Origin of the sequence: Actinomyces sp. oral taxon 180 str. F0310 (genome assembly GCF_000185285.1) — a bacterium.
Lineage (GTDB): Bacteria > Actinomycetota > Actinomycetes > Actinomycetales > Actinomycetaceae > Pauljensenia.
The window spans coordinates 1796705-1912047 of record NZ_GL622194.1 but is presented as its reverse complement, the minus strand read 5'-3'; the positions used below and the strand labels follow the sequence as shown (position 1 = coordinate 1912047).

Genomic DNA, 115343 nt, shown 5'->3' with positions numbered 1-115343 from the left:
CTCACCAACAACTCCGTTTTTACCAACCGCGACCTTTCGGCGCGCCTGGCCAACTCCGGCTTGGAGATTCCCGAGGAGAACATCTGGACGTCGGCCAACGCCACGGCAGCTTTCCTGCAGCAGCAGTCTCCCGGTTCCACCGCCTACGTGATTGGCGAGGCCGGCCTGACCACGGCAATTCACACGGCCGGATACGTGATGACCGAGACCGATCCGGAGTACGTGGTGCTCGGCGAGGTCCGTTCCTACGACTTCCGTGCCCTGACGCAGGCAATCCGCTTCATCGAGGGCGGGGCGAAGTTCATCGCAACGAATCCGGACGTGTCTGGCCCCTCCGACGAGGGAACCCTGCCGGCCTGCGGTGCCATCGCGGCGATGATCACGGCCGCGACCGGCCAGAAGCCTTACTTTGTCGGCAAGCCGAACCCCGTCATGATCCGCGCGGGCCTGAACAAGATCGGCGCCCACTCTGAGAGCGCCGCCATGGTCGGTGACCGCATGGACACGGACGTGCGCGCCGGCGTGGAGGCGGGACTGCGCACCCACCTGGTCCTGTCGGGCTCGACGACGCGCGAGGATGTTCGCAACTATCCGTTCCGTCCCTTCGGTATCCACGAGGGCATCGGCCAGCTCATTGAGCTGGTTGAGGCGGCCCACTGACACGCAACGACACGAGAAAGAACACCCATGACCAACGATTCTCAGAAGGCTCGTCTGGCGGCCCTGGTCCAGGAGCTGTCCGTCATTCACGAGAAGGTGACCCTTGCCTCGGGCCGGGAGTCCGACTTCTACGTGGATATGCGTCGTTCGACGCTGCACCACGAGGCGGCTCCCCTCATCGGCCACGTCATGCTGGACCTCCTGGAGGAGTCCGGCTTCGCGGTTGGCGAGGAGTACGTGGGAGTCGGCGGCCTGACGATGGGCGCGGATCCTGTCGCCACCGCAATGTTGCACGCCGCCGCCTCGCGCGGCCTGGACCTGGATGCCTTCGTCGTGCGCAAGGCAGCGAAGGATCACGGGATGAAGCGCCGCATCGAGGGGCCGGACGTGGAGGGCAAGAACGTCGTCGTCCTTGAGGACACCTCAACGACGGGCGGCTCCCCGCTTGAGGCGGCTTTCGCGCTACGTGAGGCGGGTGCCAACGTCGTCGCGGTGGCCGTCATCGTCGACCGCGCAACCGGGGCGAAGGAGCGGATCGAGGCCGAGGGCTTGCCGTACCTGTCCGCTCTGGGGCTGAGCGACATCGGCCTGGCCTAGACGATGGCCTCGGGGGTGGGGTCGGGCTCGTGCGCGAACCCGACCCCACCCCGTCTCGCTCAGAGGCGTCACATGTGCGGGATGGCTCTCATGGCGCGCGCGGTCACCCATCGGGGAGCAATCTTCATGGCCCCCATCGCGGCCTTGTAGGCGAGCGTGGGGGTCACCTGGATACGTCCCGCGCGCACGGCGTTGAGCGCACAGGTGACGACCTCCTCGGGAGAGGCCATGAGCCACGCCGGAGTTGCCTCCATGTCGACGCCTGCCCGCTCGAAGAAGGGGGTGTTGACGGGGCCGGGGCACACGACGGTCGCGGTGATGCCGGACCCCCGCAGCTCAGCGGCCAGGCCTTCCGTGAAGGCCACCACCCACGCCTTGTGAGCGGAGTAGGTTCCGGCTCCCGTGCGCGAGGCGACGGAGCCGACGTTCAGGATCGCGCCTCGCCCTCGCGAGCGCATCGAGATGCCTGCGTGGTGAGCGAGGATCATGACGGCACGAACCATCACGTCCACGCCCGCGAGTTCGGCCTCCAGGGTGTTGTCCAGGAAGTCTGTCCCCAATCCGAACCCGGCGTTGTTGACGAGAAGGTCAACGGGCGCAAGATCCGCCTTCTCGACGTCGGCGGGGCCTCCCACGTCAAGGCGTGAGGCAACCCTCCGGCACCCCTCGGCGGTGGACAGGTCGGCGGCGATGGTCTCCGCTCGCACCCCGGCGACGTTCGCGAGCGCTGACGCGAGCGCGCTCAGCGCTTCTTCGTGGCGCGCGACGAGGACGAGATCGTGTCCGGCGGCTGCGAGCTGCCAGCAGAATTCTTCACCTATTCCGGACGTGGCTCCGGTGACGAGTGCTGTTCCCATGGGGGCAGTGTAGCTCGCAGCGTCGGGGTATCACGAGGCCGGGGCGGGGATCTTCTCTCGCATCCGCGCCCCGGCCTCGTCGTCAACGGGTGCGGATGAGGTATCCGGCGCCGCCACCCGCGAGCGCGGCCGGGATGACGAGGAGGACGAGCCAGTAGGGGCTCCAGCCCCGCGAGCGGCCCGCCTCGTTTCCCGCGGCGATGGGGACGGCGTTGGCCGCGTCCTGAGTGCCATCGACGGGTGCCTGTGCCGCACCGCTCTGGGCGCCGTCTGTGCTCAACGCGCCGCTCTGGGCGCCGGATGTGGAGCCGTTGGCCCGGGGCGTTGCGGAAGGAGCCGCCTTGGGGGCGGTGACCGGGCTGGAGCTAGAGGACCCCGTTGAGGTCGGCGCGCCCGAGCCAACGCCGGTACGCGCGGGACTCACTCCCGCACCGGTCGTGCTCGACGTGGGGTTCGCGCCACCCGTTGCCTGTGTTCCTCCCGCACTTGCGTTGCCTCCGTTGCCTCCGTTGCTCCGAGGCGCGAGGGGGCCGCCATTGGGGGCGGGGGCCGGGAAAGGCCTCGGCGCGGGCGCGGGGTCCGGACTCGGCGTGGGGCCAGGGTCCGGGGTCGGAGCGGGGTCCGGGGTCGGTGCGGGAGTGGGCGTGGGGTCCGGGCTCGGCGTGGGGTCCGGGCTCGGCGTGGGGTCCGGGCTCGGCGTGGGGTCCGGAGAGGGGGCCGGGCTTGGTGCGGGGCCAGGGTCCGGGGTCGGAGCGGGGCCGGGAGAGGGCGTCGGCACGGGTTGGTCATTCCCGCCGGGCGCCGGGCGGTCTGCGTGGTGACCGGCACGCACGACAACCGTGAACGACTGGGGGGCGACGAGCGTACGCTCCCCGCTGCGTGCCCCGACCTCGATGCGGTAGGTCCCCGGCGCGCTGAACACCCAGTTGCCGTGCATGTGGGTGGCCTCGGTCGTGTGAACGACGCCGTCTGCCTTGGTCGAGTCAAAGTGCACCTTGGCCGCGCTCCCGAAGGCCCCTCCCTGGAAGAAAGCGGCACGCGCCCCCTCGGGGGCCTCGGCCAGATGCAGGGTGAGGTCAGCGCCGTCGGGGAGGGCCGCGTAGTCGATCCCCTCCGTGGACAGGCCCGGCCAGACGATGTCGCTGTTCTGGGTTTCGGGGAGCACGTAGGTCGCGCTACCAACCGGACCGAGGACGTCGTAACTGGGATCCGACAGTGACGAGGGCCGCACGAAGCGCGCGTTGGGTGCCACGGCCAGGGTCGTCGAAGACAGGGTGCGCAGCACCGAGGTGCGTGCGGCGGTCAGCGAGTCGTCCTTGACCGCCAGCCCGTAGGTAATGCCGGCGGCGGCGTTCTGCTGGGTCAGGCGCACATCCAGGTGGCCTCGCGCGATCTCGACCGGATCATTGAGGAGGGGCGAGGCAGGCGCCGGGTTGGTTCCTCCACCATTATCGGGGCTGGGTGCCGGGTCGGGTGTGGGCGTCGGGTCGGGGCTGGGCGCCGGGTCGGGTGTGGGCGCCGGGTCTGGGGCTGGTTCCTCCGGGACAGAAGCGCCGGCACGCACGTGAAGCGTGGCGGTCAGACCCACGTGCTCGCCGACCGTGACGTCGCTGGCCTCGGCAACTGTCATGACGGCGTCTGACAGCGGGTGGGGACGGATCGTGACGCGCATGTGCATGGGCTCGCCCTGGCACACCCCCAGGTCCTGAGCCTTCGTGTCCATGCCTCCCGCACCCAGCGTCCCCTCCATGGAGCACCAGGGGCTGAAGTCATACTTGGACTCGAGGAACTCGATCTTATAGGTCGCGCGCAGGCTCGGGTCGGCAGCTCGCACGGTCGCGGTGTATTGGTCGGTCGTGCCCGGTTTGAGATCGTAGGAGACATCAACGCGGCGCGACGACAGCGGTAGGCTGTCGGGATTCCACACGGGAGCGGGATCGGGGTTGGAGGGGCCGAGGAGTTGCTCGCCCGTTCCCACCGAGACCGGTTCCTTATCCCTTTGAGAGTACTGGGCGGCCTGGGAGATCCATCGGGCCGAGGAGGAATCCTGGGGAATGTAGATCGCCTGGACCGAGACGGCATCGGCCCCGAGCAGTTCGGAGACAGTGGCACGGCCCGCCTCGACCGGCACCTCTGTGAGGAAGTAGCCGTTGACGGTGATCCACGCGCGACCGGCGTCGGTGGCCACGCCCGTGTCGATGGTGATGTCGGTGAGATGGTTGTCGCCCGGATGCTCTCGCTGCGCGTGAGGGGCGAGCGTCAGCGTGGGAACGGCTCCCTGGCCGTCCCCACGCTCGGGGCGTGCGGCGTTGTAGGCGCTCGCGATGTCCTTGATGGTGCCCTCGGAGGGGTTGGCGCCTCCAACCTGCCAGACGAGCGGGGTGAGGGGCGAGGAGTAGATCGCCTTGCCGTCGGCGCTGCGCGCCGTCATCTTGTAGGTCGCAACGTAGCGGCCCGGCTGCGTAAACGTGGTGTAGAGATGCGTATGGCGCGGATTGTACACGCTGCGATAGGCGGTATCGTGACTCGAGAGGAAACGATTGACGCTGTCGCCGTTGTCGATGAACATCTCCATGCGTCCCGGGCCATCAACACTCACGAGGTCAAGGGTGTAGGTGTCGCCTTCAAACTTGTCGGTGTCGCCGATCTCACCAGCTCCCAGACCCGCCCAGATGGGCGTGTTTCCAGGTCCGGGATTCTGCGGCGCGGCGTTGAGAACGCTTCCCTCCGCTCCGAGGAAGGACAGGTCCGGGCGACCGGCGGGGACGACGAGCTGCGACTTCGCCTCGTCCTTCTCCCCCGTTCCGGTCCATGCCTTGGGTAGCCACAGGACTGTCTTCTCCATCGGGAGGTTGATGGTGTTGAGCGAGAAGCTCGAGGTGTCGTCGTGCCAGATGGGGATGGGCGCGTCGACGTGCTGTCCGGTGACGATCCAGTCCTTGTCCTGGTCGGGTCCGGCCCACGCCGCACTGGGAGCCAGTGCCAGGAACAGGGCGAGCGCTGCGGTGCTCACGCGTCGCAGGTATGACATTCGGGTGCCTCTTCTAGCTATATTGTTGGTGAGAATCATTATCACTCTGAATAAGCGCTTGCACAACTCACGCACCTCGCGCGTTTCGCCCGGACTCCCCCGTCGAGCGCCGATAGGCTCGCCTCATGAGATTCGCGACCTGGAACGTCAACTCCATCCGCACACGCATCGATCGCGTCATCGCCTTCCTCGAGCGCTCAGACACGGACATCCTCGCCATGCAGGAGATCAAATGCAGGCCCGACCAGTTCCCCACCGCCCCCTTTGAGGAGGCCGGCTACCAGGTGGCCGTCCACGGCCTCAACCAGTGGAACGGGGTCGCCGTCGCCTCCCGCCTCGCCATCACGGACGTCCGCGATCACTTTCCTCACCAGCCCAGCTTCGGAGAGCCCGCCACGGTGGAGGCACGCGCGCTGGGCGTCACCGTCGACGTGACCGGGGTGCTTGAGGCCCGCGAGGGCTCGCCTTCCTCGCTCACGATCTGGAGCCTCTACGTACCCAACGGCCGTGAGCTTGACAACCCTCACTACGCGTATAAGCTCGACTGGCTCGCGACGCTTGCCGAGCAGGGGCGCACGTGGCTCAGCGACTCGCAGGCCCTGATCGCACTCGTCGGAGACTGGAACGTGGCTCCCCACGACGAGGATGTGTGGGACATGTCGGTCTTCGAGGGATCCACACACGTCTCACGCGCCGAGCGCGACGCCTTCGCGGCCTTTGAACGCGACGGTTGGGTCGAGGTCACCCGAGACCGCGTCACCAACTACACCTACTGGGACTATCAGAAGTTGCGCTTCCCGAAGAATCAGGGAATGCGCATCGACTTCGCCTACTGCTCGGCGCCGCTGGCGGCGCGCGTGACAGGCGCTCACATTGACCGCGATGAGCGCAAAGGAAAGGGGGCCTCGGACCACGTGCCGGTCATCGTCGACGTCGCCTAGGCCGACCCGTCACCCTTCTCCCCCGGCAACGCCCACCGAGGAGCAGCTTCGAACCGTCTCGAGGAGCGAGGCGTTGAGAGATGACCAGTTCTCGCGATGCCACTGGCCGAAAGGCTCCTCGCCGACGAAGCAGGCGCTCGCGGCCAGGTCGCGGTCGGCCCAGACGAAGGACCCTGCCTGTCCGAAGTGTCCGATAGTGCGAGCGCTGGCATCCGGCGCGCTCCAGTGCGGAGCCTTCTCGCCCCGAATCTCCACTCCGAGCCCCCACGGGCACGGAGTGAACCTTCCATACCCCGGCACGACTCCCGCAAGAGCCGGGAACTGAGACATGGCAGCGAGCGCTGCGAGGGGCTCGCTCACGAGGGTTGGTCGTGCCAGCTCGGCACCAAAGAGGCTCAGGTCGGCGGCGCTGGCGACGCCTGCGTGCGCCGGGCTGCCCGGAATCCGCGCCGATGCCATGCCCAGGGGATCGAAGATGACCTGCTTCACCCAGCGGTCGATCTCCATTCCGGTCACGTCCTCCAGGAGTTGTCCGAGCACATCGAAACCCTCGTTGGAGTAGATCCGCCGCTTACCCGGGGCGGCCGCGGGCCGGCGCCCTTCGAAGGGCAGGCCCGAGGCGTGTGAGAGCAGGTGGCGCACCGTCGATCCGGGCGGGCCGGCGGGAGCGTCCAAGGTGGTCAGCCCCCGGTCGACGGCTACGAGCACCGACCACGCGACGATGGGCTTGGTCACGGACGCCAGCGGGAAGACCCGATCGAGGTCGCCGTGCGAATAGAGGACGTCGCCCCCGACACGCAGGACGAGGGCGACGTCAAATGACGGGAGAGGACCGATCACGCGGTGGCCTCCGGGGCCGCTGCTTCGGCGGCGGCGGTGGTCTTCTCGCTGATCTTGCGCAGCGTGCGTGCGTACACCTCTGCAACCTCCTCGGGAACCGAGGCCCCCAGCTGCAGCACGTAGTGCGCGGGCAGGTGCAGGAGCTGGACGCACACGGCCAGGAAGTCGGCGACGAACTCCCGCGCGTCGATCGGCTCGTCGTTGTAGCGCGCGGAGACGACGGAGCCGTACCAGTAGCGGATCAGAATCTTCGCGAGGGTGCGAGGGGTGGTGCCGATGTCGGCCCCCTCCTCCTCCACGAAGTTGTGGATCATGACCGCGAGGGCTTCCTCCATCTGCTGCGTCCGGTACTTGTAGTGGGCGTGCGCGGGGTGCGCCTCCGAGGACGCCTCCGCCCACAGGACACAGTCCAACGCGATGGCAGCGTCGGCACCGGGCTTCATGGCGAAGCGCATTTCGCCGACCGCCCAGTCGACAAACGAGCCAGCGGTGATGCCACCCTCGTCGAAGCCGCCTTCCACCTCGTCGTTAATCGTCACGTCGAAGAGGGCGTTCATGTCCTCGTGACGCTGGATCGCGCTGCGCAGGATCGCTTCCTTGGAAGGAAAGTGATAGACGACAGCGGGGTGTGAAATACCGACTCGACGACCGAGGTCGCGCAGAGAAAAGCCGTTGTAGCCTCGCTCTGCGATGAGGACCATCGCTGCCGAGAGGATGGATTCGCGCGTCGCCTGTCCGACGGAGTAGGCGCCACGGGCCTTCCTCTGGGTTGTCATATCATCTCCTGCTGTTGCGAACGCCAAATACCAAGCGTCCGAAATACAAACTGGTTGTCAGTGTAGCGCGCTATCTCAGGGTTTATCAACATTCATAACAAGCCCGTCGAAGGATTCGTTGATGTCAACAGTCACATTCTGACCATCATTGACGTCTCCCGCCAGCACAAACACTGCCAATCGATCGCCAATCTCACCCTGAATCAGGCGGCGCAGCGGGCGTGCCCCGAACGCCGGATCGTAGCCTGTGCGAGCCAGCCAGCCGCGCGCAGGCTCGGTCACTGTCAAGCCAATACGGCGGTCCACCAGGCGGCGCTGCAGCGACTCAACCAGCAAATCGACGATCTCGCCCAGATTTTCGCGGGTGAGCGGATCGAAGACGACAGTCTCATCCAACCGGTTAAGAAACTCCGGTCGGAAGCTCGCGTGCACGACGGACATGACGGCGTCTCGCTTCCCTTCCGGCGTCAGGTCGGGATCGGCCAGGAACTGCGACCCGAGGTTTGACGTGAGGATCAAGATGGTGTGACGGAAGTCCACCGTCCGGCCCTGACCGTCGGTGAGGCGACCGTCGTCAAGAACCTGCAGGAGAACGTCGAAGATCTCGGGATCCGCCTTCTCAACCTCGTCCAGGAGAACGACCGAATACGGGCGCCGCCGCACGGCCTCGGTCAGCTGACCACCCTGCTCGTATCCGACGTACCCCGGAGGGGCGCCGACGAGGCGCGCAACCGAATGCTTCTCCGAGTACTCGGACATGTCAATGCGGACAATGGCGCGCTCGTCATCAAAGAGGAACTCGGCCAGCGACTTGGCAAGCTCGGTCTTTCCCACGCCCGTCGGCCCTAGGAAGAGGAAGGAACCCGTCGGTCGATTCGGGTCGGCGAGGCCCGCGCGCGAGCGGCGAACCGCGTCCGAGACGGCCCGCACGGCCTCCTTCTGTCCGATGAGGCGTTTGGCGAGTTCATCCTCCATGTGCAGGAGCTTCTCCGTTTCGGTCTGCAGGAGCTTGCCCGTCGGAATGCCGGTCCACGCTTCGATGACCTCGGCGATCTCCGCGGGGCCAACCTTCTCCGCGATCATCGGCTCGGCTTCGCCGACACTGTCCTGCGCGTCGGCTCGTGCTTCCTCCTGCGCGATCTGACGTTCGACGTCTGGGATCTCGCCGTTCTGGAGACGACCGGCTTCCTCCCAGCGTCCCTCGCGCACCGCCAGCTCCAGCTGCGTGCGCAGCGAGTCGAGCTGGACGCGCAGGTCGCCGACGCGGTTGTGCCCGGCCTTCTCGGCTTCCCAGCGGGCGGTGAGCGCACGCAGGTTCTCCTCGCGGTCGGCCAGGTCCGCGCGCAGCCTCGTCAGCCGTTCCGCCGTGGCCTCGTCGCGCCCGTCGGGATCGGACTCGGCAAGGTAGGACTCTTCCATCCGCAGGCGATCCACGCTGCGGCGCAGCTCGTCGATCTCGACCGGGGAGGAGTCCAGCTCCATCCGCAGACGAGAGGCGGCCTCGTCAATCAAGTCGATCGCCTTGTCGGGAAGCTGACGACCCGAGATGTAGCGATCCGACAGGGTGGCCGCGGCCACCAGCGCACCGTCCGAGATGGTCACCTTGTGGTGAGCCTCGTACTTTGGCGCGATTCCACGCAGGATCGCGACGGTGTCCTCTACCGAGGGTTCGCCGACGAAGACCTGCTGGAAGCGTCGTTCGAGGGCGGGATCCTTTTCGATGTTCTCCCGGTACTCGTCGAGAGTCGTCGCACCGACCATGCGCAGTTCCCCGCGCGCCAGCATCGGCTTGAGCATGTTGCCCGCATCCATCGCGCCTTCGGATCCGCCACCGGCTCCGACGACGGTGTGAAGCTCGTCGATGAAGGTGATGATCTGCCCGTCGGAGCGAGTGATCTCAGCGAGGACGGCCTTGAGGCGTTCCTCGAACTCTCCGCGATACTTGGCGCCTGCGACCATCGAGGACACGTCAAGGGAGACGAGGCGCTTGTCCCGCAGGGACTCGGGGACGTCACCGGCGACGATGCGCTGGGCGAGCCCTTCAACGACGGCAGTCTTACCGACGCCCGGTTCACCGATGAGAACCGGGTTATTCTTCGTGCGTCTCGACAGAACCTGAATGACGCGCCGGATCTCGTTGTCGCGCCCGATGACGGGATCGAGCTTGCCTTCGCGCGCAACCTCGGTGAGATCGCGACCATACTTCGACAGGGCCTCGAAGGATCCCTCGGGGTCGGGCGAGGTGATCGGGTCGGGGCGTAGCTGCGCGAGGGCCTGCGCCAGGGCCTCATCGGTCGCACCCCCCTGGGTGAGGATGCGCCCCGCCTCGGTGTCGGAGGCAGCCAGCGCGATGAGCAAGTGCTCTGTCGACACATACTGGTCCGCGCCCTTGTCTGCGCGCTCGCCCGCGTCCTGAACGACTGCGAGCAGGGAACGCGAGGGCTGGGCGCTCCCCGCGGACGCACCCTGGGTTGAGGGGAGTGCGACGAGCGCGCGTCGGGTCTGCGCACCGATCGCGCGAGAATCGGCTCCCACCGCCTTCAGCAGGGCAAGCGCTATGCCTCCCTGCTGTTCGATCAGGGCTTCCAGCAGGTGGACGGGCTCGACCTGCGGGTTCCCGGCCGCGGAAGCGGCCTGCAGCGCAGAGGCAATGGCCTCCTGCGCCTTCGATGTCATCTCACGTGCCATGAGATCAATCCTCCAATATGTTGCCGTGTTGCGTCGATGGCCCTCGACGCCTTCTGGTACACACAACGACAGCAAAGTTGAGCCTATTCCACTCAACATCACCTTGGGGGATAGATCCGGCTCTCAGTTTCCAGGAAGCCAGGTGGGTCCGCCGAAGCCGCGCTGATGACCACCCGACGGCCCGGCCCCCTCGTCGTCGAGGCCGTAGCGCTCAGCGAGCGCCCGAAAGAGCTGCAGGGTGGTGGCAAGGGCGCACATCACCTGCTGGACGAGCTGGGCATCCGTCGCCCCATACTCGTAATCACCATTGACCTCGGCGACGACGCGACCCCCCTCGACCTGGTCCGCGACGTAGGACTTCGGCCAGAGAAACTCCCCATGCCAGGCCTGCAGGAAGTCACGCAGGTCCTCGCCGTACTCTGCGGGCACCAGCTGCTTCATAAAGGCGACAATCGACAGGACCTCGCTCGAGTTGCCGAGGAAGCGGAAGCAAAACAGGTGTCCCTCCCACAAGCCGCACAGGTCACCATCGCCATCGATGCGCCACGCCCAGCCCTCGGTATCGAAAAGGAGGCCCAGCCGCTCCTGCGTGATGGGACGAACCATGTCAAAGCGGTTCACTTCGAACTCTGCGCTACCCGTGGCGATTCCTTCCACCGTTTCTGCGTTGCCACTGCCCCATTGTTCCACATTGGCGGCGGCGTCGTCCGGCGGGATCGGGCGGCGAGGCGTCTCCTCGCCGTCGGCTCCACCGTCAGCATCCGCCCGCCATAGCCAGCCCATGATCATTCCCCTACTCGCGCTGATCGTCCCCGGCGCACATCGGCACCCTTATCATCGAGGCACACCCGCGTAGGCAGCCCCCACTGTTCAGCTGCATGCACACGCCCATCGGCCACCTCCAGCGCTCGCCACGATCACCATCAACACGATTGTTAACACCTTCACAGTAGCGCAGAATCGGCGAAAAACCAACGTTCTCAACGAGTCGCATTCCGAGTTGCCACCTCCGCAGCGCAACCACGGAAGCCATCGTCCCAGCTCATCCGGGTAGCCCCAGCAACAGAAACACGCATTGTCTAATGCGTCACATTTTACCCCATCTGTTGCGCAGGCCTACCTCTTCCGCTATTAGGTCGGATCCGTGCCGTCGACGCCTCCCCACGACGCGCCGGATGCGCTTGCACTCGCCTCATCCTGCGCGGCTGCGACGGGAAGCGCCGGCATCGGCAGCGGCCGCGCGCTGCGAGCAACGAGTGAGCGCAGCGCACGCTCCGCTGGCCCACGCGAGGACCCCCTGACCTCGGCGAGGATGCACCCGATACCGATCAGGACCCACACGCCGAGCGCAATCAACGCGCCCACGGCGCTGCCGACGAAACGGACGCCGAGCACACCGAGCCCACCGAACACGAGGATGAAGACCAGCGTCTGCGAGAGGTAGGCGGTCATCGAACGCCGCCCGATCGCGCTCAGGAAGGTACACACGGTGCCAAGGCTTTCACGCGGGCCGCCACCGATGAGAGCGAGGAGAGCAAGCCACCCGCACGCGCCCACGAGACCCGAGAGGTGATAGAGGGGGTTCGCCCACGTCAAGGAGTCTGCGAAGGCCCACCCCAGCTGCCCCAAGGCGAAGGGAATGCCTCCGGCGGCTCCGACCGTCAGGCCGCCGGCAGCGATCGCCCCGAGGATTGCGCGATGCCCCGGAGGGTCCTGCAAAAGCCCAAGGCGCGCGACGCCGACGCCGATCATGACCGACGGGACCACGAGGGACATCAGGAGCGTCATGGGGGTGACGATGATCCACTCACCCAGGGATATCAGCGGAAAGAGGGGGTGTAGAGCTCCCCGCGGGTGAGAACCGAGCGTCATCGAGCCACTACCCGCTGCAATCGCTATTCCCCACATCGACAACACGAATACCGCCGTGAACAACGCGCCGATCAGGCTCAGCAGCCATGCGCGTCCGGAGACCACAACCTCGGCGAAAATGACCGCGACCAGACCGTAGGCGCCGATGATGTCACCCGCAAAGACCATTCCGTGCAGGGCACCGAAAGCCAGCATCCACCAGCCACGGCGGCGGATGAGACGAGAGGCGGCGCGGCGCGCCCGCCGCTCCACCTCCTCATCGAAAATCTGGTGCTGAACGGGCGCCCAACCGGCGCTGACCTCGCTCGACACGGCCTCGCGAGCGGCGCGCCGCTCGCGCTCCATGGTGCGCATCGCCATGATCGCCATGCCGAAGCCGAAGAGGATCGAGAAGAGGGGATAGGCTCGGCGGTCGACGAAAAGGGAACGCACGATGAACCACCACTGGTCGGCCGCGTTCATGACCTGAAGCAGCTCCGAACGATTCGCCGGGTAGTCCGGGAAGTACTTCAGCCACCACGGCACATTCGCCAGGGCGATGAGAGCCAGCATGAAGCCGCGCGCGACATCGGGGGCAGGAAAACGCAGCTGGCGATCTCCCGTGAAGGAAAGGGCGGGCATGAGTATCCTCTTTCGACGCTTCTCGCTACCTATGAGAAGGGGCGAGGCCGGAGAATCTCCCGAGCCTCGCCCCGTGACCACCGGCTCAACCGATGGCGGACATCATGGCTTGCTGTTGGATCGCTCGACGCTTACCATTCGCTCTGACAACGAGGACGATCCCGACGATCAACACGACGATTCCCGAAACGCCGATGACAGTCGACCAGATCATCGCGGAACCCGTTGACGCCATCACGTCGGCGCCGCTCATGTTGAGGCCCATCAGTTTTGCACCCGAGTCAAGCCCGTCGCAACGCACGACGTAGTCACCGGCAGCGAGCCCGTCAATGGAATAGACGTTCTTCTCGTTATCGAAGGGACTCATCTGGTGACTCTGCTGACCCGAGTCGATCAGGGCGCACGAATCAGCGGTCCCGGGACTGACCATCACCGTGTAGCTGCCACTGCTCGAGACCGTGACGCTATCGCCGTTGTCGATGGTTGCGGCTTGTGCGGCGGCCTCGCCGAGCGTACGAAAGCCCGTGGATAGGAGGACGACGAAGACGATGGGGGCCACGACGACCATCATGAGGACACCGAGACCGATCAAGATGCCTCCGGGCGCCCGACTCGGGAGCTTCCCCGTCGGCATGACGGCAGGACCGGGGTAGCCGGGTCCAGGAACGCCACCGGGGTATCCCTGGGGAGCACCGGGCCCATTTTGCCCGTATTGCGGCCAGGGGGTTCCCTGCTCGCCGGGGACACCGTAGGAGGGATTCGACATGTTTGTGCCTTCCTGAAGGGGATGATGCTTAAGCATAACAACGGGGCAGCCGCAGCGAACAGTACGTCGCGACAATCGGATCAGATCTCTCTTGATCGTACGCCGTTTCCTCTCCGAGGGAGGGGAAACGGCGGGGCAGAAAAGGGCACGACCCCACAATCCTGGGGGTCGTGCCCTCACGGGTTCGTCAGCGCACGGCGCCCGTCATCGCTTCGCCCATGATGCGGCGGCGCTTGCCGTTTACCCTGACCAGAAGCACGATGCCGACGATCACGGCGATCACGCCTGCGACCCCCACGATGGTGCCCCACAGAAACGGCATGACGAAAATCTGCGTGACGGCTTCCGGTGCCGTGTTGTACGCGATGACCTTTGTGCCGACGGTGGCGGCAACGCATTGAAGCTTGTACTGACCTGCCGGGACGCCCGACGCAACGTACGACTTGCCGTTATCCCCATACGGGTCCAACCGGTACCTCGTGCCGCTCGAATCGATGAGCGAACACTCGGGGTCCTTACCGGCGACAGCCTTCACCGTGAAGTGTCCGTCCGCGGTCACCGTGACGACGCTGCCGTTGTCGGTGGTACCGCCCTGGACCGATCTTCCGGGGGTGCTGGCAATTCCATAGAGCATCGCGGCGAAGAAAGCGATCGGCGCGATGACGATCATCAGAACCGCACCGAGGATGAGCGTGGCGACGGCGGGGCCGCGGCCGGGCATCGACGGCACGCTCACCGGCGAAGGAGCACCGTAGCCCCGGGGGTCGCTGCGCGCAGCCTGACCATTGAGCGGGAACGCCGCGTGCTGATCGCCCGAGGGGCCGTAGGAGGGGTTGGACATGTGGGTGTCTTTCTGACTGATGGACGTGACGCGTTAGGGCATCCTCACGCCCGCCAGGCGCTGCGCACGCAGCTCAGCGACCCCCGGCACCTCGAGCGGAGCCAGCGTCGTGCCGGTTGCGCGCTGCAGCAGCAGGTCCGCGAGCTCGGGGTTGCGGGCGAGGACAGGGCCATGCATGTAGGTCGCTATGACGGATCCTTGAACGGCGCCGTCGTAGCACACCTCCGGTGCTTCTTCTCCCCGGGGTACGCCGTTGCCCACGCCCGAGATAACTCGGCCGAGCGGAGCCGCGTCGGGGCCAAGGACGGTGCCGCCTCCGTGGTTTTCGAAGCCGGTGAGGGTTTGCGTGAGGCATTCAAGGATAGGCGCACAGACCAGTTCACCAATCGCGCGATGTCCCTGGGGGCGCGTGGTGATGTCGAGGACTCCCATGCCTGCGACGCGTGTGCCCCTCGCGTCCTCGTACCAGTGGCCGAGAACCTGCAGGGAGGCGCAGATGGCGAGCAGCGGACGACCCGCGTCAAGAGCGCGGGCAAGCCCCGAGGTGCCGCGGAACTTGTCTGCGGCGAGCGCCTGAGCGGTGTCCTCGCCGCCGCCGAGCGTGTAGATATCGAGGCTGTCTGGAATCTCCTCATTCAGTCCAACGTGGACGATCTCAGCGTCAATGCCGCGCCTGCGGGCTCGCTCCGCCAGGATCAGCGCGTTGCCGCTGTCCCCGTAGGTGCCCAGGACCTCGGGCATCAAAACGCCGATGCGCAGCGTGGAGGCGCTCATCGCGTGCCCTCCTTTCGATCGAGCAGGACCTTGAAGTCGCGCATGGCCGTGTAGTTGAGGAGCATCTCGACGCGACCGGGATCGCACGCTGCCAGGGCGTCCATGGGCAGGGGCACAAGGTCGCAGTGAACGCCCGCGTATTCGAGGCGCACGGCGAGGTCTGCGCCCCGTTCGCCGCAGGCGAGGACGCGGCGGCCGGCCTGCTTGACACCGGAGAAGTCAACGTCCCAGAGCCAGGAGAGATCCTGCCCGTCGGGGACCTGTCCGTTGACGCCGATGACGACCTGGTCGACACGCGGATCGATCATCGTCATGGCTTCCTGCCATCCGGCGGGGTTCTTGGCCAGCATGAGACGGGCGTTGCGTCCGTTGATGTCGTGGACGGAGTAGCGTCCGGCAACCTCCGTGACACCGTTGATGGCCTCGGCGGCGGTCGCAGGGTCGATGCCCATGGCGACGGCGGCGGCGACGGCCTGCGCGGCGTTACCGAGGTTCGCGCGTCCGGGGAGCTTCAGGGCGAGGGGGACGCTCTCGCCGCGAGGTCCGCGCAGCGTCGCGCGCGGGCCCTCGGGGGCGAGCTCGACATCCTCGAGCCACCACTGGGGCTGGGGACGGCGCTTCAGGTCGGGCAGTTCCTCCCCCTCGAAGGCCGGGATCAGGTGCCACCCGTCCTCGCTGCGCGCGACGCGCCCCCCTCGGGGATACGCCGCACTGTCGCCTCCCCACCCGGCGCCGGCGGCGACCCACACGACGTTCGGATTGTCCGCGGCCGCAGACACGATCAGGGGGTCGTCGCAGTTGGCAACGACCGTGGCACTGGGGTGGGCGGATGCCCCTTCGCGCAAGCGGCGTTCGACCGTGCCGATCTCACCGACTCGGTCGAGCTGGTCACGCGAGAGGTTGAGGTAGACGAAAACGTCGGGATGCACGTCCGCCGCAACGGCCGGAACGTGCATCTCATCGACCTCAAGGGCGGCACGCGTTGCCCCTTCGCCTCTCATGAGCGCGGTGATGACGCCCGACGTCATGTTGTCACCGTTGGTATTGGAGGCAACCGGCCCGCCTCTTTCCAGGGCGGCTCGCACCATCCGTGTTGTCGTCGACTTTCCATTGGTTCCCGTCACGACGACGCAGGAGTACGGGGCGGCGAGTTCCGCGAGGAATCTCGGGGAGATACGCAGGGCAACCTCGCCCCCGATCATTCCGCCGGAGCCTCGCCCAAGCGCTCGGGACGCACATCGTGCGGCTGTTCCGGCCGCCCGGGCTAGTCGCGAGCGCACCGACAGGTGATGCGATGATTTCGTCATGCACCCACGTTAACTCATGCGCCACCGACGCCGCGTCGCCAGGCTCAGGGCGCCCGCTCTCACCCCTCGCCAGGCCGGGGCGGAAAGGCCGGTGCCTCCCGCACCGCGACACGCCGCATGCTCGCTGACCTGCGAATATAGTTACGCACCCCATATCGGAGTTACCCACGCCATGCCACTGTGATCGTCTCGACATATCCCTTTGGTCGATCCTTCGCCATCGCCCGCATGCACGTCGCTCACTCGCGGGTCACAATCGGCAAAATTTCAACGAAAATCGCCGATTCTTCGACGCGCCCGCATCCGTGAGATCACCCGAGGAGAGAGCCGACCCGTGACGCACGCTTCCCCCAACTCGATTGCACATATGTGCGAACCGCCTCCCGGGTCGACAATCGACTATCAAAACCGGCTGTGACCTGGTAAAACTATCATCAGCAGGCGAAAGCCTGTCGCCTGTTCCAGGCTTCGGTCGTGGGTCCTGTGTGCCCCCGGATCCTCGATCGAATTACGCTGCGGGACCCATCCGTTGGATGGGTCCCGCAGTTCTATTGCGCACCAATCGCTAGCGGCCAGGGACGATCGTCCCCTCGATGACCGCTCGCACGCCGCCACGCCTCCGCTGCCTGCCGACGACGGAGGACGCCTGCCCGTCGACAGATGTGAGCGCGGTGAGCGCGCGCATCGGGTTCCACACCGTGAGAGATCCGCCCGAGGCGACGGAGGACTCCCGCCCCTCCCAGGCTCGCTGGCCTCTCCTCATCGGCATGACCTGACCGTCGGGGGAGGCGGCGAAGACACGGTTACGGCGAGCCTCGGAGGCGGCGACCGTGGCACGCAGGCCGTCGCACTCCGCCTCGAGCTCCTCGACGCGGCGCTCGAGGTCGAGGATGCGCCGGATTCCCGCCAGGTTGATCCCCTCTTCCTGACTCATGCGTTGCACATCGCGCAGCCTCTGCACGTCGCGCTTCGTGTAGCGCCGCCCCTTCCCCTTCGTGCGCGCCGGAATCACCAGGCCGAGACGGTCGTACTGCCGCAAGGTCTGAGGGTGCATACCGGACAGCTCCGCCGCAACGGAGATGGCGAAGGTGATCGCCTCGCCTCGCCCCTTCACTGCCATGGCTTACTCCTGCGCCGTCTTCGCCAGGGACGCACGCACGTCGAGGTCTCCCTCGGCCTGCGCCATCTCCTTCGCAAGTCTCTTCAGCTCACGGTTCGGTTTCTCGGGGACCTGGATGGCCACGCGAGCGACCAGGTCACCGCTCACCTTGGAGGTTGAGACCCCCTTGCCACGCACCCGAATCTCGGTGCCCGACGAAGAACCCTCGGGCACCTTTACCGCGGCCGTGCCGCCGTCGATCGTGGGCACGTCGATGACGGTGCCGAGGATCGCCTCGGACACGGTGACAGGCAGCGTCACCACGAGGTCATTGCCCTCGCGCGAGTACACGGGGTGCGGCTTCACCGTCACGGCAACCTCAAGGTCGCCGGTGGGGCCGCCGTGCAGGCCGGGCTTCCCGTGACCCTTGACGCGAACCTTCTGGCCATCCTTGATGCCGGCAGGGATGCGGACCTTGATCGGAGAGCCTCCAACCTTGATGGTCAGGGTCGCCCCATTCAGAGCCTGGCGCAAGGAGATGGACAGCTTGGCGCGCACCGTCCCGCCCTTTTCGGGCGTGGGTGCGCCGTGCGAGGCCCGGGCGCTGAAGGGAGACCCGTAGGACTCGCCCCCGAATCGGGAGCTGCCACCCGCCGCGCCTCCAAAGAGACCGGAGAGGATGTCCTCGAAGCCGGCCCCGCCGCCGGGCATGCCGGAGGCCTGGAAGCGCACGTTGTGGCCACCGCCGCCGAAACTGCCTCCGGCGCCGCTAAAGCCCCCGAAGAGGTCTTCGAAGCCGCCCGCTCCACCGGATCCGGCGGAGAAGCGCGCACCTCCGCCTGCCATGGCGCGAATCGCGTCGTAGCGCTTGCGTTCCTCGTCGTTGGACAGGACCGCGTATGCCTCGCCAATCTCCTTGAACCTGGTTTCGGCCGCCGTATCGCCCGGGTTCTGATCCGGGTGCCACTGCCGCGCCAGCTTACGGTAGGCCTTCGTGATGGCCTTCTTGTCCGCCTTCTTGTCGACTCCCAGGACCTTGTAGAAGTCCTTCGAGAACCACTCTTGTTCGCTCACGCGCGTTTCACCTCTCTTTCAGTCACGAGCATGTCGAAAGTCATTCAGGGTTGTTCACCAGCACCTTTGCGGCTCGCACGACGCGCTCATCGCGGCGGTAGCCACCGGTCAGGACCTGCCCGATCACGGGATGGTCCACATCGGGGCTCGTGGTGGCCATCAGGGCATCGTGCAGGGCAGGATCGAAATCGTCACCCTCGGCTCCGTAGCGCTCCAGCCCGAAGCGCGTCTTGAGCGTGTCCTCGAGCTTCGCAGCGATCGACGCGAAGGGACCGTCCTCCAGGTCTCCGTGCGCGCGGGCCGCGGCGATGTCGTCGAGAACGCTGATGAGCGACTCAATGACCTCGTCCTGCCCGGCGGTCTTGTGACCCGGGATAGCTTCCTTGGAGCGACGCACGTAGTTCGCGTACTCCTGGCCCTGGTTGTAGAGCTCCGCGTTGGCGCGGGCCAGCTGGTCTTCGATGGTTGCGATGCGTTCGAGAGCCTTGGCAAGGTCAGAGTCCTCGACCTGGTCCTCGAAAGCACTCATATCGTCAGCCGGATTCTCGGGCGAGGACGACTCTGCCGCCTGGCCGACCGGGGCCGACTCGAGGGAGTCGGCCCCGGGGGCGTTCGCGTCCTCGTTGGGCGCCGAGAAACCGTTGGTTTCCTCGGTGCTCACTTGTTGTTGTCCTCATCCACGATTTCGGCGTCCACGACGTCGTCCTGGGCGGGGGCCGCCTTCTGGGCGTCCTCGGCCTGCTGCTTGGCGTAGATCTCCTGGCCGATCTTCATGCCCGACTCAGACAGGGTCGTCATCGCGGCCTTCACAGCCTCAATGTCATCTCCCTTGAGGGCTTCCTTCACGGCGTCGACATCCTTCTGGACGGCCGCACGGGTCTCCTCGGAGATCTTGTCGGCCTCGTCCTTGAGCAGCTTCTCCGTCGAGTAGACGGCCTGCTCAGCCTGGTTACGGGTGTCGGCTTCATCACGGCGCTTCTTGTCCTCGGCAGCGTGCTCCTCGGCCTCGCGCACCATGCGGTCGATGTCCTCCTTGGGCAGGGACGATCCACCGGTGATGGTGACCGACTGCTCCTTACCCGTGCCGCGATCCTTCGCGGAGACGTGAACGATACCGTTGGCGTCGATGTCGAAGGTCACTTCGATCTGAGGAACGCCGCGCGGAGCGGGGGCAATGCCGGAGAGCTCGAAGGTACCCAGCAGCTTGTTGTCGCGGGCGAACTCACGCTCGCCCTGGTAGACCTGAATGAGCACGGAGGGCTGGCCATCCTCGGCGGTGGAGAAGATCTCCGAGGCCTTGGTCGGGATCGCCGTGTTACGGTCGATGAGCTTGGTCATAACGCCACCCTTGGTCTCGATGCCGAGCGACAGGGGGGTCACGTCAATGAGCAGGACATCCTTGCGGTCACCCTGGATGACGCCGGCCTGCAGGGCAGCGCCCACGGCGACGACCTCATCGGGGTTGACACCCTTGTTGGGCTCACGGCCGCCGGTCAGCTCCTTGACAACCTCGGTGACGGCGGGCATGCGGGTGGAGCCGCCGACGAGCACGACGTGGTCGATCTCGGAGACGGTCACGTCAGCCTCGGCCATGACGTCGCGGAAGGGCTTCTTGGTGCGCTCGAGCAGGTCCGCGGTCAGTTCCTCGAACTTGGCGCGCGTCAGGGTCTCATCCAGGTGGATGGGGCCATCGGCGGTCATGGACAGGTACTGCAGCGAGATGTTCGTGGAGGTCGCGGAGGACAGCTCCTTCTTGGCCTGCTCAGCGGCTTCCTTGAGACGCTGGAGCGCAACGGGGTCCTTCGACAGGTCCGCGCCGGTCTTCGCCTTGACCTGGCTGATCAGCCAGTCGACGATGCGCTGATCCCAGTCGTCGCCGCCCAGGTGGTTGTCGCCGGAGGTGGCACGCACCTGGATGGTGGAGAAGCCGTCATCATCCTTGCCCACCTCGAGGAGGGACACGTCGAACGTGCCGCCACCGAGGTCGAAGACCAGGATGAGCTCGTCCTCCTTGCCCTTTTCGAGACCGTAGGCCAGGGCCGCGGCGGTGGGTTCGTTGACGATGCGTTCGACCTTGAGGCCGGCGATCTGACCGGCGTCCTTGGTCGCCTGACGCTGCGCGTCATTGAAGTAGGCGGGAACCGTGATGACGGCCTCGGTGACGGGCTCACCCAGGTAGGCTTCGGCGTCCCTCTTCAGCTTCTGGAGGATGCGCGCGGAGATTTCCTGCGCCGTGTACTTCTTGCCATCGATCTCCGTCGTCCAGTCGGTGCCCATGTGGCGCTTGACCGAGGAGATGGTGCGATCAACGTTCGTGACCGCCTGACGCTTGGCGATCTCACCGACGAGAACCTCGCCGGTCTTGGAGAAGGCGACGACCGAAGGAGTCGTGCGAGCGCCTTCAGCGTTCGGAATGATGGTGGGCTCGCCGCCTTCGAGGACGGCGATAGCGGAGTTGGTGGTGCCGAGGTCGATGCCGACTGCACGTGCCATAGTGTGTGTTCCTTTCATCGGCGAGGCCGACTCCGTCTCACCGGAGCGGCTCGCATTGCTGTCTCGTGCCGGGATGATCCCGACAGACCCTTGAGTCTGATGTACTCAACTTTAGGACCGGGCGTTTTATTCCGCAAGCCGAACACCCGAAACTTGAGTCATACACGCTCATGCTTGATGGAGGGTGTGCACTCGCCTCGGACCGGAGGTTTCCCCACGCAAGACAGCAGACCCCGGGCCCGTGGGGCCCGGGGTCCAAAGCTCAGCGCTCGCTCAGCCGTTGATCACGTCAGCGACGCGCGCGGCGCAGGGCGAGGAGTCCTCCACCCATTCCCAGCAGGGTCAAGGTCGCCAGGGAGCCACCGAGCACATCGGCGCCGGTCCTGGCCAGGTTGGGACGGTCCCCACCATCGTGACCACCGGGGGTCTCGCTCGGCGTCGGAGTCTCGCTCGGCGTCGGGGTTGCCGACGGCGTCGGGTCCGGAGCCGGGGTGTAGGTGTTGGTCACCTCGAGGGTGGCGACCTCGCCCGCCTTGACCATCACGGGATCAATCGTGGAGGTCTGGAGAGTGAAACCATCAACCGAGGCATCCTTCTCCGTCACCGTGCAGGTCGCACCGGCGGGAATCTCCCCGGATATCTTGGTGTCACCGGCGGCGACGTCCGTAATCGAACCGGAGGTCTTAGCCGGATCATCACACACGTAGTCGAAGGAGAACGTCTTGTCGGCAGGAATGTCACCAACAACCTTCTTGGTCACGGCAATGTTGCCAGGAGCCGGGGTATAGGTGTTGGTCATGACAAGCGCAGCAACCTCGCCATCCTTGACGGTAACGGGATCCGCCACAGCACTGTCGAGGATGAAGCCATCAACCGCGGCCTCGGCCTCACGTTCGGTCACCAGACACTCGGCACCGTCCGGGATGTCGCCCGATTCCTTGGTCTCGCCGGCGGCGACATTCAGGATCGAACCGGAGGTCTTCGCCGCATCGTCACACACGTAATCGAAAGCGAAGGTCTTGCCAGCCGGGATGTCACCAACAACCTTCTTGGTCACAGCAATCTTGCCGGGAACCGGGGTGTAGGTATTGGTCACCTCGAGGGTGGCGACCTCGCCCGCCTTGACCATCACGGGATCAATCGTGGAGGTCTGGAGAGTGAAACCATCAACCGAGGCATCCTTCTCCGTCACCGTGCAGGTCGCACCGGCGGGAATCTCCCCGGATATCTTGGTGTCACCGGCGGCGACGTCCGTGATCGAACCGGAGGTCTTAGCCGGATCATCACACACGTAGTCGAAGGAGAACGTCTTGTCGGCAGGAATGTCACCGACAACCTTCTTGGTCACGGCAATGTTGCCCGGAGCCGGGGTGTAGGTGTTGGTCACCTCAACGGTGGCAACCTCGCCCGCCTTGACCGTCACCGGGTCAATGGGCGCGTACTTGAGAACGAATCCGTCGACAGAAGCATCCCGCTCGGTGACCTCACAGGCAGCGCCTGCGGGGATGTCGCCGGATTCCTTGGTCTCGCCGGCGGCGACGTCCGTGATCGAACCGGAGGTCTTGGCGGCATCGTCACAGACGTAGTCGAAGGAGAAGGTCTTACCCGCCGGAATGTCACCGACAACCTTCTTGGTCACGGCGAACTTGCCGCTCTTGGGCGTGTAGGTGTTGGTCACCTCAACGGCGGCGACCTCGCCCGCCTTGACCATCACGGGATCAATCGCGGAGGTTTCCAGGTTGCTTCCGTCGATGGAGGCGTCCCGTTCGGTCACCGTGCAGGTCGCACCGGCCGGAATCTCAGCGGACTCCTTGGCCTGACCGGGAATGACATCCGTGATCGAGCCGGAGGTCTTCGCGGCGTCGTCACACACGTAGTCGAAGGAGAAGGTCTTGCCAGCCGGGATGTCACCGACAACCTTCTTGGTCACCGAGATTTTGCCGGGTGCCGGGGCTGCGGTGTTGGTCAGCGAGACCGAAGAGACGTTGTTCTCAGCGATGGTGAAGGAGACCTCGTTCACGGCGGTCGTGGATCCGACGGAGAAGGAGGGGTTGCCCTGCCAACGCAGTGCGGCAGGCAGCTGTGCGGAGTCGAGGGACTCCGTGAGCGTCACCTTGGTGCCCTTGGGGAAGGCCACACCGGCCACACCCTGCTCAACGGGAACCTTCATCGTGTAGGGGTTGGCTCCACCCTCGGGAGCGGTCCACTCGGGGTGGAGAGCCGGGTCCCAGCCAGCGGGGAGTTCGTAGTTGACGTTAATCGTGACGGCCGTGGCGGCGGGGATCTGACCGGCGTCGGCACCGACCTGCGCTCCGAGGACGTACTTCTTCACGCCGAAGGCCCCGTATCCGGGCTTCATCTCAATGGTGTAGGTGATCGGGTCGCGGTAGCTGATCGCCGAGGTGATCGGGCCTTCCGTGTCACCCACCAGCGTCGCGCTGTTCGTGTACTGCTTCTCGGGGATGACTTTACCGTCGATCTTCGAGGAGTAGACGATCTCGTAGTTGATCGCCGGATCGAAGTTGCCGTCGGTACGAGTAAGCGTCACCGTCGCGGACTTGCCGTCTGCGGAGATCGTGCGTTCCAGCGTGTAGTTGCCGTAGGCCGTGTTGATGCCGGGCTGCCCGACTCGCGCGACCGTGGGGTACTGGTTCGGCGCGCTCTTAGGATCGACTCGAACGTACCAGGTGGAGTCGGCGGGCAGCAGCGTCTGACCGTCAGCGCCGAGGACATCGTTGAAGACGACCTTGTTCGCGTAGGTGCCTGCGGGCATTCCAGCACGCTCTGAGAGGCGGCGGCCGGAACCAGTAATGTGCCAGTTGATCTGGGTCGAGTCACGCTTCAGGGAGTTCGCGTACTTGCCGACGTTCTTCTCGGTCCACAGGCGCTGGACGATGGGCCCATCGTTCGGGTTCGGAACCTGAGTCTCGACGCCATTGGCATTGAAGGGAAGCTTCGTCAGCGGCGTTTCCTTCTGAGCCATGAGCATCTGATTCATCGTGCCCTTGACGTTGCCTTGAGCTGCGACAGCTTGATTGAAGGTACAGGTCATGACATCGGCGGCAGTCACACACTCGCCGACCTGCTCGCGGTTAAACATCAGCGGATCGCTACGCCCCACCTCGCGGAATCGGTAGTAGTGCGTAATATCAGGCAACGCGGCCCCCGTGGCCGGAAGACCAACCGTGAAGGAGTCGCCCGGCTGAGGGTTTGCCTCGGTGGCATCCCACTCGATATACATCCTCACCGGATCCTCAACCTGGGCACCCGCCCCTGGGATCTCCACTCCGTCCTTGTCGGACAGAACCAGCGGCTTGATCGCAACCTTAATGTTGGGGTTGACGGCGGCCTCGGCAGGCGCGGCCGAAAAGACGCCAAAGACGCCCATCCCGGTCGCGGCGAGGGCCAGCGCCGAAGCACCGACCGCCGCCCGCGCCCACTTAGCGCGGAGCATCGTCATCAATTCATCCTCCGTAGGGTTCGTATGGGTCCGCGCGACCAGGACATAGTGGCGGCCACGACGGTTACCAGACAGACTACGTGCGATCAGAAAGGCCCATAGGCCCCAAAGCTCAACAAACCCTGACCACCCCCTGGGAATTAACCCGCACACCGAGGAGAGGCCACCGGCACAACCCACAGACCCCACCACCCACAACCTTCCAACCAGTCACAATCCATACTATGCACTTCGTCACAGGCGATTCGACGCGCCGGAGCCCTCTCGCAGCAAATCGCGTTCGTCACTACCCTCCGCTAGACTGTCACCGCCTCCAAACCGGAGTTTCTCATCAATCAACGGAGACTTGATGCACATCACGAAACGAGTGGCTGGCACCCTCCTCGCCGGCCTCCTGACACTAGGAATGGCAGGTCCCGCCTTGGCCGACACGCCGACAGCAAACAGCCAGCAAACCGGCGACTCCACCCCAACACAGCAGGCCACGTACGACGCTCGCTATGCGATTCCGGCGGCCGTGCCAGCATCCGCCGAGGACAAGGTTGCCCAGTGGCAGGACATGAAGTACGCCATGTTCATCCATTGGGGCGTCTACTCCTCCTACGCCGGCTGGTACAAGGGGCAAAAGCAGGAGGTCGGGTACCCCGAGCAGATCAAGGCCTGGGGTCACCAGCAGACGTGGGACAGCCGGATCCCCCTGCAGGGAATCCCACGCGAGGAGTACCTAGCCACCGCTCAGACCTTCGAGGCCCCGAACTTCGACGCCACCGCATGGTGCCAGCAAGCTAAAGACACCGGCATGAAGATGCTGCTCATCACCTCGAAGCACCACGATGGCTTCGCCATGTGGGACACGGCAACAACCGACTACAACTTCACCAAGCAGTCGCCGTCCCACCGCGACCCGCTCCTTGAGTTGTCGCAGGCCTGCAAGAAGGTCGGCATCAAGTTCGGTCTCTACTTCTCCAACATCGACTGGGAGAAGCAGCCCGAGAACCCCTGGCAGAACGCCAATACGCTGGACGAAGAGGGCTACATGGAGTACATCCACGCCCAGCTGAAGGAACTCCTCGGCGGTAAGTACGGGGAGATCGCCGAACTCTGGTACGACATGGGCAAGCCCAACCCCGCCCAATCCGATCAGCTGCGCACATGGGCGCACGAGCTGCAGCCGAACATCATGATCAACTCGCGCGTCGGCAACGACCGGGCCGACTTCGAGGTCGGATGGGACAACGAGATGCAGTCGGAGCAGACCCAGGGCCCCTGGGAATCGGCGGTCTCCATCTTCCACAAGACCTGGGGCTACGCGAACTGGGACGATGCGGCTCCCAAGTTCAAGGACACCGGGTACCCGGACTACCCGACCTGGGACCACATGATCAACGTGGACAACACGACGGCGCTGCGTAAAGCGCCCGACGGCGCCCACAAGAAGACGACCGAGATCGTGGGCAACATGTTCTCCACCGTCGCCCTGGGAGGCCAGTTCCTCTTCAACGTCGGCCCGAAGTTCGACGGCTCCTACGACCCGTGGGATGCCTCGGTCCTGGCGGGCATCGGCGACTGGAACCGCGCACATCCCGGCATCCTCAACAACTCGCGCCCGACCCACTTCCCCATCGAAACCTGGGGCAAGACCATGGTCGACGACTCCCACATCTACATGGGCATCGAGAAGTGGCCCGCAGACGGCATGATTACTCTGCGCGGCGCAGGCGCCAACGACATCTCCTCGGTGAGGCTCGACGGCTCCGATGCCGAGCTGACCTACAAGGTTGAGGGCAACGACCTCGTCGTGACCCTGCCCGCGCAGCCCGACGAGATCCTCCCCGTCGTCACGGTCACCACTAAGGGCACTCCCAACTATGTGCCCACCGGGCTGACAACGATCGGCTCGGAGCCGACCACGATCCCCGCCTCCGACCTCGAGAAGTTCAAGGCCCCCACCCCCAAGACCGGCGAGACCAGCTTCACCGCGTCCATTACGTCCGGTGACAAGGTTGCCTCCGGTCTTACTGTCGCCTTCGAGACAAAGGGCTTTACGGACGACTACGCGAAGTACAAGGTCACCGTCGACGGCCAGGTCATTTCCGGCCTGAGCGTCGCCGACCTGAACGCCGGCGTCGGTCCCTTCGCAACAGGCCCGAACCAGACCGCGCGCGTCACCCTCGAGTACGACAACCCGGCCTACGCTCTCAAGGGCTTCGGCAAGGACACGTCCGTCACGTCAGTTACCGTCAAGGCCGAGACCCTCACCACCCCCGCCGTCACGGTCGAGCCCTCGACCGTCGAAGCTGGCAAGACCGTCACCGTGAAGGGCACGGGCTTCGCCCCCGAATCCTCCGTGACCCTCACGCTGCACTCCGAGCCCGTCGAGGTCGGCACCGCCACCGCTGACGAGAACGGGGCCTTCTCCGCAGAGGTGACGGTTCCCGCCACGACTGAGGCGGGCGAGCACACCCTCGTTGCTGCCTCGGCTTCCCCAAGCGTCACCGCGTCGGCTCCGCTGACTGTCACCCGAGCGCCCGCGGCTCCCACCCAGGAGCCGAGCGCCGCGCCGAGCCCGAGTTCTTCGGCCGCTCCCGCGCCCGACCAGGGAGGCACGGGAGGCCTGGCGCGCACCGGCAGCCACGCGGTGTTTGCCGGCGTGGTGGCCGCACTGGCTGCGGGGGCGGGCACCGCCTTCGTTCGCCGCTCGCGCCGCGCGAAGGCCTAGCGCCCGCGTGGGAATGACCACCACCTAGCGGGGTGGGGCGTACCCGATCGGGTGCCCCACCCCGCTTACACTTGGGGGATGCGCTGCGACCACTACGACACCGGGACCTGCCACTCCTGCTCCCTGCTCCCCCTCCCCTACGATCGTCAGCTCGCCGACAAGGAACACGCCGTCGCGGGCACGCTCTCGCTCGTCCCGGGGGCCGGGAACATCCGATGGCTCACCCCCGCCTCGTCGGAGCAGTCGGGGTTCCGCACGAGCGTGAAGCTCGTCGTCGGAGGCACTCGCAGGCGCCCCACCCTGGGGGTCCTCGGACCGGACCGGCGAGGCGTCGACCTGCCCGGATGTCCGATCCAGCATCCCGCCATCAACCGCGCCACTCCCGGCCTCAAGCGCTTCATTCGTTCCCTGAACCTCACCCCCTACGACGTGCCCGCCAGGCGCGGGGAACTCAAGAACATCCTCATCACCGTCGGCGCTGGGCAGCGCCTCATGATCCGCTTCGTGCTTCGTACCCGTGACCGCGTGTCCGACATACGCTCCGCCCTTCCCCTGTTACGCGATCTGGTGCCGGCCGCCCACGTCGTCACCGCAAACATCCACCCCACCCACGAGGCCATCGTCGAGGGTCCCGACGAGATCATCCTGACACGCGCCCGCACCCTCCCGCTGACCGTGGAGGGGCTTGCGCTGGGGCCCCGCTCCTTCGCTCAGACCAACGCCCGCGTTGCCGCGGCGCTCTACGAGCAGGCCTCCCGGTGGGCGAGGCTTCCCCTGCCCGACGGGCGCGTGCCGGAGGGCCTGTGGGACCTGTACTGCGGGGTCGGCGGATTCGCGCTTGCGTGTGCACGCGGCGGGATCCCCCATGTGACCGGCGTCGAGGTGTCGGCGGGGGCGATCTCGTCCGCGATCACCGCCGCGCGAACAGCGGGTCTTCGGCGCGACGAGGCCCGTTTTATCTGTGACGACGCGACCGCGTGGGCACGCGCCCAGCCCGCATCGACCGTCCCCGACGTCATCGTCGTCAATCCCCCGCGCCGAGGCATCGGCCCGGATTTGGCCGCATACCTGAACGAATGCGGCGCCCCCCGCGTCATCTACTCCTCGTGCAATCCAGCCTCGCTCGCCCAGGACCTGACGGTGATGCCCGCGCTACGCCCCGTCGAAGGCAGGGTCTTCGACATGTTTCCGCACACGAGCCATGTGGAGGCAGCCGTGCTGCTGGAGCGGGCGGGGGCGTAGCGAGGCTACACGCGGCCGCGGGCGGACCCGCGCCTCGCACGCAACCGTTACACTGACGCAAAACGACACTGCCCACGAAAGGCTCGCGCCCATGAGGATCGAACACGTCGCGATGTACGTCAACGACCTCGAGGCCGCGCGCGACTTCTTCGTCCGCTACCTTGACGGCCGCTCCGACGGCGGCTACCACAACACGACGACGGGTTTTCGATCCTACTTCATCACTTTCGAGGACGGCCCGCGCCTGGAAGTCATGACGAAGCCGCGCATGGACGATGCCGTCAAGGGCATCAATCGGACGGGGTACGCGCACATCGCTTTCTCTGTCGGAAGCAAGGAAGCGGTCGACGCGATGACCGCCACGCTCAGGACGGAAGGATACGAGGTCGTGAGCGGCCCCAGAACAACCGGCGACGGCTACTACGAGAGCTGCGTCGTGGCCATCGAGGGAAACCAGATCGAGATCACGATCTGATGCCGCTGCGTGCGCATTATCGTTGATGCGCCCGCCGTCAACCTCACGCGGCTCACCGAGTCGTATGGCGTCCATCGTGGGCGAGTAACTGCACGGAGCACCCACGTGTCCGCCAACTGGCGTCGCCTCGCAAGACCCCCATTCCACGCTTCGCGCTCTGCTCACGCCTCGCGCTGCGCGCCCGCTACACTGGACCCAGACGTTAGGAGAACCATGTCCGTCGAACTCATCACCGCCGCCTCCCCCGAGGTCCACGAGGCCATGGGACGCCTCGTCCCCCAGCTTTCCCGCTCTGCCACCCCGATGAGCGCGACCGATGTCGAGCGCTTCCTGTCCCAGCCAGGCGTGCACCTCTTCGTGTTCCGTCCCGACCAGGCCGACGCGGAGGGGCAGCGCCCCATCCTGGGCATGCTGTCCTTGGCCACCTTCGAGATTCCCACTGGCGTGCGCGCCTGGGTCGAAGACGTCGTCGTTGACGAGGCCGCTCGCGGCCAGGGCGCCGGCCAGTCCCTCGTGGTCGCGGCCATCGAGCACGCCCAGAAGGTCGGCGCCCGCACGGTCGACCTGACGTCGCGGCCCTCGCGCGAGGCAGCCAACCGCCTCTACCAGCGGGCGGGATTCCAGCTGCGCGAAACCAACGTGTACCGGGTGACGCTCGAGCAGCACAAGAACGGGGCGTTGTAGCCTCGGGATGCCAGCATTGACGAGGAGTCAGCACGCCCACCTGAGGCCCCCTCACGCGCCAGACACGACCGGCCGCGATTGCGGGAGCTAGCTGGCGGCCGGTCAGCAGGCCGATCAGCACCTGGGGCGGCCCCCGCCCGCGCCACGGCTCCCCCCGGATCGGCAAGCGCCGCGAGGCCTGCGGCCCGGCGGTTCACGTGGGCACCAAGGTGGCGCCATCAGGACTGTCGCGGATAGGTTATGGCCAGGCGGATAGGTTATCGGCACGCGGATACGTTACTAAGCTATCCGCATGCTCATAACCTATCCACGAAGCAACAACCTATCCGCGTCGGGAGTGGACTCCGAGCCCACCCGGATCGTCGCAGGCAGGCCCCAACAACCTATCCGCGTCGGGAGTGGACTCCGAGCCCACCCGGATCGTCGCAGGCAGGACCCAACAACCTATCCGCGTCGGGGGTGGGCGTTGACACGACTGCACTAGTTCCAGAAGCTATCCGCCAGTAGGCGCAGCATGGCACTCGTCGCGCAGTACGATGCTGGACCAACCGGTGCAATGCGCCTGCGCGACGAATTCAATTGCCGATCCCTGAACCCGCCCGATGGAAGGGCGGCGCGGACGGCGAGCGGGCGGGCAGGCCACGCGGCGGTCGGATATCAGGCGGCGCTCAGCACCCCCGGGACGTTAGAACTCCTCGTAGACCGCCGGATCCTGGCCCGCCTGGCGGCCGTCGGGCCGACCGAGCGCGCTCATCGCCGCCATGTGCGTGGAAGACAGCGAGAACGAGAAAATGTCGAGGTTGTCGCGCTGACGCTCGGCAGACCCGGACTTGGGCAGGGGAATCGTGCCGAGCTGGTAGTGCCAGCGCAGGATGAGGCGCGCGGGGGACACCCCGACCTGCTCGGCCAGCGCAACCACGGCGGGGTCCTCGACGATGCGCCACTTGCGCCCCAGCGGGCTCCAGGACTGCGTACGTACGCCGACACGCTCGTGATAGGCCAGGGCCTCGGGCTGCGGGAAGTAGGGGTGAAGCTCGATCTGGTTGACGCTGGGATACTCCCCCGTTTCTTCCCACAGGCGCTCCAGGTGTTCGGGCAGGAAATTGCAGACGCCGACGGATCGCACAAGCCCGCGAGCGCGCGCATCCAACAGAGCCTGGAAGGCCTCGACGTACAGGCCCCGCGCGGGGTTGGGCCAGTGGATCAGGTACATGTCCCAGTAGTCCAGCCCGGCGCGCATGAGCGATTCTTCGACGGTTTCGAGCGCCTCCTCGTAGCGTTGGTGTCGGCCGGGGAGCTTGGAGACGAGGCGAAGCTCCTCACGGGGGAGCCCACTGCGGCGCACCGCCTGCCCCACGGCCCCCTCGTTCTCGTAGTTGAAGGCGCTATCGAGCATCCGGTAGCCAGCCTCGATCCCCGACAGCATGGAGGACACGCCCGCAAAGCCGCGCAGGTTGTAGGTGCCCAGCGCGATCGCGGGGACGACGAAACCGTCGCTCAGTGTGTATGCGGGAATCTCGCTCATGCCTCAAGCGTAGGCCACCGCTTGGCGCCTCGTTCTACCATTGGGATATGGCACAGCTTGAATTGGACGACGTCCACGCGAACGCAGTGGACTATCAGCATTTCCTCCTCGACTCCCCCTCCCCCTACCACGCCGCCGAGGTCGTGGCTGGGCGCCTGGTGGACGCCGGCTTCACGCGGGTCGATGAAAAGGACCCGTGGGATGCACGCCCCGGCGGGCACGTCATGGTACGAGGCGGGGCCGTCGCTGCATGGCTGGTCCCGTCGAACGTGACCGAGGACGCGGGATTCCGCATCGTGGGCGCACACACGGATTCGCCGGCCTTCTCCGTCAAGCCCTCGGTCCAGTCGACCACGCCGGACGGCTGGGGTCAGATCGACGTCGAGGTGTACGGCGGAATGATGTGGAACTCGTGGCTGGACCGGGAGCTGACCCTGGCGGGTCGTCTGGTCCTGCGCGACGGCGAGGTCGTGCTGGCTCGCACCGGACCGATCGCTCGCATCCCGCAGTTGGCCATTCACCTGGACCGGGGGGTGAACACGGAGGGGCTGACGCTCGATCCGCAGAAGCACCTGCACCCCGTGTGGACCGTGGACAATCCCTACGGCAACGTCCTGGAGTACGTTGCGCGGACGGCGGGCCTGGCCGACGCGTCGGGCGTGGCCGCCTTCGATCTGATCCTCACGCCGAGTCAGGGCCCGGGCTTCTTCGGCGACAAGGGGCAGTTTGTGGCGGCATCGCGACAGGACAACCTCTCCAGCGTGCACCCGGGCCTGGTGGCGTTGGAGCGCCTCGCCTCCGACGGGGTGCCCGAGTCCGGAGACGTCACGGTCTTCGTGTGTTTCGATCACGAGGAGGTCGGCTCGGGATCTCGCACGGGCGCGGCGGGCCCGCTGTTGGAGACGGTCCTGCGCCGCACGGCGGCCGCACTTGGCCGCGACGCGGATGGTTACGAGCGCATGCTCGCCTCCTCCTCGTGCATCAGCGCGGACGCCGCTCACTCGGTGCACCCGAACTACGCGGGTCACCACGACCCGGACAACCGCCCGATGATGGGACGCGGCCCGGTTCTCAAGATCAACTCCAAGCAGCGCTACGCGACCGATGGCGAGGGGATCGCCCTGTGGAATCGAGCGTGCGCGGCTGCGGCAGTCCCCTCGCAGAGCTTCGTGGGCAACAACGCGATGCCGTGCGGGACGACGATCGGCCCGCTGACCGCGACGCGCCTGGCAATCCTGACGGTGGACGTGGGCATCGGGCTTTTGTCGATGCACTCGGCCCGGGAAATGAGCCACATTGACGACCTCTATGCCCTGTCGGCGGCCCTGGAGGCTTACTGGCGCGGCGCGTAGGAGAGCGCAGCCTCTTTGCCCCCGCCCCTGCGAAAAACCCCGGCCTCATTGAGGCCGGGGTTTTTCGTGTCGCTCTGCCCGCGATCAGAGGGCGGGCACCGCCTTCACCGTGACGGGAACGTTGCCGCGCGTGGCCTTGGAGTAGGGGCACAGCTCGTGGGCTCGATCGGCAAGCGCCTGAACGCGGTCCAGCTCGACGCCGGGGACGAACACCTCGAGGGTGGCGGTAATCGCGTAGGACTCACCCTCGGGGCCAAAGCCGACGGTGGTGCGCACGACGGAGTTCGCGGTGTCGATGCCCATCTGCTTGGCGGCCAGACCCATGGCGCCCTGGAAGCAGGCGCCGTAGCCCATGGCGAAGAGGGCCTCGGGATTGGCCCCGCCGCCGGGGCCACCCAGCTCCTTGGGGGCGCGCAGGTCGAGGGTGAGGCCCAGCGCGTCAACGGTGGAGGTTCCGGCGCGGCCGCCGGTGGAGTCGGCGGTCACTGAGTAAACGATGTTGTTTGGTGTATCCATGCCTCTATCTCACCACTGGGACTTCAGTCCCGCAAGACGTGCCGCGCGCAAGACGCGGCCCGGTCGCCTCGCCGTTAGCGCGCCAGGAAGTCGGCGCGCGGCTGCCCGCTGAGCGCCTTGGCAATCGTGCGCCGGAAGCGCTCGTTCATCGGGGGCAGCTGATCGCCACGGAAAAAGGACGCCTCGCTGTTCTCTCCGTCCGCGGGTCGGGGGTGACCGGTGAGCCACTGGGCGGCGAAGGCAACATCGAGATAGGTCGTCACATCGCCGTTGTCGTAGGTGACGGGGCCGACAACCTCGACGGACAGGAGCCGCCGCACGTCGATATCAACGTCGGTCTCCTCCTTGGCCTCGCGGGCGGCAGCGAGCGCGGGCTCCTCCCCCGGATCAACGATCCCGGTGACGGGGGTCCAGGCGCCGTTGTCGCTGCGTCGCACGCACAGAATCTCGACGCTCCCGGGGTCGATCGGACTCTCCCAGTCGATCGGCGCGTCGGCGCGGGCCGACCGCATGACGACGACCGTTGTTCCCGGCATCCACAGGGGCGCGTGACCGACATGACGCCGAAGCTCCAGCACGAAGTCGGGTGTTGCCATGGCCCCAAGTCTATGCCGTCACAGGAAAGATGTGATGACGGGTATCAGGAGGATCTTCACGATGATCGCGAACGCGAAGAGGGTGGCGTACGCCCCCTCGATGCGCTCGTCACTCACGCGCGCGTCCGCGGCCTGCAGGACGGCGGGCTGTCCGAGGAAGCCCGCAACGCCTCCGGCCGCACGCGCGGCCGAGATCCCGATGAGCTTGCCGCCATAAGCCTGAGCGAGGCAGCAGGCGACAACCATCACGAACGCCAGCAGCGCGGCACGCCACCCCTCGGGACTGCCGAGCAGGGTCGCGAATTGGGGGCCCGCATTGAGCCCCAGGGCCGCAAGGAAGAGCATGAGGCCGATCTGGCGGATGGTGAGATTGGCGGCCGCCGGAAGCGTCCACACGAGCGGTCCCGTGCGACGCAAGGCCCCCAGGAGCATGCCGACAATCAGCGGCCCCGCAGCCGCGCCAAGCTGGAAGGCTTGGCCGCCCGGCAGGGGGAAGGACACGATGCCCAGGAGGAGCCCCAGGACCATGCCGATGCCGAAAGCCATGCCGTCAACCTCGGCAACCCTCCTCTCGGAGTCTCCGAGCCACTCGGCGATGTCATCGAGCTCATCCGTGGGAACCACGACCGCCACGTGGTCGCCGAGCTGCAGGTCGAGGTCGTCGCGGGCCAACAGATCCAGGTCGCCTCTGCGCACGCGCGTGATGACGGCGCCAAAACGCTTCGTGACGTTCAACTCCGAGACGGCACGCCCCGCAACATCGGGGTTGGAGACGACGATCCGCTCGAAAGCCAGGTCGGAGCGGTCATCCTCGAGGTTGTGATCCAAGATCTCGCCGACGAGGGGGGCGGTCTCTTGGATGGACGCCGGATCACCGACCAGGACCACGTGATCCCCCGGTAGCAGGTCTTCTCCGGGAGCGATGACGCGGGTTCGTCCGTCTCGACGCAGGTAGGACAGGCGCACGCGCTGTTGACGCCAGGCGGCGATGTCGCGCGTATTGATTCCCTGTGTCACGTGGACGCTGACCGCCTCAAGGGAGGCACCCGCCAGGGAGGGGGTGTCCTTGGGTCCCAGCCACCGCCTCGTCACCGTGATGGTCACCACGAGGATTCCGACGATGACGCCGATCGGGTAGCCGAACGCGTAGCCGACGGCCGCATTGGGGTCCCCCGTGACGCGCGTCGCCGTGTCGAGGGCGGGCGCCGCCGTCAGCGCTCCCGTGAACAAGCCGGATGTGAGTCCGGGCGACAGGCCGAGGACGTTCCCACCGACGAGCGCGATGAGGGCACCCACGAGACACACGACCGTCGTGAGAGCCAGGAGGCTCGTCTGCTTGCGCAGGTCCTGGAAGAACGTCGCACCGGCCGAAATGCCGACCGCGTAGACGAAGAACGCGAGGCCCATGGCCTGGACGATCGACATGTGGGAACTCACGACCTCGGGATGCATCGCCGACACCACGAGTCCAACGAAGAGAGCGCCTGCGGCGCCGAATCGCAGCGGACCGATCCTGATGGCGCCAATGGCGGCCCCGAGCGCTACGACAAGAAAGAGCGCAAGAAGGGGTGAGGAGGTGAAGAGAGCGGCCATGCCTGCCAGGGTACCCGCGCCCTTCGCCGGTGGCCGAGACCAGGAGCTGAGTCGGCGCGTTATGAAGCTCACGGATTGGCTACACTGGGGCCAGAAACTGAAAGGATGGTCATGTCTCAACCAGCACCCGGATGGTATCCAGACCCCGCCGGCACGTCGCGCCTGCGGTGGTGGAACGGCGGCATGTGGACGGAGCAATTCCAGCCAATGCCCGCCCAGCAGGGCATGCCCTCGCAGGGTGCGCCCCACGCATCCACGTCAGCGCCCGACGGGGGGATGGGCGCCTCGCCCGCGTCGAACGGCGCCCATCTGCCTGCCAACCAGCAGGCGCCGGCGGTCTCCTCCGCCCTCTACAGCCCCGATCCAGCCTCGCCTCAGCTGCCCGATTCCGGCGTTAACGCGCCCGGAGCGTACCAGGTGGCCGCCCAGAAGAAGAGCGGATCCAAGTGGCTGATTGGCGCGATCGCCTCCTGGGTGGCGGTGGGGATTCTGCTGGTCTCCTCGCTGATCGCGGGAGCGGCCTACAAGGCCAGTGGGGAAAAGCTATCGCAGGCCGAGAATGACCGCGCCAGCGCACAGACCGAGCTCGACAGCGCGCGGTCCGAGCTCGATCAGGCCAAGCAGGAGCTTGAGGAGGCTCAGAAGTGAGTTACATTCCCGCGACGCAATCCGCCCCGCGTCCCGCCTCCCCCGCGAGCAAGATCCTGACGATCATCGGCGCCGCCGTCGCGCTCCTCCTTCTCGTCGTCTCGGTCATGCTGGGGTTCGGAAGCCACTCGCACAAGCAGCAGGCAGCCCAGGCCGCCGAGGAGGCACAGTCCCTTCGCAACCAGACCAGGGACGTGGAGACGGAGATCGCAACCGTGCATACGCAGACCACGCAGGCCACGAACAAGAAGGAGGCGACGGCCTGGTGCGATGGCTTCACCAGCTCCGACTCCTCACCCGATGCCATCGACAAGAAGGCCCGCGCCCTGCTGAGCGCGCCACAGCCGCGCAAGGATGCTATCGCCGAGGTCTGCCCGAAGAAGAAGGAGTTTGCCGAGGCGTTCGCGAAGGATGCCGCGGGGAGGGTCGTTGACTCAGACTTTTCGTGCATGTCCGACGGCTCCTCCGTGACGGTGTCCGGGACAGCAACCGTGGCTGGTCCCACGCTCGCATCCCTAGGGAGCTACGACGTACGGATCGGCATCGTGGTCACGTCGGGGGCGGAAACCTCCGGGGTCGCCCCCTCGGACACGATCTCCATGACTATCCCGCAGGGGGGCAGCGCTCCGTTCTCGTCGACCGTTCCGGATCCGTCCAACTCGACGGGCCGGTGCGCCGTCAGGACCCTCGGTCTGTGGCCGAGCGGAGTATAGTCGGGTGGTTGCCCACAATCCCTTGGGTCACGGCATCCCCTGACCCGCCACCCTTGTCATTCAACACGGAGAGAGACCCACGATGAGCGAGCCCACAGAAGGCTGGTACGCGGACCCCAGCGGGGCCGGGCAGCTGCGCTGGTGGGACGGACACGCCTGGACGGAGTACGTCGAGCCCTACCAGGCGCAAGCCCCGCACGAAGTCGTCACCGACGAGGCGGCGTCGCCCGGCATCGAGGAGACGACCGAGGCCTATGCTCCCGCATCCTCGGCAAGCACCCCGACTTTCGACGCGACGGCGGCCGGCCTCGAACCCGCGACGCCCTCAACGCCGAGCCCAGCGGCCCCCGCACACGCGACCGGCTCGAACGAGGACCTCGCCGACGAGGCCGACCGGAGCGACCCCGGGGGGCAAGCGCGCCCCTCGGGAATGCTCAAGTGGATCCTCGGCTGCGCTGCCTCGTGGCTGCTCGTCGTGGCGTTCATCGCCGTTCTCGCCCTCGCGTGGTCCCACTTGGGCCCCAGCGGTCGCATCCACGAGGACGCCAAGGCGCGAGCCGAGAAGGCTCAGCAGGAGCTCGATACCGCCCGATCCACCCTTGAGGACATCAACCGGCAGATCGAGGAGGCCAACAAGTGAACACCGCTCCCGCTCCCCTTCGCGCCGCAACCGTCGCGGGTGCGATCCTCGCCGTCATCTTCATCATTCTGTCCGCCGTCGTCGGCGGCATCAACGCCTGGCGCTCCCAGTCCTCATCCGCCTATGAAGCCCAGGCCACCAAGGCTCAGTCCGACAAGGCGGGAGTCGACGAGCAGATCACGGAGGCCAAGGCGCGCCTGGACGCGGCGAGCGTCCGCAAGGACGCGAAGGCGTGGTGCGACTCCATCAATCGAGACACGGCCTCCTCCATTCGAGACGCCATCAAGACCTACGATTCGGCGACGTCAGCTGTCAAGGAAGCGATTCACGAGGAGTGCAGCGCGAAGGAGACCCTCGCCAATGCCCAACGCACGGCCTCTGACTCTGACTTCACGATCACCATGGGCGAATGCACGACAGACGAGACGACCACCACGGTCACCGGCACCTTCTCCGTCAACGCGTCAAGCTCCATCGCGTCGCTGGGCTCTCTCGACGTCACCATCGTGGGATACACAGCGGACAAGGGCGCCAGCTTCAACCCATCGACTCCCTACCAGGGAACGACGACGATCGCCGTCACGCCGGGGGCTTCCATGCCCTTCACGGTGAGCGTGCCATACGATCCGGCGACGAGCGCGAACACCGAGTGCGTCGCGACGATGCACAAGTGGTGGCCTACCAACATGTAAAGTCGCGGTGGGATGACTCACCACCGAGGACGGTTCCGCGCTGAATTAGGATTGTGGGGACACAGTGAAAGGAGCTTCCCCATGAGCACCCCCGTTCCCGGTTGGTACGCCGATCCGGCAGGCACCCCCCAGCTCCGCTGGTGGGATGGCACGCAATGGACGCAGCAGTACCGTCCCGCCAACTCTGAGCAGGCGAGCCCAAACGCGCAAGCGAATGCAGCACCCGCATCCCAGGTTGCGGCCCAGGGGCCCGCAACCGCTCAGGGCGCCGCCTCCGGCTACACCCCCGTCGCCGCCAAGCCACGCACCAAGGCGACCGGCGGCCAGATAGCGATCGCCGTTCTCTCCTCAGTCCTCGTCATCGTTTTCGGCGTGACCGCGCTACTCTCCGCGGGACTCTTCATCCAGAAGGGGCGGGACTACCAGCGCGTTGAAAGCGACCTGCAGCAGGCGCAGCAAGAGCTTGAGCAGGCCAAGGAGGGATCCAAGTGAGCGATCAGCACACCCCGGCGCCGAGCACTCCCGCCGCACCGGCCCCTCTCGGAGCCACGACACCCGCTCGTGAGACGTCCAAGCCCGCAAAGAGCAAGGGACTGTCGATCTTCAACCGCGTCGCCCTCACACTTATCGTCGTGCTCCTCGCGCTGACGATCGGTCTCTTCGCAGGCGCCGCCCAAAGGAATAAGGCCACGGAAAGGATGCGCGACGAGATCGAGACGGTCCGCGATCAGACCGAGCAGGTGGCCGCTGCCTCGATAGCGCCCGCCTGGTGCGAGAAGGTCACCGCCGCCAACGCCGACGGGATGAAGGACATCTACCAGGAGTACAACCACGCATCCCAACAGGTGAAGGACGCCATCGACAAGCAGTGCGCAACGCGCGTTGACATCGCTCGCATGGTGAGCAGCCAGCAGGCGGACGCCGCCTTCGATACGTCGAACAGTACCTGCGCGATCGCCGCGTCCGGTACATCCATCCACTGCTCCGTTGACGTCAAGCCGGCCAGCGACGGCATCAAGTCGCAGCTGGCGAAGTTCTCGTCAACGACCGTGACGCTGGAGATGTGGTTTGATGACGGGCCCCTGTCCATCACCTTCAACCCGAAGCATAAGATCGACAACGTCGCCACGGCCACCCTCGACTCCTCCGGCAGCGGAACCGTGGAGTTCGATGCCGACTACGACCCCAGCTGGGGTCAGAAGTACGGAATCGGAGTGGTCTCGTTCTTCCCGAACGAGTAGCCCGTTCCCTCTCCGGCGGTCCCGGTACCCCCTGCGGGTGCCGGGACCACTCGCACTGGGGCGAGGGGTCGCCTGGCGGTGGTTAACCCGGCCTGCGGCCGCGCGCTGCGGCGTTCAGTAGTGCTCGTGGGAGTCGTAGCCGCGCAACCGATCCAACTCGCGGCGCTCCTTCTTGGTGGGACGCCCGCTCCCCTTCTCGCGCGTGGCGACGGGAATGTGAACGCGGGGACGTTCCGGCGTGCGATCATCGTAGGCCGTGCGTGCCTGAGGATACGACAGGCGCCGAGCCAACAGCAGGACGACACCGAGGACGCGGTCGAAGCCCTCAACCCGCAGTCGCACCTCGTCCCCCACCCGGAGCTTGTGAGCGGCTTTCACCGCCTCCCCGTTCACGCGCACGTGCCCGGCCCGCACGGCCGCGGTGGCCTGCGAGCGAGACTTGAGCTGGCGCGTGGCCCACAGCCAGGTGTCGACCCGTACGCTCGTTGCGGCCAGCGCGCCCGGGGGGATCGTCACCGTTTCGGGGGTATCGCTCATGGGAGCCCTAATTGATGCGGCGCAGGCGCCTCTGATGGTGGGGCGTCAGGACGATGGCAACCAGCGCGCACAGCAGGGGCATCCCGATGAGCATCCCTGCCAGCGCCCCCCACGGCACGACCGGCCAGAGGGTTCCCAGCGTGGGGAAGATGCCGGATCGGGCAAAGGTGATGACCGCGAGGACTCCGACGACGAGTCCCGACAGGACGGCCGTCGGGATCGCGTTGAGTGCCAGCACGATGCCCTGCCAGGTGGTCACGTGGCGACGCATCGCCGGGGCCGCCCCAATCGCGTCGAGGGTATCGAGGTCCGGCCGCATGTCGGAGGCGGACAGGGCGACGACAAGCGCCACCGTGGCCCCCGCAGCAACGATAGCGATGATCGCCGCGACGTAGGGCAGGACGAGGGAGCGCACCGTCGGGACGATAACCTGGGCGGATGCTCCCGGCACCTGGCGCGCAATGGTTGCCTGGAAGGCGGAGGCCTCCATGGGACCCACGGGCTTGTCGATGCTCAGCAGTTGGCCCAGCGGCAGCGACTGGAGGCCCAGGGCCGAGGCCGCAGTCGGCGACAGCACCATGACGTTGATTCGCGTCAGAGGCGAGGCCGCGAAGGACCGAGTCGTCATGACGTGCGCGTCGGGTAGCGCATCGTCGGAGGCGCCGGCTGCCTTCGCCTCGGCAATGTCGCTCATATCGAGGCTGCGCAGCTGCACCTGGCCCGCGCCGTCAATGTACGCCGGATCGGGAACAAGCACCCCTCCGGCGTTGAGCGTCGCGACGGCGCGCACCATGTCGTCGCCGCTGAGGTATCCCGCCTGACGCAGGAACGTCCCGTCGTCCACCATGTAGGCCAGGTCCAGCTCGGCCATGGTGCCCATGTCGGGGGCGAGCGTGAAGGTTGAGCCATCGAAGGGCGAAACGGCCTCGACCATGCGCGTCGGGCCGCCCGGACCGCTGTTCCAGACCATGCCGTTGAGCACCGCCTCAGAGGTGATCGTTCGCTCCCCGTCGACCGCCTCGTAGGCGGCATTGAGAAGCTCGCGGGAACGCTTCACGGAGTCGGTCTTGTCGGTGGTCGAGATGAAGACCTGACCGCGCTGGCCGACGTGGGGACGAGAGTTCCAGCCGGCCTCGTTGGAGGAGGACAGGGTGATGAGGAGCCCGCAGGCGACGAAGACGGTCGTCAGGATCGAGGCCATGGCCGGGAACGTGCGATGCCCGTTGCGCACCGCGTCGCGCAACGCGAGGCGCATGCTCATGGAAGCGCGCCCGTGCGGAACACGCCAGCGCGTGAAGACGTAGGGAATCGAGCCAATGAGGCCGACCTCCACGAGCGCGACTCCGGCGACGAGGGCAAGAATCGAACCCAGCCACGCGGCAAGCCCCAGGAGTGGCAGGCCGGCCAGGAGGGCAATCGGGTAGATCATGCGCCGGCGCACCAGCCGGGAGGGTTCCCACACCCTCCCGCCGATGACGGCGGAGGTGTCGATGCGGGAGGAGGTGTGCGCGGGCGAGACGGAGGCGAGGAGGGAGAGCAGGATCGGCAGAAGCGCGGACAGCGCCAGAGGCCACCAGGGCACGATCCCGATGCCCAGGCCGGACCACAGCCCGATGCCAACCATGGAGGCGGCGGACAGGAGCACCGAGAAGACGACAGAGTAGGAGCCGATGACGAAACCGTGGGCGATCGTCAGGCGCCGCCCGTCGCTGCGGTCTCCACCGTTGGCGACGATCATGGCGGCGGTACGCATGACCGAGCGCTGGGCGACCGTGTAGAGGGGCGAGATGAGGAGGATCATCTCGGTGAGGATGAGGAGGATACCGGCGACGAGGAGCAGGTACTGCCAGGGACTCGCGGCGCGCGTGGATTGGGGCGCCTCGTACTGGGCGATCTGCGCGGGCAGGGCCGAGGCATCGGGTGGGCTGGCAAGCACGTCGCGGGAGAGAACGGAAAAGCCCGAGGCGTTGAGCTCGCGGACCTTCGCCCACGAGACGGGCGCGGGGCCGGTGACATACCAGGCCGTCTGCGTCCTCCCGGCGACCGCGAGGCGGTCGATCGGCAACGTGCCGTCACCAACGATCGTGCGTGACGAGCCGCCGATGATTGCGTCAATGACGACGCTACCGGAAAGCGATTGGGTGGTGCGTTCCTTGGCGAGCGTGAGCGACAGGCTGAGAGTGTCTCCCTCGGAGGCCTTCAGCGTGCGGGCAACATCCTCGGAGATCACGGCATGATTGGCTGCGAGCGCGCCGTGGCGTCCTCCCGCTTCGACCCGCGGAGCGTCCAGGGATGCCGTCTGGGTACCGGCGTCCACGGTGATGGCGGTGCCATCTTGCGCGGTGAGCCGCAGCTGATAGAGGGTGTCAACGGCGATCAGTTGGTCGCCCGGTGGCACCCATGCCGTGAGCGTGTCCATGCCGACGCGCACCTCCTCGTCGGAGGAGGTCTTCGAGAGCCTATCGGCCGTAAAGTCCTGCTCGAGGGCCGTCGAGGAACGGTGTAGCGTCACCGCCTGAACCGCAGAGTCGTGTCCGAGCCAGGAAGCCGCCTGGTAGCGCTGGGACGTCGTCACGTCCCAGAAGGTGATGGCGGCGATGGCGATGATGATGGGAAGCGAGATGAGAATGACCGCGGCGAGCGTGCGCCCAAGGCTTTGGCGCGCGTCGCGAGAGGCGATGCGGAGTACCACTCCCCATCGCCTCATTCGCGCGCTCACTCGACTCATCAATTCCCTGGTGCTGTGTCTGCGAGCAGATCCCTGAGCGTGTCTCCACGCGATCGATCGACGATGCGACCGTCGCGCAGGAAGACCGTCCGATCTGCCCATGCGGCCATTCGGGCCTCATGAGTCACGAGAATACCGGCTACTCCCGCATCTATGTGATCACGCAACACCAACATGATCTGTTCTCCCGTGTGGGAGTCGAGAGCCCCGGTCGGCTCGTCGGCAAGAATGACCGAACGGTTACCCACGAGGCCGCGGGCAATGGCGATCCGCTGACGCTGGCCGCCCGAAAGCCTCTCGGGGAAACGGTCGGCAAGGTCGGCGACGCCGACCTCCTCGAGCGCGGCCATGGCTGCTTCGCGCACCTTCGCGGGGCTGACCCCGTCCAGCTGAAGAGGCATCTCAACGTTCTCGAGGGCCGACAGGGAAGGAATGAGGTTGTAGTCCTGAAAGACGTAGCCGATCGAGCGACGGCGCACCTGCGCACGGCGAACCGCGTCCATCGTGGCCAGATCGATACCGTTGATGTACACGCTGCCGCACGTCGGGCGCTCAAGCCCGCCCGCGATCGACAACAGCGTTGACTTACCCGATCCCGAAGGGCCCATAACAGCGAGAAGCTCGCCGGGTGCGACCTCAAGGTCGATCCCGTCGAGCGCTCTCACTCGGATGCCGTCGGCGCCAAACTCGTGTCCGACACCCGCCATCCTGATCGGTAGCGGAACAGGCTGGTTCATCACACCCCGGCGCGCTCCGACATACCTGCCTCGGCCTGAGACCAGTTCATCATGCGACCCTTCGCGGCGGCGAAGGCGGCGCGGCGCGCGGCCTCGGACACCGCACCGGACTCGATGTGGTCAAGCCAGTTGAGTTCTGCCTCAAGGTCAAAAATGTGACGCTCAAGGATCAGCTTCCAGGCGAGCTCACCCTCATCGGCGGAAGCCTTCAGGCGGGTGACATCGCGCAGGGAACCCAGGGTTGCGCGGCGCTGGGTCTGAATCATGGATTCGACGTCGACCGTGGGGTCAGCAGCGGCCACGGCAAGCTTCATGACGAGCTCATCGCGCTCGGGGTGCTCGCGAGGAACAGGGGTGGACCACCAAGCGCTGAGGACTTCGCGACCGACGTCGGTCAGCTCAAAGACCTCCGAATCGCGGCCGGCATTGGTCTCGGCGTGAGACACAACCTGGCCGTCGCGCTCGAGGCGCTGCATCGTCTGGTAGACCTGCCCGATGTTGAGCGGCCATGCTCCGCACGTCTGTTCCTCGAACATCTGCTTCAGGCGGTAGACGCCCGCGGGCTGCTGCGCAACGAGTGCCAACAGTGCATTGCGAACCGACATATCTCTCCCGTTCGTTGTAGTGACGTGTTAGGCGATCGTGGTTGAACAGTATCTATCGTACGCCAATTTCGTCGGCACAGGGGAGATTTAGCGGTGGCCTAGCTAACACAATCCCTACCGAGTGGTTAAAGACGGCCGTGTGGCATTCCGGGCCATTCCGAGGAATTGAACCTGTCAGACAATTCGACTCCCAACCGCGTTGCAGAGGATATCGGCGGTTTTCTTAGTCAAACACCAGTATTTTTCGCTCACTCGGTCAGAAGCAGCTCCCGCGCGCCCGCCGCGATCGCCGGGCGGAGCGCGCGAACACCCAGGACGCTCTTGACCAAGATGACAGACAAATTCTACTCACAAATCGTCTCAGATCCCGAGACCTGCCACGCTCCGTGGGCGTCCGCACGTCCGCCGCCCGGCCCATCGGCGACAGCCGGGGCGCTCGCCCGCGAGTACACTGGAGGCGACCAGGAGGATTCACCGATGAACGTTCCTATTCCCGGGCAGGCCGCCCCGGCCTCGCCTCCCATCCCCCACCTCACCCTCGCGACGGGCGCCCCTATCCCCGTCCTGGGCTTCGGCACCTACAAGATCGCCCCAACCGACGCCTACGACGCGGTGAGCCGCGCACTCGATGCCGGATACCGCCACATCGACACCGCACAGATGTACGGCAACGAGGCGGAGGTCGGCGCTGCCCTTGAGGCCTCGGGGATAGCGCGCGAGGAACTCTTCGTCACCACGAAGGTCGACAATTCCAACCACGAACCCGAACGAGCAGCCCGATCGATCGCCCATTCCCTGGAGCGGCTACGCACCGACTACGTCGATCTCCTGCTCGTCCACTGGCCCCTTCCCACCCTCTACGGGGGCAACGTAGCACTGCCGTGGCCGGCCCTCGAAGAGTCCTACGCGGCGGGGCAGGCGCGCGCAATCGGCCTGTCGAACTACGAACGCATCCACGTCGAAGCCGTTCGCGCCGTCGCCCGCATCGCCCCGCACGTCCTCCAGGTGGAGGCCCACCCGTTCTTTCCCAACGGCGCGTTGCGCCGCTACGCCCACGAACTCGGCATGGTCTTCGAGGCCTGGTCGCCGTTGGCGCGCGGTCGGGTTACCACCGACCCAACACTCCTCAAGGTCGCCGAGGAACTTGGCGTCGGACCCGCGCAGGTCGCCCTACGGTGGGCCCTGGACCGTGGACACGTCGTCTTCCCCAAGACACTCAACCCAACGCGCATGGCCTCCAACATTGACGTCTTCTCGTTCGCGCTCACCTGCGATCAGCGCAAGCGAATTGACGCCCTCGACTCCGGCGAATCCGGACGCACCGGGTCGCATCCGGCGACCATGGATCGACTGTAGGGGCGGGTACGATACAGGCATGGCTTCCAAGCTCACGCGCGCCGACCGCGCCATCGTGCGTCTGGCCGATGGCACCGTCAAACAACAGAATCTGCTCACCGGTACCGAAGTGTGGACCGTTCCCGGACGGGGCAACCGTCCGCTGTCCGCCCCGCGCACCGATCACAACCCCATCGACCACGAGGCGGACGGCCACCACTGCGCATTCTGCTCCGGGCGCTACCTCGAGACTCCGCCGGAGAAGTCTCGCCTCGTGCGCCACCGCGACGGCACCTGGCAGCAACTGAACGGGCTCGGCGCCGACAGGCTACACAACACGGTCGCCGAGTTCCGACGCATCCCCAACCTCTTCGAGATCGTTTCCTACAACTACTGGCACCTCAACCACGGCCACGTGCCCTCCGAGGAGGACCGCCATCGCATGGCGCACTACCTTGCCTCGGACGTGGGATACGAGCACGTCATGAACGTTGTGCGGGCACGAATGCTCGCCTCGGGCATGAGCGAGGGAGAGTTCGCGGCCACCAGCGAGACCGCGCGGCTCCAGTCCGCCAACGGCTTTTTCTCCGGCGGGCACGATCTCATCGTGGCCAGGCGCCACTACGTGGACGGCGCCTCGGAAGCCCACCAGCTCGCCGGATCCGGCACACTCACCCCGGAGGAGCACGCTCACTACACCGCCTACACCGCCCGCTCCATGCGCGACCTGTACAACCTGGACCCCGCCGTGCGTTACGTCGCCACATTCCAAAACTGGCTGCGGCCAGCCGGGGCCTCCTTCGACCACCTGCACAAGCAGCTCGTGGCAATCGACGACCTCGCCGTCCAGACGGAGGCCGAGCTGGAACGCCTGCGCGCCCAGCCCGACATCTACGACCAGATCTTCACGGTCGCCGCCACACGCAAGCTCCTCATCGCTCAGAACGACCACGCGGTCGCCCTGGCCGGTTTCGGCCACCGATTCCCGGGCATCGCGATCTGGCCGCTGGGCGAGCCGACGAACCCCTGGGAAGTCAGCGAGGAAGCCATGGCGGGCATCTCCGATATCCTGCACGCCGCCCACGCGGCGACGGGCGTCGAGGTGCCGGCCAATGAAGAGTGGTATCACCGCCCGCCGACGGTCTCGACCCCCATGAGGTGGCGGATCCTGCTCAAGTGGCGGATCTCGACGCTGGCCGGATTCGAAGGGGGGACGCGCATCTACCTCAACACCATCGACCCCTGGAAGGTCGTTGAGCGCACCGTTCCCCGTCTCCTTGAGCTACGCGACAGGGGCATGATTGCCCCCATGCGCATCGGCGAGGAATGCAAAGTCAGCCCCTCAATGCTGCACGAGTAGCGGGTGAGAACCTCAGCTAGTCCTCGTCCTCCGTGTCCGTCCCCGGGTCGGGCGCGGAGGGCCGGGTGACGACGGGGGCGGGGCTGGCCGCGGCGGGCTCATCCCCGTCCTCGCCCTCGGGCTGCGTCGAAGCGGGTGCGGACAGGGCGGAGTTCCAGGTGGCCAGCCACGCGGTGATTGCCTCCGGGGACGCGACCGTCTCGTCTGGTACCACCGCATCCCCCGCGATCCCCATCAGCCAGGCGGCCTTCGTATCGGCCGCCACGCCACCGTCGATCGGGTAGGCGCTGCCCGCCGTGGCCAACAAGCGCTGCGCTCGCTCGCCCTGTAGCCAGGCGATCAGGGACTCCGCCCCGTCGGAGGCGGGCGAAGCGGTCGGAGCCGCATAGAGGATGCGGGCAATGCACGTCGAAGAGACCGGCGCACCGTAGGAGTCGGCTCCCGTGTTCGTCGCCGCCGCGGCGGCCAGAGAACGCGGAGCAACCACCAGCGGATACGCACCCGAGGCCTCGGCTTCCCCGCCCACGAGCTGCCCAACGTACCCCTGCGAGACGTGCCCGCCCGCCGTCCACACACCCACAGCCGCGCCCAGAGACGGGTCGATGCGCGGGCTGAGCGACTGCGCGAAGGCGCCCAGCCCCTCGCCAGTCTGGGCGGCCGCCTCCTGAACGAATGCGCGGCCCACGGAGGAGGAGGTCGGGTCGGGCAGCGCCAGCAGCGAACGCACGCGCGGGGAAGTCAGGTCCGCGAAGGAAGTCGGAAGGGAGCGCCCGTTCGCGCTGAGCCAGGACTTGTCCGCGATCACGCACACGTCGTCGCGTCCGTAGGCGATCGCGGCCGCCGCGCCCTCCACGGCGGTGCCCGCCAGGGTGGACGTGTCCCGCGGGGCGGTGGAGGCGATGGTCCCCGCAGCGCTGGCCGCGACCGCGTCCGCGCCATCAAGCCCCAGGACGACATCCGCGCTCGTCTTGGGCAGGCTTCCCACGCCGTCGATCGACACGACCGCAACCGTGAAGCCCGTCGCTTCAGTGAACGCCTGGGCGGTCTCGGTCGGCAGCTGCGCGCCGCCCACCAACGCGACCGTGACCGTGCCCGAACCCGAGCGAGGGCTCGGAGCGTCGATCGTCGCACGCCCGCCGCCCGCGGAGGCCCGCGCGCTCTGACCGGGCACGATGGGGGACGCAAAAGGATCCCGCGGCGCGCTGGAGGACACTGCCGGGGTGCAGGCCGCCAGGGCACTCGCAGCGAGGGCAAGGGCCGACAACGCAAAAACGGAGCGGAAGCGAGCCATGAGGAATCCTTCGGACGGGAACACTACTGTCCAAGCATAAGACAGGGGGACCGTGGGCCTCGCGCGAGAGCTCCGCGTGGGGCATGATGGAATTACGCATTCGTGCGCCGGGACAACCGCAGTCACGCCAGGAGTCACTCATGGATTCAGAAACCATCGACAAGGTCGCCACGACCGTCGTCATCGCGGGGGCCGCTTTCGTCGCCTCCAAGCTCTTCGAGATCGGCTGGAAGGCCGCCACTAGGCGCCCGGTCCCCGCCGAGGACGCCGACGACGTCACGATGGCCTCCCTCGTTGTCTTCGCGGCCACGTCGGCGGCCATCGCCGCCGTCGCCCAGCGCTACGCATACAAGGGCACGCAGAAGTGGCTGACTCCTAAGCTCTCCGCACGCTTCGGCGCGCCAGCCATTGAGGCCTGACCCGAGCGCATTCGCGGCCACGCACACCGGAGAGTCGGCGTCACACGAGGGGCAGGTAGGGCGCCAAGTCGGTCCGCTGCCCTGACGCCGCGACGCGCCCGGAGGACACGGCCTCCTCCCAGGTGAGCAATCCCGTCGCCAGTGACAGCCACGTACGCGCGTCGGTTTCCACCACCGCAGGCGGCGTCCCCCGCCGATGCGTTGCGCCGGGCAGGATCTGCACCGCCCCCGCGGGAGGCACCCGAACCTCCACCGAGCGACCGGGGTGGAGCGCCCCAATCTCCTCGAGGGTAAAACGCACCGCCGTCACAACCACCGTTCGGTCCGCATCCACGCCGCGCTCCTCGCGCTCGCGCCACGCCCGCAGGGCGGCCATTCCCTCGGCGGGATCAATCCGTCGCTTTGTCATGCGTCGATTCTACGTCCCTACACTCGGACCACCGCGTGCCATTGGATGGCACTCTCGGGCACAATTGAGACGACTCACTCCCAACGAGAGGACCCCCGTGACCGACACAGCATCCCTCATCACGCTGCGCTCGATCCTCGACCTCGCGAGCGCACGCTCCTACCAGTGGGATGCGGCAACCATCATCGCCGTCTCGGGCGTCGACCGCGCCGGGGACCTGACGACCCGCGTCATCGAGGACCCCGGGGTCCTCTGCGACATCGCCGACGAGGGTTTCTCACCCCACTCGCCGGTCGGCCACGCGCTCTCCCACGCGCTTCACGACGCAATCCAACGCCGGGTGCGCCTATGGATCACGGTCGTCCCCACCGCCAAGCTCGACCGCCTGCGCGAGGCGCTCGGCGGGGACCTCATTCACGAGGCCGGGCTCCCCTCGGGCGGGCATACCCCCGTCGCGATGTCCCCCCTCGAGCTGCTTGAGACCTGGTCGAGGGGCAACGCCGAGCAGCGCGAATTCATGCGCGTCGCCATGGCTGGGCTTGACACCCTCACGACTTCCTCGCGCGCCACCCGCGCCTCGCGCTCGGTGGGTGCCTCCATCATCGAGCGCTCGCTCGTCCTCAAGCTGTGCCGCAATCCGAAGTTCATCGCCTACGTCGTCGTCCTCGTCTACTCCATGGCGCGTGCCGTGCCCGTCATGTTCGTGCCCCACTTCGGGGGTGACTGGCGCATCCTGTGGCTCATCGACATGGTCACCGCGATCCCCTACACGTGGGGCCTCATCGAGATGGTCGCCGGACAGAAGCTCTGGCATCGCATCATTGGCGCCGTGACCGCCGCCGTGACTTTCCTTGCCCCCTACGTCTACTTCCTGATCTATGGGCGACACGCGCCTTTGGGGATCTGGTTCGCTATCGCGTGTATCTTCTTCGGCGGCATCATCCTCGAAGTCTTGCGCTACATGCGTGACCGTGCCGTCAAGGAGGGGCTGGCTGCCCACCCCTAGTCGGGGCGACGTCGGCCGCTGCCCGCCCGCGGCGCCCGCTCCGGGGGAAGTAGGAATCGTCCCCCGGAACCTGGGGGACCGGGGGACGAGTCGGGTGGCGGGAGGGGCGAGGCTAGAGCTTGTCCTCGCCGGTCGCCGTGCGAATGAAACCGGCGAGCATGAACCAGCCTCCGCCAACCCAGAACAGGATGAGCACCCAGATGGGCTGCACCGGGTAGACGATGACCAGGTAGGCGCACGCAACAATCCATGCGGCGGCGCCGATGATGTTCGGGATCCGGAAGCGCTTGACGCGCGCGGGATGCGTGTAGTGGATGGGAACGAGCGTCAGGATCGCGAGAATGATCGTCGCGGCAATATTGACCCAGGCGGGGGTCTGCAGGACGTACATGACGATCGCCACGCAGTTCCACGCTGCCGGGAATCCAACGAAGTAGTTGTCGTTGGACTTCTCGCCGTCGTTGGCGTAGCAGAACACGGAAGAGACGATGATGATCACCATCATGATGACCGGGATGGGCCTGGGCCCAAAGGGCAGGTACATCGCCATGAAGAGGGCGGGCAGGAAGGTCCACGTCAGGTAGTCGACGAGATTGTCCACGACGCCGCCATCGAACCACGGGACCACCTGCCGGACACCGACCTTGCGGGCAAGGGTACCGTCCACGCCGTCCACGATCAGGGCAATGACGAACCACAACCACATCATCGGGATGTCGTTGGTGAGCATGGCGAAGAGGGCGAGGGTCGCCCACGCGAGGCCCGAGATCGTAAACGCATGGACCGCCCAGGCCGCGATGACGCGACCGAGGCTAGGTTTGCTGGGGGCGCCGGGCGAGGCCGGGGCGGCCTCCTGCTCGGGGGTGGCGGTGACGGGTTGTTCAGGCACGAACGGCTCCTGTCGTGACGGTTGTTTTCCGCACCCAAGTATGCCAAAGATTGGGACGACGGACGTAGGGCGTGAGACGCAATGGCCCGCGGGTGCCGACCCACCTGGCGTGCGGGCGGATACGGTGAGGGGCCCGGGTCAGTGCCCGCGCCCCTCACCGGCAGTGCTTCCACCGGGCGCCTCAGAAGTGGCGGCGACCCGACTCGCTCAGCTCGCGTAGCTCATTGAGAGAAATCACCCAGCCACCGCCTTCGCCTTCGGCGGCCAGCAGGTCAATGCCGCTGATGGCCAGCATGTCCCCTCCCGTCGTGCCGATGCGTGTCGCCTCAACGCCCTCGGCCTCGGCGGCGGCGTAGACGGCCTTCACCGCGGCCTCGGGCACGACGACGAAGGCACGGGCCTGTGACTCCGAGAGCAGCATCTCGTGGTCTCCGACGCCGTCGCGGCGGGCGGCGGCGGCCACGTCGAAGACGCCGCCGATGCCGAAACGCAGCGCGGAATCCGCGAGGGACTGCACGAGTCCGCCGTTGGAGAGGTCGTGAGCCGCTCGAACGAGAGGGCGCCCATCCGGGCCATCGGCGGCGCTCAGGGCACGCACGACGTTTCCGAGGGCCACCTCGGCCTTCAGGTCGACCTCGGGCGGCAGACCACCCAGGTGGGAGCGGGCTATGCGCGCCCACGCAGACCCGTCAAACTCCTCGCGGGTCGCGCCCAGGAGGATGACAGCGAGCCCCTCCTCGGTGAAGCCCGAGGGGTTGGCCCGGGTCACGTCGGAGAGGATGCCGAGCATCCCGATGACGGGAGTCGGGTTGATCGACGAGTTCGGCTGCCCCTTCTCGGTCCCCGAAGAGTTGTAGAGCGAGACGTTACCGCCAGTCACCGGGATCTCCAACTCAATGCACCCGTCGGCCAGCGCGGTCATGGCGGTCACCAGCTGCCACATGGCATCCGTGTCCTCGGGGTTGCCGAAGTTCAGGCAATCGGTGATGGCCACCGGCTCAGCTCCCACAACGGCGACGTTACGGTAGGATTCCGCGAGCGCCTGGCGGGCACCCGCCGCCGGGTCCAGCTTCGTGTACCAGCCGTTTGCGTCCGTCGCGAGGGCAACACCCAGACCGCTTTCCTCATCCACGCGGATGACTCCGGCATCGTCGGGCTGCGCGAGGGCGGTATTGCCCTGCACGTACCGATCGTATTGGTCGGTCACCCACGCTTTGGACGCCTGGTTGACGTCGGCGAGGACGGCGCGCACGTCGGCGATCAGCTCGTCGCGGCTGGCCGGACGGGGCAGGTTCTCGGAGGTGGCGGCCTGCAGGTCGTCCTGCCACGCGGGGCGCGCGTAGGGACGATCGTAGACGGGCCCCTCGTGTGCGACGGTCTTCGGATCGACGTCGACGATGCGGTGACCGTGGTGGTCGATCGTCAGGCGCCCATCGCCCGTCAGGTGGCCGATGACCGCGGCCTCGACGTCCCACCGGTCGATGATCTCGAAGAAGCGCTCCCGGTCCTGCGGGGTCACGATGGCCATCATGCGCTCCTGCGACTCGCTCATGAGGATTTCTCCCGCGGTGAGCGTGGGGTCGCGAAGGAGCACGTTCTCCAGGTCAACGTGCATGCCGGAGTCTCCGTTGGAAGCCAGCTCGGAGGTGGCGCAGGAGATGCCCGCTGCCCCCAGGTCCTGGATTCCCTGGACGACGCCGGCCTCGAACAGGTCGAGGCAGCATTCGATGAGGACTTTCTCCATGAAGGGGTCGCCCACCTGGACGGAGGGGCGCTTGGCGGGCATCCCGTCCTCGAAGGTCTCGGAGGCCAGGATGGATGCCCCGCCGATGCCGTCGCCGCCCGTGCGGGCGCCGAAGAGCACCACGAGGTTGCCCTCGCCGGTCGCGTTAGCCAGGTGGATGTCGTCGTGGCGCAGCTTGCCGATGCACAGCGCGTTGACGAGAGGATTTCCCTGGTAGGAGGGGTCGAACTCTGTTTCGCCGCCGATGTTGGGCAGGCCCAGGCAGTTTCCGTAGCCGCCGACTCCGGAGACGACGCCGTGGACGACGCGCGCCGTGTCGGGGTGGTCGACCGCGCCGAAGCGCAGCTGGTCCATGACGGCGATGGGCCGGGCGCCCATGGAGATGATGTCGCGGACGATGCCGCCGACTCCGGTGGCCGCCCCCTGGTAGGGCTCGACGAAGGAGGGGTGGTTGTGGGACTCGACCTTGAAGGTGACCGCCCAGCCGCCGCCGATGTCGACGACGCCGGCGTTTTGCCCCATCCCGACCAGGAGGTGTTTCTTCATGGAGGGGGTGGTGCGCGCGCCGAATTGCTCGGCGAGGTGCTTCTTGGAGGACTTGTAGGAGCAGTGCTCGGACCACATGACGGAGTACATGGCCAGCTCCGCGTTCGTGGGACGACGTCCCAGGATGTCGCAGATGCGGGCGTACTCGTCTTCTTTGAGGCCGAGCTCCTTCCAGGGCATCTCCTGGCCGGGGGTGGCGGCCGCGTTCTCGACGGTGTCGGGCAGCTCACGGGTGTTTTCTGTGCTCATTCGTGTTTCCATTCGTGTCGTGGACGAGGCGGCGGCCCCCTCCTTCCGGAGGGCGCGGACCCTCCTCGTCAGCCGACGAGGGATGCGAGGACGGAACGGAAGATGCCCAGGCCGTCGGTGCCGCCGTGGTGGCGGGCTCCGTCCGGGCCGGTGGCAAGCGGGCCGAAGCCCTGTTCGGTTGCGTGTTCGGGGTGGGGCATCAGACCCACGACGTTGCCCGAGGCGTTGGTGACCCCGGCGATGTCTCCCGCGCTGCCGTTGGGGTTGCCCTCGACGTAGCGGAAGACGACGCGGCCTTCGCCCTCGAGCCGCTTCAGCTCGTCCGGGGACGCCTGGAAGTTGCCTTCCCCGTTCTTGAGGGGAACGGTGATCGTCTGGCCGGCGCTGAACTCCCGGGTCCACGCCGTATCGGGGTTCTCCACGCGCAGCACCTGGTCGCGACACAGGAACTTCTGATGGTCGTTGCGAATGAGGGCGCCGGGCAGCAGGTGAGATTCGCACAGGATCTGGAAGCCGTTGCAGATGCCGAGGACGGGAAGGCCTCGTCCGGCCTCGCGAACGATCTCGGCCATGACGGGGGCGGTCGCGGCGATCGCGCCGCAGCGCAGGTAGTCCCCGTAGGAAAAGCCGCCGGGGATGATGACCGCGTCAACGCCGCGCAGGTCGGCGTCCTTATGCCACAGCGCCACGGCTCGGGCGCCGGCGATCGTGGCGGCGCGGGCGGCGTCGCGATCGTCAAGCGTTCCCGGGAAGGTGACGACTCCGATGCGGCTCACTGGGCCCCTCCCGCGTAACGGGGGTCCGCCTCGTCCATGGCCTCGACGCGCACGACGTCCTCAATGATCGGGTTGGACAGGACCTCTTCGGCGGCCTTGCGGGCCTGGTCGAGGAGCTCGTCGGTGACGGGTCCCTCCACGCTCAGGTGGAAGCACTTGCCCTGGCGCACGGCCTCAAAGCTCGTGATTCCGAGCCTCGGCAGCGCCGAGCCGACGGCCTTACCCTGCGGGTCCAGGATCTCAGGCTTCGGCATCACTTCCACGATGATTCGCCCCACGGCGTTCCTCCTTGTGTTGTTGGTGAGGATCCCGCCGCGCACCTTGCCCGGCGGGCAGGTCTGTTACAGGATGGGGTCGGCGCCCGTCAGCAGGCGGTAGACCTCCACGTAGCGTTGGGTCGTCGCGGCAACCACGGAGTCGGGCAGAGCGGGAGGATTGTCCCCGGACGCACGGTCCCATCCGGATTCGGTCGAGGTGAGCCAGTCCCGCACGTACTGCTTGTCGTAGCTGGGGGTCACCTCTCCCTCCACCCATCTATGGGCCGGCCAGAAGCGGGAGGAGTCCGGGGTGAGGATCTCGTCGGCTAGCACGAGCGCGCCGGTGGAGACGTCAATGCCGAACTCGAACTTCGTGTCGGCGATGATGATGCCGCGCTCGGCCGCAATGTCGCGCGCCGCCTTGTACAGGGCGATCGACAGGTCGCGGATGGCGACGGCTATCTCCTCGCCCACGAGGTCGGCTGCGCGCTCGAAGGAGATGTTCTCGTCGTGGCTCCCCATGTCGGCCTTGGCGGCCGGCGTGAAGATGGGCTCGTCGAGGCGGGAGGCTTCCGTGAGCCCCTCCGGGAGCGTCAAGCCGCAGACCGTGCCGCTTCGTCGGTACTCTTCCAGGCCCGAGCCCGTCAGGTATCCGCGCACCACGCACTCGATGGGGATCATGTGCAGGCTGCGGCACACAACGGCGCGCCCGTCGAACTCGGCGGGGACCGTGAAGCGTGTGGCGGGGGCTCCCGCGAGCGCCTGCGCCGCCTCGGCGGGGGCCTTCGCCCCCACATCGAGCAGGTGATTCTCGACGAGCGGGCGGAGCTTGCCCATCCACCAGATCGCCAGCTGGTTGAGAACCGCCCCCTTGCCGGGGATGAGCGTGGGCAGCACGTAGTCGTAGGCGCTGATGCGATCGGACGTCACCATGAGGAGTGCTTCCGGACCGGGCTTGGCGTGACGGGGCCTTCCCGCCGCCGGTGGCGCCTGCGGGGGTTCTCCGACGACGGCTTCGTCGGGGACGTAGATGTCGCGAACCTTGCCCGAAGCCAGGGGAATCCAACCGTGCGGGGAGGCGGGCATGATGCTCCTCAGTGTCGTTGTGTCACTCGAGGGTGACGGTCAGGTGGTCGGGCCACGTGGCGATGTCGCCGCGGTGGTGTTCTCCGTCGAAGTGGATGAGGTCCACGCCCCGATAGGCCAGGGCACGGGCTTCCTCGATGGTGGCCGCCCGGGCCACGACGTCAAGGACGCGCCCGCCCTTGTTGACCAGCGCGTACGTGGGCTCGAATCCGCAGCACCCGGCGGCCACGTCGGCGGGGTCATCCGTGATCTCCTCGGAGGTTCCCGCGTGGATGACGTGGACGCCATCGAGGGCCTCGGCCGCCTCGATGCCGGTGATCTCGTGTCCCGTGTCGGCCTGGCCGGGGTAGCCGCCCGAGGCCATGACGACGGTGACGGCAGCGTCGTCGCTCCAGACCGGGGCCGGGATCTTCGACAGGGTGCCCGTTGCGGCCGCGTGGAGGAGGGGGGCGAGCGGAGACTCGAGACGTTCGAGGACCGCCTGCGTCTCGGGGTCGCCGAAACGGACGTTGAATTCAACGACCCGGATGCCCCTGCTGGTCATCGCGAGGCCGCAGTAGAGAAGCCCTCGGAAGGGTGTGCCGCGGCGGGCCATCTCGGTGATGACGGGCTGCGCCACCTCGTCGACGATGCGCCGGGTGGCCTCCTCGGGCAGCCAGGGCAGGGGACTGTAGGCGCCCATGCCCCCCGTGTTGGGGCCCTCGTTGCCGTCACCCACTCGCTTAAAGTCCTGGGCGGGCTGCAGCGGCACGACCGTCTCCCCGTCGGCGACGCAGAAGAGAGAGACTTCGGGTCCGTCCAGGTAGTCCTCGACAACGACCGCTCCCCCGTCCCGCGCGAGGCAGGCGCGCGCGTGGGCCGAGGCCTCCTCGCGGTCGGAGGTGACGACCACGCCCTTGCCGGCGGCGAGCGCGTCGTCCTTGACGACGTGAGGCGCGCCCAGCTCGTCGAAGGCCGCCGAGACCTCCTCCATCGTGGTGCACGTGAAAGAACGGGCCGTGGCCACGCCCGCGTCGGCCATGATCTTCTTCGCGAAAGACTTCGATGCCTCGAGCCGGGCGGCTCCCTTGGTGGGGCCAAACACCGGAATCCCGTAGTCGAGGACTGCATCCGCGACCCCCGCCACCAGGGGCGCCTCGGGTCCGACGACCACGAGATCGACGTTCTCAGAGGTCGCGCGCCGCACGACGTCCCCGGGATCCAGCGGATCCATCGTCAGGGACCGTCCCAGCTGTTCAAGCGCGGGGTTACCCGCCTGGACGACGAGTGCGACGGGATGCTCGGGGGTGGACGTTCGTACGAGTGCGCGGGCAATCGCGTGTTCGCGTCCCCCGTTACCAACGAGAAGAACCTTCACTACTCCAGCCTATCGGTGTTTGTGGCCTCTTCGGGCCGTCGGATCAGATTATGGCTACAACTCACAGCGCGGAGTCGAGCGGGCGCGGGCCTACCAGGCTCCGTTCGGGTTGCCGCTGCGCCGCTCGTCCTGCGCGTCGCGCCGGTCTTTGGACCGCTTCCCGTTCTGTTGCTGCAAGTCTTCACGACGCTGCTTCTGTTCCGCGGACTCGCCCTCGTAGGGGTCCTCGGTCGGGCTGGGGCTGGGGCTGGGGTTAGCCTCGCCCTCCTGCCCCGCCTGGTCTTGCTCGCTCTTTTCCTCGCCGTCCGATCCGTTCTCACCTTCGGACTGTTCCTCGGCCTTCTGCTTCTTGTCCTCGACGCGCGACTTGTTCTTATCGGCGGGGTTGTCGGACTCTCCCCCCGACTGCTGGTCGTTGCCCGACTGCTGGTTGTCGCCGGACTGCCCCTGACCACCGGACTGACCCTGATCACCGGACTGACCCGAGCTGGAGACGCTCTGGCACGGGGAGATGAGGTCCTCGGCCTCCTGGTAGGTCGCGGCGGCGTCGGAGAATGAGCCCGCCGCGGCGAGCGCGTCCCCCTGAATCTCGATGCCGATGGCGAGGTTGACCCGCACCTGGCACTCGTAGGAGAAGGCCTCCAGGCGCCCCGGCTGGACCTCGGTGGCCTTGGGGACGAGGTCGAAGGCGGTGCGCAGCTCGGCGATGCCGTCCTCGATGCGTTCCTCGCGCAGCAGGGTCGTACCCAGGTTGTAGTGCGCGACCCACTGTTCCACGCCGAAGCCGGTCCATGCGATCTGTCCGTTGTATCCGGCTTCGGCGGCGTCGTAGCGCTGCGCCCTCCACTGCCCCAGGGACGAACGCGACCACAGGGTCATGCCAATCAGGTAGGCGGAGAGCGCGACCACGATGACGAGAACCGGGAGGGAGTACCACAGGGGGCGAAGCGCCCGGGAGGATCGCTTGGGCTTGCCGGACGAGGCGGAGGTGGCCGTCGCGCGGACCGAGGGATCGACCGGGTTCTCTTGGGGAGCCCCGAAAGGAACGAGGTCCTCTTCGGGCAGGGAGTTCTCAGATCGCATGGGAGTTCCTCAGCTGTTGGGCGCGACGCGCCAGGGTTGCACCCTCCCAGGCGAGGAGTGCCCCGAGGATGAGCGCGAATGGCCAGATGATGTATCGGTAGGTGGATTGGAGGTTGCGCGTCTCGGAGATGGAGCTAGCTCCCTCGAGAACGGATCGCGCGTGGGACTCGATGGCCGACTTGTCCGGCGAGTGCACGTAGTCCAGGCCGATGCGCGAGGCGACCGCCTTGAGCGCGGCTTCGTCGATCTTGGAGATGGCCACCGGATTGCCGGGCTGGGAGGTGTCGCGGATGTATTCCGGCTCGCCGCCGCTCTGGGTGCCTTCGCTGCGCAGTCGCAGCACCTTCATGGGGCCGCCCTCCGGCGTCCCGTAGCCGAGGATGAGGCCCCCGTCCACGTATTGCTTCACCTGGTCCCAGTCGCTTTCGTCCCCCGCCGGGGCGCTCGACCAGTGGTCCTGGTTGGACGTCTCGCCATCGGAGAAGACGAAGACGGCTCGAAGGTTCTGGGGGTGACGTTCCTTGTTCTTGGCCAGCAGAGCCGCCAAGTCCTTCGCGGGCCGGTTCACCGACGAGCCCTGCGAGGAGCTGGACAGCTCACGGTCGAAGCTATCCATGTAGGCCTGGACGGCGGAGGCGTCGGTCGTGAGCGGCATGTCCGTGTGCGCGTTGGAATCCCAGGACACGATGGAGAAACGTGATCCGGTCAGGACGCTCATGAGGATCGCGACGTCATTGCGGACGCCATCGATGCGCGGCTTGGTGCCGTCCCAGTCCTCGGCCGCCATCGAACCGGTGCGGTCGATGACGAAGTACACCTCCAGGCTGGAGGTCACCTCCTCGGCTTCGCCGGGAATGGAGGGACCGGCGCCCATGACGACGACGACCGCGAGAATCATTGACCGCCGGAGGATGTCGATAAAGCTGCGACGCGTGGCTCTCCTGGCGGTGAGAAAGACGAGGGCGGCGCCGAGGAGGACGATGAGGACAAGAAGGACCAGGTTCACTGCGGGGCGAAAAACCATGTCATAGCCTCCCGAGGGCGAGCATGCCGAACAGGGAGAGAACCCCGACGATGGTCCAGCCGAGGGCGGCGCCGGGGCGGTCCGTCTCCACCATCTTCCCGGCCTTCTCGAGGTCCTGCTTCTGTTCGGACTCGATCTGCTTGACGACCTCGTCAACGGCTGACGGTGAGGAGGCGTCGTAGAAGTCGCCACCGGTCGACCTGACCTGGTCTCGCAGCTCGTAGGCCTCCGACGTCATCGCGTACTCCGAGCCGGGGTACAGGGCGGACACCGTCACCTTCTGGCTCTTCGCGAACTCGATGGCCTCGGCGAGGTCGTAGATGCCCTGCCCGTAGACCTCGTTGTCGGTCGCCAGGAGGATCGTGCGGGAACGCTCCTTGTCGGTGTGATCGAAGCCCAGGACGCACGAGGCTAAGCCGTCGCCCACAAGGGAGGCCTTTTCCTCGTCGTCGTCGGGGAGGAGCGGACGCAGGTATTTCTCGAGCGTGGGAGTCACGCTAATGCGCCCCCCGTAGATGGAGAGCCCTCCGTCGATGGTGTCGGCCATCTCCGTCAAGACGTCGTCGGCCATCTCGTAGTCGTCCGTCAGCGGGAACATCGTCATCGAGTATGCGTTCCACAGCTGCAGGGAGATCCGCTCGCCCTCGAAGCGGGAGATGATCTTCTTGAAGGATTCCCCGATCTTTGAGTCGTAGGGAAGCATGGAGCCCGAGGCGTCCAGGCAGATCACGATGTCTCGGCTCGAAGACTTCTCGTGCTTGACGTAGCGGTCCACGGGGGCGCCCGCGGACACCGAGGCCGCGATAACCGCGATGAGGAAGCAGACGATCGCCATCGCGAGGGAGGAGCGCGTACGCCGCACGAGGGCCTGGTACTTGGGTAGGCCCCGCACGTAGCCGGTGTTGGCGACCCAGCCTTTCTCGCCCGCGCGCTGTCCGGCGCGGCGGGCGAGGAACCAGCCGGCGCAGGTCGCGGCGAGCACGACGCCGAGGACGACGAAGATAAGCCAGGTGAATCTCATGCGTCTACCGCCTGCGAGGCGAGGATCAGGATGTCGGCGCCCCCCGCCCCCTGTGCGCCGGTGGGCAGGGAGGGTCCCCCGGTGGCGCCGTCGGCGCGTTCGCCGACGAAGCTGGGCGTCTCGCAGGCCTCCAGGACGTGGGCCAGCTGGGGCCAGGTGGGGATGAGGGCACGGATCTCCGCGACGGTGGCCACCTCGAGGTCGCGGCCGGAGCGCTCGGTGCCGAGGGCACGCATGAGGCCGGCCACCGCCAGGTGCGTTCCGCGCTCGTCGAGTTCTCCGCAGGCGCGACGCTGGGCGATCTGGTTGACGTAGTCGTGGTACCGGGCACGCCTGGCCTGGGAGATGGTCTGCAGGTGAGCGACGCTGCCCTCGCGCGAGTGCCACCAGGCCCACAGGCTGTACGCCACCCAGCCGAGGAGGGCGAGGAGCAGTGCGACCCCCAGGACCCACATCCAGTGCGGGTATATGACGGGTTCTCGGAGGCTCTCAATGAGGTTGCCGGACATTGCCGTGCCTTTCGCCTGGGCGCGGGAGCGGGACGGTTCGGGCGCGATCGGTGCGAGGCACCGCCGTCGCTCGTCGTGTCATTGCACCCCTCTTCCCCGTCGCCATCGGGGCGTCGGCTTCGACCGTGCATGTTGCGGTCACGCCGACGCCGCGTTCACCTGATTGTGCCACGCCGGGCGCGATAGTGCTAATGCCCGGTTCTGCTTCGCCCTGCGGAGCGAGCGCCGCCACGGGGCCTAATCGGCGACATTTTCTCTCATTTGTTCAGTGTTTGGGCGCTTCTTGGGGCGCGGCGGGTAGCCGGATCGCCAGATGTACAGACCGATCAGTGAGACTCCCCCCAGGAGGCCGAGCGCCCACCAGGGGAAGCCGGGGACGTCGGGGGTGGCACCCGCAGCATCGATGTCGTGCTGCGGCGTGGGGTAGACGCGCTCCCCGGTGACGAGGATGCGGTGCGTGTTGATGCCCAGGGGGGTACACGTCACGAGCGTGGCGAGGTCTCGGCCGGGTTCTGAGCGCAGGGCCTCGGTCTCCTCGGGATTGACGACCTTCTTGTCGAAGACCCGGTAGGTGAGAACCTCCCCGAACACCTCGAAGGTGAAGGTGTCCCCGACCTGTACCTTGTCGAGGTCGGTGAACATGCGCGCCTCGGCCAGCCCACGGTGTCCGGTGACGACGGTGCGCTGTCCCTGCCCGCCGACGGGAAGCGACGTTCCCTCCAGGTGTCCGAGGCCGCGCAGGAGCGTCTCATCGTCGGTCCCGTGGTAGATGGGCAGGTCGATGTCGGCGGCAGGGACCTTGAGTCGGCCCATGAGCCCGGAGCCGTCGGCGGTGAGAATCGCGTTGTAGTCCAGGCTCGCGTCCCCGCTTGTTCCGTCGCCGGTGGGCACGTTCGAGTTGGCCTGGAGAACGGCCCCCGAGCTCAGGGCGTCGTTGTAGCGGTGGGCGAGGGCGAGCTGCTCCGCGGCGGAGGGATCGGCCCTGCTCACGGAGTCCTCGTACTGGGCGATGATCTGGGATTGGTTGTATTGAACGATCCACGCCGAGATCGACGGGTAGAGGAAGAGGAGCATTCCCGCTAGGGCGAGGAGGGAGGGAATCAGGGAGATCAGGGAGAACCTCCACCGGCGCGCGTCGCGAGGGGCGGTCGGGGAGGCACTCGGCGTTGCCTGTGCGGCGTCGGGAGCGGCAGTCATAGCGCGCGTGCGCCGGGGGACCCGCCTCGCGGGTCCCCCGGGGCCCGTCATGCCGTGCGGGCCTTGCGGCGCCTGATGCCTGCGGCCGCGCCGGTGGCGCCCAGACCGGCGATGATGCCGCCGATCACGTAGGCGTCAGCGCCGAATCCACCGGTGAGCGGGATGGCGGGCACGTCCTGCTTGTCGTTGGTGATGGGCGCGAAGGCGAAGTCGAGCGCGTCCTTGCCGATGGTGAAGGGGCGCGGCGTCGCATCGAGGCGATACCCGGCGGGGGCCTTCTTCTCCGTCAGAGCGTAGGCGGTGTCGCTCCACGGCAGGCCCGTCACCGCGAAGGAACCTGCGGCAGGGTCGGAGTCGTAGTAGGTCGCGCCCGCCGGCTTGGGGCACTGGGCGGCCGACGCGGCCTTGCAGTCCGTGATGGTCACGGCGCCCGGCAGCGCACCACCGCTGATGGTCCATTCCGAACCCTCCAGGGCCGTGGCCGTGTTCGACGCGTCCACCTTCTTCCAGGTGAGTGACCCGGTCTTGCGTTCGTTGACGATGGCCGCCCTCAGGGTCGCCTCCAGGGACGCGGGGGCGATCTGCGGGAAGGCCTGGGCCTGCGGGTTCAGCTGGTAGCCGGCGGGGGCACTGGCCTCGCGCACGGAGTAGGTCCCCCACTTGAGGTCCTTGATCGCGAAGGATCCGGGAGTCGGGTCCTGGTCCTTGTAGGGCTGGGCGGGGCAGGGTCCGGCGGTGCAGTCCTCGACCGTGGTGTTGCGGGGCACGCCGGGCCCGGTGAGGGTCCAGGTGGTGCCCGCCAGGGGCGTGACCCCGTCGGAGTCGACCTTGTTCCAGGTCAGCGATCCGGGCTTGGCCGTGTTGGTGATCGTGCACAGGACGCGGTCGGTGCCTCGCACGGTGAGCTGCGCCTTCCCGTCCGTCGTGGCACCGCTGAGGGACGAGGAGTAGTTCTCACCCACGGTTCCGGGAGCCTGCTCGCAGCTCCACTGGCCCATCTCATACCCCGCGCCGCCGGGGTTGGTGGTGGCCTCGGAGAGGTCGTTGCGACCGGTGCGCACGACGGTGGGGCCACCCGTGGTTCCGTTGCCCGTCGCGGTGTAGGCGCCCGCACCGCCGGTGAGGGTCCACTGGTCGGCGGCGAGGCCCTGAACCTCGGAGGTGGAGTACTTGTTGTCGACGTTCTTGACCAGCTGCAGGGTCGGCACGCGCACGGCGACGCGGTAGTCCTCGACCTCGCCGGTTGCTGTGCCGCCGGTGGGCTTCTGGCCGTTTCCGTTGTTGTCGGCGGTGATGCGCAGTCGCATGTAGGTGGCGCTGCTTCCATCCTCGCCGTCAACGGAGCGGACGACGTCGGCGGGGACCGTCCACGCCAGGGCGGCCTTGCCGGCGGTAGAGCAGGGAACCTCGTTGGACTTCTCGCCGTCGTCGAAGGTGCCGTTGCGGTTCCAGTCGATCCATCCGGCGACCTTACCGTTGCCCTCGCAGGTGACGTCCAGGTTGTAGGTGGCGCCGGGCTGCGTGCGGATCCCGTCGGCGGGCAGGGTGACGGAGTCCTCGTCGCTCGGCTCTCCGACCTTGTCGTCGCCCAAGGCGTCCGCGCTGAACGGCTGGGTGTGCTCTGCGTCGATGAGCGCGCCGAGGCGCGGGGAGCCCTTCTCCATGTACATCTCGGCCTGCGGGGAGACCTTGAACAGGTCGGTGGTTGAGCGCACCTCGCCCCCGCGCCACGACGGCTGGAAGAGGGAGGAGGCGACGCCGTAGGACTCGGGCGCGTCGCCGTAGTCGGTGGCGACCACCAGGCCGAGGGCGACGGCGGAGTAGCCCGCGCCCTGCATCGTGATGGTGGCGGAGGTGGCGCCCTCCATGAACATGACGGCGTCGGGGCCTCCGTAGCCGTTCGGCTTGGAGTAGCTGCCGCCCGACTGGTAGACGCATTCCTCGTCGGAGGGCATGAGGCGCAGGGTGCGCGAGCCGTTGGAAAGGATGCCGTCGGTGGTGACCTGCTTCCCGGTGTTCTTGCTGATGCAGGCGCGCGAGCGGATGGTGTCCAGGACCCTCCAGCGCGGGGGCTTGTTGCCGGCGGTCTTCTTCACGGTGGCCTCGACCCACTCGTCCTGCCGGTCGCTGGTGGCCCAGCTCTTGATGCCGAAGCGCCTGGAGGATGCCTCGGCGTCGGCAAAGACCAGGCCCTGGATGGGCACGTTCGTGATGGAGCCGTCCTTGCCGTAGATCTCGGCCTTGCAGCTGTAGTCCACGCTCACGCGGGCGTTGTAGCCCGTGGGTCGGTGGTCCGTGGTCTGGTTCCAGGGCTTGCCGTCCCAGGCGTTGCCCCCGTTGTAGGCGTAGCCGTTGGCCAGGCCGATCACCATCTGGTTCTTGTTGACGTAGTCCTGGGGGTATATGAGCCCGGAGTGCCACACCTCTGAGCCGTCGTTCCACGAGCCGGGGCCTCCGACGTTGTAGAGGTTGTCCAGGGCGTCGCCCGCCCAGGCGCCGGGGATGGTGGCCACGAGAGGCCCCTCGGTCTGCTGCTTGGGGGTGCCGGGCGCGGGGGTGTCGTGGGTGAGGTTGGACAGGGTGCAGGTGGTCACCAGGGAGCCCGCGTCACCGAGGTCGCGGTGGTTGACGAAGTCCTTGGGTCCCTCCCCCACGCCCAGGACGGGGACGTTGGGCTTGTCTTTGCCCTTGAAGTCCTTGTCGTAGTCGGCCCACTGGAGCCACTGGATGGAGTCCTTGAAGCGTCCGGAGCCTCCCGTGGCGAAGGTCGCGGGGAGCGACCCGCTGGGGACTCCCTCGGCCGCAGCCTGGGCAGGCTGGGCCGCGTTGGGCAGGATCGGCGCGGAACAGACGGCCGCGCAGACCGCGACCGCGACCGCGAAGCGTGAGAACCGCGTGGCGCGGCGCTGTGTTCGGGCGTGCTGGGTCACTTCAACTCCAATGATTAGTTCGACGTAAATCGTTTTCGCACAAGTATTGATTGGGACGTGCCACGGGTCGGCGCGGCGGGAGAGCCGTTCTCCCGGCCGCGCCGACCCGCGCGGGCTCGGAGTTCAGCGGAAGGATCCGCCGATACCCCGGAGCATCAGGCTTCGCTGCGCTTGCGCGAGCGGATCACCATGGTGGATCCCACGGCGATGAGTCCCAGAGAGATGCCGCCGATGGTCATGAGCAGCTGGCCGTTGGCACCCGTGAGGGGCAGCTGGGGAACGGGCTGCTTGTTGTTGGCGATCTCCGCGCTGTACGTGGCAGCGGCGAGGGCGCCCTTGGAGACCGAGATGCCGGTCGTGGTCTTCTGCGGCAGGACGTAGCCCGCGGGGGCCTCAACCTCTTCGACGACGTAGCAGCGCTTGGTCGCGCCCTGGGACCCCTGGCCGGCGGAGCCGACGGAGTCGCCGACGTAGAGGCCGTCGATTGCCACGAGGCCCGCGTCATCGGAGACGAACTCGGTCTTGTTGTTCACCGTGATCGCGTCGCCGGCCTTGGTGGCGGCGGAGCAGTCGGCGGCGTAGGGCTCGGCGGCGTTGTAGACCTTGAACTTCGCGCCCTTGATGCCGGTCTTGGCGGCACCGGAGTTAGCGTCGAACTTCAGGAGCTGGGCGTTGCCCCAGTCCGTGGAGACCTCGGGGGAGGTCGGCGGGTTGTTCGGCTCGGTCGGAGGAGTCGACGGCGGCTCGTTCGGAGGAATGGCGCCGTAGTGCGTGTCCTGAACCAGAGTGGCCTTGTTCTTGATGGTGCCGTCGCCGATGGCGGACACCGTGCCGGAGAAGATCGCCTCGAGCTTCTTGTTGGGGTTCGCCTTCAGCTTCGCCAGGCCGGCGCGCGTGAAGGAGACGACGACCAGGCCGCCCGTGTTGGACTGCACGTAGTCGGTGTTCTCGACCAGCGTATCGGCACCCAGGGTGACCTTGTCCACCTTGCCGTCGGAGAGGCGGCTGTCCAGCTGGTCGCGCAGGTAGAAGTAGGTGAAGTTCGTATCAGTGTCGAGGCTGGGGATCGTCGTGGAGACGGGGAACTGCACGCGCGAGCCAAGGCCCACGCCGTTCACGGTCTGATCGGAGATGGTCTTGTCGATCTCGATCTTCTGGTTCTTGGGGTAGGCGTGCACGTCGTAGAGCCACTTGCCCTCGCCACCGTTGGTGGTGTTGGGGAAGGGGATCGTGACGACGAAGGGCTTGGCCTTCTCGACGATGTCGGCGGGAGCCTCGGTCTCACAGACCAGGTACGCCGCGACGGACAGGCCCGCCAGGGTGGTCTTGCCACCGCCTGCGGTCGTCCCCTCAGCGGCAGCCTGAGCATCGACGGCGGGCGCATTGTCACCCAGGGTCGGGTGGGCGGGATCCGTGCAGGCATTGGACGGGATGTTGTCAGCCAGGGCGGCGAGCTTGTCCCAGTCGGTGGGCTTGGACAGGTCCAGGCCCGAGACCTTGTAGGCCTTGAAGGTGACGCCGTCGACGCCGTCGCCGCCGGAGTCGGCGGTGCCGTCAACCTTGCCCATGGTGCCCGTGGCGTTCTTCAGGTGCTTGTGGACGATGATCGAACCCGTTGCGTTCTGGTTGATCGTGCCGTAGGCCGGATCCTCGGCGAAGGTGGCGACGCTGGTCGCAACAACCCCGGCGACTCCGAGGCTGAGAGCACCCGCGGCGGCGATCATTCGCCGCCCGAGGGGCGCGTACTTCCTGCTCACTAGTCTTCCTCTCATAACTTCCGCACTATGCGTGACGGGATGGATGGTTCAGCAACAAATATATGAGAGGTGACCCGAGAAGACTATGATTACCGGGAAATTTGAAAGCTATCTCACGATCCCATGTAAAATACCGGCAATTCTGTGCGTTAGGTCTCAGTTGACTACCGCTCGGTAGAGAGAGGTGCGACGACCGCGGGGGCTCGACCCCTCTTTATCTGCGGGATCCCGAGCGCTGCAGCGCCTTGAGCAACGCTCGCGGAACCTCCTCCGAGGAGCCTACGCTCACCTGGATCACGCCGCGCATGTCAAGCATGCGCGCGACAGCGGCGCGCCTTTGCTCAACAACCATGCTCGCCTCGCGGGCGAGCTGTTCGTCCCTGCGCAGAAAGTCCGGAAGGGGCCCCTCGTTGACGTCGATAACGGTTTTATCCTGGTCAATATCCGCCGGATTCATGTCGGCCACCGACACCTGGATGACCTGATGGCGCACGCTCAGCGACTTGATGATGTCATCGGCCTCTTTCGTGGGGGTCGGCTGCGTCTGATCACTGATGATGACAATCAGCGAGCGACGCCTCGTCGTCGTCAACGCCCGACGCAGCAGCCGGGGCACGTCCGAGCGCGGAGAAAGCAGCGTAATGTCCTCCGAAATGCGGCGCATGATCGTCTCAGCGTGCCCATTGCCCGAACGAGCGGGCATAAAGCGGACCCTGCGCGAATCCCCAGCAACCAGACCAATCTGATCTCCTCGAGCCACCGAGAGCCACGCGATCGCCTCGCACGCCGCGAGCGCGACCTCCTCCTTGGTCTCCCCCGACGGCGCCAACGCCCCCATCTCCCGGCCCGTATCGACAACCAGGATGACCTGCACGTTCGCGGTCGCCTCGTGCCTCTTGATCGTGGGGGTGCCCGTGCGAGCAGTCGCCGCCCAATCGATCTCGCGCACGTCGTCACCGGGCTGGTAGGGCGCCAGGTCCATGAACTCCCAGCCGCGGCCCCACCTCAGCGCCGAGTGCTGTCCCTCCATGACGGACAGCAGCTTGCGCAGGACGGGCAACTGGATGCGCGTCGACAGTGCGTGGATCTCACGCGACCTCACTGGCATGCTGGTTCTCCTGGTGATCGCCGGTCCACGAGCGCACCCGTCACGGCACCGGAACCGCGTTGAACACCGCGTCGATGAGCCCCTCCACCGACACGTTGTCGGCGAGGGCATCGAAGGTACGAATGATGCGGTGCCGCAGGATGCCGTAGCGCAGCTTCTTGATGTCGTCGGGAACCACGTAGTTGCGCCCGTCCATGAGGGCCAGCGCCTGCGAGATCTGCATGAGGGCAATCGCCCCTCGCGGCGAGGCACCCACGCGCACGTGCTTGGTCCAACCCGGCAGCGGATTGGGACCGGCGCCCCTCGTGGTGTTGATGATGTCGACGATGTACGCCTTGAGCGTGCTGTGCACGTAGATGCGTCGCGTCAGGCCTTGGAGCAACAGCACGTCCGTGATGGACACGGGCTCGGAGGAGGTCGGTAGGCTCATCACTCCCGAGTCGATGCGCTCAAGGACCTCAAGCTCGTCGACGGGGGCCGGGTAGGTGATGATCTCCTTGAGCAGGAAACGATCCATCTGCGCCTCGGGGAGGACGTACGTTCCCTCCTCTTCGATGGGGTTCTGGGTTGCCATCACCATGAACGGGCGGGGCAGGCGGTGGTTGACTCCGCCGATCGTCGTCTGCCCTTCCTGCATCGCCTCCAGCATCGCGGACTGAGTCTTCGCGCTGGAACGGTTGATCTCGTCCATCAGGACCAGGTTCGCGTGGACCGGCCCCAGCTGGGTGACCATCTCACCCGAGGCCTGGTTCCAGATTTGAGACCCGACGATGTCGTTGGGCATGAGGTCCGGCGTGCACTGGATCCGGTGGAACGTTCCCGACACCGCCGAGGCCAGAGTCTGGGCTGCGGTGGTCTTGGCCAGACCGGGCACCGACTCGACCAGGACGTGACCGCCTGCGAGCAGGCATGCCGTCAGCGCCGTCCGTAGGTCCTCCTGCCCGACAACTTTCGCCTGGTAGATCATGGTTATGCGGTTGAGCATGTCCTTCGCCTGGGCGAGTTCCGCATCTGTCAGGTATTCGGCCACGAAGTCTCCTAGTGGGCACGGGAAAAGTGGTGCTGTGGTTAGTTTAGTGCGCGCACCACGTTTTCGGGAACCCGTGGGACGGGCGCGCCCGCTCCCCTCATCCCACGCCGCGGACACCACCGGGACGGAAGGGACAAGCAGCGGGGGACCCGACCTCTCGGTCGGATCCCCCGCTGCGCCCGCTTGAAGCGGACGATGCCGCGGCTCAGGCCTTCGCTGCGGCGATGCGCTCGCGGAACTTGGCCAGCTGCTCGGTGATGGCGGCGGGGAGCTTATCGCCGAACTGCGAGAAGTACTCCTCCGTGTCGTCCATCTCGGCGGCCCACGCGTCGGGATCGATCGCGAAGAGCTTGGCCCACACGGCCTCGTCAATGTCCAGGCCGTCAAGGTTGAAGTCCTCGAACTTCGGGTAGCGGCCGGTCACGCCGTCGATCGCCTCGACCTCACCGGCCGCGCGACGAACGATCCAGTCCAGGACGCGGGCGTTGTCGCCGTAGCCCGGCCACATGAAGTTGCCGTCCTCGTCCTTGCGGAACCAGTTGACCTGGTAGACCTTCGGGAACTTGTCGCCGACCTTCTTCTGCATCTCGATCCAGTGGCCCCAGTAGTCGGCCATGTTGTAGCCGCAGAAGGGGAGCATGGCGAAGGGGTCGTGGCGCAGCGAGCCGGCCTTGACGTCGGTCGCGGCCGCGGTGACCTCGGAGGCCACGGAGGCGCCGATGAACACGCCGTGGGCGGGCTCGTACTGCTCAGCGACCAGCGGGACGTTGGTGGCGCGGCGGCCGCCGAAGAGGACGGCGTCGACCGGGACACCCTCGGGGGCTTCCCAGTCGGGGCAGATGATCGGGCACTGCGAGGCCGGAACGGTGAAGCGGCTGTTCGGGTGGGCAGCCTTCTCGCCGGACTCAGGGGTCCAGTCGTTGCCGTGCCAGTCGATCAGGTGCGCCGGGACCTCGCCGTCGATGCCTTCCCACCACACGTCGCCGTCGTCGGTCAGGGCGACGTTCGTGAAGATGGAGTTGGCCTTGCCGGTCTCCATGGCCATGGGGTTGGTCTTGTAGGAGGTGCCGGGGGCGACGCCGAAGAAGCCCGCCTCGGGGTTGATGGCGCGCAGGGTCCCGTCGGGGCCGGGGCGCATCCACGCGATGTCGTCGCCGACGGTCTCGACCTTGTAGCCGGGGATCGTGGGCTGGAGCATGGCCAGGTTGGTCTTGCCGCAGGCGCTGGGGAACGCGGCGGTGACGTGGAACTGCTGGCCGGTGGACTCGCGGGTCAGGCGCAGGATCAGCATGTGCTCGGCCATCCAGCCATCACGGCGTGCCATCGTCGAGGCGATACGCAGCGCGAAGCACTTCTTGCCCAGCAGGGCGTTGCCGCCGTAGCCCGAGCCGAAGGACCAGATCTCATTGGTCTCCGGGAAGTGGGTGATGTACTTCTCGTCGTTGCAGGGCCAGTTGGAGTCTTCCTGACCGGGCTCCAGGGGAGCGCCGACGGAGTGAACGGCGGGAACCCACACGCGACCCTCGTTGATGAGGTCCATGGCAGCAGCACCCATGCGGGTCATGATGCGCATGTTGACGACAACGTAGGGGGAGTCGGTGATCTCGACGCCGAGCTGGGAGATGGGGCCGCCGAGGGGGCCCATGGAGAAGGGCACCACGTACAGGGTGCGGCCCTTCATGGCGCCCGTGAACTTCTCGCGGAGCGTGGCCTTCATTTCCTTGGGATCGGCCCAATGGTTGGTCGGGCCCGCGTCCTCTTCCTTCTCACAGCAGATGAAGGTACGGGACTCAACGCGCGCAACATCGGACGGCTTGGAGCGAGCGAGGAAGGAGTTCGGGCGCTTCTCCTCGTTGAGCTTGGTGAACATGCCGCTTTCGACCATCTGCGAGGTCAGGCGATCCCACTCTTCCTGGGAGCCGTCGCAGAACTCGATGGCGTCAGGGGTGGTAAGCTCAGCGATTTGCGCAACCCACTTGATGACATCTTCGGGAGCGTTGGCCGGAGCCGCTGCACGCACATCCTGTTCAGTCACGGACATTTTGCCTCCTGAGGCATTTCGGATTGTCGAGGCCGCATCTGCGTCCCCGATTGACAGAATCAATCATGCCGGAACCAATGCCAACGCTTGCGGGCGCTTGGTCCCGATCACATCTTGAGTCTAGTCGAACGCGTCACACACCGCCCGCTCTGAAGGGACCTTCAGCCCACACGCGGGCGGTACCGTGGCCGACCAATCGCCCCTGGGCCTCGCCAGTGGGAAGAAAGGGAAGCGGACCCGTTCCTCGTGAGATAGAACACGAGATACGGGGTCACAAAAGCGCATCTGAACTTGAAGTCGCACCGCCCCATGACCGACGATTGCAGGTAGCACAACAGTGCTATTCACCATTGGAAGGACCGAGCACACCATGGGATTCCGAAACAAGACCCAAGGCCCTGACTTTTTTGAAGACTTCACATCCCAGGCCCGCCAGCTGGTGCAGGCCGTCGAGTTCCTGACACACATTTACGCCGCCTCCCCCGAAGAGCGCATCGCCCTGCGTGACCAGCTCCACGAGGTCGAGCACCGCGGCGACGAGCTCAACCACGAGATCATCCAGCGCATCAACTCCTCGTTCATCACCCCCTTCGACCGCGAGGACCTCCAGTCCCTCGCCTCCCACCTCGACGACTGCCTCGACTTCATCGACGAGGCCGGCGACCTCCTGGTCGTCTACGGCATCGCCGACATCCCCTCCTCCCTCGTCTCCCTGCTCAACGTTCAGATCGACGTCATCAAGAACTGCGCGGATCTCACCGCCGAGAACATGCCGAAGCTCAAGTCGCCCGTGGACATGCGCGACTACTGGATCGAGATCAACCGCCTCGAGAACGAGGGCGACCTGGCCTACCGCCGCACCCTCACGGCCCTCTTCGACTCCGGCCTGGACGCGGTCACGATCATTAAGCTCAAGGACATCGTTCAGGGCCTCGAGTCCTGCGCCGACGCTTTCGAGGAGCTGGCCAACGTCATCGAGTCCCTCGCGCTGAAGGAATCCTGAGCCGTGGATCTCAACCTGATCCTCGTCTGCGTCGTCATCCTCGTCGCGCTGTTCTTCAGCTACACGAACGGCTTCCACGACGCCGCGAACGCGATCGCGACCTCCGTGTCGACCCGCGCGTGGACCCCTCGCGCCGCGCTGCTCATGGCCGCGACGATGAACGTCATCGGCGCCATGATGGGAACGGCCGTCGCGAAGACAGTCGGTAAGGGCATCATTTCGATCAGCGACTATGCGGAATCTCCGCTGCCGGCGATGCAGCAAAAGGGCCTGGTCATCATCCTCGCCGCGCTTCTGGGCGCCTGCATCTGGAACCTGATCACCTGGTGGTTCGGGCTTCCATCCTCCTCCTCGCACGCCCTGATCGGCGGCATGGTGGGTGCCGGCCTGATGAGCGGCACCGTCGTCTACTGGTGGGGCATCGTGAGCCACGTCGTGATCCCGATGTTCGCCTCCCCCATCATCGGCTTCGTCATTGGCTACATCGCCATGAAGATCGTGCTGTGGGTGCTGCGTCACGCGCAGTATCACCGCACGATGCGCCGCTTCCGCGCCGCGCAGCGTTTCTCCTCGGCGGCCATGGCCCTGGGCCACGGCATCCAGGACGCGCAAAAGACGATGGGCATCATCGTCATGGCGCTGCTGGCCGGCGGCTACGGCGAGCACCACAACATCCTCGATCCCGTCACGGGTGAGATGAACGTGCCGCTGTGGGTCAAGATCTCGGGCGCCCTGGCGATTTCGCTGGGCACGATGGCCGGAGGCGGGCGCATCATGCGCACGATCGGACGCAAGATCATCGACCTGGATCCGGCGCGCGGATTCACCGCCGAGGCCGTGTCCTCGTCGATCCTCTACCTGTGCTCCTACGTGATTCACGCCCCCATCTCCACGACCCAGGTCGTGTCGACCGCGATCATGGGCGTGGGATGCACGAAGCGCTTCTCGGCGGTCCGGTGGGGCGTCGCCGGCAACATTGTCATCGCATGGTTCCTCACGCTCCCCGCCGCGGCAGCCGTGTCGGCGATCGTGTACCTGGCAGTTGCTCTGCCGCTGGGGGTTCACTAGTGGAACGCGCTCGCCTCGTCTCCCTGGCGGCCACTCTCGCCCTCGTCACGGCGCCGCTGGCCGCCTGCTCGGACGCATCGGTCATGCACATGCGCGTCGGGCAGTGCGTCATGCTGCCGGCGGAGGCGACCGCAACGACCATCGAGACGACGGGGTGCGCGCGCGAACACGACGCCGAAGTGTTCTACGTGACGTCGGCGCCCGACGGCGATTTCCCGGGCGCCGACGCGCTGAACAAGCAGGCGGAAAGCGAGTGCATCTCCACGTTCGGCGATTACGTGGGGTCCGATTACCTCACCTCGTCCCTGGATGCCACGTGGATGATTCCCACGAAAGACTCCTGGGCGCAGAAGGATCGTTTGATCGTGTGCCTGGTGCGCCCGTTGAATCACTCCAAGTTGACGAGTTCCGTGAAGGACTCCGGCTTGTAACTGGTCCTGACAAACAGCTTCATCAGGTGGTATCGGGCACGGTCTCGGCACCACCCGAAGCTTGTCCATTCGGTCGTGTCATTGTTATAGTTTTTGGGAAACATCAGCGCATTCTCCGGGAACGCGCGCCTCAGCACGCGACACCTCGATTCCCGGGACGCCCCCACCCATCACTCAAGGAGCATCATGTCCCTGCCTCTTCCCCGCCGCCTCGCCCTCGCGGCCGCCGTTGCCACCCTCGCCGGCGGCCTGTCGGGTTGTTCCCTCCTCCCCCTTGGCAACAACACCTCCGCTTTCACGATGGAGGTGGGACAGTGCGTCCAGGTTCCCGACGGCGACCGCGTCTCACGCTTCGAAACCACCGAATGCACCGCCGAGCACGATGCAGAGGTCTTCCACATTCTGAAGCTGACCGACTCCGAGCTTCCCCCTGAGTCCGACCTGAAAGAGAAGGCGGGGAACGAGTGCGCGGACGCATTCGAGGGCTACATCGGCACGGCCTACGAAGAATCGAGCCTCGATATCTACACGACGTACCCCACCAAGACCACATGGGCGATCGGAGACCGCGAGGTCGTGTGCATGGCAACGCCGCTCGATCATTCGAAGCTCACCTCTTCGGTGAAGGACTCCGGAATGTGACGCGCACCCGCGCGGCTCGCGTGGCGGTTCGGCTCTGGCCGGACCGCCACATCCGTATGGCGAGCGCACCCACGCGCCTGCCCATCAGTGGCGCTTGTTTCCCCGACGCGCGTGAGCGGCGGGATTCTTCGTCGTGACGCCGTGAGTTTCGAGGGCGGCGACGACCAGCCCATCGGGGCCGTGTTCGACGTGGGCGACAAGGACCTGGCCACGCGTCAGCCGCGGGGCCTCAGCGCCGGCGACGGGAGCCGACGCGTAGGCGCGGATTTCCTCGATGATGGCATCACGCGCGGAACCCGTGACTGACAGGACCGTGGGGGCCGCGTGCTCGCGCAGGCGCTCGGCCGCGAAGGCGCGGACGCGTCCGAGGCGAGCCTCGGCATCGACCTGCGCATCCGGGCCGGAGGCGGCCAGGTCGAGAGACTCGACAAGGGTCACCGAGCCCCCACCCATCGACGCCCACGGGGTGAGGCTCTGGCGCGAGCGGGCTGCCGGCGACGCGAACGCGCGCGCAACGCCGAAGCTGGAAAGCAGATCGATGAGGTCGAAGGCCTGGCGCACGCCGAATCGACTAAGCGGCGGGTCGACGGGTTCCGGCGCGCTCTCGGTCTTCTTCGCCGAGGCCTGCTCCACCTGGGCAGCCCTCCTGGCCGCAGCGGACGCAACCATCGCGGGGGTCGGCGCGGGGCGAGGCTTGGAAGGAGCCGACGCCTCAGCAGGTGCCGCGGAGCCGCCGCAAGAAGCGGAAGGAGAGGCGGGCGCGTGGACGTCCCCGGCCTCGTCGAGGCGCGGGGTGAGGCCCTGCCCGGGACGCAGGACGAGGAGCGTTGTGGTCACGAGGCGGCCCTCGCGAGCGCGGGCGAGAAGGTCGGAGAGAAGGCGGCGGTCGCCTCGGCGGGTGAGCATCTCGGCGGCGCGCTCGGGGGCCACCCACTCGGCTCGATCGATCTCGGTGCGGGGAGCGCGGGCGACGGGCGCGCGCACAAACGCTGCGGGCCCGCCCGACACCGGAGTTCCCACCCAGTAGTGGACCTCCTTGGTTTGCCCGCCACCGAGTCGGTAGCGCTGCGTCGTCAACGGGGCGCCGAGGGTTACGACCTGGCCGGTTTCCTCCTCAACCTCCCGCACGGCGGCAGCAACCAGAGGCTCCCCGTGCTCCGCCTTGCCCTTGGGCCACGACCAGTCGTGGTAGCGGGGGCGGTGGACCATGAGGACTTCGATGTCGGCCGGATCAATGACCTCGCCGGGTGCGGCCAGGCGCGCCGGATCCATGAAGCGCCAGACGAGCGCGCCGGCAGAGCGAACGAGTCGCTGGGGGCGTGGGGCTGGCATCGCAGGCATAGGGTCCAGGGTAGTCGCACGCCGCCTCGCGTGCCCTGGCGGGCGTGCCACCTCACCCCGTTTCGGGCCTTCCACGAGGCCGTCCAGGACACGCCCGGATCAGCACCGACTCTGCGAACGAGGGGTCAGTCGAGGGTTCCGAAGGCCGCCTCGCGTGCGGCGAGGTCAAGCTCGTCGGCCGTGGCCAACAGCGCGGAGGTGCGCATGGTGACGCGGTGTGCGAGGGGGTCGGTCGGGTCCTCGATCCACAGGGGGCCAGATTCGCCGGCGGCCAGGACGCGCATCGCGCGCGACGCCTGGGCAAGAACCCCGTCCAGGTCATCGTCGGTCAGGTCCCCGCGCAGCAGCGCGTCGACCTCCTGCATGACCGCTCGCAGCGGGCGGACCTGAACGGGCGCCTCGAGCCCCTGAATGATGGGCGCACGCAGCCCCTGCGCGTATCGGGACTCCACCAGGCCGGGGTCGCGGTGATACCACTCGTGGAGCAGGTAGAGGCGCCACAGCGCCCCGGGGAGGGTGAACTCCGGGCTGCGCGACCACGCGTGCGCGATGACATCCACGCCCACGGAGCGCACCGTGTCGCGCAGACGCGCGACGTCCGCGTCGGTGAAGGACTCATCCCCCACACCCATGAGCGCCCACGCCGCGGTGTGGGCGACGGCGGCGGATGCGGCGGGATCTTCATCGCCGACGATGGTTTCGGCCCGGGCCGCATCGAGCATGGCCGGGCGGCGAGGGGTATTCGATTGTGCCATGGGGACCGGTTCCTCCTACAATGGGGCTGCTGGGCCTATAGCTCAATGGTAGAGCAGCGGACTTTTAATCCGTAGGTTGGGGGTTCGAGTCCCCCTGGGCCTACTGGTCGCCTCGGTTTTCCGGGGCGTTCACGCTATTCGCGGGCGCGCGCCCGCGCCGGAGGTGCAGCATGGATCCTCGTTTTTCGCGCGCGTATGGCGCCCTGGCGGGCCTGGCGCTCGGCGACGCCCTCGGCATGCCAACCCAGGCAATGTCCCCCCAGCAGATTCGCGCCGTCTACGGGAGGGTGACGGGCCTCGTTGACGCGGACGCGAGCCAGCCCTACGCGCCCGGTATGGCGGCGGGTTCGGTCACGGACGACACGGAACAGGCGCTGCTGGTGGCTTCCCTCCTGGTACGAGGCCGGGGCTTGGCCTCGGGTCGCGTTGCCTTGGACGCGGGCGAGTTCGCCGATGCGTTGCTGGCCTGGGAGGATTCGATGATTCGGCGCGGATCGCTCGACCTGTTGGGTCCCTCCACGAAGGCAGCGCTCGAACGGGTGCGGGCGGGCGAGGACCCGCTCGCCGTGGGTGGGGAAGGCACGACGAACGGCGCCGCGATGCGCGTAACCCCGATCGGTATCGCGATGTCGACGGCCGATCCCGAGGCCTTTGCGGATGCCGTCTGGTCTTCCTGTCAGGTCACGCACGCGACGCGCCAGGGCTTCCAGTCGGCTGCCCTCGTGGCGGCGGCCGTGTCCCTGGGCATCGACTCTGCGCGCTCGACGGCCCCGGATCTGAGGTCCCTGCTGTGGAAGGCCCTGACCTTCGTCGATTCCCTCCCCGTGCGCGGCGCGTGGGCCCCCGACCCGGACGTCGTTGCGGCGACGCGCAGGGCCATGCAGCTGTCCATCAACCCAGCATCGTCGTCCCTGGAATGCCTCGCCCAGCAGGTGGGAACGTCCGTGGCCTCGGCGCACGCGATCCCCATGGCCTTTGCGCTGCTCGCGCGCGACCCCTCGCCGCAGGCCCTCCTGGACGCCGCCAACATCGGCGGCGATACCGACACGATCGGCGCGATCGCGGGCGCGATCCTGGGCGCTGCCCTCGGCGTTCAGGTTCTGCCCACAGACAGCCTCTCGATGATCGAGGAGGTCTCCCACCTCGGCCTGCAACCCATCACGAGCAAGCTCCTGGAGCTGCGCGATCAGGCACTTAACGGTCATCAGGAGGGCCCTGACACAGATGCGTTGTCGGCGGACGGGGCCGACATTTCGAGCGAGCGGACGACCCCCGAGAAGTCAGCCCCCGCCTCGTCACCCAATTCCACGGAGGGCCGCGTCGTCCTCATGGGGCAGATCCTCGTGGACCGGGTTCTTCAGGGCGCCGGGCCGATATACGGCGGCGGGTACGAGCGTGCGCGCGACGCAGGCACGCATGTGGGCGGCGGATTCAACGCCCTCGTGGCCGCTCGGCGTATGGGAGCCGAGGCCGTCTCCCTCAGCCCGATCGGCGCCGGGCCCCACGCGTCGCTGATCACGGATGCCCTCGCACGGGAGGGAATCGTCGACGCAGGCCCGCGCGTGGAGGGCGTGGACAACGGGTTCTGCATCGCCCTCATTGATCGCCGCGCCGAACGTACCTTCATCTCCACGAGGGGGGCGGAGACGATGACCCCCGCGAGCGCGTGGGCGGACTTCGTGCGAACGATGAGCCCCGACGACGTGCTCTACATCGACGGTTACCTCATGGACCACCCCGCGAACAGGGAGGCCGCGGAGGCTGCATTGCGGGCCCTACCCGAGGGCGTGCGCGTCATCCTGGACGTCTCCCCCGTTATCGGAATCCCGGATGGACTTCCCCCCACCACCTTGATTTCCATGAGCACAAGCGAAGCGGCCGTCCTGTGGAGAGACGCCGATCGCAAGGCCATCGACGTACGCTCATGGCTCCCCGCCGAAGACGCACCCATCGCGATGGCGACGCTGCTCCGGCGCGACGTAGTCGTGCGAGCGGGGAAGGACGGCGCGTACTTCACGCGCTACACGGACTCCGCAAAGCTGTCCTCCACATATATCCCGTCTCTCAGCGTCGAGGCAATCGACACGAACGGCGCGGGCGACGCGCACACGGGAGTGCTGGCAGCGTCCCTCGCACAGGGCACGTCCATGGAGAGGGCACTCGTGCTCGCAAACTGCGCGGGCGCCCTGGCATCGACCACGGTTGGACCCGCGACATGCCCGCCTCGCACCCAGATCAAGGCCGCAGCTGACGCGCTGGCCGAGCAGGAGGACTGAACAATGGATCCACGTTTTGATCGCGCCCACGGCGCGCTAGCCGGACTCATCTTCGGCTGGGAACTCGGGGGTGAAGCCGCGAGCGAGAACGGCACGGCCACCACAAGCGTCGGCGAATCCGTTCTCGCGCTGCTGGCATCGCATGAGCCGGTGGGACTACCGACGTTCCCTTCACAGTTGAGCCACCTTCAAGACTTTTACGCTTTGCTGATCAGCGGCCTCCTGATCGGCATCTCCACCTCGACGAGCGGGCAGCAGGCATTCGCGGACGCCGTGTGGAACAACTGCGAGGATGAGGAACCAAATTGCCGGGAGTTTCAGGCGGTGACTCTCGTTGCTGCGGCGGTTTCACTCGGCCTCGACAGCCCGAATTTCTATGTATCAGATGTTCTGGTACGAGCCGTCGATGTCGCTTCATCTCTGGATGCACGCGGCGCATGGAGCCCGGAACCGGACGTCGTGGCCGCGACTCGTCGGGCGTTGAACATCGTCAGCGACGTGAACGAGTACATCGAGTCCCCCCTCGATCGTCTCGTCGAGCAGATCGGTGCGGGCGATTCACCCTCGCAGATCGTCCCCATGGCCTTTGCCTTGGCCTCCCGCTACCAGGACCTCCACCTCCTGACCTCTCCCCTGCACCTGGGTGCCCAGGCGCGCGTGATCCTGTCCATCGCCGGCGCGCTAGTCGGCGCGGTTCGGGGAGCGAGTTTGCTTCGCCCCTACGGGTATACGCACATCGAGGCTGTGTTCAAGATTGACTTGAAGCGGCGTGCGCATGGATTGCTCGCAAGCCGCATGCCCTACCCCGGCGACCTTCTCGCCCCCGTCGCGTCCACGCCGTTGACCGGCTCCTCAGCCCCGGCCTCGTTCAAGGAAATCCCGTGGAACCTGCGCACACGCCAGCGCTACTTCGAGCCCGTCAACCCACCCGTCATTCCCCGTCACTCGGGCGGGCAGACTGGGCGCGTCCTCTTCCTCGGTGAACTACTCGTCGACCAGGCCATGCACTCGACCGAGTACCCAAAACGTGGCGGGGACGTGTGGGCCACCGACCTGGGACAGTCCACGGGTGGAAGCTTCAAGGCCCTGGTGGCGGCCCGGCGCATGGGTGCAGAGGTTGTCTCCCTCAGCCCGATGGGACAGGGCACCAACGCCTCAATCATCTCGAAGGCGCTGAGGAGCGAGAACATCGTCGACGCTGGCCCACGCTTGACGGGGGTCGACAACGGATACAGGCTCATCTTCACCGCGGACAACGGCTGGCGCCTGGCCGTCTCGACAACCACCACCATCACCCCTGACATGAGCCGCGTGTGGGCCGAGGCCATCCAGGCAATGGACCCCTCGGATGTCCTATGGATCGATGGATCACTCATCGACTCCGAGGAGCACGCACGCGCCCTGCGCGAGGCCGTGAAGGGCCTGCCCGAGCACGCACGCGTGGTCTTCGACGCCTCGCAGAGTAAGGGTTTCCTCAAGGGCCTGCCCCACGACAACGTCATCGTGTCTCTGCGCGCCTCCCACGCGCGAGGCTTCGACGGTTTCACCCGGCATTTCGATGTCCATTACCCCTTCTACGATGATAACGACACGCCCGAGGTGCAGGCCTCGGCCCTCGCCATGCTCGCGAAGCGCCACATCGTGCTGCGCACGGAGGAGGGGAACGCATACTTCGCGCGCCCCGATCTCGACGATGCTCGCATGATTCGTCCGATGGTCATGCGCATCCCAGCCCCCACCCCCGCGCAGCCGGGCGCACTGCCCACGGCGGAGGTCCACTCCGGCACGCTTGCGGGCTGTCTCGCCGTCGGAATTCCGGCCGATCGGGCGACTCTGCTGGCAAATTGCGCAGCCTCCCTTGCGACCCCGAACTCGCTCCCCACGCGCGAAACCATCGAGTCGGCGGCCGCCCAACTATCGCACGTCGATCTGGCCTGACAAGGAGAGAACAGATGGATCCACGACTCCCCCGCGCATTCGCGGCGATGGCAGCCATGGTGCCCGAGGGCGCAGACGACGCCACAGCCTCGCGGTTCACGGCTCACGCAATGGTCGTCGCCGCACAGCTCCTAAAGGCCCCGGACGGCCTGCACTCCATTCAATCCGGACACTGGCTCTCCCCCGCAACAAGCGAACGCGATCGCCTCATGTGCGCACTTCCCATCGGCATCGCTCTGTCAACGATCGACCCTGAGGCATTTGCCAGGACCGTGTGGTTCGCATGCGGCTGCACGACCCGGGACGAGTTCCAGTCGGCGGCACTCCTCGCGGCGGCTGTATCACTCGCTCTCGACTCCTATGCTGCTCCCGCTGGTGAGGCAGTAGAGTTCGTCGCCTCCCTGTCCCCGCGCGGGGAAGCGGAAGAGGGCCCCGATATCCTGACGGCAACGCGACGTGCGATGAATGTCCTCAGCAACTCCAAGTGGGTTGATTACTGGTCGCCCATCAATCTGTTGAGGCAGAAGCTGGCTGCTCACCCTTCGTCGAGCCTGGTCATCCCGTTGTCTTTCTACATTCCGCCTCTCAGCTATAGCTCGGCGATCTCGTCCGAGATCGCCGAGCTCAGCGGCAATCCGCAGCTGTGTACGGTCATCTCCAGCATTCTGTCACCCCTCAGCGGACGCGGCTTCAGCGCCCGGCTCAGGAAGCAGGCACACACCAACGAGCACTCAGGCTTCGATCCGATGCGGATCGCCGGTCAGCTCCTCGAGCTGCGCCCTCCCGCGTCAGCGGCTTGGCTCAGCCGCGCGGCGGGACGCTCGGGGCCTCGATATCGACGAAGCGGTCCGACTTCCTTCGAGGATCCCCGCTCCACGGTTTGTACGCGCTATGCCGCCTTCGAGTCAGAGAGCAAACCCACCCCGCTCGGGCCTTCTAGGGGCGACGCGCCCGTAGGCCGCGTCGTCTTCATGACCGAGCTGACGCTGAGGTACGACCGGCAATCCGCGGACGAGCCTCTGCCCGTCGGCGACGAGTGGGCCACCCGAGAGGGCGTCCACATTGACCTCACCTTCACGGCGATGCGCGCCGCCCGCGCCATGGGCATCGAGGTCGTGAGCCTCAGCCCAATCGGCGAAGGGCCCCGTGGCTCAATCATCGCCAAGGCTCTGGCTCGCGAGGGGATCATCGACGCGGGTCCTCGCGTGCGGGGGTGCGACAGCGGCTACCGGTCCTACGTCATCGGAACCTACCGCGGAGATAAACTCTCGTTCATCGAGAACGTTCCCGAGCACGCATGGGACGAGGCCATCCGGACCCTGGGCCCCTCGGACATCTTATTCGTCGACGGCAGCCTTGAAAGGTCACCGGCTGTTCTTGCAGTTGCCGAGAACGCTGCCATCCAGCTGCCTGAGCACACGCGAGTCATTATTGATTCATCGAGGGGTGGCGTTGGGCCGCACCAGTTGCCCAACGACAATGTGCTGATGGCACTGAGCCAGAGCAATGTACAGGGCCTGTGCGAGCCAATCGTGAGCGACCGCTCGGCCTTCGACGCCAGCAAAGATCCCGATCACTCGGCGAGCTTCGTCCAGAATCTCTTTGATCGGTACACGCTGATTAGTACGAGTTCATACGAGTCCTACCTGGCGCGCACGTTGCAGGAAAAGACCTCAGTGGTCAAGCCTGTCACCCGCTTCCTGGCACCTGCCGTCGAATCCGTTGACCCCATCGGTTCAGCTGCCGCCCACTACGGCGTTCTGGCTGCCGCCCTCGCGCTCGGCTACCCCCTCGAGCGGTGCATCCTTCTGGCGAATTGCGCGGGTGCCCTGGCCTCGACCATGCCCGGCCCGGCCTCATGTCCCACGCGCGAGGACATCGAGGCCGCGGCGGACGCGCTGGAGGCACGCACAGACGGGGAGTGAGCGCCGCGCAGACTCGGTTGCCCTTCAACTGAACGACCCCAGCTGCACCACATCTGCGCAGGTCGGGAGACCCAAACGTGCGAGATGTGTCAAATATTCAACCGAGTCATCTATTTTGCGCCCCAAAGGGTGCACAATCACATCATGGCGAATGACGACCCCCAGGACCGCGGCGGCATCATCGGCGGGGCGCTCACGGTTGCCCTGCTGATCACGCTGGCCGTCCAAAACGCCGTGCCGCCGATGGCGACCGACATGTACTCGGCCGCGTTCCCGCAGATCACGGTGGACCTGGCGACGAACTCGACGATGCTCGGCTTCACGCTCACGACCTTCTTCGTCGGCTTCGCGACCGGCCAGGTCCTGGGCGGCGCCATCTCGGACCAGATCGGGCGCCGCCGCCCCATCGTCGCGGGCGGCATCATCGCGTTGGTCGGCTCCATGATCTGCGTGTTTGCGCCGGGCATCTGGGTGCTCCTCGTGGGCCGAGTCTTCCAGGGCCTCGGCGGCGGCATCGCCTCGTCGGTGGCGCGCGCGATCCTCGTCGACGTCGCGCACGGCAAGACACTGGCGCGCGCGATGAGCCTCATCCAGGCGATCGTCGGTTTCGCGCCGATGCTCGCCCCGGTCCTCGGCGCATTCATCATCACGCACGCGACATGGAGGGTCGTCTTCTGGGCACTCGCCGCGTTCACTCTGCTCATGGCGGCCCTCGCGTGGTTCGTCGTGCCCGAGTCCCTCCCCAAGGAGCGCCGCCATCCCGGCGGCATCTCCAGGTTCTTCCAGGGCCTCGTCCAGGTCGTGCATATCCGCCCCTTCGTGGGCTTCATGCTGACCAACGCCTTCTCGAGCTTCTGCATGTTTGGCTACATCTCGAACGCCACGTACGTGCTGCAGGGGCCGCTGGGCCTTTCCCCCATGGCTTTCGCGTGGGTGTTCGCGTTCAACGCGCTGCTGTCGACCGGTTTCGCGCTGGTGAACGTGCGCCTGATCTCGCACTTCACGCCGCGCACCCTCATCATCACAGGCCTGGTGATCGCGGCGACCGGCGTGGTGACGCTGGCGATCTCGACGTTCCTCCTCGACCTGCCGCTGATCCTCACGTGCGTGGGCTTCGCGCTCATCATGACGGCGAACGCGTTCATCTTCGGCAACGCGGGCGCGCGGGCCATGAGTGAGGCGCGCGAGCACGCGGGCACGGCCTCGTCCGTCATGGGCGTGTGTCAGTCGATCGCGAACGGCATCGCCGCTCCTCTGGCAACCTCGGGCGGCGACAGCGCCGTGCCGATGGTGCTCGTCATGATCGTCGGTTCGGTCGGCGCATGGTTCGCTTTCTGGGTGATCGCCCGCGGCGGTGCGCGCACGCCGCGTCGGCTCAACCTCGACTGAGGTCTCTTAGGGCGAGGAAGATCGCGAGAAGACTGGCACAACACCCCAAGCCGGCCAACAGGAGGAACTCACACTCCAACTCAGCGCGTAACCCAACCCGAAGGACACAAAACGAGTGCACCACTCCACAGCGCTTGACCACACCTCGGAAGGTTGGCGTGCCCAAGTCTTGTTACAAACGTCGTCAATCCGCAGCAATATCAGTCCTTCTCCGCACCTGGATGTTACAAACGTCGTCATTCCACGCCTGAAATCACCTAGTTTCGGCTGTTTTGTCGGCAGATTGACGACGTTTGTAACACAAAGCGCTAAACCTTCTTCGAAAAGGGGGTGGTTTGACGACGTTTGTAACAAAACAAGGCGTACAAAGAAGACCACGTATCCATCAGCACCGAGCAGACCCCGTTGATGCGCACATCAGATGCACGCATGCTCCAGCATTATGCACGCGCTAAATTCTGACACCGCGCAGATCGCCTACTCGTTCTGGATAGGTTACTAATCCAGAACGCAATACCCTATCGGGATCGTCGCAACCTATACAGTACGCGCGCCTCATTGCAATATGCCCACTCAGCGCCCTTTGCTCGGTCCCTACGCGCGCGAGGCCAGCCAGACCGCAACCGACACAAGGACCAGGCCGATCAACTCGAATACGCCGGGAATCTGCCGCAGCATGACGGCCCCGACCAGGGCAGACGTGGCCGGCAGGATAGCGGCGAACAGCGCGAAGGTCGACGCGGCCAGGCGTCGCATCGCGAGCGCCTCGAAAGTGTAGGGAATCGCGGTGGACAGCAGACCCACGCCGATAACGATCGCGATCAGCTTCCACGAGACCGTGGCCGCGATCGCGCCCGGCCCAAGGACGGGCGCGAAAAACAGGGTGCCCCACGCGCAACCGAGCGCCAGGTTCGTCACCCCGTCACGCGTGGTCGATGCCTTCTGCCCGACGACGATGTAGGCCGACCAGGCGAGGGCCGCGAGGAGGATCCAGGCGACGCCGACGCGCGCACTCGGCACGCTCAGGTCGAGGGCGAGCCCGCCGATGCACGCAACGCCCGCAAACGCGAGGACCGCGGCGATGCGCGGCCGCCAGCCACGGCCTCGGATGACGGCGACGGCGACGGGGCCGATGAACTCGATGGACACGGCGGTGCCCAGGGGGATGCGCGCGATCGACTCGTAGAACGATGAGTTCATGGTCACGATGATGACGCCGAAGAGCGCGGAGACCACCAGGTCGGAGCGCGTAAGGCCACCCCGCCAGGGGCGTTTCCAGGCGAGGAGAACGACCGCGCCGGTCAGGACGCGCCACCACGCAACGGAGGCCGGTTCGACGGAGGCGAAGGCGATGACCGCGAGCGCCGCGCCCACGTACTGGATGAGGCCGGAGCCGACGATGTAGAGCTGGGGCGGGATACGGTCGGTGACGGGACGCGGAGCGGGCGCGCTCACTGGGCCGGGGCGAAGGTGAGAGCCGCGGAGTTCATGCAGTAGCGCATGCCGGTGGGTTGTCCCGGGGCGTCCGGGAAAACGTGGCCGAGGTGGGAGCCACACGTCGCGCAGCGCACCTCGGTTCGTGTCATGCCGTGGCTCGTGTCAACGCGCTCGGTGGTGGCGCCTTCGTGGGCTTGGAAGAAGGAGGGCCAGCCGCAGGCCGAGTCGAACTTCGTGTCGGAATCGAAGAGTGCTGATCCGCAGGCGGCGCACGAGTAGGTGCCGACCCGGGACTCGTCGAGGAGCTCACCGGTGAAGGGACGCTCAGTGCCAGCTTCGCGCAGCACGTGGTAGCGCATGGGGCTGAGGAGTCTCTTCCATTCGGCATCGGTACGGGCGGCGGGGTCGGTGTTGCTCATGCTCCCATTGTCCCGCGCCGCCCGCGCCTGCGCATGTTTCGCGCGCCGGCACGGGCGGCGTGGTTTCCTCGAGCGGGCCTCGCGGGCGAGGCCATCGCCCGCTCACCGGTCCCCGTCACTCGTTGGTTGCGGGCTTTGCGCTAGAGGTCTTCTGGCCGCTCTTCTTTGTGGCGGTGTTCTTCTTCGCGGTGCCCTTCTTTGCCGGGGCCTTCTTCGCGGTGCTCTTTTTCGCCGTGCTCTTCTTGGCCGGGGCCTTCGCGGCGGCCGAGGTCTTCTTTGTCAGTGTTTTCGCACCGCTCCCCTTCGCCGGGTCCGCTTTCTTGGCGGCTCCCTTGCTGGCGCCCGACTTCTTGGCCGGGGTCTTGCGGGCAGACGCCGCGTTGCCGGGGGGTTGCCGATCCGCCGACGCGGGGATGATGAGCGTGTCGTCGAGGGCGGGTTGTTCCTCCGGGGCTTGCTGGCCGTCGAGGGCGGGCATGGTCCGGGTGGTGTCGAGCGCGGGGAGGACCTCGGTGGAGTCGGCGGCGCGCTCATCCTTGGGGGTAGCCGCATCCGGTTCCTCCGAGGACGCGGCGTCGGCGTCGGACGCACTCTCGGCCTCGGCGAGGGCGCTGCTGGCCTCCTCTCGCGCCCCGGCCTGCGCCTCCCCAGGGGAGGCGGCGCCGACGGGGCGAGCCTCCTCGTGCGGCTCCTCAGCGGGGGAGGCCTCGGCCCGCAGGGCCTCGGCGACGTGCTCACCGGGGGCCGGGGAGGGGAAGAAGTCCATGATGGACACGCGCTGCGGCGTGATCCTCGGCGTGGGGCGCGTTTCGGCGTCCAGGCGCGCCTCCTCGGCGACTGCGTACCAGCCGGGGTGAACGTCGGGCTGGTCGGCGTCCTCGGCCTCGTCTCGTGACGCGGCCATCTCGGCGGGCGTGGGGGCGGGCGGAGGGACGAGGGCGGGGCTGAGCGCCTGCACCGTGTCCGTCATGACGGGGCGGCCGGTGCGCTCGGGCGGGGGCACCTGGACGGGGTGCTTGACGGAGGTTTCGCGCGCGGGAATCGGCGTGGTCTCCTGCTGGTCCGGCGAGGTCGGCGCCTGGGGCGAGGCATCGACCGTCTCCTCGCCACTCTCGTCCGCAGGTCCGGCCTGGTGGGGCGCGCCGTCCCTCTCGGAGGCCCTTGTCGAGGACTCGTCGACGCCATCCTCCGGCTCGGCGGGAGAGGCGTCCCGCGTCGCGGGGACGGATTCGGGCGCGGACGGCTGTGCTCGGAGGGCCTCCGCGGCGGAGCCGGTCTCGTCGCCGACCGTCTCTTCTGCGCCGATCGCCGCCTCGGGATCGCTTTCGTCTGCGGGCGCGGCCTGATCGGTCACGGCGTCGTTCGCGGGAGCCAGAGCGGTGTTCTCGTTGTCCTCGCGTTCGCATGGCTCCCCGCTCGCGGCCGCGGCGTCGGCATCGACGGGTTCGACGCCGACCGCAGCGAGCGCGGTCGTCACCTCTGGATCGAGGGCGGCGCGGCCGCCTCTACCCTCTCGACGGTCGCGGGCCCGGCGGGAATCGGCCTCACGCTCGGCGTATGCCTCCTCGCCGGGGCCTTCCAGGGCGGCGGCGCGTTCGTCGGCGTCCGCTGACCCCGAGAAGAAGCGCTCACCCCGGCCGACGGCAGGCGCGGGCCGGGTCTGGGCGGCCTGCTGGGCGGGCCTGGCAGCAGCCTCAATGATCTTGCGCAGCGCGGACTTGGAGAGGACCTGTGTTTCATCCGGCGAGTGGCCGCCTTCGGCGAGGGCACGCTGGCGGTCGGCCATGGCGCGCCGGCGGGCTCGCTTCGCTTTGCGGCGAGCGGCAACCATGCGTGCGGCGTGGGCGGCATCGTGGAGGACTCCTGCCTGCGGGTCGTTCTCCGCAGCACCGGGTGCCGCGGACGCCGCCCCGCCGGTGGCGGATTCGGCCGTTGCGCGCCCGTCTCCTCGCGAGGGGGCACCAGTGGTGGGCGCGGTCTCGTTCGCGCCGGAGATTCCGGCGAGCTCGGAGGCCAGACGCGCGATGCGTTCGCGACTGTTGTCGTATTCGACGGTGACCGTCTTGCGGGGTTCGATGCGTTGCGCGGGGCGCGCCCACGGCTCTTCGGTGACGATCCACGCGATGAGCTGTTCGCGCAGGTAGGCGCGCAAGTCCGACAGGGCGCCCGAGTGCTTGGCCGAGACGAGGACCCGCACCGTGACCGTGTACTCGTCGGAGTCGGTGATCTGGACGCCCCAGGTGCGCCCGTCCCACAGGTCGGTGGCGTCCAGGAGGTTCTCGACCTTGGCGCGGATCAGGCTCATCGGGGCGGTCCAGTCAAGCTTGAGTTCGACCGTCCCCAGCTGGGCGGCGGCGCGGCGCGTCCAGTTCTCGAAGGGCGTGGTGGTGAAGTAGCGGCACGGAACGATGAGGCGTCGCTCGTCCCAGATGCGCACCACGACGTAGGACAGGGTGATCTCCTCGACGGAGCCGGTTTCCTGCTTGTCGCCGGCGACGACGACATCGCCGACACGGATCGCATCGGTGAAGGCCAACTGGAGGCCGGCGAAGACGTTGCCGAGGGTCTGCTGTGCCGCGAGGCCAACGATGACGGAAAGGAGGCCAGCCGACGCGAGGAGGGTGGTCATCGCTTGGCGGGCCGCCTCGAAGGTGCCGATGATGGCCACGATGCCGACGCCGACGATGATGGATTGGGTCAGCCTGCGAAAGACCTGCGCCTGCGTTTCGAAGCGGCGCGAACGCCCCTTGTCGGCCGACTGGCGAGCCTTTGCGGCGTCCTCGAACACCCAGGCGGCCGCGTACGCCATCCAGGTCAGGAAGGCCAGACCGACGACGAGGAGGATGTGCATAAGAAAGGTGGTGACCGAGGTGCCCTCCCAGTCGGAGAGGCCGGGGTTGACCAGGGCGATCCCCTCGCCCACCCAGGCTCCCCAGGCGGCGAAGGTGAAGTAGGCGGGCTGGTGTATCCGTCTCAAGATCGACGAGGCGGTGGCCGACTTGGCGAGTGCCTTACGCCCCAGGGCGGATAGGACGACCGAAACGACGACGCCGACGATGGCGCCGAGAATCGGGCCGAGGATGAGGAGCGTGATGTCGATGGTGGTCACGACCGCTACCTCGGCCCCGGACTGTGGGCTTGCGACCACCTGCGTGAGCGAGGAGGAGGCTTGCACAAAGGGGCCAAGTGCTGATGTCATAGTCATACGGTTAAGCGTAGGTCCGCTACCTGGTTAAATCCTGGACGTTCCGCGAGAACCCAACCTTATCAGGTAATGTGTCAGGCGTCACGCCTCCCCGTTTTGACGTGAGGGGCCGGTTCTGCCTAAGCTAACTCCCGTCTTCGGACGCCAGTTCGACGGCCAGACAGGCCCCCATCGTCTAGCGGCCTAGGACACCGCCCTTTCACGGCGGCGACACGGGTTCGAATCCCGTTGGGGGTACCAGCCGGTCGCGCACGTGAACGGCATAACTCAATAGGTCTTACCTGTTGTAAGGCCCCGTAGCGCAGTTGGTTAGCGCGCCGCCCTGTCACGGCGGAGGTCGCGGGTTCAAGTCCCGTCGGGGTCGCCGACCAGACCGTTTCGGTTCAGGTCTTGGCTCTGTAGCTCAGTTGGTAGAGCGTTCGACTGAAAATCGAAAGGTCACCGGATCGACGCCGGTCGGAGCCACCAGTTAGCCCCGAAGCTCACGCTTCGGGGCTTTTTGTTACGCCGGGATCGAGGCCGCCGGCACGTCGCCACCCCCACCACGTCAGACCGATTCACCACTCCTCGTCGACGTCGGTACCACCACAATCGTTGCGGATTATAGGACGCTGCACCCGTTGGGGGACGTTGCACCCGATCAGAAGGGGTGTTATGCATACCGATCGGGTGTAGTGCCGGTGTGAACGAGGCTCACCGCGGGCGCGCGCCGAAAGTCGCGCGCAAAGCGAGGAGCTGCCGCTCACGCGACGACCACCCCGAGCAAAGGTGCTCGACGGTAGCCGGCAACAGTTCGGGACTCGTCTTGATCGCCCCCGTGGCGGAGTCGCCGTCGGCGGCGTCCAGCCCGAAGCTGACGTCGCGGATCGTAGCCGTCCATTCGGCGAAGCACAGCTCGCAGGTCCCCGAGTTCACCTCCCGCCGAAACACGCTCCCAACCTTGATGATCCGAGGGTGGATGGCTACCCAGGCTTTACTGGTCATCACCTGTCACACTCCTTGTTGTTCGATCAGTAAGCCGAGCAACTTAGACACACATGACCAGGCAGCGCAAGCGGGCATCGCCCACAGCAACGGGAGACGAGCGTCCTCTCCTAGACGAGAGGGCCGGATCATCCGCCTACACCACACTCCGGGAGACAAGAAGCCACTATTGTGTTGACACTCACATCTTCACCCAAATTGCAATTCCCTATCGCAAATGCAGATCATTCAAACTGGCTACACCTAACACCCCTAAAAGAAGATAAGCAATATGCCGCCTTGCATGTACTGCGCATCAACACGCACACGTATCCAATTGTCCGGGAATCAATCACCACCCCCCTTTGATATACTGCAAAGTTTCCAGGCGAACGCCGTGAGTAGCTGGGAATCAATCACCACCCCCCTTTGATATACTGTGCGGCGACGCATCTCGCGAAACTCTCGGCTGGGAATCAATCACCACTCCCCTTTGATATACTGAGTCGGCGTGGGGAATCCTCACCACCGGGCTGGGAATCAATCACCACTCCCCTTTGATATACTGGCGCGGGTGAGGTGACCCAGCTGGTCCAGCTGGGAATCAATCACCACTCCCCTTTGATATACTGTCGGGCACGCAAGCGTTGCGACGACGCAGCTGGGAATCAATCACCACTCCCCTTTGATATACTGAACCCGTCGACGCCACCATCAAGGCCGGGCTGGGAATCAATCACCACTCCCCTTTGATATACTGGTGCCGTCCTCGCCGACGCCGATGGGGGGCTGGGAATCAATCACCACTCCCCTTTGATATACTGCCGACGGCGTGATCCCTCTCGAGGTTGCGCTGGGAATCAATCACCACTCCCCTTTGATATACTGGCCTGCGTGACCTGCAGTTTGCGGGTCGGCTGGGAATCAATCACCACTCCCCTTTGATATACTGGCGCCACCGACCCGGGCGCTACAGTCCGGCTGGGAATCAATCACCACTCCCCTTTGATATACTGGCTATCCGAGCAAGGATGTTGACATAGAGCTGGGAATCAATCACCACTCCCCTTTGATATACTGGCAAAGGCCCTCGCATGACCACCTCGCCGCTGGGAATCAATCACCACTCCCCTTTGATATACTGACCGCACCACGCGCCGCGCCGTCATCCAGCTGGGAATCAATCACCACTCCCCTTTGATATACTGCCAATGACTGACATACTCACACCCATCGGCTGGGAATCAATCACCACTCCCCTTTGATATACTGCGGGTGACGCCTGGCCCCCGGCCTATGTGCTGGGAATCAATCACCACTCCCCTTTGATATACTGCCGTCAACACCGTCGTCGGGTGGCTCCAGCTGGGAATCAATCACCACTCCCCTTTGATATACTGAGACGTGAGCCGCCTCACGCTGGAGTCCGCTGGGAATCAATCACCACTCCCCTTTGATATACTGATGTCGGCCGTATCCCGGTCCTGACGCTGCTGGGAATCAATCACCACTCCCCTTTGATATACTGTCACCGACAAGAACGAGGGCATCCGCCTGCTGGGAATCAATCACCACTCCCCTTTGATATACTGCTTCAGAGGAGTGGGTGGATAAGGAATGGCTGGGAATCAATCACCACTCCCCTTTGATATACTGAGATCCCCTGGTTTTCCTTGAAATACAGCGGAAAACCAGGGGATCTTCGTTAGAAAATCATGAGCTGTTCGGGGCTTCCAGCTTCCTTCCGAGGCTTCGCGTTCTCAAAACGGAGCCCCGTTGCCCACTGACGATCCGTCAACGCCAACATCCGAACCTGGCCACCCTCCGGCAGGTGAGTCTTAATCGCCCGCAACGTCGCATGATCCTGGCCACCAGTCGGCCAATACTTCACATACACGCTGAACTGGACCATCGAGAAGCCCCAATCCAACAGATCATGCCGGAACCGTGTCGCCTCACGACGCTGCTTCTTCGTCTCCACCGGTAGGTCGAACATAACCAGACACCACATTGGATCGTCCGCCATCTCAATCCTCCACAGCCACGGACGACGGCCCCTGCCACGCCAACACGCACAAACGGTCGATGTCACCCTCCACGTATCGCCCAAAAGACTGAGCAAGCGCTTCAGCAACGGCAGGGATTCCGTGTCCATCCCCATCAAACCGTTGCGACGCTGCCGCTACTAGAAGCTGCTTCACTGAACGATCCGAAGGCGACGCCGTGGGAGGAAGCTGCAAAGCAACCTCATCGATCGCGGGCCTAAACGGCTCGATCAGGTCATCAGCAAGCGCAAATGCGTTGCCCCGGCCACGGTGGAAAACTCCGAGCGCAGGAGCAAGACCAGCCGCCAAAACGGCCCTCATCAAATGTCCACGCAACACCGAGTACCCGTAGTCCAGACACGCATTCGCGCCAATCAACTGCCCCGCCGCAGGTTGACGTCCCACTCCCTTACCGAGAGTACGCGACCAGTACAGACGAGCCGCCTGCGCCTCAATGTTTCCCGGATCCCCAGACCGCACCTGATCCGCAAGCGCGAGCAGTTCACCACTACCGCGAATCTTGATGTTCTCGAGAACCGAGGCTTGCCCCTCGATTTTCGCCCTAATGAGACGCGCCCACGCGTTCTTCTTTCGCGGAAGAGTGACCTCCGCCTGGGCACGGTGACGGGCTGCCACTCGCCCGTGATCAGACCACGAGTAGCAGCCCCCCTCCGGAATACCTCTCCAGTCACAGAAGAGAACCGCGACATCAGCCTCGGCCAGACGATGCAGAACAGCGGCGCTCAGGTTCACCTTCATGCCAACCAGGACAACCGCGAGCTCAGCGACGGGAATAGTCGTTGGCAATCCCTCCTGAGCGCACACCTCAACCCCACCACGCGTCGAACGTAGTGTACCTTCGAAACCACACAGGTCGATCACACGCCACTGCGAGTTCATGTCACTACCTCAAGTTCAGACTGATAGGAAGGCCAGACTTTGGCGATGTGCGAACCTCACCGAGAGCGTTGCGTCGGATAACACGAATCAAACCCGACTGACACAAAGCATTGATTTCAACGACCCAGCCCGTCTTCTTCATGATCTTCTCAACACACTCGGCAACTACGAGGTCGCTTTCATGCCCGCCTACACGCGATGTTTTCAGCAAAGGTTCATTCGAAAGTAATCGGGGTTTTAGCGTGATCTTTGATGGGGTATCTAATGCCGAAACTCTCCAGCTTGATACAGGACCACACTCCTTGAGAAACTTTCCGATGGACTGCTTGGGAAACTTTGTAGGATCGATCTGAATCTCGTCTCCCAGGACAAGCCAGCCTATCTGTTTGGCACTACCATTTCCCATAGCCTCCTTGAGTTTTGCATCTGCGGTCCTCATACTTATGCTCGATGGTTTCAACTCGACCTCAAATAGATCGTCGCAGTCAATTCCGCAGAGATCAATAGCACAGACACGCAGCAACGCATACTTCACTTTCTCCTTCGGCCCTATGATCCGGTACAGGCGAGCATGATGGAACTCCAGACCGACGTATCCTCCTTGAACAGCGAGAGCAGGTGAATCGGTCGGAAAGTAATCGATCGGGAAATCAGCCGAGATTCGCTTGCCACGGAGCTTCAGGCCCCTGTTTAGATCTGCTGGCAAACCTAGTTGGCTATCAAACCCCGGTGCACGTACAAGAGCAGTCCATAGTCCTGGATCAGTTACTCGGTTGATCACGTCGGCTGGAAGCGCATCACCAAGAACATAGCGTTGAGGGCGCGGACGCTTCGATCCCCTTCTCGCTTTCTTCAAGCTTTCTGGCTGATCGGCATGCAGCTTTCCCGAGTTTCGGAGTCGAAGGTTCTCAGTGACCGGGATCTTGTCGGCATCGATAAGTTCGTTCAATCGATCACATGCATACTCGACGTCACCAATCCAAGATTCCCAACGGTCCTGCATCCTCTCTTCCGAGCCGAGGAAGTTCTTCCACGACTCGAAAGCACGTGTCAACTGCTGCGCCTCCCGACGATCTTCACGAACCGCAATGGTCCGAGCAATTGCCGGAGTCATCAGTGCAATCACGAGCGCATCCATTGCATGATTACGCCGATCGAATCTATTCTTGTGATGGCCGTCATCGCCCTTCAGGCGAATCAGACGAACCCGCTTATCAACATGAGCAGCTCGCCTCGCACATGCAGTCAGGCGCCCGCTGTAGGCATTTACTTGCACCGCAGCACAACCTTCGGGACGATCAGAATTAAAGTAACCTTCGATACGCTTCTTTAGCTCGATGGCCATCCAAGCAACTGACTCCATTGAGCGTCCGTCAAACTCTTCATATGGCATTTCAGTCTTGAGTCGACTAATCACCTCACTCTTCCTCTTGCCCATCGCTTTTTCTGTCAAGCCCAGGCGATCTTTACTCCAGCTTCTCACTCGCTTGATAGCGTTTTCTAGACTCACTCCGCTCGGACAGTCGCCCCGTTTCACCCATTGTCCAAATGCGAGCCCACCTTTAGCACTATTACATGAGTGACATACCGCGGCCAGGTTAGTTCTCCGGCTATCCGACGACGCATCGACGCGCGGAATAATATGATCAACCTCAAACGTCTGGAAGTTTATCTCGTTCCCACAATAGAGACACGCACAATCCTGCAGGTCAAGAATTTCGTATCGAACCTGATCACTTCGCCTAAAAGGTCCACTGATGCCCAATCGCTTGTACATCTCTTTTTGTCGGATTTCACGACGGGCTTCAAACCTTTCCCATCGTTCTCGCTCTTCCTCCAGAAGAGACGCAGACTTCAGGCCTTCACGAGTATGCTCAATATTCACCGTTTGGGGCACTCCCCAACGTTTGCTGGCAAACTTCAGCCAACGCGCCACTTGCTTCAGCACGCGATCAACACTTGGATTTCCCACTGGAGCTTCAATCGGCGCAGGGGTAGGCACCCAGCCTGGATCTACTCCGTACAGACGAGTGATGGCCTGAGACAAGTCGTCACCCGTCTCAAGGATGGCAGCAGTGACCTCCCGGAGAGTTTTCAACGAGTATGCCACCCTGCCCGACGGCAGCTTTTTCGCAAGCAACTCCAACTTGAGCATATCTTCGGCCGTGGCGCTGGATATGAGCTCGTTGACTTCTTCATCCTCAACATCATCCGGTTCTGAGCCACAACCATTAGAGATCGCGTCGATCATATGTCCACGTGACTCGTCATTCGCACAGTCCCACCAGTCGGCCAACCAATCGACTTCCGCGCTCATTACTCTCACCGTTGTGTCATCGACTGGTGGATAAGTGAGCCCACCACCAGTCTCCAATGAGGCACGCGAGGAACCGCGTAGCCTATGACGCGGCACCTCTAGCTTGCGTGCGACATCGTCCCACGTAGGTGATTCAGACTCAGTATGATTGAGGAGATATCGCGCTACCCTATTGAGTTCTTCGCTCGTTAGTGAGCGCTCGCCAGCTGACTGCTCCCTAATGCGCATGTTTGCAAGCGTTGCAACCACTTTGAACTTCTGAAATGCGGGATGTGCTCGTTCGGCACGCGGCTGTTTGGCCGCGGGATCAAGCGCGAGCTGCAGCTCATCTAAACCGACTCGTTCACGCTGGCGTGCTGCACTGGGAGCAGGTTCTTTCGAATGAAAGATCGAGAGTACCAGCTTTTCGAAAGTCGTTTCTGACACTCGTTGTGTGCGACATATTTGACGGAGTTCAGCAACAAGGTCAGACTGCATGTACTTCCCCTCAAGTACACCATGCACTTTTGTCGCTTTTCCTCCCTTACGCACGAAGCCACGAATAGTGACGTCTCCATCGTGTTCCAACAGCGTCGCAACAAGCTCACCTTGGGTCACCTCTTCTGAAAATTGAAGCCCTGTTCGGTCCTCAACGCGTTCTTTCAGACCTTGCATGCGATCACTGGGTGCCTGTTCCAACAGGAGGGTGTCTACTTTGCTAAACGAGTTACGCCACCCACGATGTCGAGCAATGTGAGCCATCGCGACCGACAGACACTGTCGACGCTCGGTCTCGTCCTCAATGTACTCACTGACAAGCCGCTTCCTAATATGCCAAGGCGCGTGCGAATCCAGCAATTCGTTCGACGAGACTCCCCACCCAAGTTCCTCTAGCAGAACATCAAGCTTCTTCAGACGTTGTTTCTCAGCTCGCCCCCTACGACGCGCCCGTGCTGCGACACCCGAGCGCTTACGCAGACTCTCTGTCTCACCTGGACCACCAGTTCCTGCATCATGAACGTGAACAACGGAGTTCAGTATTCGAATCGGATGGTCTTCATCGTCAACCTCGACAGCACAGAAGCCGATGGACCTCAGGCCGACGTCAATGCCGACACGGTAGCGGATAGCTTTGTCATTTGCTGCGTAAGTCATACACCCATGGTGGCACAACGCACACGAATCCGCGTGCGTTTCAAAAAATCCGGGTTCCTCGCTTGGAGGAACCCGGATTACTGCGATGCAGTGGAGCATTCGGAGCCGCTAACGAGTCGGCTCTTACTGAGAATCAATCGCTTACAGCATAGCACCGCACGACACGAGACGCAAGCCACTTCGTGCGGCACTTGTCCGCCCGTCCACCCCACCCCCTCCCGCGCGCCATTACGGCACAATCGACACGATGCTGAAAGAATGGGGTCATGTCGAATGACTCGCGTGAGAACCTGCACGGTATCAAAGACCAGGAGCCGGCCGACCTGACGTTTGCCGCTGGGCCCGCTGACGCCCAGCCCGCCTCCGCCGCGGGGGCGGGTGCCTCCGAGGAGGTCAAGGCCTCGCCCGCCGAGGGCGCCCTCGCCCCGTTCCCGTCCCGCGCGCCCGCGGCCGAGCCTCGCCCGTGGTATCGCTCCCGCCGCTCGTTTGCCGCGAAGGGGCGCGGCGGACGCGTCCAGGTCGCGGGCCTGGGCGTGACCTACACGGACCACGAGTCGGGCGCGCTCCTCCTGGCGGGCATCGATCTGGGGTTCCGCGCGCGCACGCTGAGCGCCATCCTGGATCCGACGGGCCGACGCGCCCGGGCCCTCTTCCTCATCCTGGCGGGGCTCGAGGAGCCGCAGGCCGGTCGCATCGTCGCCGCCCCGTCCCGTTCCCTTTCGGCGCGCCTGGCCGGCCGCATCGGTTCGGTCGCGCTGATCCGAGCCGACTCGCCCCTGGACGAGTCCCTGACGATCCGCCAGAACATCCTGGCCCCCCTCTCAGCGACCGGCTCCGTGGCCGACTGGGACAACCTCGTGGGCGCCCTCCAGATCACCGACCTGGCCCAGCGCGTCGACCTGCGCCCCTCCCAGCTTTCGCCGTGGGAGCACATCAAGGCGCTCATCGCGCGCGCGATCGTCTCCGGGGCCGAGGTCTTCCTCGTCGAAGACCCCACGTCCCTGCCCGAGGCCGACCGCCCCGGCTTCGACCGCCTACTGCGCGGCCTCGCCTCGGCGGGGTGCGCCGTCGTCCTGTCCACGCCAGACCCTCAGGTCGCGGCCGCCGCCGACCGCGCGATCCTCCTCACGAACGGCCACGTCGCCCTCGACGCGCCCGGTCCCTCTATCGAGCTGATCTCCACCTCCCTGGAGGCCAACCCCGAGGACCCGCAGGTCCTCCGCGCCCTCACCGCCGCCTCCTCCGCCGACGAGGCCAAGCACGCCCGGGCCCAGAGCGCCTCCCCCTCCCGCACCGACGCCGAGGCACCTCTACGGGGCTTCGACCCCGAGGCCGCCGAGGACGTTCCCGTCGCGGACACCGAGGCAACCGGAACGGTGGGCGTCGACGAGCCGCGCACCGAAACAGCGATGCGCGGCATTCCCATTGTCGAGGCGGAGGACCCGACCCTGGCCGAACCCGAGGTGTCCGAGCTGGTGGTTCGCGCCCGCAAGATCCTCTCCGACCTGCCCGGTTCCATCGCGCCCAGGGAGTAGCGCACAGGTCACTGCGAGCAACCATCCTTCATGAGACACTAGGCGTATCAGGCGAGGCAGCGCCTCGTGACGTCCGCATGCGCAGGAGCCCCCATGACACAGCCCACCCCCCAGCCCGGGCAGTACCCCCCGCCCTCTGACCCCGCTCCCGGCGGCGCCGCGGCTAAGCCCAGCATCGGCACCCTCTTCGCGTCCGTCACCAGCCAGATCTCCGGCATCGTGCGCGACGAGATCGAGCTCAACAAGACGAAGCTTCGTTCCTTCGCGTCCAAGAGCGGCAAGGGGGCGGCCCTGCTGGTCAGCGCCGCAGTCTTCGCCCTCTTCCTGCTGGGCTGGGCGCTGCACACTGCCGAGATCCTCCTGGCCCTGGTGCTGCCCGCCTGGGCCTCCTCCCTCATCATCGTCGCCATCCTCCTCGTGATCGTCCTGGTGCTCGCACTCTTGGGCAAGCGCTCCCTCGAGAACGCACAGGAGCACCGGCCGGACCCTGCCGCGTCCGTCGCCGCGACCAAGGAAGCCATCGAGAAGGGACTGGGGAAGTGAGCACCAACCTCGACCCGCGCAACGTCAGTGTCGGCGCCGCCACCTCTCAGCAGGCGGCCGAGCCGCGCTCCGAGGCGCAGATCGCCGCGGACCTTGAGCGTCAGCGCGCCGAACTGGCCTCCACGATCGACCAGCTCTACGCCCGCGTCCAGCCCGCCGCCCTCGCACAGGAGGTCAAGGAAAGCGCAACCACCCGCTTCGCCCGCTTCAAGGAGAGCGCTGCCCTCACGCTGCAGGACGCGGCCGGAGGTAACACGGAGGCGCTCCGGCGCGTGGGCATCGCCGCCCTGTCCACCATCGGAGCGATCGGCGTCATCGCGTGGCTCGTCACCCGCCCCGCCAGGCGCTCCCGCCGCCAGGCACGTCGCTCCGCGCGCGAAGCGGCAACTCTCGCGCTCTCACTCCTCGCGTCGGCCGAGGACCCACGGGAGAGCTGACGACCGGGCGACCCGCCCGCCGAGGCGACCCGACGTAAGGGCGCTCACAGACGGGACGCCTCCGGGCGCGTTTCCGCGGCTTGACGGGCCTCCCATCGGCTGTCCTCGCTCCGCTGTGCGCGCAAAATCCGATCCAAGGTGGGGTCAAGGCCCGTCATTAGCTATGATGGTCCCACGAAACACTTTGAACACCCAGGGAACCGCTTGATGCGGACCCGAACGACGCGGAGGGGGTCGACGCCATGGGGCGCGGCCGTCAAAAGGCTAAGCAGATGAAAGTCGCTCGGAAGCTGAAGTACTTCAGCCCCGACACCGACCTACACGCACTTCAGCGAGAGCTGGCGGACGAGGACTCGTACGCGGCAAACGCCGCGGCTGACGAGCCCGAAGAGGACGATGCAATCGACGACGACCTCTACTCCAAGTACGCCGACTTCGCGAACATCCCGGCAGAGGACGACGACATCGACCCGAAGCAGCTCGATGAGTCCTTCTGGACGGGCGGATCCTCCACCAAGTAACGGCTGAAGCACACCGGCGGGCCCGCACCGGTCCGCCGCTTCGGCGTGCCCGCCTCGCCCCGGGAGCACCCTGGGCCGAAGGGCCGAGACCGCGCCTCCAAGGCCTCGCCCCTTCGCCCTCAGCCCACGCGGTATGAGCCGTGCAGCAGCACCGCCCCCGCCTTCACGCCCTTCGTGCCCGAGATGAGGCGCGCGTCCTCAGCTCCACCGCCCCCGCCACAAGCGACGATCTCCCCGTCGGGCATCCGGGAGGCGACGCACCCCAGGATCCACGCGTCAACCCCGGCCTCGTTGATGGCACCCACGACCTCGCTGGCGACCGCCGCCGACACCACCGCGACCATGCCGACACCGAGGTTGAGGGAGTCCTCCATTCCCACCCAGGCGACGTCACCCCCGCGACGCACCCAATCGAAGACGGGGGGCACGATCCAGGAGGAGCGATCGACGGTCGCGACCGCACTGACCGGGAGCACGCGAGACAGGTTCGCGCCGAGCCCACCGCCCGTCACGTGGGAGTAGGCGTGAATGCCCTCGACACCGAAACGCTCGACCAGCTCCAGGCACAGGCGCGTGTACAGGCGCGTCGGCTCCAGGAGCTCCTCGCCGAGGGTGCGGCCGAACTCGTCGACGTGCCCCTCCAGCGGCGCTCCCGTGCGGGCCAGGACCGAGCGAACCAGGGAGTAGCCGTTCGAGTGCAGTCCCGAGGAAGCCATCGCGATGACGACGTCGTCCTCGCTCACCCGCTCGGGCCCCAGCAGGGCGGAGGCGTCAACGACGCCCGTCGCCGCGCCCGCGATGTCGTAGTCGTCGGCCTCCATGACGCCGGGGTGCTCGGCGGTCTCGCCGCCGACGAGCGGAGTGCCCGTGGCCTCGCACGCCCGAGCGATGCCGGTCACGATCGAGGCGATGCGCTCGGGGACCACGTGACCGCACGCGATGTAGTCCGTCATGAGCAGCGGGCGCGCTCCGATCACGACGATGTCGTCGACCACCATGCCGACCAGGTCCTGGCCGATCGTGTCGTGCACGTCCATCGCCCGCGCAATCGCGATCTTGGTGCCCACGCCATCCGTTGAGGTTGCCAGGAGGGGCCGCTTCATGCCCAGCAGGGCGGAGGCGTCGATCATTCCAGCAAAGCCACCGGTCGCCCCCAGGACGGTCGGGTCGTGGGTGGCGGCCACCGCGCTCTTCATGAGTTCGACGGCGCGGTCACCGGCGGCGGTGTCCACTCCGGCGGACGCGTAGTCAAGGGGGGTGTCGTTCATGGGTGCTGCCTTTCGAAGGTGGGCGCCGGACGAGGCCGTGTCGGTGTTGTCGGGTCGGGGAAAAGGGGCGCGGGCCTAGCAGGCGTTCGCCCCGGGGGTTCCGGGCACGGGAGTCCCGGAAGGGATCGTCTCTGGGTAGTGGCCGGTGAAACACCCCAGGCACAGGGAGGTTCCCTGCCCGGTGGCCGCGACCATGCCGTCAATGGACAGATAGGCCAGCGAGTCGGCACCGAGCGAGTCACGCACCTGCTCGACGCTCATCGAGGAGGCGATCAGCTCCGCGCGCGTCGGGAAGTCGATGCCGAAGAAGCAGGGCCAGGCAACGGGCGGCGAGGAGATGCGCACGTGCACCTGCTGTGCACCGGCCTCGCGGAGCATGCGAACCAGCGCGCGCTGAGTGTTGCCGCGCACGATGGAGTCATCGATGACGACCAGGCGCTTGCCCTCGATGACCTCCCGCAGGGGGTTGAGCTTGAGGCGGATGCCGAGCTGACGCAGGGACTGGGTGGGTTCGATGAAGGTGCGTCCCACGTAGGCGTTCTTCACCAGCCCCTGAGCGAAGGGGATCCCCGCCTCCTGCGCGTATCCGATAGCCGCGGGCGTGCCCGAGTCCGGGGTGGGCATCACCAGGTCGGCCTCGACTGGGTTCTCCCGGGCGAGAGCCGCCCCCATCTCGTGGCGCGCGGCAACGATCCGGCGTCCCCCGATGGTCGTGTCGGGTCGGGCCAGGTAGACGTACTCGAAGACGCAGGTGTTGGCGCGGCGCACCGCGAAGCGACGCGAGTGAACGCCGGAGGCATCGATCGAAATGAGTTCCCCGGGCTCGATCTCGCGCACGACGGTCGCGCCACACAGGTCGAGCGCGGCCGTCTCCGACGCCACAACCCAGCCCGACGCCAGGCGTCCCAGCACCAGCGGCCGGTAGCCGTGGGGATCGCGCGCCGCGTAGAGGGTGTTCTCGTCCATGAAGACGAGCGAGAACGCGCCCTTGATCCGAGGCAACACCTTCAGGGCGGCTCCCACGAGGGGCGCGGGCTCGGGCTGGGCCGCCTCGCCCCCGCCGGGATTCTCCCCGCTCGCCGCCTCCTCGACCGACGCCCGCTCGCCCGAGGCTTCCCCTCCCCGAACCGCGGACGAGGCCGGGGTGTCCCCGTGCGGCTCGGGCACGGCGGGGGTGACGGTGGGAGCCGCGATGAAGGGGGAGGGCCCCGGAATCCGCTCGGCCATACCCAGCAGCGCCGTCACGAGGGAGGTGTCGGTCGACGCCCCGCGTTCGAAGTCCTCGCCTTCCTCGGCGATGGATCGGGCCAGCTCGCGCAGCTCCACGGTGTTCGTGAGGTTGCCGTTGTGGGCGAGGGCGAGCGTTCCGGTGGGGGTGGGCCCCAGGGTCGGCTGGGCGTTACGCCACACGTCCGCGCCGGTCGTCGCGTAGCGGACGTGCCCGAGGGCGATGTGCCCGCGCAGTCCCTGCAGGGACTGCTCGGAGAAGACGTGCGAGACCAGGCCCTGATCCTTGTACACGAGGATCTGCTTGCCGTTGGAGGTCGCGATGCCGGCGCTTTGCTGGCCTCGATGCTGGAGTGCGTAGAGGGAGAAGTAGGTGAGACGAGAAACGTCCTCGCCCGGGGCCCACACTCCGAAGACGCCGCAGTGATCGCGGGGATGGTCATCTCCGAAGAGCTCCTGATCGGACAGTGTCATGTCTGGCTGCGAGACGGGAAGCACGATTCCACTCTGTCACACTTTTCGTCTCTCAGCGGGACTTGTCCACGTTGCGCTACCCACACGCGCTCCCTCCGCGGCGATCCCAGCGTGATTTGCGCGTGCTTTCCGCCGGGCCACCCGGTCACACGGGGAACGAGATGCCACAATGGGGTGCAGCAACCATGAGGAGGAGACGTGGCCAATCCGACACTTAGCGCCATCATGTGGGGGTTTTCCCTCCTGGTGAGCGCTCTGGCCGTCGTGTCTTTTGCGCGCGGGCTCGCGCACATGTGGCGCACGATCGCTTCGGGAACGCCCGACCCCGGACGGCTGCGCCCGGTCGGCAGGCGCCTGTGGGGTGTCCTCTCCGCCGCGCTCACCCACCGCGAGTTCAAGGGACGCCCGTGGATCAAGTGCGCCCACTGGCTGGTCATGGTTTCCTTCCCGATCCTGTTCCTCACCCTGGTCACGGGATACGCGCAGCTGCGGGACCAGACCTTCACCCTGCCCTTCCTCGGCCACTTCCCTCCCTGGGAGTGGCTGACCGAGGTCTTCGCGTGGGGCGGCCTGGTCGGCATCATCTTCCTGATGGCTGTCCGCGCCCGCGCCGGACACGGCTCGGCCGCCGAGGCCGCCCTCTCCAACGACGACCCCGACGCGGCTGCCTCCCAGGCCGACCCGACCGGCCCCCTGCCCTCGGCCATGACGCGCCCGCACCCCCGAGACTCCTCCCCCCTCGGGCCCGCCTCACGTTTCCTGGGGTCCACCCGCTGGCAGGCCCTCTTCGTCGAATGGGTCATCCTCGTCGTGTGCGCCTGCGTGGTGGTCCTACGCGCCCTCGAGTTCGCCCTCTTCGGCTCCACACCTGGCCTCGAGGGACACGCATCCCTCCTCCATTTCCCGCTCACCGCGTGGCTTGGTTCCCTCTTCGCATCCGCCGCCTCGTCGGCGTCGATACTGGCGAACACGATCGTGATCGTCAGCGCGCTGAAGGTCCTCACGTCGATGACCTGGCTGACGGTCGTCGGCGTGCAGACCGGCATGGGCGTCGCCTGGCACCGCTTCGTGGCCGTCCTCAACCTGTACGCGCGCCGAAACGCCGACGGAACCAAATCGCTGGGGCCGGCCGACCACATGCTCATCGATGGGAAGCCGGTCACCGGTGAGGATGACTTCGACGACGTGCCCGAGGACACCGTCTTGGGCGTGGGAACCGTCGAAGACTTCTCGTGGAAGGCCCGCCTCGATCTCTACGCGTGCACCGAGTGCGGCCGCTGCCAGGAGCTGTGCCCCGCGTGGAACACGGGCAAGCCCCTCTCCCCCAAGCTCCTCGTCATGGGCCTGCGCGACCACATGGAGTCCGCGTCCTCCATCGAGATCGTCGAGCGGGAGGAGGCCGGCCAACACCTTGACGAGGGCGAGGTGCTTCTCGACAAGGGGGTGCCGGCCTCGCCCCACTCCTTCGACCTGGTCTCCGCGCTGTCCCTCTCCGGCGCCACCGGCGCCGAGGGCGTCTCTCCCGTCACCGCTCCCCTGGTGCCCGGCGTCGTCTCCGAGGAGGTCCTGTGGGATTGCACGAACTGCGGAGCGTGCGTCGACCAGTGCCCCGTCGACATCGAACACATCGACCACATCCTGGACCTGCGTCGCCACCAGGTGCTCATGGAGGGCGCCTTCCCCCGAGAGCTCGGGCGCGCCTTCCGAGGCATGGAGTCCAAGGCGAACCCCTACAACCAGAGCGCCCGCAAGCGCATGGATTGGGCGAAGAAGCTCGACTTCGACATTCCCATCGTCGGCGAGGACATCGAGGATGCCTCCACCGTCGACTATCTCTTCTGGGTGGGATGCGCGGGTGCCTACGATGACACGGCGAAGAAGACCAGCGCGGCGATCGCGCAGCTCCTGCACACGGCAGGCGTGTCCTTCGCGGTCCTGGGCTCGGGAGAGTCCTGCACGGGCGACCCGGCGCGCCGGGCCGGAAACGAGGCCCTCTTCCAGATGCTGGCCGCCCAGGCGATCGACACGCTTAAGGAGGCCAAGCCCCAGAAGATCGTCGTCTCCTGCGCGCACTGCTTCAACACGATCGCCGGCGAGTACCCGGAGCTGGGCGGGCACTTCGACGTCGTCCACCACACGCAGCTGTTGAACCGGCTCGTGCGCGACGGGCTGCTCACGCCGGTGGCCCCGGATGCCCCACGGGATCGGGACGCCGATGCCTCCGACGCGCCCGAGCAGGGCGCTGCCGGGGAGCCCCTGAAGGTCACCTATCACGACGCCTGTTTCCTGGGCCGCCACAACCGCGTGTACGAGCCCCCGCGCGAGCTGGTGGGCTCGCTGCCGGGCGTGGAGCTTGTGGAGATGCCCCGCAACCGCGAACGCGCCATGTGCTGCGGGGCGGGAGGCGCACACGCCTGGTTCGAGGAGACCCGCGGCACCCGCATCGCGGACGCCCGCATCGTTGAGGCCGCTCAGACGGGGGCGGACGTGGTTGCCACGGCCTGCCCGTTCTGCTCGCAAATGCTCGGCTCCGCGTCGGGCACATCCGCCGGTTTCGTCTCCTCCGACGTCGCCGACCAGGGTGCCGCGGCCGCCGGCGGGAAGCTCCCGGAGGTGCGGGACGTGGCCGTCATGCTGCTGGAGTCCGTCAAGCGCGGACAGTAGCACCGCGCGCCTCAGACGAAAGGGCGGCCCCGCAGGAACACCTGCGGGGCCGCCCTTCAACGTGACAGCGATCAGTCCTCGACGCCGACGATGACGTTGGAAGCCTTGATGACGGCGACGGCCTTGGAGCCGACGGTCAGGCCAAGTTCCTCGATAGCCGCATTCGTGATCGACGAGGAGATGACCAGGCCGGGAGCGACCTCAATCTTGACGATGCCATTGACGGCACCCTCACAGACCTCAACCACGGTACCGGGAAGCTGGTTACGCGCGGAGAGCTTCATAGTGCATGCCCTTTCGTTAGTCGGATTGCAAGCACAGCAACCCTAACGGAGACGAGAGCCGCCGTCTACGGATAAAACCTATTCCTCGTCCTCCGGGGCGATCTCCTCCAGGCCAACCAGGAAGCCGTCCTCGTCAATGACGTTGCCTCCCACCAGCGTGGCGATCATTCCGGCGGCCTTCTCCACGTCCTGCGTGGAACGCAGCCGCTCCAGACGCGCGGTGCGGCTCAGCGCACCCGCCCCCGGGGTCGGCGCGGCTCCCGGAAGCCACCTGACCTGGTACTCGATGATCGCTCCGGCGGTCCAGGGCTCCCAACGCAGAACACGCGGGGGCGTGGGCACCGTGTGGACCTCGATCATCATGTCCGACCTGTGTCCGATCGGGCTCACGAGCGCATAGCCGTCGACGACCTGCGGCTTGTCCGCCTGCGCCTCAAGCTCCTCGCGTGCCTTCGCGATCTTCGAGGCGATGTCCTCGCGCACGGGCCCCAGCTCGGCCTTGATCTTCTCGATCTGGGCGGCCTGAGCCGGGCTCAGGGGCGCCGGCTTGGCGGCCTGCGGGGTGATGTCTCGCGCGTCCTTCATGTCCGCGAAACCGGCGCGCTCACGCATTGCGTCGAGCAGGTCCTCGGGAGCGATCCATCGCGGCGAATAGACCGTCAGGTTCACGGCGGAGTCCGCGTCGGGTACCATCACGTAGCCGCTGCCCGCGATCCTCATTCCCCCGGCGAGGCGCCGCGCCATGCGGTGCAGCGCCTCGAGCACCCGGTACTCCAGGCCGGTGGGGACGCCGTCGGGGAAGGCCTTGGCCCATTCACCCATGACGGCGCCGCCCGCCTGCCGGGCGCGCGCGACCGGGCAGCGCAGGATCCACGCATTCGTCAACGAGGCCGGCGTCCCCAGGGCGGATCGGGTCGGCTGGTCGAGCGTCCACGGCCCCTCGAGCTCGGCGTCGGAGGACAGGCGCAGGCGGCCAGGAGCGATCCACCCGGACTCGTCCCACATGGAGATCGCCAGAGCCTCGAGCTCCGCGGGATCGACCGCGTCGGACACGAGGAAGAGGTGGTGTTCGCGCGCCTCCTGAGCGTCGATCACGCCCGCGGGTTCGCTCACCTCGATGGCTGCGGCGATGGGGGGCGCAGCCTCGGCGCTCGTGATCTCTCCGTCCGCGGCCACCTGGAACGCGGCGTCCGAGGCGGTGAGGGACGTGAGGGACACGTTGGTTTGCGTGAGCGGGCTGGCCCCCGACGAGGTCTGCGGGTGCGGGTCGGCGAAGGTGCGGGGCGCGGCGGCCATGCGTTCCCTCAGGGAGCGTCTCTGGGGCGAGCGCTCCGCGGTCTCACCGTGGTTCGTGACCGTCTCGGCGCTCGAGGTCATGCCCGGGAGGGTGACCCCCTTGATGATGCCTGTGCGCGCACTCGGTGGGGCAACCGGTGGCATGCCCGCAGGCGCGGAGGCCCCCATGGAGGGCACGCCCAGGACCGGCGTCGGTGCGGGCGGTTCGGCCAGGGTGGTCGCCGTCTCTGGGGCGGGCGGGTAGCTTATCTCGCGGGCCTCGCGGGCCTCGCGGGCAGCTCGGGCTTCGCGCTCGGCGCGCATGCGTTCGCGCCTCGACGGAGGCGGAGGGGGAAGAGACACCATCATGTCACCGTTCGATGCGAGTGCGCGTGAAACGTTCGTGGGTCCTCGAAGGCGTGGGTCCGCGCTGCCCCTGGTAGTGGGAACCCAGCCCCTGGGATCCGTAGGGATGGAGCGCGGGGGAGGACAGGTCGAAGAAGCACAGCTGTCCGATCTTCATGCCCGGGTAGAGAAGAATCGGCATCGTCGCCGTGTTCGACAGCTCGAGGGTCACGTGCCCGGAGAAGCCAGGATCGATGAAGCCCGCCGTCGAGTGGGTGAGCAGTCCGAGGCGCCCCAGCGAGGACTTGCCCTCCAGGCGGGCGGCGATGTCGTCGCCCAGGGTGACCAACTCGTAGGTGGCACCGAGGACAAACTCCCCGGGATGCAGGACGAAGGGCTGATCGGGGTCCACCTCAACCAGGTGGGTCAGGTCGGATTGGTCTGCCGCGGGGTCGATCACCGAGTACCTGTGGTTGTCGAACAGGCGAAACAGGCGATCGAGCCTCACATCAATGCTGGCCGGCTGAACGAGGTCGCGATCCAGGGGATCAAGCTGAATACGTCCAGCATCCAGGGAGGCGTTGATGTCGCGGTCACTGAGCAGCATGACTTGATTGTCGCATACTCAGCGCCGCGACAACAGCCCCAGGGTTCACTCCAGCGGGCGACCCTGCGCGTCGTACGCGTAGGAGCCGGAACGCATGAGAATCAGGATGAACTCGATGAAGGCCCAGACGGCGGAGACGATCGCGCCGATGAAGGTCAGCGTGAGAACCAGCTGGATGATGCCTCGCGTCGTGTAGCCCAAGTAGAAGTTGTGAATGCCGAGGGTCCCCAGGAAGAACGCCAGGAGCACGGCGATGATCCACTGTTTGGGCGGGCCCGCGTAGGCCTGGCCGTAGCTCGCCTGGGCTCCGTAGGCCGCCTGGTCGTAGCCGGGCTGGCCGTAGCCCGCCTGAGTTCCGTAGGCCGCCTGGTCGTAGCCGGGCTGGCCGTAGCCCGCCTGGGCTCCGTAGGCCGCCTGGTCGTAACCCGCCTGTGCTCCGTTGGCGTCACCGGCCGACGGCGAGTCGTAGGCAGTTCCGTAGGTGGTCGTGCCCGGAGTGGCCATGGACTCGTCGAAGTCGGGGGCCGAGGCCTGGGGGAAGCTCGGCGCATCAGGGCCAGGAACCTGAGGAGCGGGGATGTCGGCCGTCGCGTTGTTCGCAGGCATGCCAGGGGCAGCGGAAGCACCCGGGGTTGCGTCGGAGGCAGCAGCCTTCGTGGGATCCTCCGAGAAGGAGGGGGTGACCTGCGGATCGGGCGTCGTCATGAATGAAGCCTTTCGGTAGTCGGTGGGCCCGGCGGGGCCATACTCGTACAGCCTAGCGCGCCTGGCCAGGCTCGGGGTAGAGGCGTCCACCCCGAGAAATCCCTGATTGGCCCGGCACCCTGTCGGCGCTCGGCGATACTCCCCGCCATCACCGCCACAATACCCGCGTGCCCCGTTGGGCGTATCCGCCGGTGGGGCGAGAAGGGCAGGTGGGTACCAAAGATACAAAAGATACAGGTGTGGGGTCCGGCAGCTGCCGGACCCCACACCGAGCGTCTCATCGCGCGACGCCCTGGGCGTGCGCGAGCAGTGGCTCAGACGGTCGGAACGCCGTTGGCGTCCTTCTCGTAGATCCACTTGCCCATGAAGGTCATGATGGCGCATGCGAGGGCGACGAGGCCAACCACGAAGACCAGCAGGGAGCCGATGCCGGCGAGGATGCCGCTCTCCATGGCACCACCGACCGCGAAGATGACGTAGCTGAGGATCATAGCGGCGACGCGGATCGCGCCGATCTTCATGTGACCGAGGTAGAAGTCACCGGCGGCGATGCCGCCGAGGAAGAAGTTAAGCAGGCCAGCAACCATGCGGGACTTACCCTGGCCGGCGGGCTGGTTGAAAACGGGCTGCTGAGGAGCGGACATGTTGTCTCCTGTGTGTTGATGGGCCCCGAAGCGGGGCAAGCTGTATCTGAAAGCATGGTCAGACTATATGAACGATCAAGATTTGTACAACATCCGACTTGCTTTATGTCTCACATCACAGATTGGGCCTCATGGGGCGCCCCGCGTGTCCCGCCTTCCATACACTGACTGAGTGTTCACAAAACCGACGATCGACGCCTCGCAGGCCCTCCTCCACGACCTGCCCCGCTGGTTCGCCACACACAGGCGCGACCTGCCCATGCGCAGGGACGACGTCTCCGACTGGGGCACCCTTGTCTTCGAGATCATGAGCCAGCAAACTCCGATCACGCGCGTTCAGCCGATCTGGATCGAGTGGATGCAACGCTGGCCGACACCCGCTGATCTCGCCCGCGCCTCGTCGGCGGACATCATCGTCGCGTGGGCAAACCTCGGATACCCCTCGCGCGCCCTGCGCCTCAAGTCCTGCGCGGCCACGATCGTCGCCAAACACGACGGCGAGGTCCCCCTGACCATGAAGGAGCTCACCCTCCTTCCCGGCGTGGGCACCTACACGGCCAGCGCGCTCCTCGCTTTTCGCCACGGGGTCAGGATCCCCGTCCTCGACACGAACGTCCGCCGAGTGCTGGTCAGGTTTCTTGACGGTCGAGAGTTCCCACCCCACGCCACACCCTCCAAGAGGGAGACAACGCGGGCCGACGAGCTCCTCCCAGCAGACGGGCACCAGGCGGCGGACGTGAGCCTGGCGCTCATGGAGTTCGGCGCCCTCGTGTGCACGCAGCTCACCCCCTCATGCGACGACTGCCTCCTACGCCCGACGTGCGCCTGGGCGCGGGCCGGTTTCCCCAGGGAGCACAAGCGCCCCACGCCTCAGCCCTACGCAGGGACGGACCGGCAGGCGCGCGGACGGATCATGAAGGCCCTGCGCACCGCACACTTCGAGGGGAAGACAGGCCTGACCAAGCGGCGGGTCCTCGACGCCGCTCGCATCGAGGGAGGCGACCGCTACCAGCCCGCACGCGTCTATCGGGCGCTCATCAGGGACGGCATGATCGTCTACGACGAGGAACTCAAGCGCGTCACCCTTCCCCGCTGACCGTCACGCGCCCCGTGGCTCTCCCCGCGGCGCGAGGAACTCCACTGCCCTCGCGCGCCAAAGGAACGGTCGCGAGGCCCTGCGCGCGGCCGCGCTTTCAGTACCTGATCGCGTCAATCGGCTTGATACGCACCGCCGCGAACGCGGGGATGATGCCGCACAGGGCACCAATGCTCGACGAGATGGCGACGCCAGCCACCGCGGCCGCGACCGGAAAAGCGGGGGTCTCGCTGAGGGTGATGCCAAGCGTCTCGAGCGGCAAGAAGCGCACGACCACCACCGCGATCCCGACGCCGAGGACACCGGCGGCGAAGGTGGCAACCACGGACTCCATGAAGACGGAGAAGAACACTCGCCTGCCCGAGGCCCCCACTGCCCGGCGGATCCCAATCTCGCGCACACGCTGACGCACGGTCACGATGGCGACGTTGAGCAAGCCGAGCGCCCCCAGGAAGATGATGATTCCTCCGATGACCATGATGACGGTCGAGATCATGCCCAGCTGCTCCTCCCCCACGTCCTGGTGCTCGCCGCCCGAGACGCCGACCCGCCACCCCTCACCCAGGATCGCCGCCAGGGCGCGGGGCAGGACCTCCCGGGCCTCCTCCGCCTGGCTCTCTCCCACCCAGGCGATCATCGTCGGGGAACTCATCTGCGGGAAGGCCAAGCGCGCGGCATCGTAGTGGGCGAACACGGTCGGCATGTCGTAGCGGCTCGTTGCCTTGGCGACACCCACCACCCGCATGGCCACCCCATCGCCCGTATGCAGGACGATCGGAACCTGGTCGATGGGGGCACGGCCCAGCTGGTTCCACAGGGGCTCGGAGATCACAACGGGGGTGAGCCTCTGGTCGGCGTCACCGGGCTGGACCCAGCGCCCAGCCACCAGGCGGGTTCGGAAGATCACCGCGTACGAGGGGTCAACCCCCTGGAAGGTCACGTCACTGACCATCTCCGCGATCCCGGACAACGGATAGCCGCGGTAGCGACCCGAAGACCTGGCCTGGCGTACCTCGACGATCTCGCCGCTGCCGACGGAGGAACGAGACCAGTAGCGAATGTCGGTTCGCGAGGCCAGGGTCGCCATGGCCTCGCCGACCGGATCGGCGTCGTTGAGGGGCTTCGCGCCGGGCACATCCCCTCGACCCGCTCCGCCCGCGGCCTCGGAGGCGTCCCGAGCGTCCTCCCGCCCGCGCTCGCCATCCTGACCCGAGGCGGGGTTGTCGGGAGACAGGCGCAGGGTGACGGATCGCCCCTCGTAGAGTTCGGCCAGCTCGCGCGAGGACTGCAGGACAAGGTCACCCAGAGCGATAACGACCGTCATCGCGGCCACCGCGGCCACGACCCCGACGAGGGAGAGGACCACGCGGGCCTTCTGCACCTTGACCTCGCCCCACGCCTCGATGAGCGCGCCCAGAAGCTGAGTCGCAGCGTTCATTCCGTGCCCCTTCCGTCGGCGGGCGGCGCCGGAGGGGGCGCAAGCACACCATCGTTCCCATCGGGCTCGGCCGTAGAAGGGCCCGCGTCGGCGCGTCCGAGGAGGGCGGCGGCGTCGGATACCTCGTGCAGGGTGCCGTCGTAGAGCTCGAAGGCCCGCGAGGCGCGGGAGGCCACCGCCATGTCGTGGGTGATGACGATGAGGGCCGCCTCGGACTCTCGGGCGACCTCCTCCAGCAGGTTCATGACGGTACCGCCCGTGTCCGGGTCCAGCGCCCCGGTGGGTTCGTCGGCGAGAATCACTCGCGGGCGGCGCACCAGCGCTCGAGCGATCGCGATGCGCTGCTGCTCGCCGCCGCTCATCTCCCCCGGGTAGGAATCCGCGCGCTCCGCCAGGCCAACCCGCTCGAGCATGTCCACGGCGATCGAACGCCTGCGCAGCAGCTGGGGCCCTGACCCGTACAGGAGAGGCACTTCGACGTTCTCGACCGCCGTTCGAGCGGCAAAGATGTTGAATTGCTGGAACACGAAGCCAAAGTCCCGCCCGCGCAGGCGAGCGCGACGCCCCTCGCTCAGGCGCGTCGTGTCCACGCCGTTCAGCTCGTAGCGCCCCGACGTGGGCGCGTCCAGGAGCCCGATGATATTGAGCATCGTCGACTTGCCCGTTCCGGAACGCCCGACAATCGAGATGTGCTCCCCCGCGTCGACGTCGAGGCTGACGCCCCGCAGGATGTGCAGGTCCTCGCCGTCGGGCAGGACCACCGTGCGGGTCACGTCCCGCAGGCGCACGAGGCTCATCTCGGGCCCATCCCGTCCTCGGCGCCCGTGCCGTAGGGACCCGCATCCCTGTCGGAACCGTCGACGCTCGCGTTGGGCGTGAACTCCAGGATCTCCTCGCCCTCGCTCAGGCCTTCCTTCACCTCAACCATCTTGCCGTCGGTGATTCCCAGGGTGACGGCCCTCTTCTCGGGGGCAGCGGGGTCCGAGGTCGGAATGTACACGGTGCCCGACTGGTAGCGCCCCTCAACTGCGGAGATCGGCACCGCGAGGACGCCACTGGCCGAGCCCGCCGTCATCTGCAGGGTGACCTGAAGCCCGGCAAAGACCGTCTGGTCGGAGGGGATCGCGCAGCGCGCCTTCAGGTCCGTCGAGGAGGATCCGCCGTTTTCGCCGTTCGCCCCTCCCTTTGGGTCCTGAGCCTTCGCGGTCGGACTAACGAGCTTGACGCCCGTGCATTCGAAGGGGGCGGGACCGTTCTTGATGGTGACGGTCGCGGTTGACGGCGCGTCCTGGAGGCGATACATCTGATCGGCGCTGAGCGAGGCAACCGCGGAGAACGAGGCGGGGGCAACCGTCGCAACCGTGTCACCGATCGCAAACTGCTGCCCCATGAGGACACCCGTCGTCACCGTCCCGTCGCCGGGGGCGACAACGTTGTCGTACTTGTAGGTCGGCTCGGCGTTCTCCACGGTCACGTTGCCGTCCTCGTCCGTGGTCTGCCTGGGCTCGCCGGGAATCTCCTTGCGTATCTGCACGATGGCATCCCCCTTGGACACCCGGTCTCCATCGTTGACGTAGACGCGCACGACGACGCCATCCAGCGTTGCCCGAGCGACCAGGGACTCATCGGCCTGAATCGTGCCGCTGACGCTCACGGTATTGGTGATGTCCGCGCGCCCGACCGGGATGGTCATCTGACCGAAGGAACCGCCCGGATCCATGCCGTCGCCGTCCCGGTCGGTGGCCGCCACCGGGAAGAACGCAAACTTCACCAGGGCGACCGCGATGACCACCCACGCGAGGACCTTGACAATATCGAGCACCTGGGCGGTGCGGGTATGGCGGGCCACGTGATTCTCCTCCGACGTCCACTGATCGCCCAATTGTAGGGTTCGCGTCACATGACCAGCAAGGGGCTGCGCCGCGCGCGGGGAGAGCCCCCACACGCCGTCCGTGTGCGCCGTGGCCAGGAAGAGGGCTGCGCCGCGCGCGGGGAGAGCCCCCACTGGGATAGTGGGCCCCCGACTCCTACGATTGGGGAAAGCCCCGGGAAAGGACACCATGCTTCGCCGAGCCACCCCCGCCGACGCCGACGCGCTATCCGAGCTCGCTCGGGAGTGCTTTCGCCAGACATTCGCGCACCTGTACGCCGCCGAGGACCTGGCCGCGTTCCTGGACGAGGCCTACGCCCCGTCGGTCCTACGCTCCGAACTGAAGGACCCCGATCGAGCGACGTGGCTCCTCTTTGCGGAGGAGCATGAGAAGTCCAGCACCGCCGCTGCGCGCCCCATCGGCTACGTGAGCGCGCGGCCCGCACGCCTTCCCCACCCGGAGGTGGCAGCGGGCGACGGCGAAGTCCAGCGCCTCTACGTCCTGAGGGAGTACCAGGGCGGTGGTCGGGGAACGCTCCTGCTGGAGACCGCCCTCGCGTGGCTCGAGCGCCACGGGCCTCGGACCCTGTGGATCGGGGTGTGGAGCGAGAACCTGGGGGCACAGCGGCTCTACGAACGTCACGGTTTCGCGATCGTGGGCGAGTATTCCTTCATGGTCGGATCACATGCCGACCGGGAGTTCATCGCCCGCCGGGAGCGCGGGCGCTAGGTCGCGCGTCGATGCGGGGACACGAGGCGGAACTCACCGGCGTGGAAGGCCGGCGAACGCGGCGTAGCAGCGGGCCCCGAGGCGCATTGCCTCGGGGCCCGCTGCGGCGATGATCAGGACTGGTCAGACTCGGCGATCTTCTTGCGCACGTCATCCATGTCAAGGCCCTGAATCTGCGAGATCAGGTCTTCCAGGGCGGACAGGGGAAGCGCGCCCGACTGGCGGAACACCGCAACGCCGTCGCGGAACGCCATGAGGGTGGGAATCGAGGTGATCTGCGCGGCCATCGCGAGCTGCTGCTGATCGTCGGTGTCGATCTTGCCGAAGACGACGTCCGGGTACTTCTCCGAGGCCTCTTCGAAGATGGGACCGAACTGGCGGCACGGGCCGCACCAGGTCGCCCAGAAGTCGACCAGGACGATGCCGTCGCCGGACACGGTCTGCTCGAAGTTGTCCTGCGTGAGGGTCACGGTGGCCATGATTCTCCTTATCGTCGGCACTGGCCGACTGGTGGGGTTGGGGGCGGGTCGCCCCGCCGGTGAACTGTCTTAATCAACGGGCGCGGCCCGCCCGCTATTCCCCCGAGGGAAGAGAAGCGGAGGTGACGTGACGCACGCTGTCCTCGGAGGCTCCGAGGCCCCTGAGGATGAACGTCTCGACGAGCGCGAGAGCGGATTCCCGGCGCGCCGGGTCCCGCGGCAGGCGCTGCCCCTGCAGCGTTGCGTGGATGAGGTGAACCGCTCCGAGCGTGTTCTGCTGAGCGATGAGCCCACGCTCCATCGCCTCGTCGAGGATTCCGATCAAGAGCTCGCCCACGACTCCGGCGTGGTCGTGCAGGTGAGAGGCGTTCTCTCGGGTCATCTGCCTGCCCACCGCCATGCTGGTCTTCACGTGGTAGCGGCTGATCATCTGCAGGTGCGACCTGATGTAGATGCGCAGGGACATCAGAGGATCGGGCTCGGCCTCAAGGCGCTCGGCGAGCACCCGGGTAAACTGCTCGGTCACGCGGCGCATGTAGGCCAGCAACAGCACCTCTTTGTCCGCAAAGTGATTGTAGACCGCCGTGCGCCCAACGCCCGCCCGCGCGGCGATCTCGCTCAGGGTGATCGACTCGAAGGATTGTTCACCCAGGAGGGAACCCAGCGCCTCGAACAGGCGCGCGCGGGTCAGCTCTCGGTGGGAGGCGAGGGACTCACCAATGATCTTCGGCATGGGCCCATTCTGACACTTGCGACCCTTGTGTCGTCAAATTGTGGGCGCGCCTGCAGCTCGCGACCACGGCCTCGACGACGGGCAGGTCCGCGCCGATCCAGGGCAAGTCTGCAAGCTCACCGAGCGCGGTCCACCGGGCCTCCAGGTGCGAGCGTCCCGCGCTCGGGGCGGGGGAACCGGGGGCTACCTCCGCCAGCCAGACGGCCATCTTCCGTCCCCCCAGAATCGGCCACCACCGGCCCCCCTCCGGACAGATGCGCCGACCCATGGTCAGGCGCGCACCCAGCTCCTCTGCGATCTCTCGCGTGAGCGCCGCCACGGCATCCTCACCGGCTTCGACCTTGCCGCCGGGAAGCTCGAACTGTCCGCGCAGCTCCCGCGGGTAGGCGCGCGAGCAGGCGAGCAGCTTCGTCGGGCGGCTCAGGGAGTCGAGAATCGCGGCTGCCACCACGGGACGAGGCACGGGAACTCCAATCGATCGACTACCCCACAGTCTATCGGCACGACGCGCCCGCCCACGTTGCGGCGATCGCCGGAATCGACCTGTTCCCAGCTGGACAGGCGGACGGGTGAGGAGCCGGGCATGAGGTTGCGAGGCCATCGTCGATGACGATATGATCGACGGGTCGATTCCTTCGGGACGATGAATTGCGGGCGTAGTTCATCGGTAGAATGGAAGCTTCCCAAGCTTCAGAGGCGGGTTCGATTCCCGTCGCCCGCTCCAATAGGACGCTCATTTGGATGCAAAGTATCCGGGTGAGCGTTCTTCGTTTTTTCCCTGGTATTCCGGGGTTTCTGGGGTTACCGGCTGCGGCAGGGGGTTGCCTGCTGGTGGGGTTGAGAGGCCCGGCAAGGGTGCTTCGGCCGGTTTCGGGTACTGCGGTGAACCGCGCGTCAAAAGGTATCGCGGTTATCG

General features: G+C 66.4%; 97 protein-coding genes, 5 tRNA genes and 1 CRISPR repeat array (1 of these 103 cut by a window edge). Of the genes, 38 read left to right on the top strand and 64 right to left on the bottom strand.

Annotation, left to right across the window (positions count from 1 at the left end):
- Positions 1–660 carry the 3' portion of an HAD-IIA family hydrolase gene (locus tag HMPREF9006_RS08135; RefSeq protein ID WP_009213122.1) on the top strand. The gene continues 162 nt to the left of window position 1, outside the view, so only the last 660 of its 822 coding nucleotides appear in the window; the start codon falls outside the window, past its left edge; the stop codon is at positions 658–660.
- Positions 661–687: 27 nt separating this feature from the next.
- Positions 688–1257, top strand: a complete 570-nt coding sequence (gene pyrE, locus HMPREF9006_RS08130) for an orotate phosphoribosyltransferase (protein WP_009213121.1) — start codon at positions 688–690, stop codon at positions 1255–1257.
- A 68-nt stretch (positions 1258–1325) separates the two neighbouring features.
- Here pyrE and HMPREF9006_RS08125 read toward each other — a convergent pair whose 3' ends face one another.
- The gene (locus tag HMPREF9006_RS08125; protein WP_009213120.1) at positions 1326–2114 is read right to left on the bottom strand and encodes an SDR family NAD(P)-dependent oxidoreductase; all 789 of its coding nucleotides are present in this window, start codon (positions 2112–2114) and stop codon (positions 1326–1328) included.
- An 82-nt stretch (positions 2115–2196) separates the two neighbouring features.
- Positions 2197–5127, bottom strand: coding sequence for a choice-of-anchor M domain-containing protein (locus HMPREF9006_RS08120; protein ID WP_232209860.1), 2931 nt, complete (start codon positions 5125–5127; stop codon positions 2197–2199).
- Positions 5128–5270: 143 nt separating this feature from the next.
- Between HMPREF9006_RS08120 and HMPREF9006_RS08115 the strand changes: the two genes are divergently transcribed.
- Positions 5271–6086, top strand: coding sequence for an exodeoxyribonuclease III (locus HMPREF9006_RS08115; RefSeq protein ID WP_009213118.1), 816 nt, complete (start codon positions 5271–5273; stop codon positions 6084–6086).
- Between the two features lie 9 nt (positions 6087–6095).
- Here HMPREF9006_RS08115 and HMPREF9006_RS08110 read toward each other — a convergent pair whose 3' ends face one another.
- The 14 genes from HMPREF9006_RS08110 to HMPREF9006_RS08045 form a co-directional block, all read right to left on the bottom strand.
- On the bottom strand, positions 6096–6926 hold the full coding sequence (locus HMPREF9006_RS08110; protein WP_009213117.1) for a serine hydrolase domain-containing protein: 831 nt from the start codon (positions 6924–6926) through the stop codon (positions 6096–6098).
- Entirely contained in the window at positions 6923–7702 is a 780-nt protein-coding gene (locus HMPREF9006_RS08105) for a TetR/AcrR family transcriptional regulator (RefSeq protein ID WP_009213116.1), read from the bottom strand. Before HMPREF9006_RS08105 ends, HMPREF9006_RS08110 begins: the two co-directional genes overlap by 4 nt.
- A gap of 75 nt (positions 7703–7777) precedes the next feature.
- A complete protein-coding gene (gene clpB, locus HMPREF9006_RS08100; protein ID WP_009213115.1) occupies positions 7778–10390 on the bottom strand; it encodes an ATP-dependent chaperone ClpB in 2613 nt (870 codons plus the stop codon).
- Positions 10391–10513: 123 nt separating this feature from the next.
- Positions 10514–11173: a YbjN domain-containing protein gene (locus tag HMPREF9006_RS08095; protein ID WP_048740589.1), complete on the bottom strand. Its 660-nt coding sequence runs from the start codon at positions 11171–11173 to the stop codon at positions 10514–10516.
- A 348-nt stretch (positions 11174–11521) separates the two neighbouring features.
- Complete coding sequence (locus tag HMPREF9006_RS08090; RefSeq protein ID WP_009213112.1) at positions 11522–12883, bottom strand: DUF418 domain-containing protein; 1362 nt, start codon at positions 12881–12883, stop codon at positions 11522–11524.
- A gap of 85 nt (positions 12884–12968) precedes the next feature.
- Positions 12969–13649, bottom strand: a complete 681-nt coding sequence (locus HMPREF9006_RS08085; protein ID WP_009213111.1) for a hypothetical protein — start codon at positions 13647–13649, stop codon at positions 12969–12971.
- 187 nt (positions 13650–13836) lie between these two features.
- On the bottom strand, positions 13837–14490 hold the full coding sequence (locus tag HMPREF9006_RS08080) for a hypothetical protein (RefSeq protein ID WP_009213110.1): 654 nt from the start codon (positions 14488–14490) through the stop codon (positions 13837–13839).
- 33 nt (positions 14491–14523) lie between these two features.
- Positions 14524–15264, bottom strand: a complete 741-nt coding sequence (locus HMPREF9006_RS08075; RefSeq protein ID WP_009213109.1) for a type 1 glutamine amidotransferase — start codon at positions 15262–15264, stop codon at positions 14524–14526.
- Positions 15261–16571, bottom strand: coding sequence for a Mur ligase family protein (locus HMPREF9006_RS08070; protein ID WP_193389641.1), 1311 nt, complete (start codon positions 16569–16571; stop codon positions 15261–15263). The genes HMPREF9006_RS08075 and HMPREF9006_RS08070 overlap by 4 nt, the downstream gene beginning before the upstream one ends.
- Before the next feature lie 565 nt (positions 16572–17136).
- Positions 17137–17691 (bottom strand): heat shock protein transcriptional repressor HspR, encoded by a 555-nt coding sequence (locus tag HMPREF9006_RS08065; protein ID WP_009213106.1) that lies wholly within the window; start codon positions 17689–17691, stop codon positions 17137–17139.
- 3 nt (positions 17692–17694) lie between these two features.
- Positions 17695–18744, bottom strand: coding sequence for a DnaJ C-terminal domain-containing protein (locus tag HMPREF9006_RS08060; RefSeq protein WP_009213105.1), 1050 nt, complete (start codon positions 18742–18744; stop codon positions 17695–17697).
- A 40-nt stretch (positions 18745–18784) separates the two neighbouring features.
- Positions 18785–19405 (bottom strand): nucleotide exchange factor GrpE, encoded by a 621-nt coding sequence (locus HMPREF9006_RS08055; RefSeq protein WP_009213104.1) that lies wholly within the window; start codon positions 19403–19405, stop codon positions 18785–18787.
- Positions 19402–21237, bottom strand: a complete 1836-nt coding sequence (gene dnaK / locus HMPREF9006_RS08050; protein WP_009213103.1) for a molecular chaperone DnaK — start codon at positions 21235–21237, stop codon at positions 19402–19404. The genes HMPREF9006_RS08055 and dnaK overlap by 4 nt, the downstream gene beginning before the upstream one ends.
- Before the next feature lie 289 nt (positions 21238–21526).
- A complete protein-coding gene (locus HMPREF9006_RS08045; RefSeq protein WP_009213102.1) occupies positions 21527–24697 on the bottom strand; it encodes a DUF5979 domain-containing protein in 3171 nt (1056 codons plus the stop codon).
- A gap of 349 nt (positions 24698–25046) precedes the next feature.
- Here HMPREF9006_RS08045 and HMPREF9006_RS08040 point away from each other — a divergent pair, with 349 nt between their 5' ends.
- The 4 genes from HMPREF9006_RS08040 (at position 25047) to HMPREF9006_RS08025 (ending at position 29817) form a co-directional block, all read left to right on the top strand.
- Positions 25047–27416, top strand: coding sequence for an alpha-L-fucosidase (locus tag HMPREF9006_RS08040; protein ID WP_009213101.1), 2370 nt, complete (start codon positions 25047–25049; stop codon positions 27414–27416).
- 78 nt (positions 27417–27494) lie between these two features.
- Positions 27495–28658 (top strand): methyltransferase domain-containing protein, encoded by a 1164-nt coding sequence (locus HMPREF9006_RS08035; protein ID WP_009213100.1) that lies wholly within the window; start codon positions 27495–27497, stop codon positions 28656–28658.
- Between the two features lie 91 nt (positions 28659–28749).
- Positions 28750–29133, top strand: a complete 384-nt coding sequence (locus tag HMPREF9006_RS08030) for a VOC family protein (protein ID WP_009213099.1) — start codon at positions 28750–28752, stop codon at positions 29131–29133.
- A 213-nt stretch (positions 29134–29346) separates the two neighbouring features.
- Positions 29347–29817: a GNAT family N-acetyltransferase gene (locus tag HMPREF9006_RS08025; RefSeq protein ID WP_009213098.1), complete on the top strand. Its 471-nt coding sequence runs from the start codon at positions 29347–29349 to the stop codon at positions 29815–29817.
- 685 nt (positions 29818–30502) lie between these two features.
- Here HMPREF9006_RS08025 and HMPREF9006_RS08020 read toward each other — a convergent pair.
- A complete protein-coding gene (locus HMPREF9006_RS08020) occupies positions 30503–31342 on the bottom strand; it encodes an aldo/keto reductase (protein ID WP_009213097.1) in 840 nt (279 codons plus the stop codon).
- A gap of 47 nt (positions 31343–31389) precedes the next feature.
- Here HMPREF9006_RS08020 and HMPREF9006_RS08015 point away from each other — a divergent pair, with 47 nt between their 5' ends.
- Entirely contained in the window at positions 31390–32694 is a 1305-nt protein-coding gene (locus tag HMPREF9006_RS08015; protein WP_009213096.1) for a M18 family aminopeptidase, read from the top strand.
- 84 nt (positions 32695–32778) lie between these two features.
- Here the strand turns inward: HMPREF9006_RS08015 and HMPREF9006_RS08010 are convergent, their stop codons facing one another.
- From HMPREF9006_RS08010 to HMPREF9006_RS08000, 3 genes are all read right to left on the bottom strand, one after another.
- Entirely contained in the window at positions 32779–33210 is a 432-nt protein-coding gene (locus HMPREF9006_RS08010; protein ID WP_009213095.1) for an Ohr family peroxiredoxin, read from the bottom strand.
- Positions 33211–33284: 74 nt separating this feature from the next.
- Positions 33285–33806, bottom strand: coding sequence for an NUDIX hydrolase (locus tag HMPREF9006_RS08005; RefSeq protein ID WP_009213094.1), 522 nt, complete (start codon positions 33804–33806; stop codon positions 33285–33287).
- Positions 33807–33824: 18 nt separating this feature from the next.
- Complete coding sequence (locus tag HMPREF9006_RS08000; RefSeq protein WP_009213093.1) at positions 33825–35399, bottom strand: aspartate:alanine exchanger family transporter; 1575 nt, start codon at positions 35397–35399, stop codon at positions 33825–33827.
- 111 nt (positions 35400–35510) lie between these two features.
- Between HMPREF9006_RS08000 and HMPREF9006_RS07995 the strand changes: the two genes are divergently transcribed.
- The 6 genes from HMPREF9006_RS07995 (at position 35511) to HMPREF9006_RS07970 (ending at position 39333) form a co-directional block, all read left to right on the top strand.
- Positions 35511–36047, top strand: coding sequence for a DUF2510 domain-containing protein (locus tag HMPREF9006_RS07995; RefSeq protein WP_034231498.1), 537 nt, complete (start codon positions 35511–35513; stop codon positions 36045–36047).
- The gene (locus HMPREF9006_RS07990) at positions 36044–36760 is read left to right on the top strand and encodes a hypothetical protein (protein WP_009213091.1); all 717 of its coding nucleotides are present in this window, start codon (positions 36044–36046) and stop codon (positions 36758–36760) included. Before HMPREF9006_RS07995 ends, HMPREF9006_RS07990 begins: the two co-directional genes overlap by 4 nt.
- Positions 36761–36842: 82 nt before the next feature.
- Positions 36843–37400 carry a DUF2510 domain-containing protein gene (locus HMPREF9006_RS07985; protein WP_009213090.1) on the top strand — a complete coding sequence of 186 codons (558 nt, stop codon included), beginning with the start codon at positions 36843–36845 and terminating at the stop codon, positions 37398–37400.
- Positions 37397–38092: a hypothetical protein gene (locus HMPREF9006_RS07980; RefSeq protein ID WP_009213089.1), complete on the top strand. Its 696-nt coding sequence runs from the start codon at positions 37397–37399 to the stop codon at positions 38090–38092. The genes HMPREF9006_RS07985 and HMPREF9006_RS07980 overlap by 4 nt, the downstream gene beginning before the upstream one ends.
- Before the next feature lie 81 nt (positions 38093–38173).
- Entirely contained in the window at positions 38174–38584 is a 411-nt protein-coding gene (locus tag HMPREF9006_RS07975) for a DUF2510 domain-containing protein (RefSeq protein WP_009213088.1), read from the top strand.
- Positions 38581–39333 carry a hypothetical protein gene (locus HMPREF9006_RS07970; protein WP_009213087.1) on the top strand — a complete coding sequence of 251 codons (753 nt, stop codon included), beginning with the start codon at positions 38581–38583 and terminating at the stop codon, positions 39331–39333. The genes HMPREF9006_RS07975 and HMPREF9006_RS07970 overlap by 4 nt, the downstream gene beginning before the upstream one ends.
- A gap of 114 nt (positions 39334–39447) precedes the next feature.
- On the opposite strand, the gene HMPREF9006_RS07965 is transcribed toward HMPREF9006_RS07970, so the two are convergent.
- From HMPREF9006_RS07965 to HMPREF9006_RS07950, 4 genes are read right to left on the bottom strand one after another with little or no spacing between them, the layout of a single operon-like run.
- Positions 39448–39870 carry an RNA-binding S4 domain-containing protein gene (locus tag HMPREF9006_RS07965; RefSeq protein WP_009213086.1) on the bottom strand — a complete coding sequence of 141 codons (423 nt, stop codon included), beginning with the start codon at positions 39868–39870 and terminating at the stop codon, positions 39448–39450.
- A gap of 7 nt (positions 39871–39877) precedes the next feature.
- Positions 39878–42577 carry a hypothetical protein gene (locus HMPREF9006_RS07960; RefSeq protein WP_009213085.1) on the bottom strand — a complete coding sequence of 900 codons (2700 nt, stop codon included), beginning with the start codon at positions 42575–42577 and terminating at the stop codon, positions 39878–39880.
- 20 nt (positions 42578–42597) lie between these two features.
- Complete coding sequence (locus tag HMPREF9006_RS07955) at positions 42598–43335, bottom strand: ABC transporter ATP-binding protein (protein WP_009213084.1); 738 nt, start codon at positions 43333–43335, stop codon at positions 42598–42600.
- On the bottom strand, positions 43335–43940 hold the full coding sequence (locus tag HMPREF9006_RS07950) for a PadR family transcriptional regulator (protein WP_009213083.1): 606 nt from the start codon (positions 43938–43940) through the stop codon (positions 43335–43337). The genes HMPREF9006_RS07955 and HMPREF9006_RS07950 overlap by 1 nt, the downstream gene beginning before the upstream one ends.
- 477 nt (positions 43941–44417) lie before the next feature.
- Between HMPREF9006_RS07950 and HMPREF9006_RS07945 the strand changes: the two genes are divergently transcribed.
- Positions 44418–45296: an aldo/keto reductase gene (locus HMPREF9006_RS07945; protein ID WP_009213082.1), complete on the top strand. Its 879-nt coding sequence runs from the start codon at positions 44418–44420 to the stop codon at positions 45294–45296.
- Positions 45297–45315: 19 nt separating this feature from the next.
- Complete coding sequence (locus HMPREF9006_RS07940) at positions 45316–46635, top strand: DUF4921 family protein (protein WP_009213081.1); 1320 nt, start codon at positions 45316–45318, stop codon at positions 46633–46635.
- A 16-nt stretch (positions 46636–46651) separates the two neighbouring features.
- Here HMPREF9006_RS07940 and HMPREF9006_RS07935 read toward each other — a convergent pair whose 3' ends face one another.
- Positions 46652–47926 (bottom strand): hypothetical protein, encoded by a 1275-nt coding sequence (locus HMPREF9006_RS07935; protein ID WP_009213080.1) that lies wholly within the window; start codon positions 47924–47926, stop codon positions 46652–46654.
- Positions 47927–48066: 140 nt separating this feature from the next.
- Between HMPREF9006_RS07935 and HMPREF9006_RS07930 the strand changes: the two genes are divergently transcribed.
- A complete protein-coding gene (locus HMPREF9006_RS07930) occupies positions 48067–48345 on the top strand; it encodes a DUF4235 domain-containing protein (protein WP_009213079.1) in 279 nt (92 codons plus the stop codon).
- Between the two features lie 40 nt (positions 48346–48385).
- Here the strand turns inward: HMPREF9006_RS07930 and HMPREF9006_RS07925 are convergent, their stop codons facing one another.
- A complete protein-coding gene (locus HMPREF9006_RS07925; protein WP_009213078.1) occupies positions 48386–48754 on the bottom strand; it encodes a sterol carrier family protein in 369 nt (122 codons plus the stop codon).
- 97 nt (positions 48755–48851) lie between these two features.
- Here HMPREF9006_RS07925 and HMPREF9006_RS07920 point away from each other — a divergent pair, with 97 nt between their 5' ends.
- Entirely contained in the window at positions 48852–49760 is a 909-nt protein-coding gene (locus HMPREF9006_RS07920) for a hypothetical protein (protein WP_009213077.1), read from the top strand.
- 112 nt (positions 49761–49872) lie between these two features.
- Here the strand turns inward: HMPREF9006_RS07920 and HMPREF9006_RS07915 are convergent, their stop codons facing one another.
- The 16 genes from HMPREF9006_RS07915 to HMPREF9006_RS07840 all read right to left on the bottom strand — a co-directional run bounded on the left by HMPREF9006_RS07915 (position 49873) and on the right by HMPREF9006_RS07840 (position 70364).
- Positions 49873–50649 carry a CDP-alcohol phosphatidyltransferase family protein gene (locus HMPREF9006_RS07915; protein WP_009213076.1) on the bottom strand — a complete coding sequence of 259 codons (777 nt, stop codon included), beginning with the start codon at positions 50647–50649 and terminating at the stop codon, positions 49873–49875.
- 181 nt (positions 50650–50830) lie between these two features.
- Positions 50831–53188 carry a phosphoribosylformylglycinamidine synthase subunit PurL gene (gene purL / locus HMPREF9006_RS07910; RefSeq protein WP_009213075.1) on the bottom strand — a complete coding sequence of 786 codons (2358 nt, stop codon included), beginning with the start codon at positions 53186–53188 and terminating at the stop codon, positions 50831–50833.
- A gap of 68 nt (positions 53189–53256) precedes the next feature.
- Complete coding sequence (gene purQ, locus HMPREF9006_RS07905) at positions 53257–53964, bottom strand: phosphoribosylformylglycinamidine synthase subunit PurQ (RefSeq protein WP_009213074.1); 708 nt, start codon at positions 53962–53964, stop codon at positions 53257–53259.
- Positions 53961–54242: a phosphoribosylformylglycinamidine synthase subunit PurS gene (purS, locus tag HMPREF9006_RS07900; RefSeq protein ID WP_048728401.1), complete on the bottom strand. Its 282-nt coding sequence runs from the start codon at positions 54240–54242 to the stop codon at positions 53961–53963. Before purS ends, purQ begins: the two co-directional genes overlap by 4 nt.
- 63 nt (positions 54243–54305) lie before the next feature.
- Complete coding sequence (locus HMPREF9006_RS07895) at positions 54306–55307, bottom strand: phosphoribosylaminoimidazolesuccinocarboxamide synthase (protein WP_009213072.1); 1002 nt, start codon at positions 55305–55307, stop codon at positions 54306–54308.
- 22 nt (positions 55308–55329) lie between these two features.
- Positions 55330–56664 carry a phosphoribosylamine--glycine ligase gene (gene purD / locus HMPREF9006_RS07890; protein ID WP_009213071.1) on the bottom strand — a complete coding sequence of 445 codons (1335 nt, stop codon included), beginning with the start codon at positions 56662–56664 and terminating at the stop codon, positions 55330–55332.
- Positions 56665–56754: 90 nt separating this feature from the next.
- Positions 56755–57747, bottom strand: a complete 993-nt coding sequence (locus HMPREF9006_RS07885) for a hypothetical protein (protein ID WP_009213070.1) — start codon at positions 57745–57747, stop codon at positions 56755–56757.
- Positions 57737–58771, bottom strand: coding sequence for a VWA domain-containing protein (locus tag HMPREF9006_RS07880; RefSeq protein ID WP_009213069.1), 1035 nt, complete (start codon positions 58769–58771; stop codon positions 57737–57739). Before HMPREF9006_RS07880 ends, HMPREF9006_RS07885 begins: the two co-directional genes overlap by 11 nt.
- 1 nt (position 58772) lies before the next feature.
- Entirely contained in the window at positions 58773–59792 is a 1020-nt protein-coding gene (locus HMPREF9006_RS07875; protein ID WP_009213068.1) for a vWA domain-containing protein, read from the bottom strand.
- The gene (locus HMPREF9006_RS07870) at positions 59789–60301 is read right to left on the bottom strand and encodes a hypothetical protein (RefSeq protein ID WP_009213067.1); all 513 of its coding nucleotides are present in this window, start codon (positions 60299–60301) and stop codon (positions 59789–59791) included. Before HMPREF9006_RS07870 ends, HMPREF9006_RS07875 begins: the two co-directional genes overlap by 4 nt.
- Before the next feature lie 237 nt (positions 60302–60538).
- Positions 60539–61498: a class C sortase gene (locus HMPREF9006_RS07865; RefSeq protein WP_009213066.1), complete on the bottom strand. Its 960-nt coding sequence runs from the start codon at positions 61496–61498 to the stop codon at positions 60539–60541.
- Between the two features lie 47 nt (positions 61499–61545).
- Positions 61546–64428 carry a CshA/CshB family fibrillar adhesin-related protein gene (locus tag HMPREF9006_RS07860; protein WP_009213065.1) on the bottom strand — a complete coding sequence of 961 codons (2883 nt, stop codon included), beginning with the start codon at positions 64426–64428 and terminating at the stop codon, positions 61546–61548.
- A gap of 155 nt (positions 64429–64583) precedes the next feature.
- Positions 64584–66185: a SpaH/EbpB family LPXTG-anchored major pilin gene (locus HMPREF9006_RS07855; protein WP_009213064.1), complete on the bottom strand. Its 1602-nt coding sequence runs from the start codon at positions 66183–66185 to the stop codon at positions 64584–64586.
- Positions 66186–66399: 214 nt separating this feature from the next.
- Positions 66400–67293: a DUF58 domain-containing protein gene (locus HMPREF9006_RS07850; RefSeq protein ID WP_009213063.1), complete on the bottom strand. Its 894-nt coding sequence runs from the start codon at positions 67291–67293 to the stop codon at positions 66400–66402.
- A gap of 40 nt (positions 67294–67333) precedes the next feature.
- Entirely contained in the window at positions 67334–68323 is a 990-nt protein-coding gene (locus HMPREF9006_RS07845) for an AAA family ATPase (protein ID WP_009213062.1), read from the bottom strand.
- Between the two features lie 205 nt (positions 68324–68528).
- Positions 68529–70364 carry a phosphoenolpyruvate carboxykinase (GTP) gene (locus HMPREF9006_RS07840; protein WP_009213061.1) on the bottom strand — a complete coding sequence of 612 codons (1836 nt, stop codon included), beginning with the start codon at positions 70362–70364 and terminating at the stop codon, positions 68529–68531.
- Between the two features lie 370 nt (positions 70365–70734).
- Between HMPREF9006_RS07840 and HMPREF9006_RS07835 the strand changes: the two genes are divergently transcribed.
- The 4 genes from HMPREF9006_RS07835 (at position 70735) to HMPREF9006_RS07820 (ending at position 73508) form a co-directional block, all read left to right on the top strand.
- A complete protein-coding gene (locus tag HMPREF9006_RS07835; RefSeq protein ID WP_034231472.1) occupies positions 70735–71367 on the top strand; it encodes a DUF47 domain-containing protein in 633 nt (210 codons plus the stop codon).
- A gap of 3 nt (positions 71368–71370) precedes the next feature.
- Positions 71371–72435 carry an inorganic phosphate transporter gene (locus tag HMPREF9006_RS07830; protein ID WP_009213059.1) on the top strand — a complete coding sequence of 355 codons (1065 nt, stop codon included), beginning with the start codon at positions 71371–71373 and terminating at the stop codon, positions 72433–72435.
- On the top strand, positions 72435–72866 hold the full coding sequence (locus HMPREF9006_RS07825) for a septum formation family protein (protein WP_009213058.1): 432 nt from the start codon (positions 72435–72437) through the stop codon (positions 72864–72866). Before HMPREF9006_RS07830 ends, HMPREF9006_RS07825 begins: the two co-directional genes overlap by 1 nt.
- A gap of 186 nt (positions 72867–73052) precedes the next feature.
- The gene (locus tag HMPREF9006_RS07820) at positions 73053–73508 is read left to right on the top strand and encodes a septum formation family protein (RefSeq protein WP_009213057.1); all 456 of its coding nucleotides are present in this window, start codon (positions 73053–73055) and stop codon (positions 73506–73508) included.
- An 84-nt stretch (positions 73509–73592) separates the two neighbouring features.
- On the opposite strand, the gene HMPREF9006_RS07815 is transcribed toward HMPREF9006_RS07820, so the two are convergent.
- The gene (locus tag HMPREF9006_RS07815) at positions 73593–74840 is read right to left on the bottom strand and encodes an NUDIX hydrolase (RefSeq protein WP_034232327.1); all 1248 of its coding nucleotides are present in this window, start codon (positions 74838–74840) and stop codon (positions 73593–73595) included.
- Between the two features lie 134 nt (positions 74841–74974).
- Positions 74975–75604, bottom strand: coding sequence for a hypothetical protein (locus HMPREF9006_RS07810; protein WP_009213055.1), 630 nt, complete (start codon positions 75602–75604; stop codon positions 74975–74977).
- Positions 75605–75635: 31 nt separating this feature from the next.
- On the opposite strand from HMPREF9006_RS07810, the gene HMPREF9006_RS07805 reads away from it, so the two are divergent.
- The 5 genes from HMPREF9006_RS07805 (at position 75636) to HMPREF9006_RS07785 (ending at position 83132) form a co-directional block, all read left to right on the top strand.
- Positions 75636–75707: transfer RNA gene (locus HMPREF9006_RS07805), tRNA-Lys, on the top strand.
- Positions 75708–75774: 67 nt separating this feature from the next.
- Positions 75775–77880, top strand: a complete 2106-nt coding sequence (locus HMPREF9006_RS07800) for a PfkB family carbohydrate kinase (protein ID WP_009213054.1) — start codon at positions 75775–75777, stop codon at positions 77878–77880.
- A 3-nt stretch (positions 77881–77883) separates the two neighbouring features.
- Positions 77884–79818, top strand: coding sequence for a carbohydrate kinase (locus tag HMPREF9006_RS07795; protein WP_009213053.1), 1935 nt, complete (start codon positions 77884–77886; stop codon positions 79816–79818).
- 14 nt (positions 79819–79832) lie between these two features.
- Entirely contained in the window at positions 79833–81743 is a 1911-nt protein-coding gene (locus HMPREF9006_RS07790; protein WP_034231468.1) for a PfkB family carbohydrate kinase, read from the top strand.
- Between the two features lie 144 nt (positions 81744–81887).
- Positions 81888–83132, top strand: coding sequence for a multidrug effflux MFS transporter (locus HMPREF9006_RS07785; RefSeq protein ID WP_034232325.1), 1245 nt, complete (start codon positions 81888–81890; stop codon positions 83130–83132).
- Positions 83133–83726: 594 nt separating this feature from the next.
- Here HMPREF9006_RS07785 and HMPREF9006_RS07780 read toward each other — a convergent pair.
- The 3 genes from HMPREF9006_RS07780 to HMPREF9006_RS07770 form a co-directional block, all read right to left on the bottom strand.
- The gene (locus tag HMPREF9006_RS07780) at positions 83727–84587 is read right to left on the bottom strand and encodes an EamA family transporter (protein ID WP_009213050.1); all 861 of its coding nucleotides are present in this window, start codon (positions 84585–84587) and stop codon (positions 83727–83729) included.
- A complete protein-coding gene (gene msrB / locus HMPREF9006_RS07775) occupies positions 84584–84988 on the bottom strand; it encodes a peptide-methionine (R)-S-oxide reductase MsrB (RefSeq protein ID WP_009213049.1) in 405 nt (134 codons plus the stop codon). Before msrB ends, HMPREF9006_RS07780 begins: the two co-directional genes overlap by 4 nt.
- Positions 84989–85103: 115 nt before the next feature.
- Positions 85104–88193, bottom strand: coding sequence for a mechanosensitive ion channel domain-containing protein (locus tag HMPREF9006_RS07770; protein WP_009213048.1), 3090 nt, complete (start codon positions 88191–88193; stop codon positions 85104–85106).
- A gap of 164 nt (positions 88194–88357) precedes the next feature.
- Between HMPREF9006_RS07770 and HMPREF9006_RS07765 the strand changes: the two genes are divergently transcribed.
- From HMPREF9006_RS07765 to HMPREF9006_RS07755, 3 genes are all read left to right on the top strand, one after another.
- Positions 88358–88433 (top strand) — tRNA-Glu (locus tag HMPREF9006_RS07765).
- Between the two features lie 50 nt (positions 88434–88483).
- Positions 88484–88557: transfer RNA gene (locus HMPREF9006_RS07760), tRNA-Asp, on the top strand.
- A gap of 28 nt (positions 88558–88585) precedes the next feature.
- Positions 88586–88661 (top strand) — tRNA-Phe (locus HMPREF9006_RS07755).
- A 225-nt stretch (positions 88662–88886) separates the two neighbouring features.
- Here the strand turns inward: HMPREF9006_RS07755 and HMPREF9006_RS07750 are convergent.
- The 4 genes from HMPREF9006_RS07750 to cas9 form a co-directional block, all read right to left on the bottom strand.
- Positions 88887–89177 carry a hypothetical protein gene (locus HMPREF9006_RS07750; RefSeq protein WP_009213047.1) on the bottom strand — a complete coding sequence of 97 codons (291 nt, stop codon included), beginning with the start codon at positions 89175–89177 and terminating at the stop codon, positions 88887–88889.
- 319 nt (positions 89178–89496) lie between these two features.
- A CRISPR array of direct repeats spans positions 89497–90812; the repeat unit is 36 nt; unit sequence GCTGGGAATCAATCACCACTCCCCTTTGATATACTG.
- A 49-nt stretch (positions 90813–90861) separates the two neighbouring features.
- Positions 90862–91182 carry a CRISPR-associated endonuclease Cas2 gene (gene cas2 / locus HMPREF9006_RS07745; protein ID WP_009213046.1) on the bottom strand — a complete coding sequence of 107 codons (321 nt, stop codon included), beginning with the start codon at positions 91180–91182 and terminating at the stop codon, positions 90862–90864.
- A gap of 1 nt (position 91183) precedes the next feature.
- A complete protein-coding gene (cas1, locus tag HMPREF9006_RS07740) occupies positions 91184–92101 on the bottom strand; it encodes a type II CRISPR-associated endonuclease Cas1 (protein WP_009213045.1) in 918 nt (305 codons plus the stop codon).
- 4 nt (positions 92102–92105) lie between these two features.
- Positions 92106–95552 carry a type II CRISPR RNA-guided endonuclease Cas9 gene (cas9, locus tag HMPREF9006_RS10440; RefSeq protein ID WP_198002552.1) on the bottom strand — a complete coding sequence of 1149 codons (3447 nt, stop codon included), beginning with the start codon at positions 95550–95552 and terminating at the stop codon, positions 92106–92108.
- A 266-nt stretch (positions 95553–95818) separates the two neighbouring features.
- On the opposite strand from cas9, the gene HMPREF9006_RS07725 reads away from it, so the two are divergent.
- The 4 genes from HMPREF9006_RS07725 (at position 95819) to HMPREF9006_RS07710 (ending at position 98588) form a co-directional block, all read left to right on the top strand.
- A complete protein-coding gene (locus HMPREF9006_RS07725; protein ID WP_009213043.1) occupies positions 95819–97087 on the top strand; it encodes an ATP-binding cassette domain-containing protein in 1269 nt (422 codons plus the stop codon).
- A 93-nt stretch (positions 97088–97180) separates the two neighbouring features.
- Positions 97181–97630 carry a phage holin family protein gene (locus tag HMPREF9006_RS07720; RefSeq protein WP_009213042.1) on the top strand — a complete coding sequence of 150 codons (450 nt, stop codon included), beginning with the start codon at positions 97181–97183 and terminating at the stop codon, positions 97628–97630.
- Positions 97627–98067 (top strand): DUF3618 domain-containing protein, encoded by a 441-nt coding sequence (locus HMPREF9006_RS07715; RefSeq protein WP_009213041.1) that lies wholly within the window; start codon positions 97627–97629, stop codon positions 98065–98067. The genes HMPREF9006_RS07720 and HMPREF9006_RS07715 overlap by 4 nt, the downstream gene beginning before the upstream one ends.
- A gap of 242 nt (positions 98068–98309) precedes the next feature.
- Complete coding sequence (locus HMPREF9006_RS07710) at positions 98310–98588, top strand: DUF3073 domain-containing protein (RefSeq protein WP_009213040.1); 279 nt, start codon at positions 98310–98312, stop codon at positions 98586–98588.
- A 119-nt stretch (positions 98589–98707) separates the two neighbouring features.
- Here the strand turns inward: HMPREF9006_RS07710 and purM are convergent, their stop codons facing one another.
- Together purM and purF are read right to left on the bottom strand one after the other, a co-directional pair.
- Complete coding sequence (gene purM / locus HMPREF9006_RS07705; RefSeq protein WP_009213039.1) at positions 98708–99856, bottom strand: phosphoribosylformylglycinamidine cyclo-ligase; 1149 nt, start codon at positions 99854–99856, stop codon at positions 98708–98710.
- Positions 99857–99931: 75 nt separating this feature from the next.
- Positions 99932–101581 (bottom strand): amidophosphoribosyltransferase, encoded by a 1650-nt coding sequence (purF, locus tag HMPREF9006_RS07700; protein ID WP_009213038.1) that lies wholly within the window; start codon positions 101579–101581, stop codon positions 99932–99934.
- Between the two features lie 174 nt (positions 101582–101755).
- Between purF and HMPREF9006_RS07695 the strand changes: the two genes are divergently transcribed.
- On the top strand, positions 101756–104221 hold the full coding sequence (locus HMPREF9006_RS07695; RefSeq protein WP_009213036.1) for a (Fe-S)-binding protein: 2466 nt from the start codon (positions 101756–101758) through the stop codon (positions 104219–104221).
- Positions 104222–104292: 71 nt separating this feature from the next.
- Here HMPREF9006_RS07695 and HMPREF9006_RS07690 read toward each other — a convergent pair whose 3' ends face one another.
- From HMPREF9006_RS07690 to HMPREF9006_RS07670, 5 genes are all read right to left on the bottom strand, one after another.
- Positions 104293–104505, bottom strand: a complete 213-nt coding sequence (locus HMPREF9006_RS07690) for a TOBE domain-containing protein (protein WP_009213035.1) — start codon at positions 104503–104505, stop codon at positions 104293–104295.
- Between the two features lie 78 nt (positions 104506–104583).
- Positions 104584–106104: a hypothetical protein gene (locus HMPREF9006_RS07685; protein ID WP_009213034.1), complete on the bottom strand. Its 1521-nt coding sequence runs from the start codon at positions 106102–106104 to the stop codon at positions 104584–104586.
- Between the two features lie 46 nt (positions 106105–106150).
- A complete protein-coding gene (dcd, locus tag HMPREF9006_RS07680) occupies positions 106151–106732 on the bottom strand; it encodes a dCTP deaminase (RefSeq protein ID WP_009213033.1) in 582 nt (193 codons plus the stop codon).
- 45 nt (positions 106733–106777) lie between these two features.
- Positions 106778–107437 (bottom strand): TM2 domain-containing protein, encoded by a 660-nt coding sequence (locus tag HMPREF9006_RS07675; RefSeq protein WP_034231454.1) that lies wholly within the window; start codon positions 107435–107437, stop codon positions 106778–106780.
- A 314-nt stretch (positions 107438–107751) separates the two neighbouring features.
- Positions 107752–108081 (bottom strand): NINE protein, encoded by a 330-nt coding sequence (locus HMPREF9006_RS07670; protein ID WP_009213031.1) that lies wholly within the window; start codon positions 108079–108081, stop codon positions 107752–107754.
- A 259-nt stretch (positions 108082–108340) separates the two neighbouring features.
- Between HMPREF9006_RS07670 and HMPREF9006_RS07665 the strand changes: the two genes are divergently transcribed.
- Positions 108341–109177: a base excision DNA repair protein gene (locus HMPREF9006_RS07665; RefSeq protein WP_048743126.1), complete on the top strand. Its 837-nt coding sequence runs from the start codon at positions 108341–108343 to the stop codon at positions 109175–109177.
- 97 nt (positions 109178–109274) lie between these two features.
- Here the strand turns inward: HMPREF9006_RS07665 and HMPREF9006_RS07660 are convergent, their stop codons facing one another.
- The 3 genes from HMPREF9006_RS07660 to HMPREF9006_RS07650 are packed head-to-tail and all read right to left on the bottom strand — an operon-like array spanning position 109275 to position 112464.
- Complete coding sequence (locus HMPREF9006_RS07660) at positions 109275–110615, bottom strand: ABC transporter permease (RefSeq protein WP_009213029.1); 1341 nt, start codon at positions 110613–110615, stop codon at positions 109275–109277.
- A complete protein-coding gene (locus tag HMPREF9006_RS07655) occupies positions 110612–111412 on the bottom strand; it encodes an ABC transporter ATP-binding protein (protein WP_009213028.1) in 801 nt (266 codons plus the stop codon). The genes HMPREF9006_RS07660 and HMPREF9006_RS07655 overlap by 4 nt, the downstream gene beginning before the upstream one ends.
- Positions 111409–112464 carry an efflux RND transporter periplasmic adaptor subunit gene (locus HMPREF9006_RS07650; protein WP_034232319.1) on the bottom strand — a complete coding sequence of 352 codons (1056 nt, stop codon included), beginning with the start codon at positions 112462–112464 and terminating at the stop codon, positions 111409–111411. The genes HMPREF9006_RS07655 and HMPREF9006_RS07650 overlap by 4 nt, the downstream gene beginning before the upstream one ends.
- 211 nt (positions 112465–112675) lie before the next feature.
- Here HMPREF9006_RS07650 and HMPREF9006_RS07645 point away from each other — a divergent pair, with 211 nt between their 5' ends.
- A complete protein-coding gene (locus HMPREF9006_RS07645; RefSeq protein WP_009213026.1) occupies positions 112676–113215 on the top strand; it encodes a GNAT family N-acetyltransferase in 540 nt (179 codons plus the stop codon).
- 113 nt (positions 113216–113328) lie between these two features.
- Here the strand turns inward: HMPREF9006_RS07645 and trxA are convergent, their stop codons facing one another.
- The 3 genes from trxA to HMPREF9006_RS07630 form a co-directional block, all read right to left on the bottom strand.
- Positions 113329–113694 carry a thioredoxin gene (trxA, locus tag HMPREF9006_RS07640; protein WP_009213025.1) on the bottom strand — a complete coding sequence of 122 codons (366 nt, stop codon included), beginning with the start codon at positions 113692–113694 and terminating at the stop codon, positions 113329–113331.
- A gap of 94 nt (positions 113695–113788) precedes the next feature.
- Positions 113789–114427: a TetR/AcrR family transcriptional regulator gene (locus tag HMPREF9006_RS07635; RefSeq protein ID WP_009213024.1), complete on the bottom strand. Its 639-nt coding sequence runs from the start codon at positions 114425–114427 to the stop codon at positions 113789–113791.
- The gene (locus HMPREF9006_RS07630) at positions 114408–114890 is read right to left on the bottom strand and encodes an NUDIX domain-containing protein (protein WP_009213023.1); all 483 of its coding nucleotides are present in this window, start codon (positions 114888–114890) and stop codon (positions 114408–114410) included. The genes HMPREF9006_RS07635 and HMPREF9006_RS07630 overlap by 20 nt, the downstream gene beginning before the upstream one ends.
- A gap of 187 nt (positions 114891–115077) precedes the next feature.
- Here HMPREF9006_RS07630 and HMPREF9006_RS07625 point away from each other — a divergent pair.
- Positions 115078–115151: transfer RNA gene (locus HMPREF9006_RS07625), tRNA-Gly, on the top strand.
- Positions 115152–115343 lie beyond the last annotated feature (192 nt).

Coding starts and splice junctions, on each gene's coding strand:
- HMPREF9006_RS07635 (WP_009213024.1), bottom strand. CDS start 114,427: ATGCCGAAGATCATTGGTGAGTCCCTCGCCTCCCACCGAGAGCTGACC.
- HMPREF9006_RS07645 (WP_009213026.1), top strand. CDS start 112,676: ATGCTTCGCCGAGCCACCCCCGCCGACGCCGACGCGCTATCCGAGCTC.
- dnaK (WP_009213103.1), bottom strand. CDS start 21,237: ATGGCACGTGCAGTCGGCATCGACCTCGGCACCACCAACTCCGCTATC.
- purM (WP_009213039.1), bottom strand. CDS start 99,856: ATGAACGACACCCCCCTTGACTACGCGTCCGCCGGAGTGGACACCGCC.
- HMPREF9006_RS08035 (WP_009213100.1), top strand. CDS start 27,495: ATGCGCTGCGACCACTACGACACCGGGACCTGCCACTCCTGCTCCCTG.
- HMPREF9006_RS07960 (WP_009213085.1), bottom strand. CDS start 42,577: ATGAGGCGATGGGGAGTGGTACTCCGCATCGCCTCTCGCGACGCGCGC.
- HMPREF9006_RS07820 (WP_009213057.1), top strand. CDS start 73,053: ATGTCCCTGCCTCTTCCCCGCCGCCTCGCCCTCGCGGCCGCCGTTGCC.
- HMPREF9006_RS07750 (WP_009213047.1), bottom strand. CDS start 89,177: ATGACCAGTAAAGCCTGGGTAGCCATCCACCCTCGGATCATCAAGGTT.
- HMPREF9006_RS08070 (WP_193389641.1), bottom strand. CDS start 16,571: ATGACGAAATCATCGCATCACCTGTCGGTGCGCTCGCGACTAGCCCGG.
- HMPREF9006_RS07925 (WP_009213078.1), bottom strand. CDS start 48,754: ATGACAAAGCGACGGATTGATCCCGCCGAGGGAATGGCCGCCCTGCGG.
- HMPREF9006_RS07815 (WP_034232327.1), bottom strand. CDS start 74,840: ATGCCAGCCCCACGCCCCCAGCGACTCGTTCGCTCTGCCGGCGCGCTC.
- HMPREF9006_RS07850 (WP_009213063.1), bottom strand. CDS start 67,293: ATGCCAGTGAGGTCGCGTGAGATCCACGCACTGTCGACGCGCATCCAG.
- HMPREF9006_RS08010 (WP_009213095.1), bottom strand. CDS start 33,210: ATGGATACACCAAACAACATCGTTTACTCAGTGACCGCCGACTCCACC.
- cas9 (WP_198002552.1), bottom strand. CDS start 95,552: ATGACTTACGCAGCAAATGACAAAGCTATCCGCTACCGTGTCGGCATT.
- cas2 (WP_009213046.1), bottom strand. CDS start 91,182: ATGGCGGACGATCCAATGTGGTGTCTGGTTATGTTCGACCTACCGGTG.
- HMPREF9006_RS08075 (WP_009213109.1), bottom strand. CDS start 15,264: ATGAGCGCCTCCACGCTGCGCATCGGCGTTTTGATGCCCGAGGTCCTG.
- HMPREF9006_RS07725 (WP_009213043.1), top strand. CDS start 95,819: ATGTCGAATGACTCGCGTGAGAACCTGCACGGTATCAAAGACCAGGAG.
- trxA (WP_009213025.1), bottom strand. CDS start 113,694: ATGGCCACCGTGACCCTCACGCAGGACAACTTCGAGCAGACCGTGTCC.
- HMPREF9006_RS08125 (WP_009213120.1), bottom strand. CDS start 2,114: ATGGGAACAGCACTCGTCACCGGAGCCACGTCCGGAATAGGTGAAGAA.
- HMPREF9006_RS07895 (WP_009213072.1), bottom strand. CDS start 55,307: ATGCCCGCCTCCCCGCACGGTTGGATTCCCCTGGCTTCGGGCAAGGTT.
- HMPREF9006_RS07785 (WP_034232325.1), top strand. CDS start 81,888: ATGGCGAATGACGACCCCCAGGACCGCGGCGGCATCATCGGCGGGGCG.
- HMPREF9006_RS08085 (WP_009213111.1), bottom strand. CDS start 13,649: ATGTCGAATCCCTCCTACGGTGTCCCCGGCGAGCAGGGAACCCCCTGG.
- HMPREF9006_RS08025 (WP_009213098.1), top strand. CDS start 29,347: ATGTCCGTCGAACTCATCACCGCCGCCTCCCCCGAGGTCCACGAGGCC.
- HMPREF9006_RS07770 (WP_009213048.1), bottom strand. CDS start 88,193: ATGACTATGACATCAGCACTTGGCCCCTTTGTGCAAGCCTCCTCCTCG.
- HMPREF9006_RS08105 (WP_009213116.1), bottom strand. CDS start 7,702: ATGACAACCCAGAGGAAGGCCCGTGGCGCCTACTCCGTCGGACAGGCG.
- HMPREF9006_RS07870 (WP_009213067.1), bottom strand. CDS start 60,301: ATGTCCGGCAACCTCATTGAGAGCCTCCGAGAACCCGTCATATACCCG.
- HMPREF9006_RS08030 (WP_009213099.1), top strand. CDS start 28,750: ATGAGGATCGAACACGTCGCGATGTACGTCAACGACCTCGAGGCCGCG.
- HMPREF9006_RS07880 (WP_009213069.1), bottom strand. CDS start 58,771: ATGGTTTTTCGCCCCGCAGTGAACCTGGTCCTTCTTGTCCTCATCGTC.
- HMPREF9006_RS07800 (WP_009213054.1), top strand. CDS start 75,775: ATGGATCCTCGTTTTTCGCGCGCGTATGGCGCCCTGGCGGGCCTGGCG.
- HMPREF9006_RS07795 (WP_009213053.1), top strand. CDS start 77,884: ATGGATCCACGTTTTGATCGCGCCCACGGCGCGCTAGCCGGACTCATC.
- HMPREF9006_RS07975 (WP_009213088.1), top strand. CDS start 38,174: ATGAGCACCCCCGTTCCCGGTTGGTACGCCGATCCGGCAGGCACCCCC.
- HMPREF9006_RS08015 (WP_009213096.1), top strand. CDS start 31,390: ATGGCACAGCTTGAATTGGACGACGTCCACGCGAACGCAGTGGACTAT.
- HMPREF9006_RS07790 (WP_034231468.1), top strand. CDS start 79,833: ATGGATCCACGACTCCCCCGCGCATTCGCGGCGATGGCAGCCATGGTG.
- HMPREF9006_RS07885 (WP_009213070.1), bottom strand. CDS start 57,747: ATGCGATCTGAGAACTCCCTGCCCGAAGAGGACCTCGTTCCTTTCGGG.
- HMPREF9006_RS08005 (WP_009213094.1), bottom strand. CDS start 33,806: ATGGCAACACCCGACTTCGTGCTGGAGCTTCGGCGTCATGTCGGTCAC.
- HMPREF9006_RS07720 (WP_009213042.1), top strand. CDS start 97,181: ATGACACAGCCCACCCCCCAGCCCGGGCAGTACCCCCCGCCCTCTGAC.
- HMPREF9006_RS07665 (WP_048743126.1), top strand. CDS start 108,341: ATGCGCAGGGACGACGTCTCCGACTGGGGCACCCTTGTCTTCGAGATC.
- HMPREF9006_RS08095 (WP_048740589.1), bottom strand. CDS start 11,173: ATGGGCTGGCTATGGCGGGCGGATGCTGACGGTGGAGCCGACGGCGAG.
- HMPREF9006_RS07840 (WP_009213061.1), bottom strand. CDS start 70,364: ATGTCCGTGACTGAACAGGATGTGCGTGCAGCGGCTCCGGCCAACGCT.
- HMPREF9006_RS08115 (WP_009213118.1), top strand. CDS start 5,271: ATGAGATTCGCGACCTGGAACGTCAACTCCATCCGCACACGCATCGAT.
- HMPREF9006_RS07950 (WP_009213083.1), bottom strand. CDS start 43,940: ATGTCGGTTCGCAATGCACTGTTGGCACTCGTTGCGCAGCAGCCCGCG.
- HMPREF9006_RS07930 (WP_009213079.1), top strand. CDS start 48,067: ATGGATTCAGAAACCATCGACAAGGTCGCCACGACCGTCGTCATCGCG.
- cas1 (WP_009213045.1), bottom strand. CDS start 92,101: ATGAACTCGCAGTGGCGTGTGATCGACCTGTGTGGTTTCGAAGGTACA.
- HMPREF9006_RS07835 (WP_034231472.1), top strand. CDS start 70,735: ATGGGATTCCGAAACAAGACCCAAGGCCCTGACTTTTTTGAAGACTTC.
- HMPREF9006_RS07965 (WP_009213086.1), bottom strand. CDS start 39,870: ATGAGCGATACCCCCGAAACGGTGACGATCCCCCCGGGCGCGCTGGCC.
- HMPREF9006_RS07875 (WP_009213068.1), bottom strand. CDS start 59,792: ATGAGATTCACCTGGCTTATCTTCGTCGTCCTCGGCGTCGTGCTCGCC.
- HMPREF9006_RS07955 (WP_009213084.1), bottom strand. CDS start 43,335: ATGAACCAGCCTGTTCCGCTACCGATCAGGATGGCGGGTGTCGGACAC.
- HMPREF9006_RS08045 (WP_009213102.1), bottom strand. CDS start 24,697: ATGACGATGCTCCGCGCTAAGTGGGCGCGGGCGGCGGTCGGTGCTTCG.
- HMPREF9006_RS07655 (WP_009213028.1), bottom strand. CDS start 111,412: ATGAGCCTCGTGCGCCTGCGGGACGTGACCCGCACGGTGGTCCTGCCC.
- HMPREF9006_RS07945 (WP_009213082.1), top strand. CDS start 44,418: ATGAACGTTCCTATTCCCGGGCAGGCCGCCCCGGCCTCGCCTCCCATC.
- HMPREF9006_RS08065 (WP_009213106.1), bottom strand. CDS start 17,691: ATGGCAGTGAAGGGGCGAGGCGAGGCGATCACCTTCGCCATCTCCGTT.
- HMPREF9006_RS07985 (WP_009213090.1), top strand. CDS start 36,843: ATGAGCGAGCCCACAGAAGGCTGGTACGCGGACCCCAGCGGGGCCGGG.
- HMPREF9006_RS08080 (WP_009213110.1), bottom strand. CDS start 14,490: ATGTCCAACCCCTCCTACGGCCCCTCGGGCGATCAGCACGCGGCGTTC.
- HMPREF9006_RS07935 (WP_009213080.1), bottom strand. CDS start 47,926: ATGGCTCGCTTCCGCTCCGTTTTTGCGTTGTCGGCCCTTGCCCTCGCT.
- HMPREF9006_RS08090 (WP_009213112.1), bottom strand. CDS start 12,883: ATGCCCGCCCTTTCCTTCACGGGAGATCGCCAGCTGCGTTTTCCTGCC.
- HMPREF9006_RS07685 (WP_009213034.1), bottom strand. CDS start 106,104: ATGCGCGCCGAGCGCGAAGCCCGAGCTGCCCGCGAGGCCCGCGAGGCC.
- HMPREF9006_RS07995 (WP_034231498.1), top strand. CDS start 35,511: ATGTCTCAACCAGCACCCGGATGGTATCCAGACCCCGCCGGCACGTCG.
- HMPREF9006_RS08000 (WP_009213093.1), bottom strand. CDS start 35,399: ATGGCCGCTCTCTTCACCTCCTCACCCCTTCTTGCGCTCTTTCTTGTC.
- HMPREF9006_RS07710 (WP_009213040.1), top strand. CDS start 98,310: ATGGGGCGCGGCCGTCAAAAGGCTAAGCAGATGAAAGTCGCTCGGAAG.
- HMPREF9006_RS07865 (WP_009213066.1), bottom strand. CDS start 61,498: ATGACTGCCGCTCCCGACGCCGCACAGGCAACGCCGAGTGCCTCCCCG.
- HMPREF9006_RS07660 (WP_009213029.1), bottom strand. CDS start 110,615: ATGAACGCTGCGACTCAGCTTCTGGGCGCGCTCATCGAGGCGTGGGGC.
- pyrE (WP_009213121.1), top strand. CDS start 688: ATGACCAACGATTCTCAGAAGGCTCGTCTGGCGGCCCTGGTCCAGGAG.
- purL (WP_009213075.1), bottom strand. CDS start 53,188: ATGAGCACAGAAAACACCCGTGAGCTGCCCGACACCGTCGAGAACGCG.
- HMPREF9006_RS07940 (WP_009213081.1), top strand. CDS start 45,316: ATGGCTTCCAAGCTCACGCGCGCCGACCGCGCCATCGTGCGTCTGGCC.
- dcd (WP_009213033.1), bottom strand. CDS start 106,732: ATGCTGCTCAGTGACCGCGACATCAACGCCTCCCTGGATGCTGGACGT.
- clpB (WP_009213115.1), bottom strand. CDS start 10,390: ATGGCACGTGAGATGACATCGAAGGCGCAGGAGGCCATTGCCTCTGCG.
- HMPREF9006_RS07810 (WP_009213055.1), bottom strand. CDS start 75,604: ATGGCACAATCGAATACCCCTCGCCGCCCGGCCATGCTCGATGCGGCC.
- HMPREF9006_RS07670 (WP_009213031.1), bottom strand. CDS start 108,081: ATGTCCGCTCCTCAGCAGCCCGTTTTCAACCAGCCCGCCGGCCAGGGT.
- HMPREF9006_RS07690 (WP_009213035.1), bottom strand. CDS start 104,505: ATGAAGCTCTCCGCGCGTAACCAGCTTCCCGGTACCGTGGTTGAGGTC.
- msrB (WP_009213049.1), bottom strand. CDS start 84,988: ATGAGCAACACCGACCCCGCCGCCCGTACCGATGCCGAATGGAAGAGA.
- HMPREF9006_RS08020 (WP_009213097.1), bottom strand. CDS start 31,342: ATGAGCGAGATTCCCGCATACACACTGAGCGACGGTTTCGTCGTCCCC.
- HMPREF9006_RS08040 (WP_009213101.1), top strand. CDS start 25,047: ATGCACATCACGAAACGAGTGGCTGGCACCCTCCTCGCCGGCCTCCTG.
- HMPREF9006_RS07675 (WP_034231454.1), bottom strand. CDS start 107,437: ATGACGACGCCCGATCCGCAGGTCACCCCCTCCTTCTCGGAGGATCCC.